General features: G+C 72.9%; 103 protein-coding genes and 2 pseudogenes (2 of these 105 only partly in view). 49 read left to right on the top strand and 56 right to left on the bottom strand.

What is annotated here, in order from left to right; all coding sequences use genetic code 11:
- Nucleotides 1-134 carry the beginning of a radical SAM protein gene (locus AC5L3C_RS07200; protein ID WP_493647733.1) on the bottom strand. 1,189 nt of this gene lie to the left of the window's left edge, so 134 of the gene's 1,323 nt are visible here — the first part of the coding sequence; its start codon is at nt 132-134; the stop codon falls past the left edge of the window.
- 154 nt (nt 135-288) lie between these two features.
- Here AC5L3C_RS07200 and AC5L3C_RS07205 point away from each other — a divergent pair, with 154 nt between their 5' ends.
- The 7 genes from AC5L3C_RS07205 to AC5L3C_RS07235 all read left to right on the top strand — a co-directional run bounded on the left by AC5L3C_RS07205 (nt 289) and on the right by AC5L3C_RS07235 (nt 9,818).
- Nucleotides 289-1,542 (top strand): FAD-binding protein, encoded by a 1,254-nt coding sequence (locus AC5L3C_RS07205; protein ID WP_125503384.1) that lies wholly within the window; start codon nt 289-291, stop codon nt 1,540-1,542.
- Nucleotides 1,543-1,658: 116 nt separating this feature from the next.
- A complete protein-coding gene (locus tag AC5L3C_RS07210) occupies nt 1,659-2,885 on the top strand; it encodes an ROK family transcriptional regulator (protein WP_493647735.1) in 1,227 nt (408 codons plus the stop codon).
- A 171-nt stretch (nt 2,886-3,056) separates the two neighbouring features.
- Entirely contained in the window at nt 3,057-4,313 is a 1,257-nt protein-coding gene (locus tag AC5L3C_RS07215) for an ABC transporter substrate-binding protein (protein WP_493653764.1), read from the top strand.
- A gap of 23 nt (nt 4,314-4,336) precedes the next feature.
- Complete coding sequence (locus tag AC5L3C_RS07220; protein ID WP_125503386.1) at nt 4,337-5,302, top strand: carbohydrate ABC transporter permease; 966 nt, start codon at nt 4,337-4,339, stop codon at nt 5,300-5,302.
- Entirely contained in the window at nt 5,299-6,195 is an 897-nt protein-coding gene (locus AC5L3C_RS07225) for a carbohydrate ABC transporter permease (RefSeq protein WP_125503387.1), read from the top strand. The genes AC5L3C_RS07220 and AC5L3C_RS07225 overlap by 4 nt, the downstream gene beginning before the upstream one ends.
- 12 nt (nt 6,196-6,207) lie before the next feature.
- Nucleotides 6,208-9,075: a glycoside hydrolase family 2 TIM barrel-domain containing protein gene (locus AC5L3C_RS07230; RefSeq protein WP_493647737.1), complete on the top strand. Its 2,868-nt coding sequence runs from the start codon at nt 6,208-6,210 to the stop codon at nt 9,073-9,075.
- Nucleotides 9,076-9,230: 155 nt separating this feature from the next.
- Nucleotides 9,231-9,818 (top strand): TetR/AcrR family transcriptional regulator, encoded by a 588-nt coding sequence (locus AC5L3C_RS07235; protein ID WP_493653765.1) that lies wholly within the window; start codon nt 9,231-9,233, stop codon nt 9,816-9,818.
- 7 nt (nt 9,819-9,825) lie between these two features.
- On the opposite strand, the gene AC5L3C_RS07240 is transcribed toward AC5L3C_RS07235, so the two are convergent.
- The 5 genes and pseudogenes from AC5L3C_RS07240 to AC5L3C_RS07260 form a co-directional block, all read right to left on the bottom strand.
- Nucleotides 9,826-10,326 (bottom strand): hypothetical protein, encoded by a 501-nt coding sequence (locus tag AC5L3C_RS07240; RefSeq protein WP_493647739.1) that lies wholly within the window; start codon nt 10,324-10,326, stop codon nt 9,826-9,828.
- A gap of 66 nt (nt 10,327-10,392) precedes the next feature.
- A complete protein-coding gene (locus AC5L3C_RS07245; RefSeq protein WP_493647741.1) occupies nt 10,393-11,151 on the bottom strand; it encodes an isocitrate lyase/PEP mutase family protein in 759 nt (252 codons plus the stop codon).
- A 55-nt stretch (nt 11,152-11,206) separates the two neighbouring features.
- Nucleotides 11,207-12,034: a class II glutamine amidotransferase gene (locus tag AC5L3C_RS07250; RefSeq protein ID WP_493647743.1), complete on the bottom strand. Its 828-nt coding sequence runs from the start codon at nt 12,032-12,034 to the stop codon at nt 11,207-11,209.
- Nucleotides 12,035-12,059: 25 nt separating this feature from the next.
- Nucleotides 12,060-12,486: pseudogene (locus AC5L3C_RS07255) on the bottom strand (DUF7144 family membrane protein).
- A 29-nt stretch (nt 12,487-12,515) separates the two neighbouring features.
- Nucleotides 12,516-12,947, bottom strand: coding sequence for an SHOCT domain-containing protein (locus AC5L3C_RS07260; protein ID WP_493647745.1), 432 nt, complete (start codon nt 12,945-12,947; stop codon nt 12,516-12,518).
- Between the two features lie 174 nt (nt 12,948-13,121).
- Between AC5L3C_RS07260 and AC5L3C_RS07265 the strand changes: the two genes are divergently transcribed.
- Nucleotides 13,122-14,525 (top strand): DUF2252 domain-containing protein, encoded by a 1,404-nt coding sequence (locus AC5L3C_RS07265; RefSeq protein ID WP_493647747.1) that lies wholly within the window; start codon nt 13,122-13,124, stop codon nt 14,523-14,525.
- 16 nt (nt 14,526-14,541) lie between these two features.
- Here the strand turns inward: AC5L3C_RS07265 and AC5L3C_RS07270 are convergent, their stop codons facing one another.
- The 3 genes from AC5L3C_RS07270 to AC5L3C_RS07280 form a co-directional block, all read right to left on the bottom strand.
- Nucleotides 14,542-14,739, bottom strand: a complete 198-nt coding sequence (locus tag AC5L3C_RS07270; protein WP_085575256.1) for a DUF8691 family protein — start codon at nt 14,737-14,739, stop codon at nt 14,542-14,544.
- Between the two features lie 117 nt (nt 14,740-14,856).
- Nucleotides 14,857-17,502 carry a winged helix-turn-helix domain-containing protein gene (locus AC5L3C_RS07275; RefSeq protein WP_493653766.1) on the bottom strand — a complete coding sequence of 882 codons (2,646 nt, stop codon included), beginning with the start codon at nt 17,500-17,502 and terminating at the stop codon, nt 14,857-14,859.
- 106 nt (nt 17,503-17,608) lie between these two features.
- A complete protein-coding gene (locus AC5L3C_RS07280; RefSeq protein ID WP_493647750.1) occupies nt 17,609-20,107 on the bottom strand; it encodes a PP2C family protein-serine/threonine phosphatase in 2,499 nt (832 codons plus the stop codon).
- Nucleotides 20,108-20,233: 126 nt separating this feature from the next.
- Here AC5L3C_RS07280 and mmuM point away from each other — a divergent pair, with 126 nt between their 5' ends.
- A complete protein-coding gene (gene mmuM, locus AC5L3C_RS07285; protein ID WP_493647752.1) occupies nt 20,234-21,145 on the top strand; it encodes a homocysteine S-methyltransferase in 912 nt (303 codons plus the stop codon).
- On the opposite strand, the gene AC5L3C_RS07290 is transcribed toward mmuM, so the two are convergent.
- On the bottom strand, nt 21,045-21,470 hold the full coding sequence (locus AC5L3C_RS07290) for an ATP-binding protein (protein WP_493647754.1): 426 nt from the start codon (nt 21,468-21,470) through the stop codon (nt 21,045-21,047). The genes mmuM and AC5L3C_RS07290 overlap by 101 nt on opposite strands.
- Nucleotides 21,471-21,657: 187 nt before the next feature.
- Here AC5L3C_RS07290 and AC5L3C_RS07295 point away from each other — a divergent pair, with 187 nt between their 5' ends.
- Both AC5L3C_RS07295 and AC5L3C_RS07300 read left to right on the top strand, forming a co-directional pair.
- On the top strand, nt 21,658-22,479 hold the full coding sequence (locus tag AC5L3C_RS07295) for a helix-turn-helix domain-containing protein (protein ID WP_493647755.1): 822 nt from the start codon (nt 21,658-21,660) through the stop codon (nt 22,477-22,479).
- Nucleotides 22,476-22,730, top strand: a complete 255-nt coding sequence (locus AC5L3C_RS07300; protein ID WP_493647757.1) for a DUF397 domain-containing protein — start codon at nt 22,476-22,478, stop codon at nt 22,728-22,730. The genes AC5L3C_RS07295 and AC5L3C_RS07300 overlap by 4 nt, the downstream gene beginning before the upstream one ends.
- 152 nt (nt 22,731-22,882) lie before the next feature.
- Here the strand turns inward: AC5L3C_RS07300 and AC5L3C_RS07305 are convergent, their stop codons facing one another.
- The gene (locus AC5L3C_RS07305; protein WP_493647759.1) at nt 22,883-23,803 is read right to left on the bottom strand and encodes an NmrA family NAD(P)-binding protein; all 921 of its coding nucleotides are present in this window, start codon (nt 23,801-23,803) and stop codon (nt 22,883-22,885) included.
- 107 nt (nt 23,804-23,910) lie between these two features.
- Between AC5L3C_RS07305 and AC5L3C_RS07310 the strand changes: the two genes are divergently transcribed.
- Nucleotides 23,911-24,600 (top strand): TetR/AcrR family transcriptional regulator, encoded by a 690-nt coding sequence (locus AC5L3C_RS07310; RefSeq protein ID WP_125503403.1) that lies wholly within the window; start codon nt 23,911-23,913, stop codon nt 24,598-24,600.
- A gap of 59 nt (nt 24,601-24,659) precedes the next feature.
- Here the strand turns inward: AC5L3C_RS07310 and AC5L3C_RS07315 are convergent, their stop codons facing one another.
- Nucleotides 24,660-25,595 (bottom strand): SDR family oxidoreductase, encoded by a 936-nt coding sequence (locus AC5L3C_RS07315; protein ID WP_493647761.1) that lies wholly within the window; start codon nt 25,593-25,595, stop codon nt 24,660-24,662.
- Nucleotides 25,596-25,631: 36 nt separating this feature from the next.
- A complete protein-coding gene (locus AC5L3C_RS07320) occupies nt 25,632-26,219 on the bottom strand; it encodes an ester cyclase (RefSeq protein ID WP_493647763.1) in 588 nt (195 codons plus the stop codon).
- Nucleotides 26,220-26,385: 166 nt separating this feature from the next.
- On the opposite strand from AC5L3C_RS07320, the gene AC5L3C_RS07325 reads away from it, so the two are divergent.
- Nucleotides 26,386-26,925, top strand: a complete 540-nt coding sequence (locus tag AC5L3C_RS07325) for a DinB family protein (protein ID WP_493647765.1) — start codon at nt 26,386-26,388, stop codon at nt 26,923-26,925.
- 23 nt (nt 26,926-26,948) lie between these two features.
- On the opposite strand, the gene AC5L3C_RS07330 is transcribed toward AC5L3C_RS07325, so the two are convergent.
- On the bottom strand, nt 26,949-28,505 hold the full coding sequence (locus tag AC5L3C_RS07330; RefSeq protein WP_493647767.1) for a carboxylesterase/lipase family protein: 1,557 nt from the start codon (nt 28,503-28,505) through the stop codon (nt 26,949-26,951).
- A gap of 304 nt (nt 28,506-28,809) precedes the next feature.
- Here AC5L3C_RS07330 and AC5L3C_RS07335 point away from each other — a divergent pair, with 304 nt between their 5' ends.
- Together AC5L3C_RS07335 and AC5L3C_RS07340 are read left to right on the top strand one after the other, a co-directional pair.
- Nucleotides 28,810-29,559: a hypothetical protein gene (locus AC5L3C_RS07335; RefSeq protein ID WP_493647769.1), complete on the top strand. Its 750-nt coding sequence runs from the start codon at nt 28,810-28,812 to the stop codon at nt 29,557-29,559.
- A gap of 23 nt (nt 29,560-29,582) precedes the next feature.
- Nucleotides 29,583-30,521 (top strand): transporter substrate-binding domain-containing protein, encoded by a 939-nt coding sequence (locus AC5L3C_RS07340; protein ID WP_493647772.1) that lies wholly within the window; start codon nt 29,583-29,585, stop codon nt 30,519-30,521.
- Here AC5L3C_RS07340 and AC5L3C_RS07345 read toward each other — a convergent pair whose 3' ends face one another.
- The gene (locus AC5L3C_RS07345) at nt 30,522-31,166 is read right to left on the bottom strand and encodes a ThuA domain-containing protein (RefSeq protein ID WP_493647774.1); all 645 of its coding nucleotides are present in this window, start codon (nt 31,164-31,166) and stop codon (nt 30,522-30,524) included.
- A 131-nt stretch (nt 31,167-31,297) separates the two neighbouring features.
- On the opposite strand from AC5L3C_RS07345, the gene AC5L3C_RS07350 reads away from it, so the two are divergent.
- Nucleotides 31,298-32,308 carry a LysR family transcriptional regulator gene (locus AC5L3C_RS07350; protein WP_493647776.1) on the top strand — a complete coding sequence of 337 codons (1,011 nt, stop codon included), beginning with the start codon at nt 31,298-31,300 and terminating at the stop codon, nt 32,306-32,308.
- 33 nt (nt 32,309-32,341) lie between these two features.
- Here AC5L3C_RS07350 and AC5L3C_RS07355 read toward each other — a convergent pair whose 3' ends face one another.
- On the bottom strand, nt 32,342-33,085 hold the full coding sequence (locus tag AC5L3C_RS07355; protein WP_125503415.1) for an SDR family oxidoreductase: 744 nt from the start codon (nt 33,083-33,085) through the stop codon (nt 32,342-32,344).
- 75 nt (nt 33,086-33,160) lie between these two features.
- Complete coding sequence (locus AC5L3C_RS07360) at nt 33,161-33,931, bottom strand: SDR family oxidoreductase (RefSeq protein WP_493647778.1); 771 nt, start codon at nt 33,929-33,931, stop codon at nt 33,161-33,163.
- Between the two features lie 281 nt (nt 33,932-34,212).
- Here AC5L3C_RS07360 and AC5L3C_RS07365 point away from each other — a divergent pair, with 281 nt between their 5' ends.
- A complete protein-coding gene (locus AC5L3C_RS07365; RefSeq protein WP_493647780.1) occupies nt 34,213-34,611 on the top strand; it encodes a VOC family protein in 399 nt (132 codons plus the stop codon).
- Between the two features lie 4 nt (nt 34,612-34,615).
- On the opposite strand, the gene AC5L3C_RS07370 is transcribed toward AC5L3C_RS07365, so the two are convergent.
- The gene (locus AC5L3C_RS07370; protein ID WP_493647782.1) at nt 34,616-35,302 is read right to left on the bottom strand and encodes a helix-turn-helix domain-containing protein; all 687 of its coding nucleotides are present in this window, start codon (nt 35,300-35,302) and stop codon (nt 34,616-34,618) included.
- 10 nt (nt 35,303-35,312) lie between these two features.
- On the bottom strand, nt 35,313-36,248 hold the full coding sequence (locus AC5L3C_RS07375) for an AraC family transcriptional regulator (protein ID WP_493647784.1): 936 nt from the start codon (nt 36,246-36,248) through the stop codon (nt 35,313-35,315).
- Nucleotides 36,249-36,397: 149 nt separating this feature from the next.
- Here AC5L3C_RS07375 and AC5L3C_RS07380 point away from each other — a divergent pair, with 149 nt between their 5' ends.
- Complete coding sequence (locus tag AC5L3C_RS07380; RefSeq protein WP_493653767.1) at nt 36,398-37,213, top strand: NmrA family NAD(P)-binding protein; 816 nt, start codon at nt 36,398-36,400, stop codon at nt 37,211-37,213.
- A 212-nt stretch (nt 37,214-37,425) separates the two neighbouring features.
- Here AC5L3C_RS07380 and AC5L3C_RS07385 read toward each other — a convergent pair whose 3' ends face one another.
- Nucleotides 37,426-38,571 carry a YihY/virulence factor BrkB family protein gene (locus AC5L3C_RS07385; protein WP_493647787.1) on the bottom strand — a complete coding sequence of 382 codons (1,146 nt, stop codon included), beginning with the start codon at nt 38,569-38,571 and terminating at the stop codon, nt 37,426-37,428.
- 89 nt (nt 38,572-38,660) lie between these two features.
- Here AC5L3C_RS07385 and AC5L3C_RS07390 point away from each other — a divergent pair, with 89 nt between their 5' ends.
- The 3 genes from AC5L3C_RS07390 (at nt 38,661) to AC5L3C_RS07400 (ending at nt 43,487) form a co-directional block, all read left to right on the top strand.
- On the top strand, nt 38,661-40,295 hold the full coding sequence (locus tag AC5L3C_RS07390; protein WP_493647790.1) for an acyl-CoA dehydrogenase family protein: 1,635 nt from the start codon (nt 38,661-38,663) through the stop codon (nt 40,293-40,295).
- Between the two features lie 492 nt (nt 40,296-40,787).
- Nucleotides 40,788-42,014, top strand: a complete 1,227-nt coding sequence (locus AC5L3C_RS07395) for a helix-turn-helix domain-containing protein (RefSeq protein WP_493647791.1) — start codon at nt 40,788-40,790, stop codon at nt 42,012-42,014.
- Nucleotides 42,015-42,209: 195 nt separating this feature from the next.
- Nucleotides 42,210-43,487 carry a hypothetical protein gene (locus AC5L3C_RS07400; protein ID WP_493647794.1) on the top strand — a complete coding sequence of 426 codons (1,278 nt, stop codon included), beginning with the start codon at nt 42,210-42,212 and terminating at the stop codon, nt 43,485-43,487.
- A 200-nt stretch (nt 43,488-43,687) separates the two neighbouring features.
- Here AC5L3C_RS07400 and AC5L3C_RS07405 read toward each other — a convergent pair whose 3' ends face one another.
- The 13 genes from AC5L3C_RS07405 to AC5L3C_RS07465 form a co-directional block, all read right to left on the bottom strand.
- On the bottom strand, nt 43,688-44,398 hold the full coding sequence (locus tag AC5L3C_RS07405; protein WP_493647797.1) for a nitroreductase family protein: 711 nt from the start codon (nt 44,396-44,398) through the stop codon (nt 43,688-43,690).
- On the bottom strand, nt 44,395-46,038 hold the full coding sequence (locus AC5L3C_RS07410) for a hypothetical protein (RefSeq protein WP_493647799.1): 1,644 nt from the start codon (nt 46,036-46,038) through the stop codon (nt 44,395-44,397). Before AC5L3C_RS07410 ends, AC5L3C_RS07405 begins: the two co-directional genes overlap by 4 nt.
- A gap of 59 nt (nt 46,039-46,097) precedes the next feature.
- Nucleotides 46,098-46,760 carry a TOMM precursor leader peptide-binding protein gene (locus AC5L3C_RS07415; protein ID WP_493647801.1) on the bottom strand — a complete coding sequence of 221 codons (663 nt, stop codon included), beginning with the start codon at nt 46,758-46,760 and terminating at the stop codon, nt 46,098-46,100.
- Nucleotides 46,739-48,085: a YcaO-like family protein gene (locus AC5L3C_RS07420; RefSeq protein ID WP_493647803.1), complete on the bottom strand. Its 1,347-nt coding sequence runs from the start codon at nt 48,083-48,085 to the stop codon at nt 46,739-46,741. Before AC5L3C_RS07420 ends, AC5L3C_RS07415 begins: the two co-directional genes overlap by 22 nt.
- Before the next feature lie 2 nt (nt 48,086-48,087).
- Nucleotides 48,088-48,843, bottom strand: a complete 756-nt coding sequence (locus tag AC5L3C_RS07425; RefSeq protein ID WP_493647805.1) for an ABC transporter permease — start codon at nt 48,841-48,843, stop codon at nt 48,088-48,090.
- A complete protein-coding gene (locus AC5L3C_RS07430) occupies nt 48,840-49,814 on the bottom strand; it encodes an ABC transporter ATP-binding protein (protein ID WP_493647807.1) in 975 nt (324 codons plus the stop codon). The genes AC5L3C_RS07425 and AC5L3C_RS07430 overlap by 4 nt, the downstream gene beginning before the upstream one ends.
- Nucleotides 49,811-50,704 carry a thiopeptide-type bacteriocin biosynthesis protein gene (locus AC5L3C_RS07435; RefSeq protein ID WP_493647809.1) on the bottom strand — a complete coding sequence of 298 codons (894 nt, stop codon included), beginning with the start codon at nt 50,702-50,704 and terminating at the stop codon, nt 49,811-49,813. Before AC5L3C_RS07435 ends, AC5L3C_RS07430 begins: the two co-directional genes overlap by 4 nt.
- A gap of 11 nt (nt 50,705-50,715) precedes the next feature.
- Entirely contained in the window at nt 50,716-53,199 is a 2,484-nt protein-coding gene (locus AC5L3C_RS07440; RefSeq protein ID WP_493647811.1) for a hypothetical protein, read from the bottom strand.
- A complete protein-coding gene (locus AC5L3C_RS07445; protein WP_493647813.1) occupies nt 53,199-54,320 on the bottom strand; it encodes a PqqD family peptide modification chaperone in 1,122 nt (373 codons plus the stop codon). The genes AC5L3C_RS07440 and AC5L3C_RS07445 overlap by 1 nt, the downstream gene beginning before the upstream one ends.
- Before the next feature lie 120 nt (nt 54,321-54,440).
- Nucleotides 54,441-54,638, bottom strand: a complete 198-nt coding sequence (locus AC5L3C_RS07450; RefSeq protein ID WP_493647815.1) for a thiocillin family RiPP — start codon at nt 54,636-54,638, stop codon at nt 54,441-54,443.
- Between the two features lie 46 nt (nt 54,639-54,684).
- The gene (locus AC5L3C_RS07455) at nt 54,685-54,870 is read right to left on the bottom strand and encodes a thiocillin family RiPP (RefSeq protein ID WP_493647817.1); all 186 of its coding nucleotides are present in this window, start codon (nt 54,868-54,870) and stop codon (nt 54,685-54,687) included.
- A 39-nt stretch (nt 54,871-54,909) separates the two neighbouring features.
- Nucleotides 54,910-55,101, bottom strand: a complete 192-nt coding sequence (locus AC5L3C_RS07460; RefSeq protein WP_493647819.1) for a thiocillin family RiPP — start codon at nt 55,099-55,101, stop codon at nt 54,910-54,912.
- Nucleotides 55,085-55,801, bottom strand: a complete 717-nt coding sequence (locus AC5L3C_RS07465) for a LuxR C-terminal-related transcriptional regulator (RefSeq protein ID WP_493647821.1) — start codon at nt 55,799-55,801, stop codon at nt 55,085-55,087. Before AC5L3C_RS07465 ends, AC5L3C_RS07460 begins: the two co-directional genes overlap by 17 nt.
- 41 nt (nt 55,802-55,842) lie before the next feature.
- On the opposite strand from AC5L3C_RS07465, the gene AC5L3C_RS07470 reads away from it, so the two are divergent.
- The 12 genes from AC5L3C_RS07470 (at nt 55,843) to AC5L3C_RS07525 (ending at nt 66,020) form a co-directional block, all read left to right on the top strand.
- Nucleotides 55,843-56,415 (top strand): GNAT family N-acetyltransferase, encoded by a 573-nt coding sequence (locus AC5L3C_RS07470; RefSeq protein ID WP_493647823.1) that lies wholly within the window; start codon nt 55,843-55,845, stop codon nt 56,413-56,415.
- 127 nt (nt 56,416-56,542) lie between these two features.
- Nucleotides 56,543-56,626: a putative leader peptide gene (locus tag AC5L3C_RS07475; protein WP_310887545.1), complete on the top strand. Its 84-nt coding sequence runs from the start codon at nt 56,543-56,545 to the stop codon at nt 56,624-56,626.
- Nucleotides 56,627-56,755: 129 nt separating this feature from the next.
- A complete protein-coding gene (locus tag AC5L3C_RS07480) occupies nt 56,756-58,471 on the top strand; it encodes a nitrite/sulfite reductase (protein WP_493647825.1) in 1,716 nt (571 codons plus the stop codon).
- Nucleotides 58,468-58,647, top strand: coding sequence for a hypothetical protein (locus tag AC5L3C_RS07485; RefSeq protein WP_493647827.1), 180 nt, complete (start codon nt 58,468-58,470; stop codon nt 58,645-58,647). Before AC5L3C_RS07480 ends, AC5L3C_RS07485 begins: the two co-directional genes overlap by 4 nt.
- A complete protein-coding gene (locus AC5L3C_RS07490) occupies nt 58,644-59,354 on the top strand; it encodes a phosphoadenylyl-sulfate reductase (protein ID WP_493647829.1) in 711 nt (236 codons plus the stop codon). Before AC5L3C_RS07485 ends, AC5L3C_RS07490 begins: the two co-directional genes overlap by 4 nt.
- 2 nt (nt 59,355-59,356) lie before the next feature.
- Entirely contained in the window at nt 59,357-59,926 is a 570-nt protein-coding gene (gene cysC / locus AC5L3C_RS07495) for an adenylyl-sulfate kinase (RefSeq protein ID WP_125503428.1), read from the top strand.
- Nucleotides 59,923-60,858: a sulfate adenylyltransferase subunit CysD gene (gene cysD, locus AC5L3C_RS07500; RefSeq protein ID WP_125503429.1), complete on the top strand. Its 936-nt coding sequence runs from the start codon at nt 59,923-59,925 to the stop codon at nt 60,856-60,858. The genes cysC and cysD overlap by 4 nt, the downstream gene beginning before the upstream one ends.
- A 2-nt stretch (nt 60,859-60,860) precedes the next feature.
- On the top strand, nt 60,861-62,195 hold the full coding sequence (locus AC5L3C_RS07505; RefSeq protein ID WP_125503430.1) for a sulfate adenylyltransferase subunit 1: 1,335 nt from the start codon (nt 60,861-60,863) through the stop codon (nt 62,193-62,195).
- Nucleotides 62,196-62,464: 269 nt separating this feature from the next.
- Nucleotides 62,465-63,568 carry an ABC transporter substrate-binding protein gene (locus AC5L3C_RS07510; RefSeq protein WP_493647832.1) on the top strand — a complete coding sequence of 368 codons (1,104 nt, stop codon included), beginning with the start codon at nt 62,465-62,467 and terminating at the stop codon, nt 63,566-63,568.
- A gap of 36 nt (nt 63,569-63,604) precedes the next feature.
- On the top strand, nt 63,605-64,393 hold the full coding sequence (locus AC5L3C_RS07515) for an ABC transporter ATP-binding protein (RefSeq protein ID WP_493647834.1): 789 nt from the start codon (nt 63,605-63,607) through the stop codon (nt 64,391-64,393).
- Nucleotides 64,380-65,276, top strand: coding sequence for an ABC transporter permease (locus tag AC5L3C_RS07520; protein WP_493647835.1), 897 nt, complete (start codon nt 64,380-64,382; stop codon nt 65,274-65,276). The genes AC5L3C_RS07515 and AC5L3C_RS07520 overlap by 14 nt, the downstream gene beginning before the upstream one ends.
- A gap of 6 nt (nt 65,277-65,282) precedes the next feature.
- Complete coding sequence (locus AC5L3C_RS07525; protein WP_125503434.1) at nt 65,283-66,020, top strand: sirohydrochlorin chelatase; 738 nt, start codon at nt 65,283-65,285, stop codon at nt 66,018-66,020.
- 4 nt (nt 66,021-66,024) lie between these two features.
- On the opposite strand, the gene AC5L3C_RS07530 is transcribed toward AC5L3C_RS07525, so the two are convergent.
- Nucleotides 66,025-66,642, bottom strand: a complete 618-nt coding sequence (locus AC5L3C_RS07530; RefSeq protein WP_125503435.1) for a mycothiol-dependent nitroreductase Rv2466c family protein — start codon at nt 66,640-66,642, stop codon at nt 66,025-66,027.
- Between the two features lie 77 nt (nt 66,643-66,719).
- Complete coding sequence (locus tag AC5L3C_RS07535; RefSeq protein ID WP_493647837.1) at nt 66,720-67,268, bottom strand: DUF1697 domain-containing protein; 549 nt, start codon at nt 67,266-67,268, stop codon at nt 66,720-66,722.
- 371 nt (nt 67,269-67,639) lie between these two features.
- Between AC5L3C_RS07535 and AC5L3C_RS07540 the strand changes: the two genes are divergently transcribed.
- Nucleotides 67,640-69,889: an MMPL family transporter gene (locus tag AC5L3C_RS07540; protein ID WP_493647839.1), complete on the top strand. Its 2,250-nt coding sequence runs from the start codon at nt 67,640-67,642 to the stop codon at nt 69,887-69,889.
- 181 nt (nt 69,890-70,070) lie between these two features.
- On the opposite strand, the gene mgt is transcribed toward AC5L3C_RS07540, so the two are convergent.
- Complete coding sequence (gene mgt, locus AC5L3C_RS07545; protein ID WP_493647840.1) at nt 70,071-71,270, bottom strand: macrolide-inactivating glycosyltransferase; 1,200 nt, start codon at nt 71,268-71,270, stop codon at nt 70,071-70,073.
- Between the two features lie 130 nt (nt 71,271-71,400).
- On the opposite strand from mgt, the gene AC5L3C_RS07550 reads away from it, so the two are divergent.
- Nucleotides 71,401-72,267 (top strand): phosphotransferase enzyme family protein, encoded by an 867-nt coding sequence (locus AC5L3C_RS07550; RefSeq protein ID WP_493647842.1) that lies wholly within the window; start codon nt 71,401-71,403, stop codon nt 72,265-72,267.
- Nucleotides 72,268-72,271: 4 nt separating this feature from the next.
- On the opposite strand, the gene AC5L3C_RS07555 is transcribed toward AC5L3C_RS07550, so the two are convergent.
- Entirely contained in the window at nt 72,272-72,994 is a 723-nt protein-coding gene (locus AC5L3C_RS07555) for a 3'-5' exonuclease (protein ID WP_493647844.1), read from the bottom strand.
- A gap of 121 nt (nt 72,995-73,115) precedes the next feature.
- Complete coding sequence (locus AC5L3C_RS07560) at nt 73,116-74,357, bottom strand: DUF5919 domain-containing protein (RefSeq protein WP_125503441.1); 1,242 nt, start codon at nt 74,355-74,357, stop codon at nt 73,116-73,118.
- Nucleotides 74,358-74,656: 299 nt separating this feature from the next.
- Between AC5L3C_RS07560 and glgX the strand changes: the two genes are divergently transcribed.
- The 3 genes from glgX (at nt 74,657) to AC5L3C_RS07575 (ending at nt 80,795) form a co-directional block, all read left to right on the top strand.
- A complete protein-coding gene (glgX, locus tag AC5L3C_RS07565; RefSeq protein WP_493647846.1) occupies nt 74,657-76,795 on the top strand; it encodes a glycogen debranching protein GlgX in 2,139 nt (712 codons plus the stop codon).
- A 231-nt stretch (nt 76,796-77,026) separates the two neighbouring features.
- Nucleotides 77,027-79,387 (top strand): malto-oligosyltrehalose synthase, encoded by a 2,361-nt coding sequence (gene treY, locus AC5L3C_RS07570; protein WP_493647847.1) that lies wholly within the window; start codon nt 77,027-77,029, stop codon nt 79,385-79,387.
- Between the two features lie 139 nt (nt 79,388-79,526).
- Nucleotides 79,527-80,795: a M14 family zinc carboxypeptidase gene (locus AC5L3C_RS07575; protein WP_493647849.1), complete on the top strand. Its 1,269-nt coding sequence runs from the start codon at nt 79,527-79,529 to the stop codon at nt 80,793-80,795.
- A 478-nt stretch (nt 80,796-81,273) separates the two neighbouring features.
- Here AC5L3C_RS07575 and AC5L3C_RS07580 read toward each other — a convergent pair whose 3' ends face one another.
- The 3 genes from AC5L3C_RS07580 to AC5L3C_RS07590 all read right to left on the bottom strand — a co-directional run bounded on the left by AC5L3C_RS07580 (nt 81,274) and on the right by AC5L3C_RS07590 (nt 83,717).
- Nucleotides 81,274-81,699, bottom strand: a complete 426-nt coding sequence (locus AC5L3C_RS07580) for an SSI family serine proteinase inhibitor (RefSeq protein WP_493647851.1) — start codon at nt 81,697-81,699, stop codon at nt 81,274-81,276.
- Nucleotides 81,696-83,048 (bottom strand): M14 family zinc carboxypeptidase, encoded by a 1,353-nt coding sequence (locus tag AC5L3C_RS07585; RefSeq protein WP_493653769.1) that lies wholly within the window; start codon nt 83,046-83,048, stop codon nt 81,696-81,698. Before AC5L3C_RS07585 ends, AC5L3C_RS07580 begins: the two co-directional genes overlap by 4 nt.
- A gap of 117 nt (nt 83,049-83,165) precedes the next feature.
- The gene (locus AC5L3C_RS07590; RefSeq protein ID WP_493647852.1) at nt 83,166-83,717 is read right to left on the bottom strand and encodes an FHA domain-containing protein; all 552 of its coding nucleotides are present in this window, start codon (nt 83,715-83,717) and stop codon (nt 83,166-83,168) included.
- A gap of 173 nt (nt 83,718-83,890) precedes the next feature.
- Between AC5L3C_RS07590 and treZ the strand changes: the two genes are divergently transcribed.
- Nucleotides 83,891-85,636, top strand: coding sequence for a malto-oligosyltrehalose trehalohydrolase (gene treZ / locus AC5L3C_RS07595; RefSeq protein WP_493647854.1), 1,746 nt, complete (start codon nt 83,891-83,893; stop codon nt 85,634-85,636).
- Between the two features lie 93 nt (nt 85,637-85,729).
- On the opposite strand, the gene AC5L3C_RS07600 is transcribed toward treZ, so the two are convergent.
- The 3 genes from AC5L3C_RS07600 to AC5L3C_RS07610 are packed head-to-tail and all read right to left on the bottom strand — an operon-like array spanning nt 85,730 to nt 88,453.
- Nucleotides 85,730-86,272, bottom strand: coding sequence for an MOSC domain-containing protein (locus AC5L3C_RS07600; protein WP_493647856.1), 543 nt, complete (start codon nt 86,270-86,272; stop codon nt 85,730-85,732).
- Nucleotides 86,273-86,328: 56 nt separating this feature from the next.
- Entirely contained in the window at nt 86,329-87,276 is a 948-nt protein-coding gene (locus tag AC5L3C_RS07605; RefSeq protein WP_493647857.1) for an aminoglycoside phosphotransferase family protein, read from the bottom strand.
- A gap of 49 nt (nt 87,277-87,325) precedes the next feature.
- Nucleotides 87,326-88,453: an aminopeptidase P family protein gene (locus AC5L3C_RS07610; protein ID WP_493647859.1), complete on the bottom strand. Its 1,128-nt coding sequence runs from the start codon at nt 88,451-88,453 to the stop codon at nt 87,326-87,328.
- 213 nt (nt 88,454-88,666) lie between these two features.
- On the opposite strand from AC5L3C_RS07610, the pseudogene AC5L3C_RS07615 reads away from it, so the two are divergent.
- Nucleotides 88,667-89,421 (top strand): annotated as a pseudogene (locus AC5L3C_RS07615) (metallophosphoesterase).
- On the opposite strand, the gene AC5L3C_RS07620 reads toward AC5L3C_RS07615, so the two are convergent.
- The 4 genes from AC5L3C_RS07620 to AC5L3C_RS07635 form a co-directional block, all read right to left on the bottom strand.
- Nucleotides 89,414-90,046, bottom strand: a complete 633-nt coding sequence (locus AC5L3C_RS07620; protein ID WP_493647861.1) for a PDZ domain-containing protein — start codon at nt 90,044-90,046, stop codon at nt 89,414-89,416. The pseudogene AC5L3C_RS07615 and the gene AC5L3C_RS07620 sit on opposite strands and share 8 nt — an antisense overlap.
- Before the next feature lie 28 nt (nt 90,047-90,074).
- Entirely contained in the window at nt 90,075-92,231 is a 2,157-nt protein-coding gene (gene cyc2 / locus AC5L3C_RS07625; RefSeq protein WP_493647863.1) for a germacradienol/geosmin synthase Cyc2, read from the bottom strand.
- 95 nt (nt 92,232-92,326) lie between these two features.
- The gene (locus AC5L3C_RS07630) at nt 92,327-93,502 is read right to left on the bottom strand and encodes a damage-control phosphatase ARMT1 family protein (RefSeq protein ID WP_493647865.1); all 1,176 of its coding nucleotides are present in this window, start codon (nt 93,500-93,502) and stop codon (nt 92,327-92,329) included.
- A 40-nt stretch (nt 93,503-93,542) separates the two neighbouring features.
- Nucleotides 93,543-94,190 carry a ScbR family autoregulator-binding transcription factor gene (locus AC5L3C_RS07635; protein ID WP_493647867.1) on the bottom strand — a complete coding sequence of 216 codons (648 nt, stop codon included), beginning with the start codon at nt 94,188-94,190 and terminating at the stop codon, nt 93,543-93,545.
- Nucleotides 94,191-94,780: 590 nt separating this feature from the next.
- Between AC5L3C_RS07635 and AC5L3C_RS07640 the strand changes: the two genes are divergently transcribed.
- The 6 genes from AC5L3C_RS07640 (at nt 94,781) to AC5L3C_RS07665 (ending at nt 100,873) form a co-directional block, all read left to right on the top strand.
- Entirely contained in the window at nt 94,781-95,734 is a 954-nt protein-coding gene (locus AC5L3C_RS07640; protein ID WP_493647869.1) for a lytic polysaccharide monooxygenase, read from the top strand.
- A gap of 260 nt (nt 95,735-95,994) precedes the next feature.
- On the top strand, nt 95,995-97,005 hold the full coding sequence (locus tag AC5L3C_RS07645) for a substrate-binding domain-containing protein (protein WP_493647871.1): 1,011 nt from the start codon (nt 95,995-95,997) through the stop codon (nt 97,003-97,005).
- Nucleotides 97,006-97,056: 51 nt separating this feature from the next.
- On the top strand, nt 97,057-99,468 hold the full coding sequence (locus tag AC5L3C_RS07650; RefSeq protein ID WP_493647872.1) for a sensor histidine kinase: 2,412 nt from the start codon (nt 97,057-97,059) through the stop codon (nt 99,466-99,468).
- A 20-nt stretch (nt 99,469-99,488) separates the two neighbouring features.
- Complete coding sequence (locus tag AC5L3C_RS07655) at nt 99,489-99,920, top strand: roadblock/LC7 domain-containing protein (RefSeq protein ID WP_125503457.1); 432 nt, start codon at nt 99,489-99,491, stop codon at nt 99,918-99,920.
- 1 nt (nt 99,921) lies between these two features.
- Nucleotides 99,922-100,281 carry a DUF742 domain-containing protein gene (locus AC5L3C_RS07660; protein WP_493647874.1) on the top strand — a complete coding sequence of 120 codons (360 nt, stop codon included), beginning with the start codon at nt 99,922-99,924 and terminating at the stop codon, nt 100,279-100,281.
- Nucleotides 100,268-100,873 (top strand): GTP-binding protein, encoded by a 606-nt coding sequence (locus AC5L3C_RS07665; RefSeq protein ID WP_125503459.1) that lies wholly within the window; start codon nt 100,268-100,270, stop codon nt 100,871-100,873. The genes AC5L3C_RS07660 and AC5L3C_RS07665 overlap by 14 nt, the downstream gene beginning before the upstream one ends.
- Nucleotides 100,874-100,916: 43 nt before the next feature.
- Here AC5L3C_RS07665 and AC5L3C_RS07670 read toward each other — a convergent pair whose 3' ends face one another.
- The 7 genes from AC5L3C_RS07670 to AC5L3C_RS07700 all read right to left on the bottom strand — a co-directional run bounded on the left by AC5L3C_RS07670 (nt 100,917) and on the right by AC5L3C_RS07700 (nt 107,071).
- The gene (locus AC5L3C_RS07670; protein ID WP_493647876.1) at nt 100,917-101,873 is read right to left on the bottom strand and encodes an ABC transporter substrate-binding protein; all 957 of its coding nucleotides are present in this window, start codon (nt 101,871-101,873) and stop codon (nt 100,917-100,919) included.
- A gap of 80 nt (nt 101,874-101,953) precedes the next feature.
- Nucleotides 101,954-102,619 carry an ABC transporter permease gene (locus AC5L3C_RS07675; protein WP_493647877.1) on the bottom strand — a complete coding sequence of 222 codons (666 nt, stop codon included), beginning with the start codon at nt 102,617-102,619 and terminating at the stop codon, nt 101,954-101,956.
- Nucleotides 102,616-103,314: an ABC transporter permease gene (locus tag AC5L3C_RS07680; protein ID WP_493647878.1), complete on the bottom strand. Its 699-nt coding sequence runs from the start codon at nt 103,312-103,314 to the stop codon at nt 102,616-102,618. The genes AC5L3C_RS07675 and AC5L3C_RS07680 overlap by 4 nt, the downstream gene beginning before the upstream one ends.
- Nucleotides 103,311-104,435, bottom strand: coding sequence for an ABC transporter ATP-binding protein (locus tag AC5L3C_RS07685; RefSeq protein WP_493647881.1), 1,125 nt, complete (start codon nt 104,433-104,435; stop codon nt 103,311-103,313). Before AC5L3C_RS07685 ends, AC5L3C_RS07680 begins: the two co-directional genes overlap by 4 nt.
- A 125-nt stretch (nt 104,436-104,560) precedes the next feature.
- Complete coding sequence (locus AC5L3C_RS07690) at nt 104,561-105,301, bottom strand: FAD:protein FMN transferase (RefSeq protein WP_493647882.1); 741 nt, start codon at nt 105,299-105,301, stop codon at nt 104,561-104,563.
- 1 nt (nt 105,302) lies between these two features.
- Nucleotides 105,303-105,701, bottom strand: coding sequence for an FMN-binding protein (locus AC5L3C_RS07695; protein WP_125503465.1), 399 nt, complete (start codon nt 105,699-105,701; stop codon nt 105,303-105,305).
- A 29-nt stretch (nt 105,702-105,730) separates the two neighbouring features.
- The gene (locus AC5L3C_RS07700; protein ID WP_493647885.1) at nt 105,731-107,071 is read right to left on the bottom strand and encodes a ferredoxin reductase family protein; all 1,341 of its coding nucleotides are present in this window, start codon (nt 107,069-107,071) and stop codon (nt 105,731-105,733) included.
- 150 nt (nt 107,072-107,221) lie between these two features.
- On the opposite strand from AC5L3C_RS07700, the gene AC5L3C_RS07705 reads away from it, so the two are divergent.
- The 3 genes from AC5L3C_RS07705 to AC5L3C_RS07715 all read left to right on the top strand — a co-directional run bounded on the left by AC5L3C_RS07705 (nt 107,222) and on the right by AC5L3C_RS07715 (nt 110,503).
- Nucleotides 107,222-107,911, top strand: coding sequence for a response regulator transcription factor (locus AC5L3C_RS07705; RefSeq protein ID WP_125503467.1), 690 nt, complete (start codon nt 107,222-107,224; stop codon nt 107,909-107,911).
- Between the two features lie 38 nt (nt 107,912-107,949).
- A complete protein-coding gene (locus AC5L3C_RS07710; protein ID WP_493653771.1) occupies nt 107,950-109,395 on the top strand; it encodes a sensor histidine kinase in 1,446 nt (481 codons plus the stop codon).
- A gap of 106 nt (nt 109,396-109,501) precedes the next feature.
- Nucleotides 109,502-110,503, top strand: a complete 1,002-nt coding sequence (locus AC5L3C_RS07715; RefSeq protein ID WP_493647887.1) for an NAD-dependent epimerase/dehydratase family protein — start codon at nt 109,502-109,504, stop codon at nt 110,501-110,503.
- A 209-nt stretch (nt 110,504-110,712) separates the two neighbouring features.
- Here AC5L3C_RS07715 and AC5L3C_RS07720 read toward each other — a convergent pair whose 3' ends face one another.
- Nucleotides 110,713-111,061, bottom strand: partial view of a sensor histidine kinase gene (locus AC5L3C_RS07720; RefSeq protein ID WP_493647889.1) — the 3' portion only. The gene runs 764 nt beyond the window's last position; 349 of the gene's 1,113 nt are visible here — the last part of the coding sequence; the start codon falls outside the window, past its right edge; it ends in the stop codon at nt 110,713-110,715.

The raw sequence follows: 111,061 nt of genomic DNA on the forward strand, positions 1-111,061 counted from the left end.
CCCTCGTTGTCACTGAGCGCGGACGGGTCGAAGGCCACGCCGCCGCGCAGCAGGTCCTCCTTGAAGACGGCCTCGCGCGGCACATGCGGGAACCGCTCCATCAGATCCTCGACCAGCGCGGTACGGCTGCCCATCGCGTGTTCTCCTCCCGGTGCCGACGTACGACTCCTCACGGTATGCCCCCGGCCGGGCATCCGGGCGGCCGGGTCCCCCACATGGTGCGGGCCGAATCCGAGGTAGGTTCCGGCTGGGGCCCTTTTCGGCCCCGGTGGCCGGGAAGGACGAGGGATGACCGAGAGTGTGACCAACTGGGCGGGGAACATCACGTACGCCGCCAAGGAGCTGCACCGCCCGCGCACGCTGGACGCGCTGCGCGCGCTGGTCGCGGAGAGCTCCCGGGTGCGGGCCCTGGGCAGCGGGCACTCCTTCAACGAGATCGCCGAGGCCGGCGAGGACGGCATGCTGGTCTCCCTGGGCGACCTCCCCGCCCGGATCGACGTGGACACCACGGCCCGGACGGTACGGGTCGGGGGCGGGGTGCGCTACGCGGAGCTGGCCCGGCAGGTGCACCGGCACGGGCTGGCGCTGGCGAACATGGCGTCGCTGCCGCACATCTCGGTGGCCGGCTCGGTCGCCACCGGCACGCACGGCTCGGGCGTCGGCAACGGCCCGCTGGCCTCGTCGGTGCGCGCGGTGGAGCTGGTGACGGCGGACGGCTCGACGGTGACCCTGGAGCGGGGCGACGAGCGGTTCGCCGGGGCGGTCACGTCGCTGGGCGCGCTCGGTGTCGTCTTCTCACTCACCCTGGACCTGGAGCCGGCCTTCGAGGTCGAGCAGCACGTGTTCACCGAGATGCCGCTGGACGGGCTGGACGAGGCCGCCTTCGAGACGGTGATGGCGTCGGCGTACAGCGTGAGCCTGTTCACCGACTGGCGGAAGCCGGGCTTCCGGCAGGTGTGGGTGAAGCGGCGCACCGACCAGCCGTTCACGGACCTGCCCCCGGCCGCCCCGGCGACCGAGAAGATGCACCCGGTGCCGGGGATGCCCGGGGTGAACTGCACCGAGCAGTTCGGCGTGCCGGGGCCCTGGCACGAGCGGCTGCCGCACTTCCGGGCGGAGTTCACGCCGAGCAGCGGGGCCGAGCTCCAGTCGGAGTACCTGATGCCGCGCAGGTCGGCGGTGGCGATGCTGCGCGCGCTGGACGGGATCCGGGAGACGGTCGCGCCGGTGCTCCAGACCTGCGAGGTGCGCACGGTCGCCGCCGACGAGCAGTGGCTGAGTCCCTGCCACGACCGGGACTCGGTGGCCGTGCACTTCACCTGGATCGAGGACACCCGGACGGTGCTCCCGGTGGTGACGCGGGTGGAGGAGGCGCTGGAGCCGTTCGACGCGCGGCCGCACTGGGGGAAGGTGTTCACCACCCCGGCGGCGGTGCTGCACTCCCGCTACCCGCGGCTGCACGACTTCCGGGCGCTGGTCCGTGACCTGGACCCCGAGGGCACGTTCACCAACGCCTTCGTGCGGGACGTGCTCGGCGACTGACCGGACTTCGTCAAGCCCCTTTCCTAAGCCCTTGTCGAACGTTCCGCCTCGTGCGTAGCCTTGCCGCGCGCCGGTGCCGGTCCGGCCCGGCCGGAGGGGATGGGGGCAGCGGAACGGTGAAGCGCACATCACGGGACATCCGGACGGCCAACCGCTATCAGGTGCTGCGCCAGATCATCGCCGCGTCGCCGACCTCCCGGCAGGAGCTGGCGGCCGCCACCGGGCTGAGTCTCGCCACCGTGGCCACCCTGGTGGGTGAGCTGCTCGACCTCGGTCTGATCACCGAGGTCGGCTTTGAGGACTCCGCCGGCGGCCGCCCCCGGGGCCTGGTGGCGGTCGACGCGGCCGGTGGCGCGCTGATCGGGGTGGACCTGGCCGAGACCTATGTCCGGGTCGAGCTGTTCGACCTCGCCCTGAACGTGCTGGCCCGCGCCGAGGAGTCCATGCGCCCCGGCGACAGCCGGCCCGAGCAGGTGGTGGGCCATGTGGCCACGGCGGTCGGGTCGGTGGTGGCGCAGGCCGGTGTGGAGGGCGCGCGGGTGCTCGGGGTCGGGGTGAGCGTGCCGGGTCAGGTGGACCGGGACACCGGTGTGTCCGAGTACGCGCCGAACTGGGACTGGCACGACGTGCCGCTGCTGGACCTGCTCACCGGGCACATCGCCTACCCGCTGTACCTGGACAATCCACTGCGGGCCTGCGCGGTGGCCGAGCTGTGGTTCGGGGCGGCGCGGGGCTGCGGGGACGCGGTGGTGGTCAACCTGGGGACCGGGGTGGGCGCCGGGCTGGTGCTGGGCGGCGGGGTGCACCGGGGGGTGAGCAACAGCGCCGGCGAGTGGGGGCACACCACGCTCGTCCTGGACGGCCGCCCGTGCCACTGCGGCAACCACGGCTGTGTGGAGACGTACACGGGCGCGCCGGGGATCATGCTGAACCTGCGGGAGCTGTGTCCGGACAGTCCGCTGCTGCGTCCCGGGGACCAGACGGCCACCATCGACGCGCTCGCCCGGGGGGTGGGCGCGGGCGTTCCGGAGGCGGTGGCGGTGCTCCGGCACACCGCCCGCTATCTCGGCGCCGGTGTCGCCGATCTGGTCAACCTCTTCAATCCGGAGGTGGTGGTGCTCAGCAGCTGGGTCGCGGCCGCGTTCGGCGAGCCGCTGCTCGACGAGGTGCGCGCGGCCGTCGCGCGGCACGCGCTGCGGCGTCCGCTGGCCGCCACCCGGATCGTCCTGTCCCCGATCCCGACCGACCCGGTGTGCCTGGGAGCGGCGACGTTCGCGCTGGAAGGAGCGTTGCAGTCGGCCGGAAAGGGCACCCGGGCCCGCGCGGCGGGAGGCCGCAGGTAACCCCCGGCGCCACGGCCGTGCGTCGTCGTGAAGGTCTCGCACCACTTCGCACGGACTTTGTCCAACCCCTTGCCGAAGCATTGGCCGAAGGTTAACGTCCCGCGCACCGCAAGTCCTTGAGCCCCTTCCGCCGCCAGCCGCACTCGAGACAAGGACGTCGACATGCCGGCCATGAGATACAGCAACTGGGACCGCCGATCAGTACTCCGCGCCGCGCTCGGCCTCACCGCGGCCGGATCGCTCGCCGCGTGCGGGAGCAACAACGGCCGCGGAGGCGGCTCCGGTTCGGGCACGAACCTGGTCCAGTACTTCCACGCCTACGGCGAGGCAGGCACCGAGCAGGCCATCAAGCGCTACGCCAAGGCGTACGAGGAAGCGAACGTGACCACGCAGTGGATCACGGGCAACAACTTCGAGAGCAAGCTCTTCTCCGCGCTGCTCACCGACAACGCGCCGGACGTCTTCGAGTTCCACCCGCAGATCCAGCTCATCAGGAGCGGCCAGGTGGCCGATCTGACCGATCTGATCGAGCCGGTGAAGGACGACTTCAACCCCGCCGACATCCAGTCGCACACCGTCGACGGCAAGATCTACGGCATCCGGATGATCGACGACCCGCAGTTCTTCTTCTACCGCAAGTCGCTCTTCGACAAGGCGGGCGTCGGCGTGCCGCAGACGCTCGACGAACTCCTGGAGACGGCCGCCGAGCTGACCACCGACAAGGTCAAGGGCATCTACCTGGGCAACACCCTGCACTCGATGGTCAACCCGCTGATCTGGTCGTCCGGCGCCGACACCCTGGACGAGAACAACGAGATCGCCTACCACACGGACGGCGTCGTCGGCGGCTTCCGCACCCTGCGCAAGCTGTTCACCAGCGGCGACCTGCTGCTCGACGCGCCGACCGACTTCTGGGACCCCTCCGCGCTCAACCAGGGCCTCACCGCCATCCAGTGGTGCGGGATGTGGGCCATGCCGCAGATGCAGGAGGCGCTCGGCGACGACCTCGGCGTCTTCCCCTTCCCCAAGGTCACCGCCGACGGCAAGCAGTCGGTCTACAACGGCGGCTGGTCGATGTTCGTCAACGCCAAGGGGAAGAACGTCGAAGCGGCCAAGGAGTACGTCAAGTGGCTGTGGATCGACCAGAAGGAGTACCAGGAGGACTGGGCGGTCTCCTACGGCTTCCACATCCCGCCGCGCACCTCGATAGCCGAGTCCGCCGACAAGCTGAAGTCGGGCCTGCCGGCCGAGGGCGTCGAGCTGTTCAACGAGTTCGGGCACTTCGACAACATCGGCTGGACCCAGGCGATGATCAGCGCCCTGGAGGACGTCCTCGCCAACTCCGTCCGCAAGGACGGTGACCCGGAGGCCGAGCTCGACAAGGCCGACGCCAAGGTGAAGCGCGAACTCGACAAGCTCTTCGGTTAGCCCGGCGGACGGACGCCCACGCCATGCCTGCCACCACCACGCGCGACGCCACCCGCCCCGCTCCCGGCAAGGATGCCCCCGCCCGGCCGCGGCGGACCCTGCGGACGTACAACACCCTCGCCTTCTGGATGTTCACCGGGCCGTTCCTGATCGGCCTGGCGGTCTTCGTCTACGTTCCCATCCTGTGGAGCGCGTGGCTGTCGTTCTTCGAGGCCCGCTTCACGGTCACGCCCAGCGAGTTCGTCGGCTTCGACAACTACCGCATGATGCTCACCGACGACGGGTTCATGGGCTCGCTCGTCACCTTCACCGTCTTCGCCGTGTTCATCGTCCCCACCACCTGGGCCCTGTCCCTGGCGCTCGCGCTGGCCGTGAACCGGCTGCGGTTCATGCGGGCGTTCTTCCGGTCGGTGTTCTTCCTCCCCACAGCGGTGAGTTACGTCGCCGCCTCCCTCATCTGGAAGATGTCCATCTTCAACGGGGTGCGCTTCGGGCTCGCCAACACCGTCCTCGGCGTCTTCGGCGTCGACAACACCGCCTGGCTGGCCAGCCCCGACCCGCCCTGGTACTGGCTGGTCATCGTCACCCTGCGGCTGTGGCTCCAGGCCGGCTTCTACATGATCCTGTTCCTGGCGGCGCTGCAGAACATCCCGCAGGAGCTGTACGAGGCGGCGGCCATCGACGGGGCGAAGCCAGGCTGGCAGACGTTCCGCCACATCACGCTGCCGCAGCTGCGGGCGACCTCGACGGCGGTGATCCTGCTGCTGCTCGTGGCCGCCTACCAGGCCTTCGACGAGTTCTACAACCTGCTGACGCGCTCCACCTGGGGGCGTCCGCCGCTGGTCGAGCTGTACCAGACGGCGCTCGGCGAGAACCAGGACTACGGCGCGGGCAGCGCCGGCGCGCTGATCCTGACGCTGCTGATCTGCGTGGTGACGCTGCTCCAGGGCCGGATCATGGGCTTCGGCCGGGGGGAGGGCTCCAAGTGACCACCACCGCACCCAGGACCGAGGAGACCACGGCACAGCCGACGCGGACGCCACGCCGGACCCGGCGCGGGAGCGTCATCGGCTCGGCGGGCCTGTACGCCGCCACGGGCGTCGCCGCGCTGCTGTTCCTCGTGCCGTTCTATCTGATCGTGCGCAACGCCCTGTCCACCGACGCCGAGATCACCGGGGAGGAGTGGCAGTTCTTCCCCACCGACCTCCAGTGGGGCAACATCACCGAGCCGTTCGACGATCCGACGGTCGACTTCGCCCGGTCGCTGTGGAACTCGGCGGTCGTCGGCACGGCGCACACCGTCGGCACCCTGCTGGTCTGCTCGCTGGCCGGCTACGGGCTGGCCCGCATCCCCTACCGGCACGCCAACAAGGTGTTCTACGCCGTCCTGGTGACCCTGATGGTGCCGACCGCCGTCACCTTCGTGCCCAGCTTCGTGCTCGTCTCCTCGCTGGGCTGGGTGGACAGCTACCGCGGCCTGATCATCCCGGGCCTGTTCAGCGGCTTCACCTGCTTCCTGTTCCGGCAGTACTTCCTGGGCTTCCCCAGGGAACTGGAGGAGTCGGCGCGGGTGGACGGGCTCGGCTACTGGGGCGCGTACTGGCGGGTCGTCGTGCCGAACTCGCTGAACTTCTTCGCCGCGATCGCCACGATCACCTTCATCAGCGGCTGGAACGCCTTCCTGTGGCCGCTGGTCATCGGCCAGGACCCGAGCGCCTGGACGGTCCAGGTGGCCCTCTCCTCGTACATGACCAATCAGACCGTCAACTTCCATCTGATCTTCATGGCCACGGCCATTTCCATCCTTCCCCTGGTGTGCGTGTTCCTGTTCCTCCAGCGCTGGCTGGTGCAGGGCGTCGCACAGACCGGGATCAAGGGCTGAGCTAGGAGACTCATGTCTGTGCGCACCCCGGACGGCCCGACCGGCTTCGTCGAGGACGTCTCCCCCGGCCGCGGGACCCTGCCCCCGCGGGCCTGGTACGCGTCCTCCGACGCGGCGTCGCTGTCCCTGAACGGCGTCTGGCGGCTGCGGGTGTCCCCCACCGCCGGCGCCGAGGACGAGGCGTTCGCCGCGCCCGGGTACGACGCCGGTGACTGGGCGGAGGTGAGCGTGCCCGGCCACTGGGTGCTCCAGGGCCACGGCGCGCCGATCTACACCAACCATCTGTACCCCTTCCCGATCGACCCGCCGCACGTGCCGACCGAGAACCCGACCGGCGACCACCTGCGCGTCTTCGACCTGCCGGACGACTGGCCCGCGGGCGACGCCGTGCTGCGCTTCGACGGGGTGGAGTCCTGTGCCAGGGTGTGGCTGAACGGCACGGACATCGGGGAGTTCAAGGGCTCTCGGCTGCCGCACGAGCTGGCGGTCGGGCATCTGCTGAAGCCGTCCGGGAACGTCCTCGCGGTGCGCGTGCACCAGTGGTCGGCGGGCTCGTACCTGGAGGACCAGGACCAGTGGTGGCTGCCCGGCATCTTCCGTGACGTGACGCTGCTGCACCGCCCCGGGGGCGCGGCCGGTGACTTCTTCGTGCACGCCTCCTACGACCATGTCACCGGCGAGGGCACCCTGCGCGTCGACTCGGACACGGCGGGCCGGGTGACCGTACCGGAGCTGGGCGTCGACGTCGCCACGGGCCAGACGGTGACGGTGCCGGTGGATCCCTGGACGGCGGAGGCGCCCCGGCTGTACGCGGGGACGCTGGCCACGGCGGGCGAGCGCGTCCCGCTGCGCGTCGGCTTCCGTACCGTCGCCGTGGAGGACGGCCTGATCAAGGTCAACGGAACGCCCCTGCTCTTCAAGGGCGTCAACCGCCACGAGTGGCATCCGCGCCGGGGCCGCGCGCTGGACCTGGACACCATGCGCGAGGACGTGCTGCTGATGAAGCGGCACAACGTCAACGCCGTCCGCACCTCGCACTATCCCCCGCACCCGGCGTTCCTGGACCTGTGCGACCAGTACGGGCTGTGGGTGATCGACGAGTGCGACCTGGAGACCCACGGCTTCGTCGAGCAGGACTGGCACGACAACCCCGTCGACGACGACCGCTGGACGCCCGCCCTGCTCGACCGCGCCGCCCGCATGGTGGAGCGGGACAAGAACCACCCGTCGGTGGTGATGTGGTCGCTCGGCAACGAGGCGGGCACCGGACGCGGGCTGACCGCGATGGCCGACTGGATCCACGGCCGGGACCCCTCCCGCCCGGTGCACTACGAGGGCGACGCCGGCTGCCGTGACACGGACGTGTACTCGCGGATGTACCCGCCGCACGAGGAGGTCGAGCGGATCGCGCGGCACCAGGACGGCGGGCCCCGCCACCGGCGCGAACTCCCCCTGGTCCTCTGTGAGTACGCGCACGCCATGGGCAACGGGCCCGGCGGACTCACCGAGTACCAGGAGCTGTTCGAGCGGTACGGCCGGCTCCAGGGCGGTTTCGTCTGGGAGTGGATCGACCACGGCATCGAGCACCCGGAGCTGGGCTACGCCTACGGCGGCGACTTCGGGGAGGAGCTGCACGACGGCAACTTCGTCTGCGACGGGCTGCTGTTCCCGGACCGTACGCCCTCGCCGGGCCTGACCGAGTTCAAGAAGGTGATCGAGCCGGTCCGGATCGAGGCGGGCGGCACGGACGGCACCGTACGGGTGACCAACCGCTACGACTTCGCGGATCTGTCGCATCTGGAGTTCGTGTTCTCCCACCAGGTGGACGGCATGCCGACGGGCGCCCACCGCCTCGCCGTGCCGCCGCTCGCCCCAGGGGAGTCGGCCGAAGTCAAGCTGCCCGAGGCCCCGGACGGCGAGGGCGAGGAGGTGCAGTGGACGGTGGAGGCGCGGCTCGCCGAGGACACGCCGTGGGCCGGGGAGAACCACGAGGTGGCCTGGGCCCAGGGGACGGTGGCTCCCCGCGCCCCGCTGCCTACGGCGACCGGCGTGCGCCCCGCCGTGGACGGTGACCGGATCATCCTCGGCCCGGCGGTCTTCGACGCCCGCACCGGCGCGCCCCGCGCGCTCGCCGGTGTCGCGGTGCGGGATCTGCGGCTGGACGTGTGGCGGGCGACCACCGACAACGACGACGGCGCGCCCTGGCAGTCCGACACCCGCTACGGGCTCCGCTGGCGCGAACTGGGGCTGCACCGCATGCGCCACCGTCTGGTGGCCGTCGACACCGGTGACGACGCGCTGACGGTACGGACCCGGGTGGCGCCCGCGGGGCGGGGTCCCGGCCTGCGCACGGCGTACCGCTGGACGTCGGACGGCACGCGGGTACGGCTGAGCGTCTCGGTCGTGCCGGAGGGCGACTGGCGGGTGCCGCTGCCCCGGCTCGGCATCCGCTTCGGCCTCGTCGGGGCCACCGAGGACGACGCGGTCTTCTGGTACGGCGGCGGCGGCGAGGCGTACCCGGACTCCCGGGCCGCAGCCAAGGACCTGCTGTGGGACGCGAGCGTCCGGGACCTCCAGACGCCGTACGTCCGCCCGCAGGAGAACGGCGCGCGCGCCGGTGTGCGCTGGGCGGAGGCCGGCGGTCTGCGGGTCGACGGCGAGCCGGAGTTCTGGTTCACGGCGAGGCCCTGGACCAGCGAGCAGCTGGACGCCGCCCGGCACCGGACCGACCTCGTGCCCGGCGACACGGTCTGGGTCAACCTGGACCACCGGCTGCACGGCATCGGCTCCCAGTCCTGTGGTCCGGGCCCGCTGCCCCGGTACTACCTGTGGCCCGAGCCCGCGGAGTTCTCCTTCGTCTTCTCGGAGCCGCACGGCTGACGACAGGAGCCGCACGGCTGACGACGCGAGCCGTACGACTGACCGGAGCCGCCCGGAGCCGTCCCCCGTGCCGGTGCGGGGGACGGCTCGCCCGGCTGCCTCCGGTGGGCTAGGTTGGTCTTTCCTAGACCCCCCAGGTTTCTCCGGAGGCCCGCATCCCCCGCGCCGGACTCACCACCGACCGCCTCGTGGCGGCCGCCGCCGATCTCGCCGACGAGGCGGGCTACGACAACGTCACCCTGTCCGCGCTCGCCCGCCGCTTCAACGTCAGGGACGCGAGCCTGTACACGCATGTGCGCGGCCTGCGGGACCTGCGCGTCCGCATGGCCCTGCTGGCGGGCGGCGAGATGATCGACCGCATCGCGTCGGCCGTCGGGGACCGGACCGGCAAGGAGGCGCTGACCGCGTTCGCCGGTGCCTACCGCGCGTACGCCCGGACGCATCCCGGCCGTTACGCGGCCACCCAGATCCCGCTGGACCCCTCCCTCGCCACCGACTCCCCCGCGATGCGCCGCACCGCCGAGGTCATCCACGGCCTGCTCGGCGCCTACGGCCTGAGCGAACCCGACCTCACCGACGCCGTACGCCTGCTCCGCAGCACCCTGCACGGCTACTGCGCCCTGGAGGCCTCCGGCGCCTTCGGCGCACCCCGCGACCTCGAGGCGTCCTGGGCGCGGGTGGTCGACGCCCTGCACATCACGCTGGTCAACTGGCCCCGGGAGCAGCGGGAGCAGCTGGCCTGACGCTCCGTCACTCCTCCTCGTCGAGGGGCGGCGGTCCGATCCACTGGGCGGGGCGCACCGGCCGCCAGAACGTCCGGTGGAGGAAGAGCAGCGTCAGCAGCAGCAGGATCAGTCCCACGGACACGAACATGCCCACGAACATGACGTCGTCGCCGGCCGGATCGTCGTCATGGGCGATGGCGACGACGATCGGGACGATGAGCGCGGCCGGGAGGAGGATCCAGAAGTACAGGTAGGTCCGGATGACCTCGATGGCGCGGATGCGCGAGGTGCCGTAGATCCGGTACTCGATCGTCGAGCCGTCGCCCTGCTGGGTGATCTTGCCCTCCCGCACGTAGTAGCGGCGCAGCGGGACGATCGGCAGGAGGATCATCAGCCACTGCGTGGCGAAGAAGCGACCGGTGTCGTCCGGGCGGGAGTTGTACAGCAGCATGGTGCCGAGCGCGTTGTAGGTCCCCAGCGAGGGCGGCCTGGCGTCCGGCGGCAACGGGCACACGGGATCCGGCATGCGCGGCAGGGTATCCGCGCCCTGCGGGGACGCGTCCCGGCCGGGCGGATATCGACTGGGGCCGGCCTACCGGGCGAGCGTCCCGATCTCCCCGTACGACGGTGTCGTCCCCTCCGGGACGGTTCCGCCCGCCCGGATCGCGGCCGCCGCGTCCAACGCCGCGCCCAGGGCCCGGCGGTACAGCAGCGAACCGAGGCTGACGCGGCGCACGCCGAGGTCGGCGAGGTGGGCGAGGGACGGTCCGGTGGGCGAGTGGAGGATGTTGAGGGGAACGCCGTCCAGCGCGCGCACCACCTCGGCGATCCGCCCGGGATCGGTGAGCCCGGGGACGAAGACGCCGTGCGCGCCCGCGTCCCGGTAGGCGACGGCTCGGGCGAGGGTGTCGGCCGGGTCGCCCTCGCCGAGCCAGTGAGTGTCGGTGCGGGCGTTGACGAAGAGCCCGGGAGCCGCCGCGCGGACGGCGGCGATCTTCGCGGCATGCCGGCCGACGGACCCGAGCCCGTCCTCCAGGTTGATACCGGCGGCCCCCAGCGCGGACAACTCCCGGGCGAACGCGGCCACCTCGTCCGGATCGTCGCTGAATCCGCCCTCCGCGTCCACGGAGAGCAGGAAGGACCCGGACCCGAGGGCACGCGTGAGCCGCAGCGTCTCCTCCCGGGTGGCCGCCGCCCCGTCGGGCAGCCCGGCCGCCGCCGCGACCCCGAGGCTCGTGGTCCCGACGGCCCGGAAACCGTGCGCGGCCAGGAGGAGCGCGGAGGCGTGGTCCCAGGCGTTGGGGAGCAGCAGGGGCGCGTCCGCGTGGTGGAGGTCGGCGAAAGCGGTCATGGGGTGAACGCTAGAAGCGAAACCCTTCGGTCGCTGCCGAAGTATCCGCGCGGGGTCACGCGGGCGCGAAGGAGTGCATCTCGTCGCCCTCGGGCCGCACCACTCCGTAGGTGCCCTCGGGGACGGCGTTCCAGGCGCCGGGGAGGTCGCCCAGGGGTTCGGAGACGATCAGGCGGGCGTCGTCGGAGATCTCCCGGAGGAAGGCCACGTCCGGATGGAGGGACCGCAGCGTGTCCACGCGGGTGCTGTAGAACAGCGAGCGGGACTTCTTCTCCGTGGAGTAGCGGAACGCCCACAGGCGCACGCCGTCGGTCACCGCGACCGACATCTGCATCGGATGCTCCACGCCGTGCTCGTACCCGACGTGTTCCACCAGGCCGGTCATGCGGGCCACGGCGCCGGGCGGGTCCTCCTCCAGGCCGAGCGACAGCGCCAGGTAGAACATCATCTCCGAGTCCGTGGACCCCTCGACGTACGGGAACAGGCGCGGGTCGACGGCCAGCGCCAGGTCGCGCCGGAGCCGGTGGAACTCGGCGATCGCCCCGTTGTGCATCCACATCCAGCGGCCGTACCGGAACGGGTGGCAGTTGGTCTGCTGCACCGCCGAGCCGGTGGAGGCCCTGATGTGGCCGAAGAAGAGCGGGGAGACGACGTGCCCGGCGATCTCCCGCAGGTTCCGGTCGCTCCACGCCGGCCCGATGTCCCGCACCACCGCGGGGCTCTCCTTGTCCGGCCCGTACCAGCCCACGCCGAAGCCGTCACCGTTGGTGGTCTCGACGCCCATCTTGGCGTGCAGGCTCTGGTCGATCAGGGAGTGGACCGGCTTGTAGAGGATGCTGTCGAGCAGGATCGGCGTACCTGAATAGGCCAGCCAACGGCACATGTCCACCGCCTTCCGGGACCCGCGGTCAGCGCTCGCCGCGGCTGCCGCGCGGGACGCACAGCGCCCAGATGATGAACCCGGAGAAGGCGATCATCACCACGGACCAGACCGGGTAGTACGGCAGGGACAGCGATGATGAGGAGCCCGGCGATCAGCACACCGCCGATACGGGCCGGCAGGGCGCCCCGGACCAGGCCGAGGCTGACCAGCACGGCGATCGCGCCGAGGATCAGGTGGGTCCAGCCCCACGCGGTGAGGTCGAACTTGAAGACGTAGTCCTGCGTCGCGACGAAGACATCGTCCTCGGCGATGCCCATGATGCCGCGCAGGACGTCGAGGACTCCCACGATCATGAGCGAGACGGCGGCGAAGACCGTCAGGCCCTCGGCCCACTGCCGCTTCGCCGACGGCGCGTGTGCGCGCGCCCCGTGTGTCGGGTGTGTCGCTGCCATGTCCGATGCCTCGATTCGGTGTCGTGCGGTCAGCGGTCCGGCCGGCCGTGGCCGCTGAGGACCAGTTCCTTCGCCCTGCGGAACTCGTCGTCCGTGATGTCGCCGCGGGACTTGATCTCGGAGAGCCGGGCGAGCTCGTCGACACTGGAGTGTCCGCCCCGCGCGGTCTGACGGACGTAGCTGTCGAACGCCTCCTGCCGCTCCCGCGCCTGTGCGACCTCCCGGCGTCCCATGTTCCGGCCGCGGGCGATCACGTAGACGAAGACGCCGAGGAAGGGCAGGACGACGGTGAACACCAGCCAGCCGGCCTTGGCCCAGCCGCTCAGGTCGTCGTCGCGGAAGATGTCCATGACGACCCGGAAGAGCAGGATGAACCACATGATCCACAGGAAGAAGACCAGCAGGGTCCAGAAGGCACTCAGCAAGGGATAGTCGTACGCGAGATACGTGACGTCGCTCATCTTCGTTACTCCGTCCCGGGCCCGTGCGCCCGACCTGTCGTGCGGCCCCGTCTCTCAGCGTCCGCGCGCCGGAGTGCCGCTGCCTCACCCGGGACGGGTGATCCGGCCGGGGCGCGTCCGCGGTGGGATGGGCGCCGGGGAAGTCCTCGTTCACGGTGCAGGCGGGAGACAGTGATGGCCCTACCGAGTCCCTTCAGCGCCTCCCTCACCCCGGCCGAGCGCGCCGCGTACGGCAAGGAGGCGCGCGGCCGGGTCCCGCGCTCCTCCCACGGCGCGTTCGAGGCGCCCCGGGACCGCCCGGACCCGGTCGACGTGATCGAGCGGCAGTCCGCGACCCGGCTGCCCGAGCTGGTGCCGGTCCGCTACGGCCGCATGCTGGAGTCGCCCTTCCGGTTCTACCGGGGCGCGGCGGCGATCATGGCGGAGGACCTCGGCCGGGCCCCGGGCACCGGGCTGGCCGTGCAGCTCTGCGGTGACGCCCATCTGCTCAACTTCCGGCTGCTGGCCTCCCCCGAGCGGCGGCTCGTCTTCGACATCAACGACTTCGACGAGACGCACTCCGGGCCCTTCGAATGGGACGTCAAACGGCTGGCGGCGAGCTTCGCCATCGCGGGCCGGGCGAACGGCTTCCCGGCCGCGGAGCAGAACCGCGCGGTGCGCGCCTGCGTGGAGGCGTACCGCCACCGCATGCGGGACTTCGCCGGCATGCGCACCCTCGACATCTGGTACGCGCAGGACGACGCCGACCGGCTGCGGGAGCTGATGGCCTCGTCGATGACCCGGGAGGCCCGCCGCCGTACCGCGCGGGCGACCGAGCGCGCCCGGACCCGCACCCACCTCCAGGCCTACGCCAAGCTCACCCACGTCTCCGACGGGCGACGCCGCATCGCCGCCGATCCGCCGCTGATCACCCCGTTGAGCGATCTGACGGACGACCCGTCCGCCGAGGAGAAGGGCCTGCGCGAGGTCCTGGACGGCTACGCGCGGTCGCTGTCCTCGCACCACCGCCATCTGCTGGGCCGCTACCACCTGGTCGACGTGGCCCGGAAGGTCGTCGGCGTCGGCAGCGTCGGCACCCGCTGCTGGATCGCGCTGCTGCTCGGCAGGGACGACGACGATCCCCTGCTGCTCCAGGCCAAGGAGGCGCAGGAGTCGGTGCTCGCCCCGTACGCGGGCGGCGAGCGCTTCGACAACCAGGGCCGCCGCGTGGTGGACGGCCAGCGGCTGATCCAGACCACCAGTGACATCCTGCTCGGCTGGACCCACGCCGTGGGCCTCGACGGGCACCCCCGGGACTTCTACGTACGCCAGCTGCGCGACTGGAAGGGCATCGCACGCCCCGAGACCATGGACCCGGGCCTGCTGGGGCTCTTCGCCCGCCTGTGCGGGGCGAGCCTGGCGCGGGCCCACGCCCGCTCCGGGGACCCCGTCGCCATCGCCGCCTACCTGGGGCGCGGCGACCGTTTCGACCGGGCGCTGACCGGGTTCGCGCAGGACTACGCCGACCGCAACGAACGCGACCACGAGGCACTGCGTGCCGCCGTCCGGTCGGGCCGGGTGCGCGCCGAGACCCCCTGACCTGCCGGGCGGGCGGTCACTCCGGCACCTGGCGCATCTCCAGCACGCGCAGGCCGAGGGACTGGCAGCGGGCCAGCAGCCCGTACAGATGCGCCTCGTCGACGACATGACCGAACAGCAGGGTCTGCCCCGACATGGTCACGTGGTCGAGTTCCGGAAAGACCTTGATCAGCGGTTCCGAGAGATGCCCGTCCACGCGGATCTCGTAGCGCATGAGCCGCTCCCCGGGTGGCTGGAACAGGCGGATCGCGCCCGTATGCGTCCATCGTCCGCCCCGGGGCGCGGGCACGGTTCACCCCGTACAGGTGAGTGCGTGCGCCCGGCGCCTGTGTCACAGCAGGTCCAGCTCGCGGGCACGGCGCACGGCTTCGTTGCGGCGGTTGACGGACAGCTTCCGGTAGACGCTCTTGAGGTGGGTCTTGACGGTGTTCACCGACAGGTACAGGTCGGCGGCGATCTCCTCCGTGGACATCGTCAGGGCCAGGCGCCGCAGCACGTCGCGTTCGCGGCCGCTCAGTTCCTCCACGACCGGGGGCGGCTCCTCCACGACCGGGGGCGGCGGCGCGGGCCGGTGCGGGGAGGCCGGTTCCAGGTAGGGCCGTATCCACTCCCCTGCCTCGGCGAACGGCCGTCGCAGCCGCTCGCGCCGTGCCTGGGTCAGCGCCCGCGTCACGAGGGCGCGTGCGGCGGCCCGGTCGCCCGCCTCGTCGGCGGCCCGTGCCCGCACCAGCGCGGCCCGGACGGTCACCGCGGGCCCCGCGCGCCCCTCGGGACGCACCCGGTCGAGCAGCCGTACGGCCGCCTCGGTGCGCCCGGCGGCGAGCTGGACCCGGGCCGCCCCCACCGCGCACGCCACCTGCTCGTCGGGCACCTCCGCCAGCAGCCCGGCGGCGGCCCTCACCCGGCCCTCGGCGAGCCGGGCGGCCGCCATGACGAGCGCCGTCTCCGCCCGCACCCACGGCGAGCCGGCGTCGGCCCGCACCTCCCGCTCCACCGCGTGCAGCGCGGCCCGGGTGTCCCCGCGCGCCAGGTGCAGCCGCGCGGCCGCCAGGGCGCGCCCGGCCTCCAGTACGGGGTCCCGCAGGGCCGGGTGCGCCTCGGCCGCCGCGCCGAGCAGGGTCTCGGCCCGGCCCAGCTCGTCCCGGTCCACGGCGACGGCCGCCAGCACGAGCCGCTCCACGCCGGAGCCGGAGGGCGGGGACAGTCCGAACCGTTCCGTCTCGGCGAGCGCCGCCCGCGCCGTGCGCTCCGCCCGGCCGGGCCAGCCGTTCAGACAGTCGATCAGGGCGATCCGGCCCAGCGCGTCCTCGCGCGGCAGCGCGGTGGCCGCTCCCGGGGCGAGGCCCGCCACCGTGGCCAGCGCGGACCGCGCCTGGTCGAAGTGCCCGGCCCACAGCCGCGCGGAACCCAAGTGGTCCAGGAGCAGCGCGAGGAGTTCCGGATGCCGGTCCAGCAGCTCGGCGGGGAGCAGGTCCCACAGCCCATCGGCCGCCCGCGCGGCGTCCTCCGCCCGCTCCGGCGCACCGGCCAGCCGGGCCGCGAGGGCCTCGAGCAGGGCGCGGCTCAGCCGGACCGCCGCGTCGTCGCCGGTGCCGTCCCGCTCCGCCGGACCGCGCCGTGCCCGGTGCAGATGGGCCAGCCCGCCGACGACATCGCACCGGGCCAGCCGTACGGCCGCCCGCACCAGCTCCGGTGCCGCCCCCTCGTCCTCCCGCCCCATGCGTGAGAACAGCTCGGTGAGCGTGTCGGAACGCGGCCCGGTGAAGAACTGTCCGATCGCCAGGTCGTCGATCAGGGCGTCGGCGGTGAACCGCCAGTCGTCGGCGGCGGCCCCGTGCCCCAGCGCCTCGGCGAGCGCCCCGGACCGCCGCAGCCGGGCGGCGGCCCGCCGGTGCAGCTCGGGTTCGAGTCCCGGCCGGCGCATCCGCAGATGGGCGCGGAGGATCTCGGCGAACAAGGGGTGCAGGCGGTACAGGCCGTGACCGAGGTGCTCGACGAAGGCGTTGCCCCGGCTCAGCCGGTCCAGGATGCCCTCGGCGTCCTCCCGTCCGGTCACCGCGTTGGCCAGTCCGGGGCCGAACCGGTCGAGCACGCTCACCCGCAGCAGCAGCTCCTGCGTCCCGGTGTCCTGCCGCTTGAGCACCTCCGCCAGCAGGAAGTCGGCGATCGGACTCCGGTCGGCCTCGAACTCCTTGAGGTAGAGGGCGGGGTCGGCGCTCTGTCCGGCGGCCAGGGCACTCAGCCGCAGCCCGGCGGCCCACCCCCGGGTCCGCTCCACCAGCGCGCACACCGCCGCCCCCGGCAGCCGCAGCCCGTGCAGCTCCAGCAGCGGGCCCGCCTCGTCCGGGGTGAAGGCCAGCTCGGCGTCCCGGATCTCGGTCAGCGCGCCCGCCGCCCGGTAGCGGTGCAGCGGCAGCAGCGGTTCGGTACGGGTGACGAGGACCAGGCGCAGGCCCGCCCCGGCATGCCGCAGGGCGAATTCCAGCTGCTCGGCGATCTCGAGGGCCGTCACGCGGTCGAACTCGTCCAGCACCACGACCACCGGCCGCTCCCGGCCGCTCAGTTCCGCCGCGAGCCGGGCGGGCAGGGCCGGACCCACCCGGTTCGCGTCCGCCGGGACACCGACGTCGGCGGGCAGCGGGACACCGGCCGTGCGCAGCGCGCGCAGCAGATACGCCCAGAACACCCCGGGCCCCTCCGCCGTCGCGTCGGTGGTCAGCCACGCCACGGGCAGCCGCAGCCCGGCGCGGCCCGCGACCCAGTCCGCGACCAGCAGCGTCTTCCCCGCCCCTGCCGAGCCGTTGACCATGGTCAGCGGGGTGTCCAGGGCCTGGTCGAGATGCCTGTTCAGCCGCTCCCGCCGCAGATACGTCACGGGGAGCGCGGGGACCGCGAACCGGGTGCGCAGGAACGGGTCACCGCGCGGGTCGGCCTGGTACTCCGCCGGCGGCGCGTGCTGCTCGTCCACCCCGGTCATGGCGCTCACCGCCCCTGTCCGGCCGTGCCCCCTCCCAGCATCGCAGCCGTCGGACGGGACGGCACGTCGTGACAGGTTCCCCGGCACGCCGCGCGCCCGGGCCGGGTCACCCGTCGTCGGCCCTGTCCAGCCCGTGCGGGCCGGGCACGCCGATCAGCAGCAGGGTCACGTCGTCGTCGTGCTCGGCCGGGGCCGGGATGAGGGTGCTGATCAGCCGGTCCGCCCCCCGGTCGAGGAGCACCGGGTCGGCGCAGGCGCCCGCCAGCTCGACGCCGGCGGTGCGGGCCAGGACGTCGATGCGCGCCTCGATGTCGGTGCCGGGCTCCTCGACCAGCCCGTCGGTGTAGAGGACGAGGACGCTGCCCGGCGGCACCGGCCGGGTCACCTCCTCGAACGGCAGCCCGCCGCCGCCCGGGTCGTTGACCCCCAGGGGCACGCCGACCGGCGCCCGCAGCCGGGCCGGGGCCCCGCCGGGCGGCAGGACGACGAGGGGCGGGTGACCTGCCGAGCAGACGGTGACCTCGCAGGTGTCCTGGTCCAGGATCAGGTAGAGACAGGTGACGAGCTGGCCGGCCAGGTCGCCGACGAACATGTCCAGCGAGGTCATCAGCCGGCTGGGCGTGACCCCGGTACGGGCCAGCGCGTGGGAGGCGGCGCGCAGCTGCCCCATGACGGCCGCCGCCTCCAGCCCCCGGCCCATCACGTCCCCGATGATGACGCCGGTGCGGCGGCCGCCGAGGGGGATGACGTCGAACCAGTCGCCGCCGACCCCCGGGTCCTTGATCGAGGCCAGATACCGGTACGCGCTGGGCAGATGGGCGAGGGTGGGCGGCTCCCCCATGAGGCTGTGCTGAAGGGTGTAGGCGATGCGCCGCTGCTGCTCGTAGCGTTCGGCGCGCTCGGCCTCCGCCCTCCGGCGCTCGGTGATGTCCCGCACGAACAGCACGGCGCGGGTCTCCCGCCCCGCCTGGAGACTGCTGATGCTGACCTCGACGGGGAAGGCGGAGCCGTCGCCCCGCATCCCGTAGAGGTCCCGGTCCACGACCACGGGCTGCGGGTCGTTCCGTCGCAGGTAGGCGTCGAGGAGGAGGCCCTGCCGCCGGCGGTTCGCGGCGGGTGCGAGGTCGGCGACCCGGGTGCCGACGAGGTCGCCCGGCAGCCGGCCGAACACGCGCTCCACCTCCGCGTTGGCCATGACGACGGTGCCGCTGCCGTCCGTGATGAGCGTGGCGTCGGGAGCGGACTCCAGCAGCGCGCGGAACCGCCGCTGCGCCCGCTCCACCTCGCGCTGGGCGGCGACCCGGTCGGTGATGTCGGTGACCACGCCGCACACGGCGTAGGGGGCACCGGACGCGTCGTTGAGCGGGAACAGGGTGGTCAGGAACTCCCGGGTACCGTCGGGCAGGGTGAGTCGTTCCTCCCGCTGCACGGGCCTGCCCCGGGCCAGCATCGCGAGGTCGGCGTCCCGCGCGTGACGGGCGAGGCCGGGGGGCATGACGTCCACGTCGCGGCGGCCCAGCACCCGCTCACGGGGCAGCCCCAGGCTCTCCTCGAACATCGTGTTGACCGCGAGGAAGCGGCCCTCGAGGTCCTTGATGAACACCGTCGCGGGGGTGTTGTCCATGAAGTCCCGCAGCAGTTCGTTCTGGCGCACCTGCCATTCGAGACGGCCGTGGGACACCTCGACACGGCGGCCCACGGCCAGGGCCGCGAAGATCACCGCGGTGAACACGGCCACGTTGGCCCACACCAGCAGGGCGGTGGCCAGCCGCAGCCCGAACAGACCCGCGTCCTCACCGGCCAGGATGCCCCAGCCCAGCAGGGGCGGCACGATCACGGCGGTGACGATCAGGCGGCGTCCCAGCGCGCCCGTCGTGCCCGTGTTCAGGAGGAGTCCGCTCAGCCCCTCGTCCGGCCGGGCGAGGAAGGCGGCCGCGCCGAGGAGGATCAGGGCCGGCGCGGTGTGCAGGGCCATGCCCGTGTAGGCGCCGAACCGCTCCAGCTCGGGTACCGCGTAGGCGGCCCCGTACAGGCGCAGCAGGCCGAGGGCCCCGGCCGCCAGGCCCAGGAACTGACTGATCCACGCGGGGACGCGGCGCACACTCGCGCAGAGGGCCGCCGCACCCCCGATCATCATCGCCGCGGCGGTGTTCGGCGCCATCCATCCGGGCACACGCGTCTGGACGTCAGCGGTGTCGTCCCGGAAGAGCAGCTCGTCGACGCCCAGTCGCGTCCCGGTCACGTGCTGCGCCAGCGTGAGCGCCCCGATCACCAGTGCCAGGGTCGCCGCCACGCGGGCCACCGCGGCCGCCCACCCGTGGACCGGGCCGCGTGCGACGAGGAACAGGGAGACCCCGAGCGCTACGACGGCCACGGCGGAGTTCGCCTTCATGGACACCGCGACACCGGGCAGCACGCTCTTCAGCACATCGACGCCGGCGATCCACCCGGTCAGGCCGACCGCGCCCACGAGCGCGGCCAGCAGCGCCATGATCCCCGCCAGCATGCGGACGGCGGCCAGGGCGGGCGGGTGGAACGGCAGGCCGTCGGCGCGCTCCATCCCCTGGACGCCGGACAGCCCGGACCCGTGCTGCTCTCTTGTCACCGCGCTCTCATCCCTGGCCGATGGCACACCCGCCGCATCAATCGGATCATTTCATGTTAAAGAATGCGAAAGGTACGGGCACCTGCCGAGCGTGCCGCGGCGGACGGGTCGGCTAACGTCACCGGTATGAGCAGCACCGCCGCCCTGACCGAGGCACTCGCCGACGGCACGCTCGTCCTCGACGGCGGCATGTCCAACCAGCTCGCGGCGGACGGGCACGACCTGAGCGACGAGCTGTGGTCCGCGCGGCTGCTCGCCGAGGACCCCGAGGCGGTGACCGCCGCTCACCTCGCGTACTTCGAGGCGGGCGCGGACGTGGCGATCACGGCGAGCTACCAGGCCACGTTCGAGGGCTTCGCCCGGCGCGGCATCGGCCGGGAGGAGGCGGCCGGACTGCTCGCGCTGAGCGTCCGGTGCGCCCGCGAGGCGGCCCGGCGGGCCCGCGCCTCCCGCCCGCTGTGGGTGGCGGCCTCGGTCGGCCCGTACGGCGCGATGCTGGCCGACGGCTCCGAGTACCGGGGCCGCTACGGCCTCTCGGTCACCGAGCTCGAACGCTTCCACCGTCCCCGGATGGAGGTCCTGGCCGCCGCCGCGCCCGACGTCCTGGCCCTGGAGACGGTCCCCGACACGGACGAGGCGGAAGCCCTGGTGCGGGCGCTGCGGGGGCTGGACGTCCCGGCCTGGCTGTCGTACTCGGCGGCCGGCGGCCGCACCCGCGCGGGCCGGCCGCTGGAGGACGCGTTCGCCCTGGCCGCGCGGGCGGACGAGGTGATCGCGGTCGGCGTCAACTGCTGCACGCCGGAGGACGCGGACCACGCGGTGGCGCTCGCCGCGCGGGTCACCGGGAAACCGGTCGTCGTCTACCCCAACAGCGGCGAGACCTGGGACGCCGGGGCACGCGCCTGGACCGGCCGCCCGACGTTCACCGCTTCCCGGGTCACGGGATGGCGGGAGTCGGGGGCCCGGCTGATCGGGGGCTGCTGCCGGGTGGGACCGGAGACCATCGCGGCGGTCGCGGGCACGCTGCGTCCGTCGTAGCGAACTCGCACCATACGACCTTGCCGGGGGCCCGCTCCGCCACGCCCCACTTGTCCGCCAGCCCGTTCACGAGCAGCAGCCCGCGCCCGCTCTCGTCGGGCGCGTCCTCCGGTACGGCGGGCACACCGCCCCCGCTGTCGTGCACCTCGACCCGGATGCCGTCGGGGTAGGGCAGCAGCCGCAGCAGGAACCCCCGGCCCGGTGGTACGCCGTGCAGCAGCGCGTTGGTCGCCAATTCGCTGACGCACAGCAGCACATCGTCCGTGCGCCCGCGCACACCCCAGTCGTCGAGCACCCGGCGCGCGAACGCCCGCGCCCCGGGCACGGATCGGCGTTCACGCCGGAAGAAACTCTCACGTGGGCAGGGGTTTTGGGGCGGGGGTGAAGTTTCCTGATTCACGGGACGAGAGTCACGCTCCGTGCCCACCATGGAACAGACGGCGCACTCGTACGGTCCGACTGTACGGGTGCGCGATGGTGAACGTACACGGACGGCTGGGGAGTTCCACCGCATGGGCACCACGACGACACGGAGAAACGCCTCGGCGATGAAGATGGTGGGCGCGCTGCTCGCCCTGTACCGCCAGGCGGCCGGGCACACACAGAGGTCGCTGGGCGAGCGGTTCGTGATCAGTGAACAGCAGATCGCGTCGATCGAACAGGGCCGACGTCCGCTGAAGCCGGATCTCGCCGAGCAGCTCGACGAACTCCTGGGCACGAAGGGGGCGTTGTCGGTCGCGTTGAGCCGGATGCCGGAGGTGGATCTGGTTCCGTTGTGGGCGGAGGAGTATCTGGATCGGGAGCGGGAAGCTCTCGTGATCTCCTCGTACGAGAACCAGGTGCTGCCGGGTCTGCTGCAGACAAAGGCATACGCACAGGCGGTGTTCCGCAGTCGCATCCCCGTCATCGACGAGGGCGAGATCGAGAAGCACGTAGTCGCACGCACTGCACGGCAATCCATCTTCCATCGAAAGGAGCCGCCGATCACATGCTTCGTCATCTGGGAGGCGGTGATCCGAGACCACCTGGGCGGGAAGGAGGTGTACCTCGAACAGCTGCGGAGCCTCCGTCAACTCTCGGATCTACCAGGCCTCACCTTGCAAGTTCTACCGCTCGGGCGCACCACTCACGCGGCGCTCGACGGCCCCTTCGTTCTCCTGGAAACGCCTGATCATCAGCGACTCGCCTACACAGAAACTCAGCGCGGTAGCCAACTCATCGCTGATCCGTACGAGGTGGCGATCCTTACCCAGAGGTGTGCGATGCTGCGGTCACAGGCCCTCAACCCCGAAGACACGAGGGACCTGCTGGACCGTCTTCTAGGAGACCAATGAGCAGCACCGCACTTCGGTGGTTCAAGTCGAGCTACAGCGGCAGCGATGGCGGCAACTGCCTCGAAGTCGCTTACACCTGGCGCAAGTCGACGTACAGCGGCGATGAGGGCGGCAACTGCGTGGAGATCGCCGCCCACCCCTCCGCCATCCACATCCGCGACTCCAAGACCCCGCACGCCCCCCACCTCACCGTCACCCCGTCGGCGTGGGCCGCGTTCCTCTCCGTACCCACGGAGTCGGACGCACCGTAGGCCGCGTTCTCACCCGCGCGGTGCCTCCAAGTACCGCAGCACCGCCAGTACCCGGCGATGCCTCTCCTCCGCACGAGGCAGGTCGAGCTTCGTGGATGCCGAGGGCCGTGGCGACGGCTGCGTTGGTGCGACCCTCGGCCATGAGGGTCAGATCACGGGAGATTCGGTTCCTCCGGACCTCCCTGCTGCTTGCTGCTTGCTGCCTGCTGCGCGAGGGGCGGCCACTGGAGCAGCTGCTCCTCCACACTGAGGGGTGTGCGGCCGATGAGGGCGGCGAGCGTGGGATCGACGGTGGCGAACTCGCCCTCGCGGGCGGCGGCGAAGATGCCGAGCAGTCCCTCGGTCTGTTCGGCGGGCACGCCCCGGCCGGTGAGCTGCTCGCGCATCCGGTCGTCGGAGACGGTGGTGCGGGTGAGGGCGCGGCCGGAGACCTCGGAGGCGAGGCGGACGAGGTCGTCGAGGGTGAGGGCCTCCTGGGCGGTCAGCGGGGGCGTGGGTCCGTCGAACCTGCCCTCGCCGGCGAGGATCGCGGCGGCGGCGTCGGCGAGGTCGTCGTGGGCGGTCCAGCTGACCGGACCGTCGGCGGGGAGGGCGAGGTCGCCATATTCCAGCGCGGGCTGGAGGAAGCGCAGCGCGCTGTCGGCGTAGAAGCCGTTGCGCAGCGAGGTGAACGGCACACCGCAGGCGGCGAGCGCCTCCTCGGTGGCCGCGTGGTCACGGCAGGCCTGGAACCGGGAGCCGGGGCTCGCTCCCATGTGGCTGGTGTAGAGGATGCGGCGGGCGCCGGCCCGCGCGGCGGCGGCGATGGCGGCGCGGTGCTGTCGTATCGCCTCGTCCCCGAAGGTGTCGACGGACACGATCAGTACGTGGGTGGCGCCTTCGAAGGCGTGGGCGAGCCCGGTGGGGTCGGTGAAGCGCCCCTCCCGCACCCGCACGCCCCGGTCGGCGAGGCCGTGTGCCTTGCGCGGGTCGCGGACGCTGACGCCGATCTCCTCGGGCGGCGTACCGCGCTTGAGCAGGCTCTCGACGATGCGGCCGCCGAGCTGTCCGGTGGCTCCGGTCACGATGATCACAACAGACTCCGATGCGTCTCGGTGCTTGGTCCGGTGTTTCCAATGGAACCATAGAATTGATAACACTGGAAATATCAGCGAAACCGGGAGCCCTGTACCATCGCTACATGCCGAAGCGTGACCAGACCCGTCAGCGGGTCATCGACGCAGCCATCGAGCTGCTGGAACGGGAAGGGCGCGACGCGGTCACCACGCGCGCGGTGGCGGTCGCGGCGGGTCTGCAACCCCCCGCCATCTACCGCCTCTTCGGCGACAAGGACGGCCTGCTCGAAGCGGTGGCCGAGCACGGCTTCGCGACGTTCCTGGCGGGCAAGAAGGTCGACCCCGATCCCGAGGACCCGATCGAGGACCTGCGCAACAGCTGGGATCTGGCCGTGGAGTTCGGGGTGAGCAACCCGGCCCTCTACACGCTGATGTACAGCGAGCCCACCCGGGAGACATCGGCGGCCGCGCGGGCCGGGATGGAGATCCTCAAGGGCCGCGTCCAGCGCCTGGCGGCGGCGGGCTGGCTCCGCGTCGACCAGGACCTCGCGATCATGATCATCCACGCGACGGGCCGGGGCGCGGTCCTCACCTGGCTCTCCCTGCCGGAGGACCGCCGCGACCCGGCCCTGCTGACGGCCCTGCGCGAGGCGATGGTCGGCGCGGTCACGCACCAGAAGCCCACCGTCCCGGAACCGGGCCCGGCGGCCGCGGCCCGCACCCTGCGCGCCACCCTCCCCGACCAGACGACCCTCAGCAGCGCGGAACAGCACCTGCTGCGGGAGTGGCTGGACCGCCTGGCAGCGCAGTCATGACAGCCGGGCCCGCCGGCGGACACACCGCCGACGAGCCCGAAGTGCGAGTGCCGCACCCGCTATTGGACGACAGCCCCCGGCTCGGCGCCCTTGAGTAGATCATCGATCCCCATCTGCCGGAAGAAGTCGCGCTGCCGGGCCTGCCGCACGGCGTCCACGTCCTCCACGCCCTTGCGCTGCGGATCGACGACGACCCGCAGGGGGCGTGCGGCGGGCGGCGTGGCCAGCACCTCCACCAGCACATGACCGACGGACGAGACGTCCCCGGCCGCGCCCCCGTTCGCCACGTCGATGGCGTGCAGCCGCTCGGGGAGACCGGCGGCCCGGTCGGGGACGTGTCCGTACTGCGCGGTGACCGCCGCGTCGGCCGGGCCGTTCGTGTGCGCGAAGTGCTCCGTCCCCTGGGTGAACGCGCCGGGGACGACGATGACGGTGTCGATGCCGAACGGGGCGACCTCCAGGCCCAGCGACTCCGCGAGCCACTCACCGGCGGCCTTGCTGGCGACGTAGGGCGCCATGAACGGCTCGGCGATGTGGGCGGTCGTACTGCTCACGTAGGCGAGCGTGCCGAAGCCCTGGCGCCGCATGACCGGCAGCACGGCGCGGTTCACGCGCAGCCAGGACACCGCGTTGGTGTCGAGGATGCGCAGGAACTGCTCCGGGGTGAACGCCTCGGCGACGCCGGTCATGAGCATCCCGGCGTTGTTGACCACGACGTCGATCCGGCCGTCGCGGAGGAGGACGGAGTCGACGGCGCTGCGGCATCCGTACTCGGAGAGCACGTCCAGGTCGAGGGGCGTCAGGCTCAGCGACTCGGCGTCCGCGAGTTCGCGCAACGCCGTGGCCCTGGCCCGGTTGCGCCCCTCAGGATCACGCACCCCCGCGTGGACGGTGTGCCCCGCCCGCGCCAGGGCGACGGCTATGGCTCGGCCGATTCCGGAGCCCGCGCCGGTGACGATGACGACCTGGCGCCCTTCCGCGCTGGTGTCGGACATCAGCGGTTCCTTTCACATAGAAGCACGGCCGCACAGTCACTGGATCTGGCGATACGCACCGAAGAGGTCCTCGAGGTGGTCGGTACGCACGATCTGGCGGCGGGCGTTGAGTTGATGGATGTCGACCGCACGGAAGGAGACCTCGCGGTGCGTGGCGGGCACCCCGAGGAACGTCCCCTCGTGCGTGCCGCTGATCACCGAGCGCACGGTCACGGTGTGTCCGTCGACGTAGAGGGCCTCGATGCGGACCTTCATGTCGGGCAGGGCCGACACGAGGTCATCGGTGACGTGGGCCTTCATGCCCTCCCGGCCGGGCCCCTGACCGGGGGCGAGGGGCACGTCGACGAAGTCCTCGTGCAGCACGCGGTCGTAGACGGTGGTGTCGCCGGTCTCGAACGGCTGGTAGATCCGCACGGCGGCACGCGCCACAGCGGAACGCCGCAGCACGGCCCGCGCCTGCTCACTGACCCCGCCCTCGGGCGTCCAGTACCGCGAGGGAGTGCCGTGCCCGACACTGACGGTGCGCGGGGAAGCGGCCCCGCCGTCGAACGAAACCAGGGGCACGGCGGTGAGCAGCGCGACCCCGACCCCCAGCACTAACCGCTGACTTGCCCGGAACTTCATGTGTCATCTCCTGTCTCAACGGGAGACTCCACGATGCGCGCCCTCACCCCCCTGAACCAGAGGACGCCATCCCCACCCTCACGCCCCCGGGCCACCGGGAAAAGGGATGGCGGGGGCCGGGGTCCGGCGCCGAGCATGGGCGCATGACTGACGACGTACCCGCGCGATGGACAGGGCGACCGTCCACCCCGACATGTGGGCCGACCCCGCGGACGACCCCCGCGACAACGAGGGGCCCGGTCCGGACGGTGAAGCGGCGACGCTGGAGGGGGTGCTGAGGGACTACCGGCTGACCTTGCGGATGAAGTGCGAGGGGCTGGACCCGGAGCAGCTGGCACGGCGGTCGGTGCCGCCGTCCACGATGTCACTGCTCGGACTGGTGCGGCACCTCGCCGAGGCGGAGCGGGACTGGCGCAACTGGATCAGCGACGGCGACCCGCTGCCGAAGCTGTACGGCAGGCGCGACGGGGACTTCGACGGCGCCGTGGCCGATCCGGCCGTGGTCGACGCCGCCTACGCCGACCTGGAGCGCGAACAGGCCGCGACCGACGCCGCGCTGGCCCCCCACCCCGACCTGGGCACACGGCTCGGCAAGGAAAGCATCGCGGCGCGGGAACTGCTCGTCCACCGCATCGAGGAGTACGCCCGCCACTGCGGCCACGCCGACCTGCTGCGCGAGTGCGTCGACGGGCGGGTGGGGCAATAAGGGCCACAGGGGCCGGGCCCGGGTCAGGTTCTGCGGAGGGCGCCCGTGCGGCGCAGGCGGCGGACGACCGAGCGGAGTTCGGGGGACGGGGCCGGGGCCGGGGCCGGGTGCTCGGCGGTGGGCCGGGTCCACAGGGAGAGTTCGCGGTCGCGGGGGCCGCGGGCCGTGTACGGGGGGCCGTCGCCGAAGATCCGGACCGGGTGGTCCTCGTCCCAGCGCTCCCATCCCGGCGACCCGTCGGTCACGAACCGTACCCACGCCGCGTGCATCGCGTCGGCCAGTTCCTGCGGCGCGCCCTCGCCCGCGAGCTTGCGGGCGTCGGGCTCGTCGCCGCTGTCGAAGACGAAGCCCAGATCCAGGGCGTGGCAGGAGCCCATGCCGGGGCGCCGGGAGGGCCAGGCGAACTCGTAGACGTACGAGGGGTCCCGGCGGCCGTCGGCGAGGCGGTGCAGGGGGACGCGGAGCAGGTGGTCGGTGACCATCTGGCCGACGAGTTCCGCGGTGCCGGCGTCCGGGCGCAGGGCGCGGTAGCCGCGCGGCACCTCGCTGCCGACGCGGCAGCGGGCCATCGCCCCGGCGACGGCGACCGCGCCGAGGCGGTCGACGCGCTCCACCAGGCCGCCGGGAACGAGCCAGAGGCGGTACTCCTCGCGGGTCCAGCCGGTCAGGAGCCCGACGCCCGGCGCCGCGCCGTCCGTGAGGGCCTCCAGGGGATCGCGCGGCACGAGGTCGCCGTCGACGACGATGCCGAAGGCGGGGCCGCCGAGGATCGGGCTGCTGAGGCGGCCGATGTCCGCCTGGACCCGGAGCAGACGGTCGCGGTCGACGGCGGCGAAGGCCTCCGCGGTCGCCGGGACCTTCAGGCGGTGCGCCATGCGGCGGACCATGCGGCGCACCTTGTCGCGGTCCGTGGCCTCGGGCGGGCCGCTCTGCAGCACGGCCCGGCGCACCAGATCCCGCGCCTGCGGTGCGGCGATGAGCGCGCCCGTGCTGATCGCCCCGGCAGACTGGCCGGCAAGGGTGATCCGGTCCGGGTCGCCGCCGAAGGCCCCGATCGACTCGTGCACCCAGCGCAGCGCGGCGAGCTGGTCGCGCAGGCCGGGGTTGGCGGGGGCGTCGGGGAAGAGGCCGTAGCCCTCGACGCCGAGGCGGTAGTTGAGCGACACGAACACCACGCCGTCGCGGGCGAAGGTGTGGCCGTCGTAGACGGGGACCGCCGAGGAGCCCCTGGTCAGGGCGCCGCCGTGGAGCCATACGAGGACCGGCAGGCGGGCGCCGGGGGCGGGGTCGGGGGTCCACACGTTGAGGTTGAGGCAGTCGTCGCCGGGGATCTCCGGGTCGGAGAGGTACTGGGCGAATGCCTCGGAGTACGGGGGCTTCGGGGCCGTGGGGCCGAAGGCGCCGGCGTCGCGTACGCCGTCCCAGCGCTCCGGCGGTACCGGCGGACGGAAGCGGCGTGGGCCGAAGGGGGGTGCCGCGTAGGGGATGCCCCGGAAGACGGCCACGGACCGCTCCCAGCGGCCGCGCACGGCTCCGTACGGCGTTCTGATCACGGGGTTCACACGGTCGTCCGCCGTCATGTGTGCTCACCAGCCCTTCACGGCGCCGCGGCCACGCACCGGCTGGAACCCACCGGTAACACAAGAGCGCCCGCGGCACCTCTCGGTATTCCCGACCGCCTTCGGGTGCGCGTGGGGGGTACGTCGGGGTTCTTCCCGCCCGGGGCCCCGAGCTGCGCGAGGAAGCGCTTTCTGTCCCGCACGGCGGGCATTCCGCCCGTGCCGTAGCACACGGAAGCGCGACGCAGAGTCGTTTCGCCCCGGCATCAGCCGTGTCGGTGACATAGGCCGGGTGTGTCCCGGTCTCGCCTCATACGCTGCGCGCGTGACCAACGACACGACGCGCGCCATACCGGGCGCGGCGGCCGGGGCCGACCCCCCGGAGGGCGACGGAGCACCGCGCCCCCCGTGGCTGCGGCGTGCCGCACTGCGGGTGCGCGAGGCCGCCGCCGGCGCCTGGGCGATCACCCTGCTGCTGCTGGCCGATCTCGTGACCGTCCTCGGGGCGGGCGCGATCTGGCTGGCGCTCGGCGGGGACCCGGCGGTGGTGGGGGTGACGGCGGCGGCCCTGCTGGCCTTCGCCGCCGCGATGCTGCCGCTGATCGCGCGCCGGGGCCCGGACGGACAGCCGCCGCTGTGGCCGCCGTTCGTGCTGGTGGTGATCCCGCTGGCGGTGCTGGCCGTCGGCGTGCCGGCCCTCGGCACCTGGATGTTCCTGGACAGCCGGCCCGTAGACGTGACCCAGCGCGTCGCCCTCGACGGCACGCCTCCGCTGGTGAACGGCGACACCGTCGTCGCCACCGTGCGCACCGACGACCCCAAGCCGCGGCTGACCATCGCCTTCGACGTCGCCCCGCACGACCCCGCCGCTCCGGTGTGCGTGCCTACCGTCGGGCTGACCGTGACCTCCGAGGCGGGCCCGGGCCGGGCCCAGGTGCGCACGGGCGTACCCGGCGACGCGTTCACCTTCGCCCTGGGGCGGGGCACGCGCGAGGCCGAGCTGTCCGTCGTGCTCGAGGCGGAGGCCGGCTGCGAAGTGAAACTGTCCGTCGCCTCGGCGTATCTGGACGACTAGGAAGCGACTAGGAAGAAGGCCCTGTGACGAACGAGCCCCGCCACTCGCGCCCTCAGCGCCCCCAGCGCTCCCCGCGCCCCCTGCGTTCCCCGCGATTCCTGCGTTCCCTCGGTCACCGGTGCGCGCGGGTCGCGTCCGCCGCCCTGCTGCTCGCCCTCGCGGGCTGCGGCTGGACGGCGGACGGAGCGGACGACAAGTCCTCCCTCGCCCGTCACGTCTACATCGGCGGCAAGAGCGACCAGCCCGGCTTCAACCTGTTCAGCGGACACACCTACCGCGGTTTCGAACCGGATCTGGCCGCCTACCTCGGCAAGCGGATCGGTTTCACGCCGAAGTGGCACGACGTGATCTCCGCCAAGCGGGAGCAGGAGCTCGTCGACAAGGCCTCGGCCCTGGTCATCGCCACCTACTCGATCACTCCGCAGCGGGACGAGAAGGTCGACTTCGTGGGGCCCTACTTCGTCACCCGGCAGGGCTTCCTGGTCCGCGAGGACTACCACGGCATCAGGACCGAGAAGGACGTGGCGGGCAAGGTGATCTGCACCGTCGAGGGCTCGACCTCGGCCGCCGCCGCGCTGCCCGGCGGAACGACGCTCCACACGGAGAGCGACTACTCGACCTGCGTGCGTAAGCTCCAGCAGGGTGACCTCGACGCCGTGTTCACCGACGAGGCGCTGCTGTACGGGTACGTGGAGCAGCAGAAGAACAGCGCCACACCCGTGAGGGTGGTGCCCGACGTCTCCTTCGGAAGTAACAACCGGTACGGCATCGGCCTGCCGGAGGGCCTGCGGGGCGACTGCGAGGAGCTGCGCGAGGCCCTTCGCGACTACCTCGTCGAGGAGTGGGCCAGCGATGTGAAGGCCCAGCTGCCCGCGCTGGTCGCCGCCTATCCCGGCGACTGGGAGAACCGCTTCCGCCCCAACCCGGAGGACGTCGACACGTACTCCTCGTGCAGGCCGTGATCAGCCGCGGGCGGCCCAGGTGATGCCGCCCAGCAGGTGGGCACGGAAGTCCGGGTCGGCGTACGCCTCGGTGGTGTGGCCGAGCGCCGTGTAGAAGACCCGGCCCGCGCCCTGGTCGCGGCACCAGGCCAGGGGGTGGTCATCGCCCATGCCGCCGCCGTCGTACGACGACTCGTCGGCGCGCAGGAGGATCCGCGCCCGCCCGCGCGGGTTGCCGCGGAAGTCGTACCACTCGTCGGTGACGTGCCAGACGGGAGGCAGGTGCCGGGTGGCCGGGTGGCCGCCGTCCTCGACGACGGCCCGGCCCGGCTGGAGCGGGGGGTGGCGGTCGAAGCGGGCGCCGAGGAGCTCTCCGTAGTACGGCCAGTCGTCCTCGGTGCACGCGGCGGCGTGCACCCCGGCGAACCCGCCGCCCGACTCGACGTACGCCGCGAGCCGCTCGCGTCCGGCCGGGGTGAGCACCGTTCCGCTGGTGGAGAGGAAGACCACCGCCGCGTACCGGTCGAGGGGTCCCTCCAGGGCCTCCGGGGCCTCGGTGGCGTCCACGTCGAAGCCGAGGTCGCGCAGGGCGGCGACGCCGGCCGGAATGGATGCGTGCCGGTAGTCGGTTATGCGGGTGTGGACGAGAAGCGGGAGCGCGGCCATGCGCCGGAGCCTACGGTAGGGCTGCCGGACGGGCGCCGGGCATCGGCGTCCGGTGACGCGACGGCCGCTTACGATGACGATGATCACGGCGGGCGGACCGGTGGGCCACCGTGGAGAGGGGACCGGAGTCGATGAGCCTTCGTCAGTTCGAGTACGCCCTGGCCGTCGCCGAGGAGGGGTCGGTGACGGCGGCGGCGGACCGTCTCCACGTCGCCCAGCCGTCGGTGTCCCAGCAGATCCGCGGCCTGGAACGGGACTTGGGCGTGCAGTTGTTCGCCCGTACGCCGACCGGTCTGGTGCCCACCGTGGTCGGCCGTGCGTTCCTGCGCGAGGCGCAGGTAGCGGTCAGCGCGTCGCGACGGGCGCGGGCGACGGCGCAGGCCGGCGCCGACGACCTGACGGGCGAGCTGGTGGTGGCGGTGCAGATGGGTTTCGGCACCCGCCAGCTGCCGCGGGCGCTGGGCGAGCTGCGCCGGCGCTTCCCCCGGCTTGAGGTCAGCGTCTTCGAGGAGCCCAGCGCCGCCGAACTGGACCGGCTGTGCCGCCGGGGCTCGCTGGACTTCTCCCTGATGGCGGCGTGCGAGCGCAGCCCCTCCAACGCCCATGTCCTCGGCAACGAGGAGCTCGTGGTGGTGCTGGGCGCCGGACATCCGCTGCTGGCCGCGGACCGGGTCGAGCTGTGCGACCTGGCCGGCGAGCCGTGGGTGAGGTTCGACCGGGACAGCGTGCTCGACACCGCGCTGCTGAGGGTGCTGCGGGACAACGAGCTGGCCCCGGTCACGGCCGCCCGCGTGACCCAGACCTCCACGGCCGTGCGCTGGGCCGCCCACGGGCTGGGGGTGACGCTCGTCCCGGCCTCCGCGGTGCCCCACGGTCATGAACACCTCGTCCGCCCGGTGTCCCCGGCGGTGTCCCAGCCGGTCATCGCCGTGGTACGGCAGGAGGCGGGCCCGGCGGAGACGGCCCTGCTCGAACTCCTGCGCCAGGAGACCTGGTCCGTGTCCGACGCGCCGCGCTCGCCTGCCGGGGTCCCGCCCTCGTCCGGGACCCCGTCCGCACCCGGGGCCCCCTCTGCCGGGACCCCGTCCGCACCCGGGGCCCCGGCCGTGCCCGCACCCGCCTCGTACACCCCTGTGGCCTGACGAACACGTCGCGGCCGCGGGTGCGGGCCCGACTCAGAGCTGGGTGGCGCCCCCGTCCACGGCGAGCTCGACGCCCGCCGTGTAGGTGGCGTCGAAGGCGAGGAAGGCCGCCGCCTTGGCGATCTCCTCGGGCCTGCCGAAGCGCCGCATGGGGTTCTGCGCGACCCGCTCCGCCTTGAACGCCTCGGCGGCCTCCGCGGTCATCGTCTTCTCCAGGATCCCCGTGTCGATGGGGCCGGGGCTGATCGCGTTGACCCGGATCCCGCGCGGCAGCAGGTCGCCGGAGAGGGTGCGGGCCATCGAGCGCAGGCCCGCCTTGCCGGCCGAGTAGGCGCTGCACTCCGGCAGGCCCATCACGTTCGCTGCGGAGGTCGTGAGCACCACACCGGCGCCCGGGCCCATCAGCGGGACGAGCTTCTGCACGGTGAAGAAGGCGCCCTTGAGGTTGATCGCCATCGACTCGTCCCAGAGTTCCTCGGTCGTCGACTCGAGGGGGTTCGGGATGGTGACACCGTGGTTGACGAACAGGGCATCGAGCGTGCCGAACTCGTCCTTCACCCGCGCGGCCAGCTCGTCCAGGTCGGACAGCGAGGTCACGTCGCCCTGGACGGCCAGCGCGTTCCCGCCGAGCTCCTCCAGCGCCGCGTCGAGCGTGTCCTTGGAGCGGCCGTTGACCACCACGCGCGCTCCGCCGTCGACCAGCAACTTCGCCGTCGCGAGTCCGAGTCCGCTGCCGCCGCCGGTGATCACTGCCGTCTTGCCGTCGTACGCACCCATGCCGGGGTCCTTTCGGTCCATCTCTCAGAGGTCGGTTCGGGAATTCGGTTCCGCGGTTCCGCGGTTCCGCCGAGGTCAGACGCGGGGGAACTCGCCGCCGTCGACGAAGATGTTGGCGCCACTGATCCAGTTCGCCCGGTCGGACACCAGGAACAACACCGCCTTGGCGATGTCGTCGGGCGTGCCGTCGCGCCCCAGCGGCGGGGCGCCGACGGCGTTGCTGACGTACCCGAACATCTGCGCCCACTCCTCCCGGGCCGCCTCACCGCCGGGGGTGGCGGTCCTGCCGGGAGACACGCGGTTGACCCGGATTCCTGCGGGGGCCAGATCCTTGGACAGTCCCACGCTGTAGTTTTCCAGCGCCGCCTTGGCGGCCGTGTAGTGCAGGAAGTAGCGGTCCGGCAAGGTCGTCGCGGCCGACGCGACGTGCACGATCGCGCCCGAGCCGCGCTCCCGCATCTCCGGGATGAAGTGCCGGTCCAGCCGTACCGCCGCGAGGAAGTTCAGGTTCAGTGTGTCCTGCCACACCTCCTCGGTGGTGTCCACGGCGCCGTCCCGCGCCCGCGCCCCGCCCGCGGAGCTGACCAGGATGTCGACCCCGCCCAGGACCTCCCGCGCGGACGCGGCGATCGTGTCGATCCCCTCCGGCGTCCGCAGGTCGGCCTCCACGAAGTGGACCTTCCCGGGCAGGTCACCGGGCGCCGAGCGGGCGGTGGTGAGCACCTCGGCGCCCGCGTCCAGCAGGTGGCGCACGATGCCGGCTCCGATACCGCGAGAACCACCCGTGACCAAGGCCCGCTTGCCGGCGAGTTCGCGCTTTTCAGATCCGTTCTCGACTGTGGCCATGCCACCTATTCCTCTCGATTGGTCATTCGCCTGCCCGACGAAAAAGGCATCCAAAATGGTGCGGAAAATGCATCGCCGTACGCGAAGCACGCCCCCTGGAAATTCACGGCGGCCTTCCCGTCGAGCCGTTTCACGGTACGTTCGCGAAATAACGAGTGGCAAATACGTAATAACAGCAGGGGGTATAGGCGTGTCCTATGGGCCCTGCGCGGGAGCGGTGCCCCGGCCGGTGTCCGATTCCTTCAAGACCCGTCCGTCCGGCCCGTCCTACGGTGGGCCGCATGAGCGCACGATTCAATGCCATCGGGATGGTCGTCTCCGACATGGCCGCCTCCGTCGCCTTCTACCGGCGGCTGGGGTTCGCCTTTCCGGAGGGGGCCGGGACACAGGGACATGTGGAAGCCGAACTGCCGGGCGGGCTGCGGCTGTTGCTGGACACGGAGGAGGTGGTCAGGTCCTTCCACCCGGAGTGGGAACCGCCGTCGGGCGGGAGCAGGACGTCCCTCGCGCTGCGCTGCGACAGCCCCGCGGAGGTCGACGCCCTGTTCGCGGAACTGACCGGGGCCGGCAGCCCGGGCGAGCTGAAGCCGTGGGACGCGGTGTGGGGGCAGCGGTACGCCGTCGTCCTCGATCCGGACGGCAACGGGGTGGACCTGTTCGCTCCGCTCCCCGCGGAGTAGGCGGTTACGGGCGGGCGAGGAGTTCGCCCAGCGGCATCCCCGTCAACTGCTTGACCTCGCGGGCCAGATGAGGCTGGTCCGCGTAGCCCGTGCGGATAGCCGTCTCCGCGTACGGGACGCCCGCACGGGCGAGGTCGAGTGCGCGGCCCAGACGGAGGATACGGGCCAGGGTCTTGGGTCCGTACCCGAACGCCGCGAGGGACCGGCGGTGCAACTGCCGAGCGCCCAGGCCCAGTTCGTCAGCAGTCGCGGAGACCGGGCGGCCCGCGTCGAGGGCGGACACGAGACGGTCGAGCAGCGGGTCGGGCGGCGCGGTCTCCGCGGCCCGGCGCAGGGCCAGCTCCTCCAGTCCCCGCGCCGGGTCGTCCGCGGCGTTCACGCGGGCGGCGAGACGCCGTACGGCCGCCGCCGGCCACAGGTCGGCCAGCTCGACGCGCCGGTCGCGCAGTTCGTGGGCGGGAACACCGAGCAGGGCGGGCGCGGCGCCGGGCCGGAAGCGGACGCCCGCCCAGGTGGCCGGCGGACCCTCGGTGAGGTGTGCGTGGGTGTCGGGTCCGGCGACCAGGAGACGCCCTTCGTGCCAGAGCAGGTCCATGCAGCCGTCGGGCAGCACCGCGCCCTGCCCGTCCCCGGACGGGGTGTTGGTCCACACGACCGCGCCCGCCAGCCGCGACGCCCGCTCCCTGTACACCTCCCCCAGGCTACGCCGCGCGGGTCCGCCATTCCTGGGGGCTGACGTCGTAGGCCCGTTTGAAGGCGGTGGACAGGGCGAAGGCGCTTCCGTAGCCGACCTGGCGGGCGATGGCGGCGATGGTGTCGTCGGTGTCGCGGAGCCGGTCCGCGGCGAGGGCGAGGCGCCAGCCGGTGAGGTACGTCATCGGGGGTTCGCCGACGCGTTCCGTGAAGCGGCGGGCCAGTGCCGCGCGGGAGACGCCGGCCTTCGCGGCGAGGGCGGCGACCGTCCAGGGGTGGGCCGGGTCGTCGTGGAGCAGGCGCAGGACCGGACCGACGACCGGGTCGGACCGGGCCGCGTACCAGGCGGGCGGTTCCGCCTCCGGCCGGTCGAACCAGGCGCGCAGCGCGGCGATGGCCAGCAGGTCGAGGAGCCGGTCCAGGACGACCTCCTGGCCGGGGGCGTCCCGCACGATCTCGTCCATGAGGACCGGCGTCAGCGGGCACTCCCACACGTCGGAGGTGAGGGACAGCAGCGGCGGCAGCGCGTCCAGCAGCCGCCCGCCCGTCTCGCCGCGCATCTGGTAGGTGCCGATCAGCATCACCGTCGTACCGTCCACGCGGTCGCCCCAGGTGCGGACACCGAGGTCCATGACGCCGTTCAGGGGCCGCCCGTCGGGGTAGTGGCACTCGCCGCCGGGCAGGATCAGCGCCTGCGGGGCCGTGTCCGGGGCGTCGGCGCAGGTGTACGCGTCGGGGCCGCGCGCGATGGCCAGGTCGCCGGGGCGCAGCGGGAGCCGCTCCCCCGCGTCCGGCAGCAACCACGCCTCGCCGCGGACCAGGAGCATCACCGTCAGCGGGGCGCGGTCCTCCACACGGACCGCCCACGGAGGGTCGAAACAGGCCCGGATCATGAACGCCCCGCGGGCGCGGGGGCCCTCGAGCAAGCCAGTGAGAGCGTCCATGGAGTCAGCGTAGACGCGCACGTATGGGAATGAGCCGCTCGGCGATGGTTCCGTGCGGTGCGCGGCAGTTGAGTGGGGGCATGGGCGAGAACACGAAGCAGAAGCAGATGCAGCAGCCGAAGCAGCGGCATGCGGAAGACGCGAAGGACATGACCCTCGTCGTCACGGGCGCCTCGGGGCGTACGGGGCGGCGGGTGGCGCGGGCCGCCGAGGCGGCGGGGATGTCCGTGCGGGCGGCGTCCCGGGCCACCGGGTTCGACTGGACGGACCGGGCGACCTGGGCGGACGCCCTGCGGGGCGCCGACGCGGCGTATCTCGTGCACCCGGCCGATGTCGGCGCGCCCGGCACAGCGGAGGCGGTCGGCGAGCTCGCCGGCGTGGCACTGGGTCTCGGGGTGCGGCGGCTGGTGCTGCTGTCCGCGCGGGGCGAGGACCAGGCGCTGCCCACCGAGGAGGCACTGCGCGCGTCGGGCGCGGACTGGACGGTCGTGCGGTCGGCGTGGTTCGCGCAGAACTTCAGCGAGGGACCGCTGGCGGAGGAGCTGCGGCGGGGCGCGCTGGCGTTTCCGGCCGGGGAGGTGGCCGAGCCGTTCGTGGACGTACGGGACGTCGCGGACGTGGTGGTGACCGCGCTGACGGGCGGGGAGCGGTACGCGGGGCGGACGCTCACGGTGACGGGGCCGCGGTTGCTGACCTGGGCGGAGGCGGTGGGGGAGATCGCGGGGGCGGTGGGCAGGCCGCTGGAGTATCGGGCGGTGCCGGTGGGGGCGTACGGGGAGGCGCTGGCGGGGTTCGGGGTGCCGGCCGGGGAGGCGGCGTTCCTGGTGGGGGTGTTCGAGACGTTGCTGGACGGGCGGAATGCGGTGGTGGAGGACGCGGGGGTGTGGGAGGTGCTGGGGCGGGGGCCGCGGGATTTCGCGGCGTTCGTGGCGGAGGGGGTGGCGGGCGGGGCGTGGGGGGCCTGACGGTTTCTTCGCCCCCGCCGCCCCTTCCCGTCCCGAACCTGGGGACTGCGCCCCCAGACCCCCCTTCCGGCCCTTCGGGCCTCGTCCTCAAACTCCCCCGGAGGGGGTACCCCCAGACAGGCTGAATTTCAGCCCCTCCGGCGTCTGAGGAGCGGGGGTCCGGGGGGCAGCGCCCCCGGGGACGGGAAGGGGCGGCGGGGGCGAGGAAAAGGTCACTTGTCGCCCGGCGGCGGGCTGTCGCCGTTCTTCGGGTGGTGGGGAGGCTTTCCGTGGGTGCGGAGGCGGGCCGTGACGTCCTCCGGCGGGAGGAAGCGGGACCAGCGTTCCGGGAACTCCGACGGCATGTCGGGGTCGGCCTCCCCGGTCAGCGCGGCCGTACGCGCCACGTACTCGGCAACCTGCGCCTGCCGCAACCGCTCGTTCGCCTCCCGCGCCGCCGCCGTCGCCGCCGCGGGCCACACCCGGTCGATCGCCGCGTTGACGGCCGCGCCGACCAGCACGGCGAACGCGGACACACCGATCCACAGCAGCACGGCGACGGGCGCCGCGAGGGAGCCGTAGATGGTGGGTCCCTCGACGGTGTTGGTGAGGTAGATCCGCAGCAGGAAACTGCCGAGCACCCACATGGCCAGCGCGACCAGCGCACCGGGCACGTCCTCGATCCACGGAGAGCGCACGGGCACGGAGACGTGGTACAGCGTCGTGAGGAAGGCGACGGACAGCACGATCACGACCGGCCAGTACAGGATCTGCACGAGCGTCGTCGACCAGGGCACGATCCGTACGACCGCGTCCGGCCCCGCCACCATCAGCGGCAGGGCGATCGAGCCGATCAGCAGGGCGACGAGGAACAGGGCGAAGGCCAGCAGCCGGGTCTTGACGATGCCCCGGACGCCGTCGAGGCCGTACATGACGGTGATGGTGTCGATGAAGACGTTCACCGCGCGGGAGCCCGACCAGACGGCGATCAGGAAGCCGAGGGAGATCACATCCGGCCTGCCGCCCTTCGTCACGTCCCGCAGGATCGGCTCCGCGATCTGTGTGACACCGCGGTCGGAGAGCACCGTGCGGGAGGCGTCCAGGAGGTTGCGCTGAAGGCTCTGGATGGTCTCGGCGCCGGTCCAGGCGTCGACGTAGCCGAGCAGGCCGATCATGCTGAGCAGCAGCGGCGGGACGGACACCAGTGTGAAGAACGCCGCCTCGGCCGCCAGACCGAGGATGCGGTACTCCATGCAGGAATTGACGGTGTCCTTCAGCAGCAGCCAGGCGGTCCTGCGTTTGGAGACATTCCGGTACAGGGCCCGGGCCCGGTGGAGGCGTCCGGAGGGCTCGTTCGGGGAATCACTTGCTGGCTGCACGCCCTAAAGGTATCCGTCGTGCCTGGTCGCACTCACCCGGAGGCGGGAGCGCGGGGTGAGCGAAACGGAGGGCGGGGTACGTTCGGGACATGGCAGGCACCACGCACACCGTGACCAACCAGGCTCCGCCGCTGGTGCAGTACGACGTCTTCGGCGCCGACCGGGCCCTCGTGGAGGCGGTGGAGCGGCATCTCGCGGCGGACGTGCTGGACGAGGGGCTCGCCGAGCTCTCGGCGCTCGGGCGCTCGACCGGGTCCGCGCAGGTGCAGGAGTGGGGGGTGCAGGCCAACGAGCATCCGCCGCGGCTGCGCACCCACGACCGCTACGGGCACCGGATCGACGAGGTCGACTTCCATCCCGCCTGGCACCGGCTGCTCGGCAAGGGCGTGGCGGCGGGGCTGACGGCCGCGTGGGGGCGGCCGGGGGGCCATGTGCGGCGGGCGGCGGCGTTCCACCTGTGGACGCAGGCGGAGGCCGGCAACGGCTGCCCGCTGTCGATGACCCACGCGGCGGTGCCCGCGCTGCGCACGGATCCGGAACTGGCGGCCGAGTGGGAACCCCGGCTGACGTCGACGGTCTACGACCGTGAGCTGCGGCCCCCGGGGCAGAAGCCCGGTGCGCTGTTCGGGATGGGCATGACGGAGAAGCAGGGCGGCAGCGACGTACGGGCGAACACGACGGCCGCGCGGCCGCTGGCTCAGGACGGCGCCTACGAGCTGACCGGGCACAAGTGGTTCTGCTCGGCGCCCATGTCGGACGCCTTCCTGGTGCTGGCGCAGGCGCCGGACGGGCTGACGTGCTTCCTGGTGCCGCGCGTGCTGGAGGACGGCACGCGCAACGTGTTCCTCATCCAGCGGCTCAAGGACAAGCTCGGCAACCGGTCCAACGCCTCCGCCGAGGTCGAGTTCGACGGGACGTGGGCGCGCCGGGTCGGTGAGGAGGGGCGCGGGGTGCGGACCATCATCGGGATGGTGGCGGCGACCCGGCTCGACTGTGTGCTGGGCTCGGCGGGTCTGATGCGGCAGGCCGTGGCACAGGCGGTGCACCACTGCACCTACCGGGAGGCGTTCGGCGGGAAGCTCGCCGACCAGCCGCTGATGCGCAATGTGCTGGCCGACCTCGCGCTGGAGTCGGAGGCGGCGACCGCGCTGGCGATGCGGCTGGCGGCGGCGTACGACGACGGCGGCGCGCAGGAGCGGGCGCTGCTGCGGATCGCGGTCCCGGCGGCGAAGTACTGGGTGACCAAGCGGTGCGCGCCGGTCGCGGTGGAGGCGGCGGAGTGCCTGGGCGGGAACGGGTACGTCGAGGAGTCGGGCATGCCGCGGCTGGTGCGCGAGTCGCCGCTGAACTCCATCTGGGAGGGCGCGGGCAACGTCCAGGCGCTGGACGTGCTGCGGGCGCTGCGCCGGGAACCGACGGCGCTGGACGCCTATCTGCGCGAGGTCGGGCAGGCGCGCGGGGCGGACCACCGGCTGGACGGCGCGATCAAGAACCTGCTGACGGAACTGGCGGACCTGGAAGGCGTCGAGACCCGCGCGCGGCGGCTGGTGGAGCGGCTGGCGCTGGTCCTCCAGGGCTCCCTGCTGGTCCGGTACGCCCCGTCCCAGGTCGCGGACGCCTTCTGCGCCTCCCGCCTGTCCCCGGACGCCGGCACCGCCTTCGGCACCCTCCCCCACACCCTCGACCTGAAATCCCTCGTCAACCGAGCCCGCCCCACAGCCTGAGAACATCGGAAGCCCACCCCACCCAGGTGCGCGGGAAACCCCCGGCCGAGGACACCCACCCAGGGGCGCGGGAAACTGCGCGACCAGCCACCCACCCGACCGAAAGCCGCCACCCCGCACCAAACCCGACGCCCAGACCTCAAAACCCCGGCCGAGGACACCCACCCAGGGGCGCGGGGAACTGCGCGACCAGCCACCCACCCGACCGAAAGCCGCCAACGCGCATCAAGAACCCAGCCCCCGCAGCGAACCCGCCCCCACCGCCGGAGGCACAGGGGTGGTGCTGCGCCGACACGGCACCACCCCCGCCCCACAGGCCCCGTGAAGAGCCCTGGACGCCGCTCGGGACGGCGTCACTCAAGCTTCAACCAGTGGGAAGCCTGCCCACCAGAGTTGCAGGGGGTTGCAACTTCCTGTTCCCGTCCCGGTACTGAGCGTGGACACCGTAGGCAGACGGCAGTATGGGTCCGACAGCTTTCTTCGGGAGGTCCGGTGGTGCTCTCGCCGATGGACGTGACGCATCTGGCCGTCGTCGACACGGCGCGGGCGGCGCGGGTGCTCGACGAGGTCCGTACCGCCGCGCTGTCCGGACGGCCCGCGCCGGTGGCCCCCCGTCCGGTGATCGGACAGTCGTGGGAGCGGATGCTGCGCAGCGGCGTGGACCCGGACCACGGCTTCCGCAACGAGCTGCTCTCCGCCGACGAGGTGCGGCGACGGCGGGAGACCTCGACGCTGCGGCACGTGCTGCCGGTGCTGCGCGAGGGACTGCTGTCGGTCGCGGACGTCACGCACCACATCATGGTGGTGGCCGACGAGGACGGCCGGGTGCTGTGGCGGGAGGGCAGCGCGCCGGTCCTGCGCAAGGCGGACGGCCTCGGCTTCGAGGTCGGGGCGGACTGGCGCGAGGACGCCGTCGGCACCAACGGGGTGGGCACGCCCGCGGTGACCGGCTGCCCCGTGCAGGTGTTCGCCTCCGAGCACTTCGTACGGCTGCACGCCACCTGGACGTGCGCGGGGGCGCCGATCACCGATCCCCGGGACGGGCGGCTGATCGGTGTGGTGGACGTGAGCGGGCCGCTGGAGACGATGCACCCGGCCACGCTGGCGTGGGTCGACTCGGTGGCGAAACTCGCCGAGGCGCGGCTGCGGGAGCGGCACGTGCGGTCGCTGGAGCGGCTGCGCGCGGTGGCCGCTCCCGTACTGGCGCGGACCGGCGGGCGCGCGCTGGTGGTGGACCGGCACGGGTGGACGGCGGCGGTGACGGGCATGCCCTACATCCAGCGGCTGGCGCTGCCCAAGTCGGTGTCGGCGGGCCTGCGGTGGCTGCCGGCGCTGGGGCGGTGCTCGCTGGAACCGCTGGCCGGGGGCTGGCTGGTGCGGGCGGCGGACGAGCCGGCGGCGCGGGCGGCGACGCGGATCGTGCTGGACTTCCGTGTGCCGCGCCGTCCCTCGGTGGAGGTGTCCGGCGGTGCGGGCTCCTGGAGCCGTGAACTGAGCCCCCGGCACGCCGAGTTGCTGCATCTGCTGGCGGTGCACCGCGCGGGGCGCAGCGCCGCCGGTCTCGCCCGGGAGGTCTTCGGCGACCCGGGCCGTACGGTGACGGTCCGGGCGGAGATGTCCCGTGTCCGGCGCTATCTCGGCGACCTTCTGGAGCACCGTCCCTACCGCTTCACGGAGTCGGCGGAGGTGGAGGTCCTGCTGCAGCGCGGCTCGGGTTGAGCGGGCCGTCAAGGGCGCCGGGCGGCGTACAGATGTGCGTGGGTACGTGCCCGATGGCGGTTGGTCCGCATAATTGCAGGGTCTTTGTCATTTCCGGCGGCCGGCTGTCGTAGCATCCCGTTACGGGCCACCCCATCTGCTCCACGGTCAACCCGCGGATCACCGGACGCAGTTGGCTCGTCCCGGGAGGACGTTATGAAGCATCGCGGCAGACACCGCCGGCGCAGACGGGGCAGGGCCCTGCGGGCCGCGCTGGCCGGAACCGCCCTCGGGCTGACCGCGGCCGCCACCCTGATCAGCGCTTCGCAGGCCACCGACGCCGACGACCCCGGGGCGCTCAGGCCGCTGACCGCGTCCGCGCAGACCGCTCCCCTGCGGCTGACCGAGGAGGACGTCCCGGACGGCGCGCTGGACCGGCTGGCCGGCGCGATGGGCCGGCCCGTCGGTGTGGGCGCCGTGCTGTCCGACCCCGACGGCGCGCTGCGGGACGCGGAGGACTGTCCGGAGGACGAGCGGCGGGCGCTGCCCGTCGAGCCGGCCGCGACACGCGCGTACTGCTGGCCGGGCGGCGACACCGCGGGCTGGCGGGCCGGGGCGGTCACCACCTCCGGGGACGCGGACGAGGACGGCCGCTGGGGCAGGCACCGCGTGATCCTCTCCGGGTGGAGCCGGGCCACGGGCTCGGCGGCGGAGCAGGGGCTCGCGCGGGTCGCCTTCGTGAACGCCGACGAAACCGCCGAACCGCACTACACCTGGGCGCTGCTGGCCGTTCCGGTGGACGGCGGCCGTGACTACCGGGGCCTGGGCTCCGCCGTGTCCGGCATGGTCTGGTACCAGGACAAGCTGCTGGTGACCACGGGCCGGGGCGAGGGCGGCGCGCTGTACGTGTACGACCTGGACCGGGTGCAGCGGGCCACCGTGGAGGGCACGTCGGTGGGCAGGGTCCCCGGCGGCTGGTCGGCGGCCGGGGCGCGGTACGTGCTGCCGGCGGTCGCCTCCTACCGGACGAGCGGCGCGGACGCCCCGCAGCCGGGCGGCATCTCCCTGGACCGCAGCACGGCACCGGACAGCCTGGTCGCGCACGAGGCGAGGCCCGCCGAGGAGGACGGGCCGACCCGGCTGTGGCGGTACGCGTTCAGCACCGAGCCGGAGCGTGCCGGACTGCTGGAGACGGATCCGGTCGCGGTGTACGAGACCGAGCTGACCCGTGTGCGCAGTGTGCTGGCGTACCGGTCGGGCTGGTACCTGGGCCGGATGACCGGGTCGTCACCGGAGGAACGCGGCACGCTGTGGCGGCAGGACACGGAGGGGGCGCTGCCCACGCGCTGCGGCGCGGACGAGACGCACCGGTGCTGGAGCGGCGAGGCGACGTCCCTGTCGTACTGGCAGGAGACCGGTGACGTGTGGTCGCAGTCCGGCCGGATGCTGTTCGCCCTGCCGCTGGCGTCGGTGGACCGGTCCCTGGACCGCTAGCGGCGTCTAGGAAATGTCTCTCCTGGGCGCCCCGGCCGCGTGGGCGCCCCAACCGCCATGGTGCCCGGCCGCGCAACGCGACCGGGGCACCATCGCGCGGCGGTCGTCCGGTGCCTCGGACGGCACCGGCTCTCGCACCGCTCACAGGCCGCGGGTGCACCACCGCGGCAGACCGCGGGAGGGGCAGCCCGGGCCGCTGTTCACGGCGCCTCCGTCCGGTCGCTGCCCAGAGGGTGGCCCAAGGCGAGCCCGAGCACTCCGATCTCGGTGTACCCGTCGATGCCGGCCAGTTCGCGCAGCGACGGCTGGAGCAATCCGGCGAAGACGCTGCCGACCAGACCGCGGCGGAGGGCCGCCGTCCAGGCGTTCGCCGTTGCCTCGCCGCCCGCGGTCATCAGGCGCGCGTATCCCAGGGCACCGTCGCCGGAGGTCGCCTCCGCGAGGCGGCCGGTAACCACGACGATGGCCGGGGCGGCGGCGAACTCGCGCTGGAGCACGCAGTTCTCGAGCTCCGCGGGGCTGCCGGTGAGCGGGTGCAGCGGTTCGAGCCGCCCCCCGTCCGCGTGGTACCGGTACATCGCCGGGACGAGGTCCTTGACGCGGCGGGCGGCGACGACGACACCGAGCGGTCCCTCCGCAACCGCGCCCGTGGCCTTCAGGACGGCGTGCAGGTTCCCCTGGTCCAGAGGAGTGTCGGCGTAGAAGCGGACGGCTCGGCGGTGGCGCAGGGCCGTACCCACCGGCATGGCCGGCGGACCGGGCGGCGGCAGAGGCACACCTGCGGAGGCGGAGGACACCGGGGCGGACCGTGAGGCCGTCCGATTCCGTGGGCCGGGACGGCGTAGCTCCCCGAGCATCAGGTCGAGGATGTCCGTGCGTGCGTAGGGGGCCGCGGGCGGCGAGGTGGTCATCCCCGGTCACCTCCCGAGAGGGTCAGTACCGATGTGACAAGTCCTTCGTCGCCCAGGCCCAGCAGGGCCATCAGTTCCGTGCCGTCCCACTCCTCCTCGACGCGGCCGGTCAGGCCCAGTCCGCCGGCCACGGCGAGCGCGTACGAGCGGGCGACGCCCGCGTCGAGCAGGCAGATGCGCAGGGCCAGGGAGGCGTACTTCTTGGCGACCCGGGCCAGCGCGGAGACGGTCACCACGGCGGCTTCGGCGCCGCTCAGCTCCAGGCCGGCCGCCCGAGCCGCGGCCGTCACGTCCAGGCCGTCCCCGGCCGTGGCGAGGGCTGACAGCCGGTGGGCGAACGGCTCGTAGTAGTAGACGCCCGCCTCGAGGCCCGCCACATCCCGGACCAGGACGAAGCCCTGCGGGGAGCCGAGGTTGCCGCCGGTGGCGGGGTAGCGGCGCACCTGCTCGTCATGGGGCTCCGGCTTGAGGCCGTACGCGGCGAGCAGCACGGCGGACAGGCCGGCCACGTCGCACCCGGGCGACCGCGCGGGCAGGCGGTCCGGATCGTGCCGGGGCAGGGCGACCGGCTCGGCGCTGTCGTAGGTGAGATGCTCCCGCTGGATGACGATGTTGCCGAGCTTGTAGTGGTTCTGGTGATTCTTGGGATCCATCAGGTGGCGCGGCGGGAAGGCGACGGCCTGTTCGTAGACATAGGGCAGCGGCGGCGTGGCCGCGGCCGTCTTCGGCAGGCAGCGCGAGCAGCCCGGGCGGCGGGAGAGCAGGAGTGTCCTGGTCCGCCAACGGTCCAGGTCCACCGTGACCCAGCCGTTCAGCGCGGCCGAGGTGCCGACGCGGGTCCGCTGGTTGAACATCTCGGTGGCCACCAGGGCGGTCCAGCCGTCCTCGTCGCGCGATCGGTCCGCGGTGCGCGGCTCCAGGGCGTGGCCGTCACCCGCCAGGAAGCATGCGTAGCAGGCGGTATTCCCCGGGTCGAAGCGCGGCCCGAGCTGGAGCGCGGTGCCCGACTTGAGTACGCGCAACCAGACGGCTCCGGCGTCGGCGCAGCGCCGGTCCAGGGCGCTCAGGGCGGCCGTGTCCTCGTGCTCCTCACACACCACCAGGACGGTCTCCCCCGCCTGAGGTTGGTGCCCGGAGCGGACGAGCACCGGGTGGTCGCCGCTCGCGCGCAGCAGGTCGGCGACGGCGCGGGCGGGCGCGCCGGTGTCCACCACGGCCAGGGGGTGCTGGGCGAGGGCCGCGAACACCTCCCCGGGGCTTCTGCGGGCGCGGGTGGTGTCGAGGGCGCGCGCCACGTAGGCGGCGACCGGAGCGGGAACGTCATCAGGGACCGATGGCGCCTCGTCGGGCCCGTCGTGCAGCAGCCCCGCGGTGTAGAGCAGGGCTACGGCCGCTCGGACCGGGCCGGGTCCGGAGTGGCCGGCGGCGGTGGCCGCCTCCTCGACCGTCCGGGTGCCGTCAAGCAGCGGGATCAGACGGGGCAGCATCCGGGTGGCGGCCGCGCCGCGGAACACCTGCCGCTCGGGCCCGCCCTCGATGACCAGGCCGTCCGCCATGGGGACGACGAGCGCGCCGGGGATGAACGCCGGGCGGCGCGGGAGCCGGAACTGCGGATCGGTGTCCACGGCGTTGAGCATCATCGCGGCCGGCACCCAGCGTGGGGCGCGTGGACCGGCAGGCGGGGTTTTGACCGGGGTGTTCACCGTGCGCCTCCCTGGGTGGCGCCAGCGGGCGGCGGAACGAGGTCCCGCACCAGGGGGGCGAGTCGGCCGGTGGACCGTTCGGCCCAGTCCTGCCTGGGCGCGCAGGTCCGGCAGCCGTGCACGGCGACCACGGTGGAGCGGAACAGGCCCTGGCTCAGCGGGGAGTACAGCCGTACTTCGCCTGCGCTTCCCTCAGCGGGCGGCTGCGAACTGGCAAAGGAGCGCACGGCGGAGGCCGCGAGCGCCGTTGTCATGGGCAGGTGTCCTTCCAGGAGGGTGCTCGGATCGTCGGTCAGCGCCCGCTCGACGGCGTCCTGCGCCGCGGTGGAGCCCATGTGCTGCCGGACGCGGGCCCGGTGGCACTCGGAGCACCCGGTGACCCCGGGCGCCGAGACCGGGCCGATGCGCAGCCTGCCCTGTTCGATGACAACGGGCAGGAAGCGGGTCCGCCACAGGTGGGCGGCCTTCGACAGCGCGTGCTCGACGCGCGGTACGGGGACGGGGGAAACGAGCGCGAGCGCGGTGCGCGGGGGGATGTGTGCCAGGGCCACGTCGGTCGTGTCGGCCGGGACGAAGACGGTGTCCTCGGGCAGCAGCCCGGTCACGTCGGCGCCGAATCCTCCGATGTGGGCGACGGTCAGGCGAACGGCTGGGGCCATGGGTTCAGCTCCTCCTCGGTTGCGGCCGGGTGCCCCATGGCAGCCGGCGCCTGGTACAGGCGGGGGTGCCCCCGGTACTGGGCACGACGTATGAACGACAGCGGCATCAGGTCGGGGACGATCGCTTTGATCACCCACATGCCGGTCCGCTCCGCCTCGTCACAGGTGATGTCGCAGGCGTACGCCTCCATGCCCCGGGCCGCCAGCCGCCCGAGCAGCCAGCTCAGCCGGTCCCGTGGGGTGGCGAAGCGTGGCCGGTCGTAGGAGGACACGGCGACGCGGTGCGGGCTGTCGAGCAGGAAACGGAAGGCGTGGGCCCGTTCGGGCGCGCCCATGTACAGGGCGCCGTCGTGCACGGTGGCGAAGTCGTCGGGGCCCCGGCCGTCCGGGGTCCGGTGCCGCAGCGCGATCCGGCCCGATGCCGCCTCGCGCAGCACCTTCCCGATGGCCCGCACCGGGTCGGGGTCGGTGGCGCACATGACGACGGTGCGCACGGTGCCGTGGTGCGGGGTGACCTCGACGGAGTAGACGGTGGGCACGCCGATGTCGGTCGTCGCGTCGAACAGGTGGGTGCGCACGTTGCGGGAGCGCGCCCGCTCGAGGTATGGCCGCAGGTCCTCGGGGATCTGGTCCAGCTCGATGCGGGGCAGGGCCAGCCGTTGCAGCCAGGTGAGCGCGATGGCGTCCCGCTCGATGACCTCGGCCACCCCCGAGGCCAGGGCGGCGTGCACGTCGGTGTGCGCGGCGCAGCCGGTGGAAATGGGCGCGGCGAGGCGATCGCCGTACGACTCGAAGGGCAGGTGCAGATAAACCAGGCTGGCCGGGATCCACACCCGCCGCCCCGTCATCAGGGACAGGCCCCGCACCCAGCGCAGCGGTGCGTCCGGATCGGGCGGTGTGATCAGGCAGCGCGGGTCTGCTGCCTCCGTCGCCGACACGCGCGGGATCCGCTCGATGTCGATCGCGTCCTCGCCCAGCTCACGGGCGGTGGCCCAGATGAACTGGTCCGGGTGCCAGGCGCACGAGGAGTAGCGTTCCAGCGCTTCGGCGACGCTCAGCCATGAGGCGTCCTCGGCGGTCAGAGCGTTGCCGGCGCCGTCCATGGCGGTGTCGCCCGCGGCGGCGACCGAGGCCGCGGTGTGCGGCAGTGCCTGCGAGATGTCGCCCAGCGGCGCCACGCACACCGGGAACGACGGGTCGCCCGGCGGGTTGGGCAGCCTGATGGTGGTGCTGACCAGGCCGCCGACCGGACCGACCAGGTTCCGCAGGCGCTCGGCGGCATCGGGCCGGGCGCCTGCAACGCGGGTTATGGCGGGTGTGGTCATCGCTAAATCTCCTCGTCCCAGCGGAACGTGCGGGCGGTGAGCCAGGCAAGGACAGCGGTGGTCCCGGCGATCACGGCGTAGCCGAGCCAGACGGGGTACTCGGCGGGCACCCCGAGGAGCTGATGGCGCAGCAGGTCGCCCATGTAGGTGAACGGGAGGAACTGCGCGGCGAACCGGACGGCCGACGGCATCATGTCCATGGGCAGCATGACGCCGCTCGCGAACAGCACCACTGGCATGAGGAACCCGCCGATCGCGCCCAGCAGTTCCGGGGAGCGCAGCAGCCCGCCGACCAGGAAACCCAGGCTGAGCATGCAGGCCGCGGTCAGCAGCAGGGTCAGGAGCGCGGCGGGCAGCCCATCGGCGCGTAGTTCCCCCGCCGCCGCTCCGATGAGGAAGATCAGGGCGAACTCCGCGAGGACGACACCGAGCCGCACCGGCACCTGGGCCGCGACGAAGGCGGTCCGGCCGACCGGGGCGCAGCCGAAGACCCGCAGCACACCCCGCTGCCGGTAGACGGTCATGGGGGCGGCGGTGCCGATGACGCCGAGCGACAGGGTGGCGAGGACCAGGACGGCGGGCAGTCCGAAGGCAAGGCCACTGACGGTCGTGCCCTCCGCGACCCGTACGTCGGGCAGGAAGGCGAACATGCCGGTGAAGCACAGCGGGAACAGCACCGACAGGAAGAGGGTCATCGGCGTCCGGGTGATCTCGCGCCGGCTGGCCAGGATCAGCTCGCGGTAGGCGGTCGCGTTCACGTGCCTTCTCCTTCGCGCAGGTCGCGTCCGGTGAGGGCGACGAAGGCGTCCCGCAGGGACGGCCCGCGCGCCTCGGCATGCTCCAGGCCCCCGATCCGTGTCCTGGCCGCGGCGAGGGTGCGGTCGGACGCCTCGGTGACGAGGTGGGCGGTGGTCACCGAGCCCCTGCGCTGCAACGACACCGTGCGTACCGCGGGCAGGGCGGACAGCGTCGCCTCGTCGAGGCTGTCCCGGGTACGCAGGATCACCGCGCCGCCGCCGGCATGCTCCCGGACGAGTTCCTGCGGCGGGCCCTCGGCGACCACGCGTCCGGCGTCGATGATCAGGAGCCGGTCGCAGACCGCCTCGGCCTCCTCCATCGAGTGGGTGGAGAGCAGCACACCGCCGTCGAGGGCGAGGCCGCGCACGGCATCCCAGACGAGTTCCTTGGCGTGCGGGTCGAGTGCGCCGGTGGGCTCATCGAGGATGGTCAGGCGGGACCTGCCCGCCATCGCGATGGCCAGCCGCACCCGTTGCTGCTGCCCGGAGGACAGCCCCTTGACCCTGGCGTCCGCTCGGTCGGTGAGGCTCACCATCTCCAGGACCTCGGCCACCGGGAAACCTCCGGGGCGCAGGGCGGCGAACAGGCGCAGGGTCTCGGCCACGGTCAGGGTCTCCATGAGGGCGCCGACCTGAGGCTGGACGCTCACCTCGCGCAGCAGTGAGGTGCGTGCCGCCGCCGGGTCGTGGCCGAGTACCCGGATGGTGCCGGAGTCGGCGCGGCGCAGGCCGACCAGCGACTCCAACAGGGTGGTTTTCCCGGCGCCGTTGGGGCCAAGGACCCCGAGGACCTCGTGGTCGTGGACGTCCAGGTCGATGCCGTCAAGAGCGAGGGTGGCGCCGTACGCCTTGCGCAGGCCGCGCGCGGCCGCCAGCGTCCCGCCGCGGCCGCGCACGCCCGGGTCGGGCGTCGCGCGTGTCTTGGCTGTCATTGATGTCGCTCTCCAGTTCTCCGCCGCGGGACGGCGAGCAGTGCGGGACGGGCGCGGATGACCTCCGCGATCACGGCCTCTTCACGCGTGGTCACGCCCAGCCGGTTGTTCGTCAGGTGGATGTGGTGGAACAGCAGATGGGGCGGCAGGCGGCTCCCGGGGAGCCTGCCGGCCGCGGACAACGCGTGGGCCAGCGCGCCCAGGTAGGCGTCGGCGGGCGCGGTGTCCACGGCCGCGGCCGCGGCCGCGAGCCGTGCGCCCGACCGTGTGGCCGCGGCCCTGACCAGCGCCGCGGTCGCGGAGGCGCGCAGTGGTTCCCGTCCGCACCAGTACCAGGCGTAGTGGTGCAGGAACCCGGCCCTGACCGGCTCGGGCAGCAGCCGGACGGCTCGCGCGGTCACCGCCGCGGCGCAGGCCAGCCGGCTCCAGCCGGGGCTCTGCCGAGTGAACGCGGACAACGCGAATTCGCTGGACGCCCGGAACACCTTCTCGGCCACGGCGACGCCCTCGGGGCCGCCCCACTTGCCCAGCTCGGGTTCATAGACGTGCTGGGTCACGCCCCGGCGGCCGCGCTCGGCGGCACCGGGCTGCCCAGGGCGGAGTTCCGGCACGTCCAGGCGCCCGGAGAACAGGTCTGCCAGCCGCTGGTCCAGCCACGCCTCGACGGCCGTCAGGACGGGTTCCGGCGCGTACAGGCGCAGCCGCAGGTGCAGCCCGGAGCCGTCCAGGTAGCGCAGGAAGAACCATGGACTGCCGGGCTCCCTCGCGTGCAGCACGTCCACGGCGGGGCGCACCACGTGCCGGAGCAGGGCGTCCAGGCGCGCAGTCGTCGTCTCGTGGATGCGGTAGTACAGCCAGTCCCCCGCCGCGGCGGGCACGGGTGATGCCACGTCTCGCACGGTCATCCCGCCTCCCCCAGGGCCAGCGCGGCGGTCAGTTCCACGGCCCGGCCTCCGCCGCCGCCGCCGGGGGACGGGTATCCGTCGATGTCGGGCACGGCCTCCACAAGTTCCGCCTCCGTCGCCTCCGGGGCGAGGGAGCGGAGCGCGGCGTGCACGGTGTACAGGTTCGCCAGGTCCACCCAGGCCGGTTTGGCGGGACTCAGTCCCAAGTGCGCCGCCTGACGCAGGTAGAAGCGGCGCGGCAGGCCGTGTCGCGCGGCCCACTCCCTGAGTCTGTCCAGATGGGCGAGGTGCGGCTCGCCCCGCTCGTGGACCGGCAGCATGCTGCTCGGCAGTCGCCAGGTGCGCCGCCGCAGCACCAGCCTGCCGTGGGTGAGGCGTTCCGTCACCACGACACCGCGGGCCGGTGCCGGCTGCGGGTCTCCGGTGTGGTGTTCCCCGTTCGCACGCACCCGGACGACCCATGGGTCGGTCAGCGCCATCAGGACCCGGTGCGCGCCGCCGACCAGGTGCCGGGGTACGGACCCGAGGTACGGGAAGGACACCGTGCGGCCGTCCGCCCGTCGCAACGCCTGGAGGGTGCCGCTCGCCGGGTCGTGGCGCAGCGCGAGGTGCCCCAACAGGACGCCCCTGCCGCCCCGGGCCGGCAGCGTGGTGGGCCACTCCAGGTGAGCCGCGAGCCGGGTGTCGAGGTACTGCACGGGGGCCCAGTCGTGCCAGGCCGCGGTCTGCAGCGGCTCGGCACCGGGTGTGAGGCGGCGCAGCCATGCGGCGAGCCCCTCGCCCGCGGCCTCGTGCACCCCGGGGACGGCCAGCCACCGGGTCAGCAGGGCCCCCGGCCCGGTGCTGATCCGGTTGACCACCGTCAGGTGGCGGCCCGCCCGCACGTCCTCCGGGGTCGCGGCCGCGACCTGGAACAGCGCGGTCGCCGTCGCCGGTGCCAGGGTGCCGAAGCCGTCCGGGGCCACGGTGTCCGTCCGGACTCGGTCGTCGCGCACCGCCTCGGAGAGGACGCCGAACAGGGCTGGATGCCGGACCACCTTCAGCAGGAACGTGAGCAGGTCGGGCTCGTAGCCACCCGGGCCGTACTCGGCCACGAAGGCGGCAACCAACTGATCGTAGAACCGTGACCTGACGACGTTCCCGGCGAGCAGGTCGCGCAGCCGCTCCAGATCCTCCCGCACTGCGGCGCCGGCCACCGCGTCCGTCCCGCCGTCCCCTACCGTCTCGTGCACCAGGGGCGCGGAGGCCAGCCAGTCGGGTTCCACGGCGTTGGCGGCCCGCAGTGCGCGCGTGCCGGCGTCCCGCAGGCGGGACACGGCCGTGATCCGGACGGTGGGGTCCATGTGCGCCGCGGCGCGCTCCTGGTCCGCCGCGTCCCGCACCGCGGCGCGGAAGGCGCGGGCCCGTGACACCTCGTCGGCGTCCGCGGGGCCGGTTCCCGTCTCCGCGTCGGTGAGGCTCGCGGCCAGCTCCGTGAGCGGGGCGGCCGAGTCCGGCGCCCACGGGGTGACCGGTTGCAGGATGCCGGTGCGCACCAGCCGGGTCACGGCCGGGGCAGGCACGTCCAGGCGCCGGGCCCACGCGCCGGTGCCCGCCGGTTCCGCGTCCCGGTGCGGCAGGACCCGCGTGGCCAGTCCCGAGAGGATCTGCGTCTCGTCGTCGCCGCAGAAGAACCCGTCGGCGCAGGAGTGGAAGGGCAGGAGGGCGACGACCGTGCCGTCGGCCTGCCGGCGCAGCGAGGGATTGGCCCGCAGCGTCAGCCGCCGTGCCAGTTCCGGCACCCGGGCCATGGCCAGCAGCAGCTCGACGGCCAGCGGCGTCGTCCCGCTGGTGATGCGGCCGGGCTCCGGGAGCGCCGCGGTCTCCCCGAGGACCAGCGGCGCGATCGTGGTGAAGTGGCTGAAGGGGCTGGTCTTCAGCGCGGCCCGCGTGACGTAGGAGGTGACGGTCCTGGCGGCGCGATGCTGCGGCGCGGCCGACCGGGCCGGCCGGGCGCTGAGGAACCCGGGGCTGGCCAGGGCCAGCGCGGCCCGCATCGGCCCACCGTCGAGCAGGCGCGTCATCTCGTGCCAGGAGGCGTCCAGTTCGGCCGTCAGCGTCCCGGCGGCCTCCCGCTTCAAGTCCTCCAGCTCCTCGGTCAGCCGGGACCAGTGCTCGCAGGCCGCTCGGGCCGGCTCGTCCAGCACGGGCAGCAGGGTCATCAGGTCGGCGCCGGTGCGGGGCGTGCGGCGGGCGTTGTGGATGTCCCGGCGCAGCCGCACGGCGGCGCGCCGCAACTCCCGGTCCGCCAGCGTCGGCACGACGGGGTGGAGCAGGTCGGTGACACGGGCGGACAGCGCGGAGCGCTCGTCCGTCAGTCGCGCGGCCCGCTCCAACAGGCTCCAGGTCTTCTCCTGGGCGAGGGCATGGACGTCCGCGGGGGCGAGCCCGCCGGTGCGGGCCACCAGGATGTCGCACACCCGGGGGGACGCGCCGCGCATCACAGTCCTCCCAGGAGGTGGGTGCCGAGGGTGAGGAGCCACCAGGTCATGCCGGTGACCACGAGCAGCACGTATACCGCGCACGCGGTGCCGTACATCAGGTAGACGGCCTTGCGGCGGCGGGTCAGGTGCTTGAGGTAGGTGGGGAGTTCGTTGCGCAGCACCAGATGGGCCAGGTACGCCATGGCCCGGCCACGCAGGTTGAGTTCGCCGAGTGCCGCCTCGAGGGCCTGCTGTCCGTCCGTGGGGAGCAGTGGGTTGAGGTTGACGACGGTCATGGTCAGGCCGAGCACGGTGGCCGCGACCGCCACGGAGTGCACGAGCCCGGAGGAGCCGAGAGCGACGGCTCCGTACACGCCCGTCCAGCACAGGTCCTGCAGGGGCCCGACGATCGAGATGGCCGCTCTCCCTCCCCGGGAGCGGACCCGGTAGGCGTCCGTCCGGTCCACGTACGCGATCGGGATGACGCCGTACCACAGGGCGATGCCCAGTTCGCGCGGCCGGACGCCATGTACTCGGCAGGAGACCGCGTGCCCGAGTTCGTGCAGGACCGTCTGGAGCAGGAGCGCCACCATGGCCAGCAGCCACGGCTTGGGCGTAAACGGCAGCGAGGACGTGCTGAGGGCGGTGACGGCGACGGTGAGCGCGGCACCCGCCAGGGTCGCGGCGGCCGGCACGCGAAGCGTGGCGGGCGCGGCCCGCAGCAGTCGTGAGACCGGGTCCACCAGCCGGGTGAGCCCCTCTCGCAACAGGGGCAGATGCCAGGTCGGCGTGCGGGAGACGGCGCCGGCCAGACGTGTCTTCCGAGAGCTCGGGGGTGCCGGCGAAGCCTCCCCCTCGAAGACTCCGCTCGCCGACAGCTCCGAGAGCAGTTGGGCCAGCTGGGCATCGATCCGGTCCCGGCCGACTCCGGAACTCACGGCCAGAGTCTCCGCGATGTCCGCGCCGCTGCGTGTGCCGTCGAGGTCGCGGACGACCCGCGCGGCCTGCCTGCCAAGCCGCACGTACCGCCCTGACCGGGCGTCGAACAGCATGGGCGCCCCGTCCGCGCCCTCGAGGAGCTCCACGTCAGGACGGAGCCGGAACCGGTTCCCGAGCACGGAGTGCTGGAGGTTTGGCACGGCGTCTCCTAGGACTAGATTGGGATGGGCGGTGCGGCGCCGGGCCGGTGGTCCTACCCCTCCGGAGCTCCGGGCGCCGCACCTCGAAACCGGTTGGCGGGCACATGTGGGTTGTGCCCGTCAGCCGGTGCCGCACGAGAACGAACTGGCGGTCGACACGCTGCTGCCACAGCTGCCCGCCGTGGCGACGGAACCGCCGGTGAACACGCACGCCGCAGTCGCCGCGGCCCTGGATGCCTCCAGGGGCTCGGCCGTCAGCTCTTCGAGGAAGAGACCGAAGTCGTCGCCGAGCGCGTTCGCGTCGTCGTTCGCGTTCATTTTTCTCACCTCCTCCCCGGGGATTCGGTGACCATCGGCCGCGGCGTCAGCAGGAACAGGAGGCCGTGCTGGCGCTGGACGCGGTCGACGCGGTCGAGCCGAACGTGCCGGCGCTCCCGAAGGTGGCCGCGCTGTTCCAGCAGCACCCGGCGGAACGCGCGTCCGGCATGTCCTCGCTCCACAGTTCCTGGAGCGAGCCTTCCTCGGCGAAGAGATCCAACTCTTCGTTCATCTCAACGCTCCTCGTAGCGGGACCAGGACCTTGAACGGATCAGCCGCCCGATGAAGCGGTGCTCCATGAGTAGACACAGCCGGCCGGGCACGAGACGGTGCTCGCCGTGCTGACCGTGGCCACGGTCGAGTTGCCCGCGTTACGGACGTCCGGCATGACCTCGGCGGTCAGACCGGTCTCCAAGGCGGACCAGTCCTCGACGAAGAGCTCGTCGTCACTGAAGTTGTCCATGAAGGTGAACCTCCCTCCAGGTGTGGTGGCGGACGGTCTCTCCCGCGCCTCCCTGACACGGGCGACGGCCCAACTCTCCGGCAACGGCGCCGTCGTCGGCCATTGGACCTTGGTATGACGGGGCCGCGGCGGCGCAGGAGCACAGCACGCCGTGATAGCGCAGGGCGACCACGGTGGCCTCGGCGCGGGCCTGGAGCCCGAGCTTCGCCAGGATTCTGGTGAGATGGGACTTCACCGTTCTCTCCGTGATGCCCAGCGCCTTGGCGATCTCGCGGTTGCCGACGCAGGCGATCAACTCCATGAGCACCTCACGCTCGCGGTTCGTCAGGGTCGCGAGGGCGGGCCGGAAACTCCGGTTGAGTGCCGCGGAAGTGCTCAGGTGCCGGCATGACGCATGCTCATCCAATGTCTTGTTCCCCCGTGTTTTTCGCCGACGGCCAGGGACACCGCCGCCGCGTCGGCTCGGCGGGTCACGGACTCGCTTCCCGGGTGCGGACGATGGCTCCAGGAAGGGCACACAGCTTGCCGACCTCTTCCGCAATGGAACAACGGGCCCGGGTTGTCCCGGACGTGCGACAACCTGTCCGGCCTGGTCACAGCCTCTGTCCGGCCTGACGCGGGACGCGCCGGACAAACGGGACGGGGTGCATCTCGCGGGAACGTCACCGATGCCGCGCCGCCCCGGTGCCGTAGGGATCACGTGTTCGACAGGAGCGCGCGCCGGATGGTTCCCTTTCGGACATGCCGACCCTTTCCGTGACCACCTGGTCCCTGGAGCAGACCGCGCCCTCCGACCTCCGCCCTGCCGCCGTGCCCGAGGGGGACGTCCGGGTGGTCCGCTCCGAGGTGCCCTCCCCCGAGTTCAGCCGGTTCCTGTACGCGTCGGTCGGCGGTGACATCCGCTGGACGGACCGGCTGGGCTGGTCGTACGCGCGGTGGCTGGAGCATCTGGACCGGCCCGGGGTGGAGACGTGGGTCGCCTACGACCGGGGGACGCCGGCGGGGTACGTCGAGCTGGAGGCGCAGCGGGACGGGGTCGTCGAGATCGTCTACTTCGGGCTGCTCCCCGCCTTCCGCGGGCGGCGTATCGGCGGACATCTGCTGTCCTGCGGCACGGCCCGTGCCTGGGACCTGGCGGACCGGTGGGCCGGGCTGAAGCCGACCCGGCGGGTGTGGCTGCACACGTGCAGCAAGGACGGTGAGCACGCCATGGACAACTACCGGCGCCGCGGTTTCACCCTCTTCGACACCAAGGTGGAGGAGGAGCCCCAGGTGCCGACGCCGGGTCCGTGGCCGGGGGCCTACCCGGTCTGACCAGCATCGACAAGACCGCGTACGGCGTGTGTGACCCAGAACACCCCTGTCTCCCACTGCGAGACAGGGATGTCCACATTCCGGATAACGGTGGACTGCGTCCAAGCGGCCGTGCCAGGCTTCCGCCATGCCTGGAACTGGAATCGCCTTGGTGAGTCGGCGGCACGTCGACCTCGGCCGCATGTCCAGCGCCATCTGTCCGGCGCGCTGAGAGCACCCAGCACCGCCCGGCATTCCTCTCTTCATCTCACTCCCCGCGCAATGACGCGCACTTGTACCCGTGCGCACGTATGCGCAGGTCAGAGTACTGTTCCCGCCTGTCCCGAAGGACGTGTCCGCCATGGCCGCCACCCCGCAGAAGCCTGCCGTCGCGCAGCGAGCTGCCGCCGCGACTCCCCGCCGCAAGGTGAGTCGTCACCGCGGAGAGGGACAGTGGGCGATGGGGCACCTGACCCCGCTCAACGGCACCGAGCAGCTCAAGAAGGACGACAACGGTCTCAATGTGCGGACACGCATTGAGACGATCTACTCCAAGCGCGGTTTCGACTCCATCGACCCCAACGACCTGCGCGGACGCTTCCGTTGGTGGGGCCTGTACACGCAGCGCCGCCCCGGGATCGACGGCGGGCGCACCGGTTTCCTGGAGCCGGAGGAGCTCGAGGACACGTACTTCATGATGCGGGTGCGCGTCACCGGCGGCCGGCTCACCACCGAGCAGCTGCGGGTGATCGGCGAGGTCTCCGAGACCTACGCCCGCGGCACCGCCGACATCACCGACCGGCAGAACATCCAGTTCCACTGGGTGCGCATCGAGGACGTGCCCGCCATCTGGGAGCGCCTGGAGGCGGTCGGCCTGTCCACCACCGAGGCGTGCGGCGACTGCCCGCGCGGCATGCTCGGCTCCCCGGTCGCCGGGGTCGCCGCGGACGAGATCATCGACGGGAGCGCGGCGCTGGACGAGATCGTCCGCCGCTACATCGGCGACCCGCGCTTCTCCAACCTGCCGCGCAAGTACAAGACGGCCGTCTCCGGCTCCCCGCTCCTCGACGTCGCCCACGAGATCAACGACATCTCCTTCGTCGGCGTGGTCCACCCCGAGCACGGCCCCGGCTTCGACCTGTGGGTCGGCGGCGGTCTGTCCACCAACCCCAAGTTCGGCGTACGCCTGGGCGCCTGGGTCCCCGAGGCGGACGTGCCGGACGTCTGGGAGGCCGTCACCTCCGTCTTCCGCGACTACGGCTACCGCCGGCTGCGCAACCGCGCCCGGCTGAAGTTCCTGGTCGCCGACTGGGGCCCGGAGAAGTTCCGGCAGGTCGTGGAGGACGAGTACCTGGGCCGCAAGCTGATCGACGGACCCGCCGTCGAGATGCCCGCGCAGGCCTGGCGCGACCACATCGGCGTGCACCCCCAGAAGGACGGCCGCTTCTACGTCGGTTTCGCCCCGCGCGTGGGCCGCATGGACGGCTCACTGCTCACCAAGGTCGCCGAACTGGCCGAGAGCCACGGCTCGGGCCGCGTCTCCACCACCGTCGAACAGAAGATGATCATCCTCGACGTGGCGGCGGACCGGGTCGACTCGCTGGTCGACGGACTGGAGGCGCTGGACCTGAGGGTCAGCCCCTCCCCGTTCCGCCGCGGCACGATGGCCTGCACGGGCATCGAGTTCTGCAAGCTCGCCATCGTCGAGACCAAGGAGCGCGGCAGCGACCTCATCGACGAACTCGAGCGCCGGCTCCCCGACTTCGACGAGCCGCTCACCATCAACATCAACGGCTGCCCCAACGCCTGCGCCCGCATCCAGACCGCGGACATCGGTCTCAAGGGCCAGCTGGTCACCGACGCCGAGGGCAACCAGGTCGGCGGCTACCAGGTGCACCTGGGCGGCGCGCTCGGTCTTGAGCCGTCCTTCGGGCGCAAGGTCCGCGGTCTGAAGGTGACCTCGGACGAACTGCCCGACTACATCGAGCGGGTCGTCAGGCGCTTCCAGGCGGAGCGCGAGGACGGCGAGCGGTTCGCCGCCTGGGTCGGCCGCGCCTCGGAAGAGGCGCTGTCATGAGCGAGCGCGCCGCACCGTTCCACTGCCCCTACTGCGGCGAGGAGGACCTGCGTCCGGGCGAAGACGGCCACGGGACGTGGGAATGCGGCGGGTGCAACCGGGCCTTTCAGCTGAAGTTCCTCGGCCTGCTCGCCCGGGGGCTCGAGCGATCCGACACGGGAGGGGACCGGTCATGACGGCCCTGCAGGAAGAGCGCACCGCGGCCGACTGGAAGGCGCTGGCCGAGCAGGCGGGCCGCGACCTGGAGGACGCCTCCGCGCTGGAGATCCTCCAGTGGGCCGCCGAGACCTTCGGCAACCGCTTCTGCGTGACCTCCTCGATGGAGGACGCGGTGGTCGCCCACCTCGCCTCCCGCGCGCTGCCCGGCGTGGACGTGGTGTTCCTCGACACCGGCTACCACTTCCCGGAGACCATCGGCACCCGGGACGCGGTCGAGGCCGTGATGGACGTCAACCTCATCACGCTGACCCCGCGGCAGACGGTCGCCGAGCAGGACGCGGAGTACGGTCCGGGGCTGCACGACCGCGACCCCGACCTGTGCTGCGCGCTGCGCAAGGTGCGGCCGCTGGAGGAGGGCCTGCGCACCTATCTGGCCTGGGCCACGGGGCTGCGCCGCGACGAGTCCCCGACCAGGGCGAACACCCCGGTGGTCGGCTGGGACGACAAGCGGCAGAAGGTGAAGATTTCTCCCATCGCCAGATGGTCACAGGAAGATGTGGCAGCCTACGTCGCCGAGCACGGCGTTCTCACCAATCCGCTGCTCATGGACGGCTACGCCTCCGTGGGCTGCGCACCCTGCACGCGCCGGGTGCTGGAGGGCGAGGACGCCCGCGCCGGCCGCTGGGCGGGCCGCTCCAAGACCGAGTGCGGGCTGCACGGCTGACCATGACCTCGCCTTCGACGAACCAGGAGAACCACGTGACGACCGGAGCCACCGTCTGGCTCACGGGTCTGCCGAGCGCCGGCAAGACCACCATCGCCCACGAACTGGCCGCCCGGCTGCGCGAGCAGGGGCGGCGGGTCGAGGTGCTGGACGGCGACGAGATCCGCGAGTTCCTCTCGGCGGGGTTGGGCTTCAGCCGCGAGGACCGGCACACTAACGTGCAGCGCATCGGCTTCGTCGCGGAACTGCTCGCCCGTAACGGCGTCACCGCGCTGGTGCCCGTGATCGCGCCGTACGCCGACAGCCGGGACGCGGTGCGCAAGCGGCACGCGGCGAACGGCACGCCGTACGTCGAGGTGCACGTGGCGACGCCGGTCGAGGTGTGCTCCGTACGCGATGTGAAGGGCCTGTACGCCAAGCAGGCCGCGGGTGAACTCACCGGGCTCACCGGTGTGGACGACCCGTACGAGGAACCCGAAACACCCGATCTGCGGATCGAGTCGCAGAACCAGACCGTGCAGGAGTCCGCGGCGTCGGTGTACGCCCTGCTCAGCGAAAGGGGACTGGCATGACGACCGTCGCCACCGTCAGGGAGGGCACGGCCGGACCGTACGCCCTCTCCCACCTGGACGCCCTCGAGTCCGAGGCCGTGCACATCTTCCGCGAGGTGGCGGGCGAGTTCGAGAAGCCGGTGATCCTCTTCTCCGGCGGCAAGGACTCCATCCTCATGCTGCACCTGGCGCTGAAGGCGTTCACCCCCGCGCCCGTCCCCTTCTCCCTGCTGCACGTGGACACCGGGCACAACTTCCCCGAGGTCCTCGCCTACCGCGACCGCACCGTCGCCCGGCACGGGCTGCGGCTGCACATCGCCTCGGTGCAGGACTACATCGACCGCGGGGTGCTCAAGGAACGCCCGGACGGCACCCGCAACCCGCTCCAAACGCTGCCGCTGACCGAGAAGATCCAGAGCGAGAAGTTCGACGCCGTGTTCGGCGGCGGGCGCCGCGACGAGGAGAAGGCCCGCGCCAAGGAGCGGGTGTTCTCGCTGCGCGACGAGTTCTCCCAGTGGGACCCGCGCCGTCAGCGCCCCGAGCTGTGGAACCTGTACAACGGCCGGCACGCCCCCGGTGAGCACGTCCGCGTCTTCCCGCTGTCCAACTGGACCGAGCTGGACGTGTGGCAGTACATCGCCCGCGAGGGCATCGAACTGCCGGAGATCTACTACGCGCACGAGCGCGAGGTGTTCCGCCGCTCCAACATGTGGCTGACCGCCGGTGAGTGGGGCGGCCCGAAGGAGGGCGAGCGGGTCGAGAAGCGGCTGGTGCGCTACCGGACCGTGGGCGACATGTCCTGCACCGGCGCGGTGGACTCCGACGCCGACACCATCGAGAAGGTGATCACCGAGATCGCCGCCTCCCGGCTCACCGAGCGCGGCGCCACCCGCGCCGACGACCGGCTCTCCGAGGCCGCGATGGAAGACCGCAAGCGCGAGGGGTACTTCTAGAGATGAGCACCATCACCACCGAGGAGCTCGCGGCCACCACGCTGCTGCGGTTCGCCACCGCCGGCTCCGTCGACGACGGCAAGTCCACCCTGGTGGGCCGGCTGCTGCACGACTCCAAGTCGGTCCTCACCGACCAGCTGGAGGCCGTGGAGCGCGCGTCGGCGAGCCGGGGCCAGGACGCTCCCGACCTCGCGCTGCTCACCGACGGTCTGCGGGCCGAGCGGGAGCAGGGCATCACCATCGACGTCGCCTACCGCTACTTCGCCACGCCCCGGCGCCGGTTCATCCTCGCCGACACCCCCGGCCATGTGCAGTACACGCGGAACATGGTCACCGGCGCGTCCACGGCCGAGCTGACGGTGATCCTCGTCGACGCCCGCAACGGTGTCGTCGAGCAGACCCGGCGGCACGCCGCCATCGCCGCGCTGCTGCGCGTCCCCCACGTCGTCCTCGCCGTCAACAAGATGGACCTGGTCGACTACCGGGAGGCCGTCTTCGCGGCCATCGCCGAGGAGTTCACGGCGTACGCGAGCGAGCTGGGCGTCCCCGAGATCACCACGATCCCGATCTCGGCACTGGTCGGCGACAACGTGGTGGAGCCGTCCGCGCACATGGACTGGTACGGCGGCCCGACCGTGCTGGAGCACCTGGAGACCGTGCCGGTCAGCCACGACCTGGCGCACTGTCACGCGCGGCTGCCCGTGCAGTACGTGATCCGGCCGCAGAGCGCCGACCACCCGGACTACCGCGGATACGCCGGCCAGATCGCTGCGGGCACCTTCCGGGTCGGCGACGAGGTGACCGTGCTCCCCTCGGGCCGTACGACGACGGTGACGGGGATCGACCTGCTGGGCACGCCGGTCGACGTCGCCTGGACGCCGCAGTCGGTGACGCTGCTGCTGGCCGACGACATCGACATCTCCCGCGGTGACCTGATCGTCCCCAGCAAGGACGCGCCGGCCACGTCGCAGGACATCGAGGCGACCGTGTGCCACGTCGCCGACCAGCCGCTGACCGTCGGCCACCGGGTACTGCTCAAGCACGGCACGCGCACGGTCAAGGCGATCGTGAAGGACATCCCGTCCCGGCTAACGCTGGACGACCTGTCCCTGCACCCGCATCCGGGCACGCTCGGCGCCAACGACATCGGCCGGGTGAAGATCCGTACCGCCGAACCGCTGCCCGCCGACTCCTACGCGGACTCGCGGCGCACGGGCTCGTTCATCCTCATCGACCCCAGCGACGGCACCACGCTGACCGCCGGGATGGTCGGTGAGTCCTTCGCCGCGCCGGAGCCCGTCAAGGACGCCGCCGAGGACGACGGGTGGGACTTCTGACCATGCGTATCAGCGAGGACGCCGGCGCCGCGTCGCACACCGACTTCCCCGCGGGGTTCGCGAAGGCGGGCGGCCGGGCCGGCCGGGGGTCCCCCCGGACGAAGTCCGGGGGAAGGGCGCTCGGCGCCGGGCAGGGCGGGGTCGAACGATGTGTGCGCTGACGTACGCGCACCGCTCGCGCGCCCTCACCCCCCGCCGCCGAAAACCTGCCGACTCCCCGGCCACGTCCTGAGGACGTGACCGCCGGGTCTCCGAGAGGACAGTCTCCCGTGCCTGCCACACCAGTCCTGCGCCGCACCCTCGCGGTGCTGGCCGCGCTCCCGCTGCTCGCCCTGGCCGCGTGCGGCTACGGCTCCCAGGCCAAGGACGACGACACCGTGAAGGTGGCGGCCGGGGCGGTGAAGACCGGTGGTCTCGACTCCGTCCGGATCGGGTACTTCGGCAACCTCACCCACGGGACCGCGCTGGTGGCCAACAGGAAGGGCTTCTTCCAGACCGAGCTCGGCGGCACGGAGGCGAAGTACGCCGTCTTCAACGCGGGACCGTCGGCGATCGAGGCCCTCAACTCCGGTTCCCTCGACATCGCCTTCCTCGGCCCGTCACCGGCCGTCAACGGCTTCACCAAGGCGGACGGCAAGAACCTGCGGATCGTGGGGGGCGCGGCCTCCGGCGGGGTGAAGCTGGTGGTGGACCCGGACAAGGTGACGTCGCTCGACGACGTCGAGGGCAAGCGGATCGCGACCCCGCAGCTCGGCAACACCCAGGACGTGGCGTTCCTCAACTGGGCGGCCGAGCAGGGCTGGAAGATCGACCCGCTCAGCGGCAAGGGCGACGTCACGGTCGTCCGCAGCGACAACAAGGTCACCCCGGACGCGTTCCGCTCCGGGTCCGTCGACGGGGCCTGGGTGCCGGAGCCGACCGCCTCGAAGCTGGTCGCCGAGGGCGGCGAGGTGCTGCTGGACGAGGCGTCCCTGTGGCCGGACGAGAAGTTCGTGATCACGAACATCGTGGTGCGCAAGGAGTTCCTCGACCGGAACCCCGAGGCGGTCGAGGCGGTGCTGCGGGCGTCCGTCGGGGCGAACGCGTGGATCGGCGCCCACCGCGACGAGGCCAGGACCGCCGCCAACGAGCAGTTGGCGGCCGACGCCGGGAAGGCGCTGCCCACCGAGGTGCTCGACCCGGCGTGGCAGTCCATTCGGTTCACCGACGATCCGCTGGCGTCGACGCTCGCCGTGCAGGCGGACCACGCGGTCGAGGCGGGTCTGCTGGAGCAGCCGGACCTGACCGGCATCTACGACCTCAGGCTGCTCAACAAGGTCCTCGAGGAGGCCGGCGAGCCGGCCGTCGACGACGCCGGACTCGGCGTCGCATAAGCCCGGATCACGAAGAGTTCCCAGGAGGTGACGACCATGGCCACGACCCTCACCCAGGCCGCCGACGGCGTCGGGGCAGCCACGCACGCCGCCCGGATCGAGCATGTCTCGAAGTCGTTTCCGGGTCCGGCCGGGCGGCAGCTCGTGCTGGACGACATCACGCTCGATGTCGCGCCCGGCGAGTTCGTCACCCTGCTGGGTGCCTCGGGGTGCGGCAAGTCGACGCTGCTGAACCTGGTCGCGGGCCTGGACCGGCCCACGGCAGGCGCGATCAGCACGGACGGCCGGCCCGCCCTGATGTTCCAGGAGCACGCGCTCTTCCCGTGGCTGACCGCGGGCAAGAACATCGAACTCGCCCTGAAGCTGCGGGGCGTGCCGAAGAACGAGCGGCGCGGGCGGGCCGAGGAGCTGCTGGAGCTGGTCCGGCTGAAGGGCGCCCACGGCAAGCGGGTGCACGAGCTGTCCGGCGGCATGCGGCAGCGGGTCGCGCTGGCCCGGGCGCTCGCCCAGGAGAGCAAGCTGCTGCTGATGGACGAGCCGTTCGCGGCCCTGGACGCCATCACCCGGGACGTGCTGCACGACGAGCTGACCCGGATCTGGCGCGAGACGCGGCTGTCGGTGCTGTTCGTCACGCACAACGTGCGCGAGGCGGTCCGGCTCGCGGAGCGGGTGGTGCTGCTGTCCTCCCGGCCCGGCCGGGTCGCCCGCGAGTGGACGGTCGGCATCCCGCATCCGCGCCGTATCGAGGACACCGCCGTGGCGGAGCTGTCCGTCGCGATCACCGAAGAACTCCGTGGGGAGATCCGCCGTCATGGCCAGCACTGAGACGACCTCCAAGGACAAGGACGGGGGCGACCTCGCCGGTCTGGAGGCGGGTCTGGACGCCCTGGAGACGGTGCAGACCGGCCGTACGCCGCTGCGGCAGACCCTCCTGGAGAAGGTCCTGCCGCCGGTCGTGGCCGTCGCGCTGGTGCTGGCCGGGTGGCAGGGACTGGTCTCCTTCAAGATCGTCGACGATCCGACCAAGCTGCCCTCGCCGGGCGCGGTGTGGCAGGTGCTGCGCGAGGCGTGGCTCCAGGGCGAACTGCTCGGCTACATCTGGACCAGCGTCTCGCGCGGTCTGCTCGGCTTCTTCTTCGCGCTGCTGATCGGCACCCCGCTGGGGCTGCTGGTGGCGCGCGTGAAGGTGGTGCGCGCGGCGATCGGGCCGATCCTGTCCGGTCTGCAGTCGCTGCCGTCGGTGGCGTGGGTGCCGCCGGCGGTGATCTGGCTGGGTCTGAACAACTCGATGATGTACGCGGTGATCCTGCTCGGCGCGGTCCCCTCCATCGCCAACGGCCTGGTCTCCGGGGTCTCCCAGGTGCCGCCGCTGTTCCTGCGGGCGGGCCGCACGCTGGGTGCGACGGGGCTGAAGGGCACCTGGCACATCGTGCTGCCGGCCGCGCTGCCCGGCTATGTGGCGGGGCTGAAGCAGGGCTGGGCGTTCTCCTGGCGGTCGCTGATGGCGGCGGAGATCATCGCGTCCTTCCCGGACCTCGGCATCGGGCTCGGCCAGCTGCTGGAGAACGGCCGCAACGCCAGCGACATGGCCATGGTCTTCGAGGCCATTCTGCTGATCCTGACCGTCGGTATCGCCATCGACCTGCTGATCTTCAGTCCGCTGGAGCGGTGGGTGCTGCGCAGCCGCGGTCTGCTGGTGAAGGGCTGAGCCGCCATGCGCCGTCCGGTACTTCTCGTCGTCGCCCACGGCAGCCGCGATCCCCGGCACGCCGCGACCGTGCACGACCTGGTGCGGCGGGTGCGCTCGCTGCGGCCCGGGCTGCGGGTGGAGACCGGGTTCCTGGACTTCAACATCCCCTCGGTGCGGGGCGCCCTCGAGTCCCTGGACGCGGAGGGCGTCCGCGAGGTGGTGGCGCTCCCGCTGCTGCTGACCCGCGCCTTCCACGCCAAGTCGGACATCCCGGCGGTGCTGGCCGAGGCCCCGCCGCGGCTGCGGATCCGCCAGGCCGAGGTACTGGGCCCGTCCCCGCTGCTGCTCGCGGCCCTGGAGCGGCGGCTGTACGAGGCGGGCCTGACGCCCGCCGACAAGTCCTCGACCGGGGTCGTGCTGGCCTCGGCGGGGTCCTCCGACCCGGAGGCGATCGCAGTGATCGCAGAAATCGCGCGGGAGTGGCGGCACACCGGTTGGTGCGCCGTGCGGCCTGCGTTCGCCTCCGCATCCCTTCCCCGCACCGAGCAGGCGGTGGCCGAGCTGCGCGCGGCGGGCTGTGCGCGCGTCGCCGTCGCGCCCTACGTCCTCGCCCCCGGCTTCCTCCCGGACCGGATCGCCCGGGGCGCGGCCGGGGCGGACGTCCTCGCGGACGTGCTGGGGCCCGCGCCGGAGGTGGCACGGGTGCTGCTGGAGCGGTACGAACAGGCGCGGGCGCCGCGGCTCACCGCGGTCGGTGCCTGACGGCTCAGTCGAAGGACAGGCCGCCGGTCCTGGTCCGCTTCAGCTCGAAGAAGTCGGGGTCGCGGGCCAGCACCCGGAAGCTGTCGAAGAGTCCAACCGCGCGCTCGCCCCGGGGGACGGCCCGCAGCACGGGTCCGAACCACACGGTTCCGTCGACATGAAGGGTGGGCGTCCCCACATAGGCGCCCGTGTCCGCCTCGGTGCCCGCCTCGTGGCTGCGGCGCACGGCGTCGTCGTACGCCGGGTCGTGCGCGGCGGCGGCCAGGTCCGCGGGCAGGCCGAGTGCGGCGAGGGATTCGGCGACGACGGTGTCGAAGTCCTCCATGCCGCGCTCGTGGATGCGGGTGCCGAGGGCGGTGTAGAGGTCGCGCAGCACCTTCTCGCCGTGCCGTTGCGCGGCGGCCACCGCCACCCGCACCGGGCCGATGGAGCGGTCGACCAGGTCCCGGTACCAGTCGGGCAGCTCGTTGCCGGCGTTGTGCAGGGAGAGGCTCATCACCCGGAAGCGGAGGTCGAGGGGGCGGTGCCGCTCGACCTCGAGCAGCCAGCGGGAGGTGATCCAGGCGAAGGGGCAGGCGGGGTCGAACCAGCAGTCGACGCGGGTGGGCGCTCCATGACTCATACCGTCGACCGTAGGCGCGGCGGGCAGCGCGGACCTGGTCCACTTCGCCGCGCCGCGACTGGTCCACTTGGGCCCGCTCAGCCCTCCGTGAGCTCCACCAGCTTCAGCACCGTGTTCCAGTTGCGGGTGGTGGCGACGACGCCCTTGTTGAGGCGCGGCTTGGACAGGTGCTCGGCGAGTTTGGAGCGGCCCAGGCCGTTCGGCGCGTACAGGTAGAGCACCCGGTCGCCGAGGCGGAACTCCTCGGGGAGGAAGGCGTCCTGGTCGATCTCCGCGAAGCGGTCGGCGGTGACGGGCTCGGAGAAGTAGGTGACGTGGATCTGCTTGGGCTCCAGCGTGCCGGCCGGAAACGGGCAGGCGTCGGCGACCGCCTTCAGATAGGCGTGGTCGCGCACGATCACGTCGACGCCGAAACCGAAGTGCCGTTCGATCGCCGCGGACAACTCGGCCGCCAGCGTGTCCTCGTCGCCGTGCCCGGAGGTGAACACCGCCTGGCCGCTCTGCAGATGGGTGCGCACGTCCTGGTGGCCGAGGCCCTCGATGAGGGTGCGCAGTTCGGCCATCGGGACCTTCCTGCTGCCGCCCACGTTGATCCCGCGCAGCAGCGCCGCGTATCTGGTCGTCATGGGCACACCCTAGGGGGCCGTCGTGCCCCGTGGGGGCGGGCACGACGGCCGGGTCCGCGCTCGGCGGATGTCCGGAACTCTGGCCGACCGGCGGTGGCCGGATCAACCAGTACACGCGCCTGTGATTTTTTCAACAAGGTTGAGGAAAGGCGGGCACCGGCCCCGCGACCCTGATCTTCGTCTCCGGATCCCCGAGTCGTTGTAGGGGACCACTGTCCTCCTCTGTGGGGAGGGCGTGAACGACCAAGGGATGACGTGTGCTCCCGGAGCTTCACCGGTCAGCACGACGAGACGCGCTTACGCGGCCCATACCTTCTAAACGTCAGGTGGCGGCAGGGGGTCGCTGCCGAGCAAGAGGGAGCGAGCCCGTCATGAAGAACGGAGATTCGCGGGTACGGGGCCTCGCCGCCCGGGCCGGCGGCTGGAGCGCCCGGCACCGCTGGGCGGCCGTCGGCATCTGGGTGCTGTTCGTGGTGCTGGCGATGGGTCTCGGTTCGGCCGCAGGCCGGGTCGACGTCGGCAACAGCGATCAGCTCAAGGGAGAGACCAACACCGCCGCGCAGATCATCGAGGACGCCGGCATCGAGGAACCCGCCAGTGAGACCGTGCTCGTCCAGGCGAAGGACGAGGGCCTCACGGCCACGGACGAGGAGTTCCGGGCGGCGGTCACCGCGGTCATGGCGGCGGTGGAGAAGACCGGCGAGGTCACCGGCGTGACCTCGCCGTACGACAGCGACACCATCTCGGAGGACGGGCGCAGCGCGCTGGTCCAGTTCGACATGCGCGGCGAGTCCGACACCGCCGGTGAGCGGGTCGAACCGGTGCTGAAGGCCGTCGAGGACGTCCAGCGCGACCACGACTCGCTGCGGATCGCGGAGATCGGCGGCGCCAGCATGATGAAGACGTTCGACGACGCGTTCGGCGACGACTTCAAGAAGGCCGAGTACTCCGCCGTACCCGTGGCGCTCGGCATCCTGCTGATCGCGTTCGGCGCGCTGGTCGCGGCGCTGCTGCCGGTGGCCCTGGCGATCACTGCGATCATGGCGACGATGGGTCTGATGGGCCTGGTCAGCCACCTCCAGCCGATGAGCGATACCGCGAACTCGGTGATGCTGCTGGTCGGTCTGGCCGTCGGTGTGGACTACTGCCTGTTCTACCTGCGCCGTGAGCGCGAGGAGCGGGAGGCCGGACGGGACGCGCAGACCGCGCTGCGGATCGCCGCCGCGACCAGCGGCCGGGCGATCGTCGTCTCCGGTGTCACGGTGTGCGTCGCGATGGCGGGCATGCTCTTCACCGGGATCGCGGAGTTCGAGGCGATGGGTCTGGCCTCGCTGATGGTCGTGGCGGTCGCCATGGTCGGCTCGGTCACCGTGCTGCCCGCGCTCCTTTCGCTGCTGGGCGAGCGGGTCGAGAAGGGCCGGGTGCCGTTCCTGCGCCGGCGCCGCTCGGGCGGCAGCACGGAGAGCCGGTTCTGGACGGCCGTACTGAATCGGGTGCTCGCCAGGCCGGTACTGGCCGTCGTCGTGGCCGCCGGTGCGCTGCTCGCCGTGGCCGCCCCCGCGGTGGGGATGAAGACGGAGAACCTCACGCTGGACCAGGAGTTCGGCGACTCGCTGCCGATCGTGCAGACGTACGACCGGGTCAACGAGGCGTTCCCGGGCGGCTCGGAGCCGGCCGAGGTGGTCGTCAGGGCGGACGACATCAACGCGCCGGAGGTGCGCGCCGCGCTCGACGACTTCCGTGAGCAGGCGGTCAGTTCGGGTGCCTCGCAGGGCCCGGTCGAGGTCAAGGTGCACGAACGCGAGAACGTCGCCTTCGTCTACGTGCCCCTGGTCGGCGGCTCCGACCAGGACAAGGCGGGCGCGAGCCTGGAGAAGCTGCGCGACGAGGTGCGGCCGGCCACGCTCGGCGAGGTCGACGGCGTCGAGGCGCCGATCACCGGGCAGATCGCAGGGTCCAAGGACTTCAACGACCAGCTGGTGGGTGCCGTCGTTCCGGTCTTCGCCTTCGTCGTGGTCTTCGCCTTCCTGCTGATGCTGCTGTCGTTCCGCTCGCTGACGGTCGCGATCACCTCGATCGTGCTGAACCTGCTGTCGGTGGGCGCCGCGTACGGCATCCTCGTGGCGGTCTTCCAGTACGGCTGGGGCGCGTCCCTGGTGGGCGCGGAGGGTGTCGGCGCGATCATCACCTGGCTGCCGCTGTTCCTCTTCGTGATCCTGTTCGGCCTGTCGATGGACTACCACGTGTTCGTGGTCTCCCGTATCCGCGAGGCCCGGATGCGGGGCCGGACGACGCGGGACGCGATCCAGCACGGTGTGGTCACCACGGCCGGTGTCGTCACCAGCGCCGCGGTCATCATGGTCGCCGTGTTCGCGATCTTCGGGACGCTGTCCATGCAGTCGATGAAGCAGATGGGCGTCGGCCTCGCGGCGGCGGTCCTCATCGACGCGACGGTCATCCGGGGCGTGCTGCTCCCGGCGGTGATGTCGCTGCTCGGCGAGCGCAACTGGTACTTCCCGAAGTGGCTCCACCGCCTCCCTGACCTGACCCACGACGAGTCCCCGGAACCCCCGGCAACCCCGACAACCTGGAACGACGAGAACGAGCGCGTACCGGTGTAACGAGACAGGCGCACCACGAGAGGGGCCCGGCGGTTCTCCGCCGGGCCCCTCTTGCGCCTGCGGGCAGTCGTGCCTCCCCCAGTGCCTCAGGGGCCTGGGAGGTACCCCCAGGGCGGCACGGGTGGGCGCAGGCGGCATCCCGTAAACGCCGGGCTGCGCAACCAACCCCCGCCCAGCCACGTCACCGCCGCACAGTCAGCTCCGCCTCGATCAGGTCCGCCGCCCGCCGCGTGCCCCCCTCCTCCGCCATCTCGCCCTGAATCGCCTTCATCCGCCGCGCGACCTCCGGGTCGTCCAGGAGCGCGAGGGCCGCCCCTCGCAGAACCTCGGCACGAGCCTCCTCCGCCGGCACATGCCGAGCCACCCCCAGTCCCACCAGCATCTCCGCGTTGCCGAACTGATCCACCGCCTGCGGCACGGCGATCATCGGCGTCCCCGTGACCAGCCCCTCCTGGCTCCCCCCGGCCCCCGCATGCGTGACGAACAGGTCGGCCTCCCGGAGCACCGCGAGCTGCGGCACCCAGTCCCGCACCTCCACGTTCTCCGGCACCTCCCCCAGCTCAGCGGGGTCGACATGCCGCCCGATCTGGAGGACCACGTGCCACCCGGGCAGCCCGGCGAACGCCTTGACGCACTCGCGGTAGAAGTCCGGCTGCTTGGTGAAGGACGACCCGAGCGACACCAGGACGACCTTCTCGGCGTCCGCCGGCCGCTTCCAGCCCCCCTCGGCGCTGCGGTCGCCCTGACAGGCGCCGACGAAGGAGTGCACCCGCTCGTCGACCCGGTCGGCGTTCGGCTGGAGCGCCTTGGGGATGAGGACGATCGAGCGGGCGGGGCGGCCCACGAAGGGGTCCGGGTGCTCGGTGATCCCGTTCTCCTCCAGCCACGCGTGGAAGCGGGCGTAGTACGCCTGCCCCCGCTCGGTCTTCAGGGGCTCCTCCCACGTGGGCTCGCCGACCTCCTGCTCGTACCCGTCCCAGGCGACGAGGTTCGGCGAGAGGGAGATCGCGGGCACGCCCCAGCGGTGGGCGAGGACGCGCGCCGGGTAGGAGGTGATGTCGTGCAGGACGAGGTCGGGGGTGTCCCCCGCGTAGGCCTCGAGGAGCTGCGGGAGCGCCTGGATGGCGTCGTCCAGGAAAGGCTCCACGTTGTCCAGCAGCGTGGTGCCCCAGGCTTCGGGGTCGTCGTCGGGGCCGGGGAGCGTGCTGTTCCACAGCTTGGGTTCGGCGCCCGTCTCGGCGACCTTCCCGGCAAAGCTGGGCGGGATCGCGTAGGTCACCCGGTGGCCGCGTGCCACGAGCTCCCGGATCACCTCGAGGCTGGGGTTCACGTGCCCGTGGGCGGCGATGGAGAACATGGCGATGTGAGCGCGAGCTGTCATACTGGAACCCTAGACGAGACGAAACGTCTCGTGCAACGTATTTACCCCGCCGCAGGCCCGCCCGCCCGCGCAGGTGCGACACTGACCGGCGGACAGGGCGTGGACGCACGACACGGAAGGCGGCGGACGGATGGACGAGGCACGGGCGCGGGACGTCCTGGCGGCGGCGAAGGTGCTGCCCGGCTCGGCAGGGGACGCCCGGCTGCTCGCCCTCGGCGAGAACGCGGTGTTCGCCGCCGGTGACCTGGTCGTCAAGGTGGGCCGCGCCGACGCCGAGCTGATGGACCGGGCCCGCCGGGAGCTGGCCGTCGCGGACTGGCTGGAGGCGGAGGGCGTGCCGGCGGTGCGGGCGGCCGAGCCGGAGGCGCTCCGGGTCGAGGGGCACCCGGTGACCGTGTGGCACCGGCTGCCGGAGGCGGTGCGGCCCGCCGGGCCCCGGGACCTGGCCGCCCTGCTGCGCCAGGTCCACGCGCTGCCCGCGCCGCCCTTCGCGCTGCCGCCCCGTGAGCTGCTGGGCGGGGTGGAGCGCTGGCTGCGGCTCGCGGGGGACGCGATCGCCCCCGCCGACGCGGCGTACCTGCGCGAACGGCGCGACGGTTTCGCGGCGACGGCCGCGAAGCTGACGCCGCGTCTGGCCCCGGGCCCCATCCACGGCGACGCGCTGCCCCGCAACGTGCACATCTCCCCGGACGGGCCGGTCCTGACCGACCTGGAGACCTTCTCGGCCGATCTGCGCGAGCACGACCTGGTGGTGATGGCCCTCTCCCACGACCGCTACGGGCTGCCGGACGAGGACTACGCGTCCTTCACCGACACCTACGGCTGGGACGTACGCGACTGGGAGGGCTGCCCGGTGCTGCGCGGCGCGCGGGAGACCGCCAGCTGCGCCTGGGTCGCCCAGCACGCCCCGGGCAACCCGAAGGCACTGGCCGAGTTCGAACGCCGGGTGGCCTCACTGCGGAACGGCGACGACAGCGTCCGCTGGTATCCCTTCTGACAGGTCAGACCGGCTCGCCCGCCGGCTCCCGCAGCGGCCAGGTGCCGTCGATCATCGCGTCGGCGTGGCCCTTGCGGCGCAGGAAGTCCTGGAAGTCCGCCGCCCATTCGGCGTACCACTCGATCTGACGGCGGTGCAGTTCCGCCGGGCCGAGGGCCGCGACCTTGGGGTGGCGGACGGCTATCGCGCAGGCCAGCCGGGCCGCGGCGAGGGCATCGGCGGTCGCGTCGTGCGCCGAGTCCAGGAGGACTCCGTACTCGGCGCAGACCGCCTCCAGGTTGCGCTTGCCGCGCCGGTAGCGGTCGACGGAACGGTCGATGGTGTACGGATCGATGACGGGGGCGGGGTCGACGCCGCCCAGGCGGTCGCGCAGGGACGGCAGTCCGTAGCGCCGCAGTTCGGCGGCGAGCAGGCTCAGGTCGAAGGCGGCGTTGTACGCGACGACCGGTACGCCCGTCTTCCAGTAGGCGGCGAGGACACCGGCGATGGCGTCGGCGACCTGGCCGGCGGGGCGGCCCTCGGCGGCCGCCCGCTCGCTGCTGATGCCGTGCACGGCCACCGCCTCGGCGGGGATCGGCACACCCGGGTCGGCCAGCCACTCGCGGCGCCCCAACGGCTCCCCCGCCCTGACCTCGATCACGGCGCCCGTGACGATCCGTGCCTCGCGCGGGTCGGTGCCCGTCGTCTCGAGGTCGAAGCCGATCAGCAGCTCCCGGTGCCAGCCCATGGGCTGCCCCCCTTCATATGTGGTGCGTTCCCCCAGTGGGCTCCACCCTCGCACGCGCCACTGACAACCAGAGGATCGCCTTCCGCTTACCGCGGCCACCACGGGCGCCGGAACCGGGCGTTCACGACACCGGACGCGAATCGGCCCACATCAGCTCGAACTCCTCGCGATAGGTGGGGAACAGCCCGCCTTCCTCGACTTCGCCCGGCTTGACCACCTTGGTGCCGTTGCGCAGGACCAGCACCGGCGCTTCCATCCCCCGGGTGCGCCGCAGGTGGTTCTGCACGACCGCGATGCCGTCCGACCCGTCGCCGTCCACGAGATAGGCCGTGCAGCGGGGCGTCTCGTCGTAGACCTGGATCTCGAAGGCACCCGGGTCGCGCAGCCGGGAGCGCACGCGGCGCATGTGCAGGATGTTCATCTCCACGGCGCGCCCGAGCTCGCCCCGCTTGAGACCGAGCTCCCGCTCGCGCCGCTTGACCGCGCTGGAGGCGGGGTTGAGGAAGAGCAGCCGGACCCGGCAGCCGGACTCCGCCAGCCGCACCAGACGGCGCCCGGAGAAGTTCTGCACCAGCAGGTTGAGCCCGATGCCGATGGCGTCGAGCCGGCGGGCGCCGCCGAAGATGTCCTCGGCCGGGAAGGTGCGCAGCAGCCGCACCCGGTCGGGGTGGACGGCCACGACATCGGCGTACCGGTCGCCGACCAGGTCCTCCACCGCGTCCACCGGCAGCCGCCGCGCGGACGGCACGTCCCCGCCGGCGCCGAGCATCTCCAGCAGCCGCGCGGAGGCCCGTTCGGCCTGGGCGAGGACCGCCTCCGACAGCGCGCGGTTGCGGGAGACGACGTTCCGGGTGACTTCCAGCTCGTCCAGCGCCAGCTCGACGTCCCGGCGGTCGTCGAAGTACGGCTCGAAGCAGGGCCAGTGCTGGACCATCAGCTCCCGCAGCTGCGGCAGGGTGAGGAAGGACAGCACGTTGTCGTCGGCCGGGTCGAGCAGATAGCCCTTGCGGCGGCTGACCTCGCGGACCGCGACCGCGCGCTGCACCCACTCCTGTCCGGCGGGTCCGGCGGCGGCGACCACCCAGTCGTCGCCGTGGACGGGCTCGTACACGGGCCGCAGCACCGCCGCCACCACCGCGCGGAGCCGCTGTTCGACCAGGTTCAGCCAGATGTAGGCGCGGCCCGCCCGCTGGGCGCGGGTGCGCACCTCACGCCAGGCGTCGGCGCCCCAGTCCAGCTCCGGCCCGATCGAGCCCGCGTCCATCGGCCGTGCCAGGGACACCGCGCCGGGCGGGACGTCCGTGGAACTGCTCCCCTCGTGACCGTCGTCACCAGGGGGCAGCTCCAGCCCTCCCGAGCCCACCCGCGCACCGCCTTCCGCTCCCCCGAGCACTCCCCGTCCCAACGATCAAGGAGACTACTCCGCAAGCGGCGCACGGTGCAGCCCGATGGACAGGGTCGTTTCTCAACTTCCCCGAGCCGTGCGCCCGTTCCCTCCACCCCGGTGCCGCGAGTGAGCTGATTCATACCGCGAGCGGCCGGTGCGCGGGTCACGGGCCCAAGGGGCTGGGTAGAAGGTGGTTCCCGCCCGTTCGGGGAGACACGGAAACACTCGGAGCCAAGGCGCCCCACCGGCGCCGTACACCTGAAAGAGTCGTATCCATGCAGGTCTGGCCTGGCGAGGCGTATCCGCTCGGTGCCACGTACGACGGCGCCGGAACGAACTTCGCGGTCTTCACGGAGGCCGCGGACCGAGTAGAGCTGTGTCTGCTGCACGACGACGGCTCCGAGACCGCGATCGAACTGCGCGAGAGTGACGCGTTCGTACGGCACGCGTACCTGCCCGGCGTCATGCCGGGGCAGCGGTACGGCTTCCGTGTGCACGGGCCGTACGCCCCCGAGCGGGGGCTGCTGTGCAATTCGGCGAAGCTGCTCCTCGACCCCTACGCGCGGGCGATCAGCGGGGAGATCCAGTGGGGCGAGGAGGTGTACGGCTACCACTTCGACGACCCCGGCCGGCGCAACGACCTCGACTCGGCGCCGCACACGATGACGTCGGTCGTGGTCAACCCGTACTTCGACTGGGGCGACGACCGGCGCCCCCGAACGGAGTACCACCACACGGTGATCTACGAGGCGCACGTGAAGGGTCTCACCATGCGCCACCCCGGGCTGCCGGAGGAGCTGCGCGGCACGTACGCGGGCCTCGCGCATCCGGCGATCATCGAGCACCTGAGCGAACTGGGCGTCACCGCGCTGGAGCTGATGCCGGTGCACCAGTTCGTGAACGACCACCGGCTGGTGGACATGGGCCTGAACAACTACTGGGGCTACAACACGATCGGCTTCTTCGCCCCGCACAACGCCTACGCCTCCTGGGGCGACCGCGGCCAGCAGGTGCTGGAGTTCAAGTCGGCGGTCAAGGCGCTGCACGAGGCGGGGATCGAGGTGATCCTCGACGTGGTCTACAACCACACCGCCGAGGGCAACCACCTGGGGCCGACCCTGTCCTTCAAGGGGCTCGACAACCCCTCCTACTACCGGCTCACCGACGACCCCCGCTACTACATGGACACGACCGGCACCGGGAACTCGCTGCTGATGCGGTCCCCGCACGTGCTTCAGATGATCATGGATTCGCTGCGGTACTGGGTCACCGAGATGCATGTCGACGGATTTCGCTTCGACCTCGCGGCGACCCTGGCGCGGCAGTTCCACGAGGTGGACCGGCTGTCGTCGTTCTTCGACCTGGTCCAGCAGGACCCGGTGGTCTCCCAGGTGAAGCTGATCGCCGAGCCGTGGGACGTGGGCGAGGGCGGCTACCAGGTGGGCAACTTCCCGCCGCTGTGGACCGAGTGGAACGGCAAGTACCGCGACACCGTGCGGGACCTGTGGCGGGGCGAGCCGCGCACGCTCGCGGAGTTCGCCTCCCGGCTGACCGGCTCCTCGGACCTGTACCAGAACGACGGGCGCCGCCCGCTGGCCTCGATCAACTTCGTGACCTGCCACGACGGCTTCACCCTGCACGACCTGGTGTCGTACAACGACAAGCACAACGAGGCCAACGGCGAGGACAACCGGGACGGCGAGAGCCACAACCGGTCCTGGAACTGCGGGGTCGAGGGCGAGACCGACGACCCGGACGTGCTGCGGCTGCGGGCCCGGCAGATGCGCAACTTCGTCGCCACGCTGATGCTCTCCCAGGGCGTGCCCATGATCAGCCACGGCGACGAGGTGGCCCGCACCCAGCGCGGCAACAACAACGCCTACTGCCAGGACAACGAGCTGGCGTGGCTCGACTGGCCCGACCTCGGGGAGGAGGGCACCGAGGAGGGGGACCCGCGCCGGCAGCTGCTGGAGTTCACCCGCGCGATGGTGTGGCTGCGCAAGGACCACCCCGTCTTCCGCCGGCGCCGCTTCTTCCACGGCCGGCCGGTGGAGGGCACCCACGACGACCTGTCCGACATCGCGTGGTTCACCCCCGAGGGCGCGGAGATGACCCAGCGGGACTGGGACTCCGCGCGGGCGTCGGCGCTGACGGTGTTCCTCAACGGCAACGCCATCTCCGAGCCCGGCCAGCGCGGGGAGCGCATCGCCGACGACTCGTTCCTGCTGATGTTCAACGCCTCACCCAAGCCGCTGGACTTCGTGGTGCCGGTCGACCACGGCCGGCAGTGGCAGGTGGTCGTCGACACCGCCCGCGCGGACGGCGTACCGCCGGGCACCGGGCCGAAGGTGACGGCGGGAACGCGGCTGACCCTGACCGACCGGAGCCTGACGGTGTTGCAGCGGCCGGTGTAGGTGCTCCAGCCCGTCTGGGGGGTACCCCCTCTGGGGGAGTTCGAGGACGAGGCCCGAAGGGCCGAAAGGGGGGTCTGGGGCGCAGCCCCCAGGGACGATGGGGGTACCTCCCGCTCGAGCGAAGCCGAGAGTGGGGGAGGGAAGGGGCGGCGGGGGCGGGAAACACCCCCCTCGCGTCCCGAACGGCGGATCGATGACACGTAAGGCGGCCACGCGGGTACGTAGGTTCCCATGACCCCTGAGCGACCTGATCCGGACGTGCCCACGGCCACGTACCGGCTGCAGCTGCAGCCCGGCTTCCCCTTCCGGGCGGCGGCGGACGCCGTACCGTACGTGGCCTCGCTCGGCGTGTCCCATCTGCATCTGTCGCCCGTCCTGGAGGCCGTGCCCGGCTCCCCGCACGGCTACGACGTGGTGGACCACACGCGCGTGCGCGAGGAGCTCGGCGGCGAGGAGGGGCTGCGGGCGCTGGCGCGCACCGCGCGGGAGCACGGGCTCGGGCTGATCGTGGACATCGTCCCCAACCACATGGCGATGGTCCCCCGGCACAACCGTGCCCTGTGGGAGGTGCTGCGCGACGGCCCGTCCTCGCCCTTCGCGCGGTGGTTCGACATCGACTGGGAGGCGCAGGGCGGGCAGGTGCTGCTGCCGGTGCTGGGCGGGCCCCTGGCCGGCGAGGCCGGCCACCTCAAGGCGGACGGCGACGTGCTGCGCTACTACGACCACGTGTTCCCGCTGCGCGAGGGCACCGCGGGGCTGCCCCTCCCCCAGCTGCTGGACGCGCAGTGGTACCGGCCCGTGTGGTGGCGCCTGGCCCGGACCGAGCTCAACTACCGGCGGTTCTTCAGCATCTCCGAGCTGATCGGGGTGCGCGTGGAGGACCCGGAGGTGTTCGAGGCGACCCACGCCAAGACCCTGGAGCTGCTCCGGGAGGGCGTGATCGACGGGCTGCGCGTCGACCACCCCGACGGACTCGCCGACCCCGACGGCTATCTGCGGCGGCTGCACGAGGCCACGGGCGGCCGGTGGACGGTGGTGGAGAAGATCCTCGCCGACGGCGAGACGCTGCCCGCCTCCTGGCCCGTCGCGGGCACCACCGGCTACGACGCCCTGCGCCACGTGGACGGCCTGTTCACCGACCCGGCCGGGGTCGAGGAGCTGCTCGGCCGGTACCGGCGGTTCGCGGCGCCGCGGACGGACCGGGGCGGCGACTGGGACGCCACGGTACGGCACGCCGCGTACCGGGTGCTCACGCACGAGCTGGCCACGGAGGTGGACCGGCTGGTCCGGGTGACGAGCCGGCTGTGTGCGACCTCGCCGGAGCTGGCGCTGCGCGACCGCGCGCCCTGGGCGCTGCGCACCGCGCTCCGGGAACTGCTGGTCCGCCTGGAGGTCTACCGTCCCTATTCCTCCGTCGACGCCGGCGGTGTGGTGACCGAGGAGGCCGCCGCCGAGGCCCGGCGCGCCTTCGCCGTCCCGGAGGAGGCCGGTGCGGTGGACGTCGTACGGGATCTGGTGCTCGGACGGTACGGGGACGGGCCGGCGCAGGTGGAGTTCCGTACGCGGTTCGCGCAGACGGCGTCGGCGCTGCGGGCCAAGTCCGTCGAGGACACCGCGTTCTACCGGTATGTGCCGCTGCTGTCGGCGACGGAGGTGGGCGGCGACCCGGGCGCTCCCGCGGTGTCGCCGGAGCGGTTCCACGCGTACTGCGCGCGCGTGCAGCGCGACTGGCCGGCCGGCGGGACGGTGCTGTCCACACACGACGCCAAGCGCAGCGCGGATGTGCGGGCGGCGCTGCATGTGCTCACCGAGTGCCCGCAGCGGTGGGCGGACGTCCTCGCGGAGGTGACCCGCGCGGGTGACGGCGTCCCGGACGCTCAGCTGGCGTGGGCGGCCTGGCAGACGGTGTTCGGGCTGGGTCCGGCGGCGGAGGAGCGGGTCCAGGGGGCGCTGCTGAAGCATGTGCGTGAGGCGGGCCTGTACACCAGCTGGACGGAGCAGGACCCGTCGTACGAGGAGGCGGTGGCACGCTTCGTCGCGGCGGGGCCGTGCGGGGTGCCGGGCGAGCGGATGGCGGCGTTCCGCGCGTCGCTGGAGCCGCACATCCGGGCGAACGTGCTGGGCGCGGCGCTGGTCCATCTGACGATGCCCGGGGTGCCTGACCTCTATCAGGGCACGGAGCGCGAGTACCGCGCGCTGGTCGACCCGGACAACCGGCGGACCGTGCGGTTCGAGCGCGACGGGGGCGACGGGAGCGGCAAGGAGGCGGTGACGCGCAGGGCCCTGGGGGTGCGGGCGCGGCGGCCGGAAGTCTTCGGTGAGACGGCGTCGTACGAGCCGGTGGCGGTCGAGGGGCCCGCGGCGGCGCACTGCACGGCGTTCGTCCGGTCCGGTGAGGTGCTGACCGCCGTGACCCGGCTGTCGCTGCGGCTGGCGGAGGGGGGCGGCTGGCGCGGGACGCGGCTGGTGCTGCCGCCGGGGCGGTGGGCCGATGCGCCGGCGGCGAGACGGACGTTCGAGGGGCGTGTGGAGGTGGCGGAGCTGTTCGAGGAGTTGCCGGTGGCGCTGCTCGAGCGGGTCGCGGAGCGGTGAGTGGCGGGGCGGGGCCGGACCGTCGGCGGCTTCCTCCGGCGTGCCTCCAGGCGCCCCCTGAGGGCTCCCCCGTCGCGCCCTTGACACCGTCCCGCCGCCGTGGGGTACTTCGCAGTGCGGATTCGGGCGGTGACGGGGGGTGAGTCCGCTGCTGGAGTCTCGCTATCCGACGGTGGCCGAATTGGTCTTCTCCGCCCGGGTGCTGGCCCTGCAGTGGCCGGGCCTGTGCGAGCTGCGGGAGGTGGGTGCCTCCCGCGCGGGGCGGCCGCTGCACCTGCTGTCCGTGGGACGGGCCCGGCGAGCCGTGCTGGTGGTGGCCGGGGCCCACGCCAACGAACCGGCCGGCGGGGGCACGCTGCTCTCGCTGGCCCGGCGGGTCCTGCACGAGCGGGAACTGCGCGACGGGACGTCCTGGCACTTCCTGCTGTGCGCGGACCCCGACGGGGCGAGTCTCCATGTGACGCCGGCGCCGCGGAGTCTGTACGACTACCACATGGGCTTCTTCCGTCCTGCGGGGCCGGAGCAGCCGGAGTGGGCGCCTGCCGCGTTGCCGCCCGGGCGGCTGCCGCCCGAGACGCTCGCGCTGACCGGGGTGATCGACGAGGTGCGGCCCTATCTTCAGGTGTCCCTGCACGGCACCGACCTGGGCGGCAGCTGGGTGCAGCTGACGCGGGACGTGCCGGGGCTGGCCGAGCCGTTCGCCAAGTCGGCGGCGGAGTTGCACATTCCGGTGGAGACGGGCGCGTCGGACGCGGCGGGGTGGCCGACGTCCGGGCCCGGGGTGCGGGTGATGCCGGAGCCGGAGGCCGCGCCGGCCTATCCGAGCCTGACGGACGACGCCCGGCGCAGCACCTGGTACCACGCGCACCGGTACGGGGGTCTGACCGCGGTGATCGAGGTGCCGATGTGGGCGAGCGACCTGGTGGACGACCCGGCCCCGCATCCGGCGCCGGACGCGGCGATCCACCGTCTGGCGGAACGGCTGCTGCGGGACGCGGAGGAGGTGCGGCGGGTGCTGGAGGACGCGGGGGGCGCGGAGGGCGCGGTGGGCGCGGTGGCCGGGCGCGTCGACTGTCCGCTGGTGCGGGCGGCCACGTGGGGGCTGGAGCTGGTGCCGGGGCTGGCGGCCGACCTGGTCCGCACGCCGGCGGCGGACGGGACACGGGCGTATGTGGGGAGCGTGGACGCGTTCGTGCGGCGGGTGCCGCTCAGGGCGGCGGCGATGCTGCGGCGGGCGCTGGGGGCGGCGGACGGGCGGGCGGCGGCGCGGCTGGAGCGGTTGGTGGCGCTGTGGAGCGAGGAGTTCGCGGTGCGGTTCCGGGCGCGGTGGGTGCCGGTGGGGCACCAGGTGGAACACCAGTCCCGCACAGTCCTCGCCACAGCCCACCACGCCCGCGCCCACACGTAGCCGCGGGCAGCCACCCCACCCTGCGGGGGGCAGTCGCACCGCACCCACCCACCCAGCTGCGGGCAGTCGTGCCGCTGGGGCGGCACGGGTGGGCGCAGCGGCACCCGGCGAGCGCCGGCGAGTGAACCCACCCCCCCTGGCTCGCCCACGCACCGGTGTGCCTGTGCACCCACGCGAGTTGCACACTGCCGGCGTTGGTGCGGGCCGGGGGGTGTTCGCGCAGCCCGGCGCCAACGGGGTGCCGTCGCGCCCACCCGTGCCGCCCCAGCGGCACGACTGCCCGCGGAGGGCGGGGGCAGCGGCGCACCGCGGGAGCCGCGGACCGCGGGGGGCCGCCGGGGCCGCAGGCCCGAGGCCGGGAGGCCGGGAGGCCGACCGGGGCCGGAGGGCCGGCGGCCCGCGGCCGGGAGGCCCGAAACCGGGGGAGGCCGGGGGCCTGCGGGCGGGAGGCCCGAGGCCGGGGGCGGGAGGCTGGGGGCTACTGGGGGGTGAGGTCGAAGATGGGGCCGGTGTGGGCTGTCAATGTGCAGGGGTTGGGGAAGGTCTGCGTGTAGTCGATCGGGTGGTTGTGCCATACGCCGTGGGCGTGTGCCGTCACCGGCGCGTAGATCATCGGGCAGATCCCGTCCCGCAAGGGGACGTCGGCGATGCGCCCGTCCACCGCGGCCAGCTCCGCGCACGCGTCGGCCGCACGCCGGTGCTCACCCCCCGGCGGATCGCACCGCAGCATCGTGCCGCCCCCCGACACCGACGGAGTCTCCCCGTGGCTGACCGTGAGCATCAGCCAGCTCTCCTCGGCACCCGCACGCGCGGACTCCGCCCGTGCGGGTGCCGCACAGGCGAGCAGGACGAGGGCGGCGGTCAGTGCCGCCGCGCGTACCGCTTTCACTGAGATGTGCGTCATTCCCGTTGCATCGGCACGGCGGTCCCCGAACCCCACCCCGGCTCACCCGAACGGGAGGGTCCGGGCGTGCGCCGCGCGGCCAGCGCGAACGCGGCGAGTACCACGCGCGTCTGGTACTCGGCCTGACGTGCGACAGGGATCCACCGCGCCCCCATCGCGTCCCGGTAGTCCGCGCACCGCGCGTCGATCAGCCGGTCCAGCTCCGGCAGCGCCCCCGCCGGATCGCACCCCGCGCGGGTCACCAGCTGGTGCAGCAGCCCGGCGGTGCGCAGGGCCAGCCGCCGCCCGGCGAGGCGCAGCGCCGTGAGTCCGCTGGTGTCCATCCTCGGCAACGGATGCGCAGAATCGTTACGGCAATCGGGGTCCCACGCGTCGGCGAGCCCGGGGCAGACCAGTAAATAGTCGTCGACCGGGGCGAGCAGCCGCGCCGCGTCCGGCACGCCCGCGACGTACGGCCGTATCCGGGCCGTCAGATCGCCCAGCACCCGCGTGTCCTCGCGCAGCGTGCGGCTGACGGAGCGCAGCTCCGCCTCCGCGTCGGCGTGCGGGGAGGCGTCCCCGACGGCCGGCACGCCCCACATGGGCGCCTCGACGACCGCGGTGACGGTGCCGTACCGGTACGGGTGGAACCACGTCGACTCCACGGCCGCCTCGGTGATGGCCGCGGCGAGGTCGCGGCGGTGCGGGGGCGGGATCCGGTAGACGGCGGGGCCGAGTCCCGGCCAGTACAGGGCGTCGTAGGCGCCGAGCTCGCGCGGGATGCCGAGACGGGCGGCGATGCCCGCGACCCTCCGGTCGAGGCCGGGCAGGTCGTGGGTGAGCTCGACGAAGCCGCCGCCGACGTCGACGCCGTGCAGGGAGCACTGGAGAAAGGGCCGCAGTTCGTCCTGGACGGCGAGCAGGGCCCGGGTCTCCGGCAGCGCGGCGGCCGCCGCGCCGTCGGGCAGCCATTCGGGTTGTTCCAGGAAGCCGGGCCGGAAGAAGTTCCGGAAGTGGTGGCCGAGGGTGTACGGGCCGGTCATCCAGCGCTCGTTGCGGCGCAGCCCGTCGGGGTCCAGACAGAGCAGCAGGTTCCAGGTGGCGTCGGCGCCCTCGGTGAGCCGGGGGTCGGCCAGCGCGCGCTCGGCCAGGCGCAGGACGGTCGCGCCGCCCACGGGCTCGTTGGCGTGCGGTCCGGCGACGACGAGGGCCTGGCGGTCGCCGTGGCCGATGCTCAGCAGCCACAGGGAGACGCCCGCGCGGGAGGCGCCGACGGGGCGCAGCCGGGCGTCGCGGGGATGCCGGGCGACGAGGGCGGCGGCCCGCGCGCCCAGTTCGCCGACGGTCGGATAACGCAGGAGGGGCGGCAGGGCACACCTCCACGAAGTGGTGCCGTCTTCTCACCGGGAGTGCAGGGGGTACGCACAGTGAGTCACGACTTCGGGGTGTACGTCAACACCACGGCACGCACCGGGATTTGGCGGGGGTCAGCTCACCGCGAGCCGGTAGGTGATCTGGCCGAAACCGACCTGATCGCCCTCGCGCACGACGGCCGCGCCGACCACCCGGCGTCCGTTCACCGTCGTGCCGTTGGTCGAGCCGAGGTCCCGCAGCACCCACAGGCCGCCCTGGTGACGGAGTTCGGCGTGCACGCGGGAGACCGTCTCGTGGCTGATGCGCAGCCCGCTGGCGGGATCGCGTCCTATGCGCAGCGGGTGTCCGGCGGCCGGGTGCGGCAGCAGCAGTTTGGGCAGCTTCTCGGCCTGCCAGGCCCGGCGCAGCCGCACGGTGAAGCCGGACACCGCCTCGACCGTGCCGAACACCGCGCGCGAGAGGCGGCTTTCCCTCGGCAGGTCGGCGGTGAGCGCGGCGAGTTCGTCGGAACGCCGCGCGGTGAGCGCGAGTTCCATGCGCCGGATGAAGGTGTCGTGCGACAGGCGCCCCTTGGCGACGCCGTCCCGCAGTACGCTCAGCGCCTTGTCGCGCTCCGCGTCGGACAGCCGCGCGGGGTACGTGTGGAACTCGAAGGACGACGTCACGCTGTTGATTGTCGGTCAGCGACGGCCGGGCTGTCCAGAAACAAAGGCAACGGCCGGGCTACAGAACACCTGGCGACACCCGCCGCGAAAGGGACGATCCCCCGGCGAAGTGATCTCCCATGACGCACGATGGACGGGCTACATCACGGTGAGCAGACGAAGGGGAACCGTCCGTGCAGTTCGAGGTGTGGGCACCGAAGGCCGGCAGAGTGACGCTCCAGTGCGACGGCGTCACGCGCGCGCTGGAGCGCGATCCGCGGCGCGAGGGGTGGTGGAGGGGGGAGGCCGAGGCGCACGACGGCTCCCGGTACGGCTTCGCGCTGGACGACGGTCCCGTGCTGCCCGATCCGCGCTCGCGCCGCCAGCCGGACGGGCCGGACGGGCTCAGTGCCGTCGTGGACCACGACCGGTTCACCTGGCGCGCGCGGTGGACCGGGCGTCCGCTGCCCGGGGCGGTGCTGTACGAGCTGCACGTGGGCACGTACACCCGCGAGGGCACCTTCGACGCCGCCGCCGAGCGGCTCGGCCATCTCGCGGACCTGGGCGTGACGCACGTGGAGCTGATGCCGGTGTGCCCGTTCCCGGGCCGGCACGGATGGGGGTACGAGGGGGTGTCGCTGTGGGCCGTGCACGAGCCGTACGGCGGCCCCGAGGGGCTGAAACGGTTCGTCGACCGGGCGCACTCCCTGGGACTCGGCGTCGTCCTGGACGTGGTGCACAACCACCTGGGGCCGTCGGGCAACTATCTGCCGCGGTTCGGCCCGTACTTCACCGACACCCATCACACCCCCTGGGGCGCGGCGGTCAACCTGGACGCGCCCGGCTCCGACGAGGTGCGCGCCTATCTCCTGGAGAGCGCCCTCGCGTGGCTGCGGGACTACCGGCTCGACGGGCTGCGGCTGGACGCGGTGCACGCGCTGGTGGACACGCGCGCGACGCACTTCCTGGAGGAGCTGTCCCGGGCCGTGGACGCCCTGGCCGCCGACACCGGCCGCCCGCTGTTCCTCGTCGCCGAGTCGGACCTCAACGACCCCCGGATCATCACACCGCGCGAGGAGGGCGGCCTCGGGCTGCACGCGCAGTGGAACGACGACTTCCACCATGCCCTGCACACCGCGCTGACCGGTGAATCGCGCGGCTACTACTCCGACTTCGCGCGCGACCCGTTCGCGGCGCTGGCCAAGACGCTCACCTGTGGCTTCTTCCACGACGGGACGTACTCCAGTTTCCGGGGCCGGCACCACGGCCGGCCGCTGGACCGCGACCGGGTGGCCGCGCACCGGCTCCTGGGCTACAGCCAGACCCACGACCAGGTGGGCAACCGCGCCCAGGGGGACCGGCTGTCCGCGCTGGTCTCCCCCGGGCTGCTGGCCTGCGCGGCGGCGCTGACACTGACCGCCCCCTTCACCCCGATGCTGTTCATGGGGGAGGAGTGGGCGGCGGGCACGCCCTGGCAGTTCTTCACCGACCACACCGATCCGGAGCTCGCCCGGGCGGTGAGCGCGGGCCGGCGGCGGGAGTTCGCGGCGCACGGCTGGGCCGAGGAGGACGTGCCCGACCCGCAGGACCCCGCCACCCGCGACCGCTCCTGTCTGGACTGGTCGGAGCCGGAGCGCGAGCCGCACGCGCGCATGCTGGCCTGGTACCGGCTGCTGGCCGCCGTGCGCCACGCACAGCCGGACCTCACCGACCCCGGCCTCGGCGACACCAAGGTGGCCTACGACGACGAGCGGCGCTGGCTGGCCTTCCGGCGCGGCGACGTCCGGGTGGCCGTCAACCTCAGCGACCGGCCCGCCGCCGTCCCCCTGGGGTTGCCCGGTGCGCGGATCCTCGCGGCGTGGGAGCCGGTGGAGCCGCCGGGCGCGGACGGGGTGCTGCGGCTGCCCGCGGAGTCGGCGGCAGTACTGCTCCAGGAGTGACAGGAGTGAACGGGCCACCGGCTCCGCACGCGGCCTTCGGGGCGCCTCCGGGGCGAGGACCGGAGCCGGGCCCGTTCCGTCAGCCCGTTTCCGTCAGACCCGTTCCAGGGGCCGGTGCGGCCCCTCCGGGAGCCGCACCGTGATGCCGTCGCCGGGGCGCACCGTGCCGCCCTCCTTCACCACGCTCATGATTCCGGCCTTGCGGACGACGTTCCCCGCCTCGTCACGGCCGACGACCTGCCGGAGCAGGCCGTCCTGGAACGCGTCGATCTGCACGCACGGGTTGCGCAGCCCGGTGACCTCCAGCACGGCCTCGTCGCCGATGTGCAGCAGGGTGCCGGCCGGCAGGCCGAGCAGGTCGATGCCGCGCGTGGTGATGTTCTCGCCGAGCTCACCGGGTCCCACCTCGAAGCCCTGCCGGGCGACCTCGGTGAACAACGCCTCGTGGATGAGATGCACCTGACGCAGGTTCGGCTGCGTGGGGTCCTGGGCGACACGCGAGCGGTGCTTGACCGTCACACCGGCGTGGACGTCGCCCTCCACACCAAGCCCGGCGAGCAGCGTGATGCTCTCCCGGTTCGGCTTGGTGAAGGAGTACTCACCGTTGCTGCTGACCGCCACCACTGTCCCGCTCATGTCCGCGCCCCCGTCGTCGGCACCACTGGTCGGCCCTCACCCTAACGGGCGCGTCGCTAGAGCGCGTCGTCCTCCTTGCGCAGGTCCGTGACCCGCTCCAGCATGATCGGTTCCCAGGCCCGGCGCAGCCGGGTGCGCAGCAGCCGCAGCCGCGGCCGGGCGGTGGCGCGGCCGGCGAGGGCGTCGGCGAGGTGGACGACGGCGTCGCAGCGGGCCAGCCAGAGGCCGCGCAGGCACGGGCGGGCGCCGTACCCGGCGAGGGTGGCGGCGCGGACGGCGGCCGGGGCGCCGACGGCGACCGCGAGGCCCGCGATGTCCTCGGCGGGGTCGCCGACGACCGCCGCGTCCCAGCCGAGGACGCCGCGCACCCGGCCGTCGCCGCCGACCAGGAGGTGCCCGCCGGTGAGGGCGTGGTGGACCAGGACGGCCGTGCCGGACTGGGCGGCGAGCTGGACCGCGGCGGGCGGGCTGAGCTGGTCCAGCCGTCCGGGGTCGAACTCGTCGGCCTCGGCGAGCCGTTCGGCGGCCTCGCGGGCGGCCCGGCGCAGGGCCTCGAGGGAGCGCGGGGCCACGCGCGGCACGCCGAGGGTCTCCGCCTGCCGCACCGGCACCTTGTGCAGCCCCGTGAGCAGCCCGGACAGGTCGGTCTCGCCGACGGCGGAGACGGTGTGCTCCTCCGCCGTACCGCCGGGCAGCCTGGTGTCGAGGGTGCACAGCAGTCCGGGCGCCCACTCCCCCTGTGCCACCAGGACCGGCAGCGCCGCCGGCACGTGCGGGCGGACGAGGTCGCGCAGCCGCGGTTCGCGGCGCCGGCGGGCGCTCGTCCCGCGGTCCGGGGCGAGCCGCAGCACATGGTGGGCGCCGACCCACCAGGCGGTCTGCCCGGCCTCCTCGCTGACGGGCCGGACGTCGGGTCCGGGCGCGGCTGCCGCGCCGCTGTCCTTGAGCAGCGTGCGGGCCAGTCGGCGGACGGTGTCCGCGGTGGGTGTGGGTGCCTGGGTCATCTCTCGCCATTGCCGTTCGGGGAGGCGGTAGGGGGACGTCGGGTGACGTTCAGTCCACTATGACCATCTCCCGCGCGGTGTTGTTCAACCGCCTCCCCCCGTCCCCGGTCACGGCCACGATGTCCTCGATGCGCACCCCGAACCGGCCGGGCAGGTACACGCCGGGTTCGACGGAGAAGCACATGCCGGGGACGAGGGGCTGCTCCTCGCCCTCGATCATGTACGGCGGTTCGTGGGTGGTGACGCCGATGCCGTGCCCGGTGCGGTGGATGAAGTACTCCCCGTACCCGGCGCCGGCGATGACGGCGCGGGCGGCTCGGTCGACGTCCTGACAGGCGGCGCCGGGCCGCACCGCGCGGAAGCCCGCCTCCTGCGCCTCGCGCACCAGGTCGTGCACCCGGCGTTCCTCGTCGGTGGGTTCGCCGACGTGCACGGTGCGGGAGGTGTCGGAGCCGTAGCCGTCCTTGAGGCCGCCGAAGTCGAGGACGACCATGTCGCCGCGTCCGATGACGCGGTCGCCGGCCTCGTGGTGCGGGTTGGCCCCGTTGGGTCCGGAGGCCACGATGGTGAAGTCGACCTGGGAGTGGCCGGAGCGGCGCAGCAGGGCGGCGAGGTCGGCGGCGACGTCGGCCTCGCGGCGGCCGGCGAAGGCCACGCCCCTGATCTCCTCGAACGCGGCGTCGGCGGCCGCTCCGGCGGCGGCGAGGAGGTCGAGTTCCGCCGCGTCCTTGACGGCGCGCAGCATGGGAAGGGCCTCGGTGAGGGCGGCGTAGGAGGTGCCGGGAAGCGCCTGCTGCAAGCCCAGCAGGTGCAGCGCCCAGGTGTTGTCGCTGATGCCGTACCGGCCGTCCGCGTCCAGCAGGGCGGCGGTGGCGGCGTAGGGGTCCTTGCCGTCGGTCCAGTCGCGCAGGGTGAGGGCGGGGGCGCCGGCGGCGTGCTCGGCGTCGGGGGCCTCCAGGGTGGGGACGACGAGCACCGGGTCCCGGCCGGCCGCCAGGACCAGCAGGGTGAGCCGCTCGGTGACCGCGGTGGGGGTGTAGCCGGTGAGCCACACCAGGTCGGGGCCGGGTGCCACGAGCAGTCCGGCCAGTCCGGCGTCGGCGGCCTGCCGCGCAGCCCGCTCCATCCGGGCCTTGTAGTCGTCGGCGGTGAAGGACGCGGGCGTGGTGCCGGTCATCCGGGTGCCTCCCAGGGCGGACGTCGGGCCTACGGGCAGCATCCTGCCCGGCGGGCGGGGGCGGCGCGAGCCGGTTCGCCGGGTTCGCCCTCACCCCTGCCTCACCTCCCCCGCACTCCTGCCTGAACTAATGGCAAATGGTTGTCCAACCATTACATCCCAAGATGAGATCGCCTTCGACGTTGGCAGTCCCAGCCGAGGAGGCGTACGACCGTGCTCGTACTCGCGCACATCAGCGATCTGCATCTGGACGGAACCGCGAGGGCGACCGAGCGCGCCCGGCGGGTGCGACCGGCTGTGGGAACTGCCGGTACCGCCCGACGCGCTGCTGGTGACCGGGGACATCGCGGACCACGGCACCGAGACCGAGTACGAGGAGGCCGCCCGCCTGCTCGGACTGCGCGACGGCGGCGCCCCGTTCCCGGTGCTGACCTGTCCGGGCAACCACGACAGCCGGGCGCCGTACCGCAAGGCGCTGCTGGGGGAGCCGGCCGCCGACGGGCCGGTCAACAGCGTGCGGGGGCTGGACGGCGGGGCCGTGCTGATGTGCGATTCGAGCATCCCGGGGCGCGACGACGGCGAGCTGGGCGCGCGGACCCGCGCCTGGATCGAGTCGACGCTCGACACGCTCCCCGACGGCCTTCCGGCCCTGCTCGCCTTCCACCACCCGCCGGTACCGCTGCACCACCCCCTGCCCGACTCCCCACCCGCTGCGCGACGCGGCCGCGCCGGCGGAGCTGATGGCGCGCCGGCCCCGGGTGGCCGGGCTGATCACCGGGCACGCCCACACCCCGGCCGCCACCACGTTCGCCGGCCGCCCCGTGCTGGTCGGGCCGGGCATGACGTGGACGCTGCGGCTGCCCTGGGAGGGCGAGCAGGTCGCGGACCGGGACGCGCCGGTCGGACTCGCCTTCCACGTCCTGGACGACGAGGCGCGGCTCACCAGCCACTTCCGCGTGGTCATGTGACGATGCCGGGGACGGCCGTGAGCCGCCGGTGACCGCCGCCGGCCCGGCGCACCGTCAGCGTCACCTCCTCGCCCGGCCGGGCCCGGGCCACGGCACGGGCCAGGTCGGCGGCCGAGCCGACGCGTTCGCCGCCGAAGGCGAGGAGCACGTCGCCCCGTACCAGACCGGCCGAGAAACCCGGGCCCGGGACGTGCACGCCGACGACCCGGGCCCCCGGCCCCCGGCCGTCGGCCACCTCCACCCCGAGCCGTACGACGACGGGGGCGGGCGCCGGCGCGGAGGGCGCCCCGCGCGGCGGTGACGCGGCCGGGCCGGCGAGCGGGACCGCCCCCGCCCGCCGCTCCGGCCCGGTGAACGCGCCCGCGCCGACGACGGTGGCGCCCATCGCGCCCAGCCCGACCCCCGACAGCACCAGGACCGCACCGGCCGCCACCCCGAGCAGCGCGGTCAGCAGCCGCCGTCCGCGCCGTCGCCCGGCCTGCTGCCCGGACTGCCGGGACTGCCGGGACTGCCGGGACTGCCGGGACTGGCGGGACTGGCGGGACTGGCGGGCGTGCCCGGGACGCTCCCGGGCTCTGCCCGGATCCCCGGGCAGGGGCTTGGGCCGCAGCGCGGGTCGTTCCACGGCTGCCTCCGGCACCGGCGCCGGGCCGTCAGGCCGGCACCGGCCGGGCCGGTGCGCGGTACGGAAGGAAGCCGTGGACCCGGCCGGACAGGTAGGCGTCCTGGTACCGCGGGACGCTGCGGTGCCAGTTGAGGATGCCCGCCATCCAGTTCTGGAGGTCCGTCACATAGTCCGCCATGATCTTCCGCGCCTCCTGCGACAGCTGGAAGTCGTCGTAGACGACCGGCAGTTCGTGCTCCACGACGTGCTGGAACTGGCGCATCCGCTGGTTCATCAGGTCCTGCACCACGGGCAGCGCGGTCGGGTAGTCGACGCCGAAGAAGTTCTGCACGACGAGGATCGCGTTGTGGATCTCGCCCTCGAACTCGATCTCCTTCTGGTAGGAGAAGATGTCGTTGAGGAGGCAGGCGTAGTCCATCGCCGCGTTCTCCAGGGAGCGCACGGGACCGCTGCGGTAGACCTCCGGCGGCACCGCGGGACCGTGGCCGGCGCGGCAGAGTCCCAGGGTGAGGTCGGAACCGAAGGTGGCGCGCCGCATCTCCAGGTAGTCCACCGGGTCCGGGACGCGGTGCTGGATCTGGTTGGACAGCTCCCACACCCACGCCTCGGTCATCGACTCGATCGCGGACTTCAGCGGGCGGCGCTCCTCGGGGGTCATGCCGGCCGTGGTACGCGCCCACAGGTCGGTCAGGGAGCGCTCCATGGCGTTGACGGGCGGCGGCACCGGTCCGTCGTCGAGGGGCATGCAGGCCGCGAGGCGGGCCGTGGTCAGCCGGGCGGCGGCCGGGTCGCGGCGGTGGCCGTACACCAGCGGGTAGTAGTCGTCGCCGTAGGTGCCGAAGGCCAGCCAGTCCGAGGAGAGGTCGAGCTGTTCCTGGGTGGCGTCCGGGTCGAGGCCCGCCGCGCACAGCGGCAGGTCGCAGCTCGCCAGCTTGTCCTCGTCCCAGACGCCCTCGTTGAGGATGCCCATGCGCCGGGACCACTCCAGCAGATGCCGGCGCGAACCGTCGAGGGCGGGGCTGAGCTCCAGCGGGTAGGGCATCTCGATCTCGGGGATGACCGACGGGCCGACCTTGGGATGGGGCACGTGGGTGTGGGCGCGCAGGCGGCGGGCCCCGGTGGTGCTGAGCAGCGCGCCGATGCCGGCGGCGGACGTGCCGGGGCCGGACGGCACCTCCCAGGGGGAGCGGGAGCGCGCGCCCTCGTTCATGTACCGGCTGGAGCGCATGTGCCATTCGTGGCCGCCGGACTGCCAGTCCTGGAGTCCCTTGGTATAGGCCGCCACGGCCGCGAGCTGGTCCGGGGTGAGGCCGTTCTCCAGCGCGACCGCGGGGACCTCGGTGAACGCGGTGTGCTCGAACTGGTGCAGCCGTGAGGTCAGGACGTCGTTGACGAGGTCGGCGGCCTCCTGGGCGGTGCAGCCGAAGAACGTCTCCAGGACCAGCACGCCGTTGCTGAGTTCGCCCTCGTCCTCGACCTCGCGCTGGTAGGAGAACAGATCGTTGCGCAGGTGCACGGCGTCGGAGAACGTCTCCATCAGCACCCGCAGCGGCCGGGTGCCGGCGACGGCGGCGGGGACCTCGGCGGTCGCGTACTCCACGAGCCCCGCCGACCAGGGGGCGCCGCCCACCTTGCGGCGCATCTCGATGTACTCGACGGGGTTGGCGATCCGCCCCTCGTTGATGTTGGACAGCTCCCACATCGACTCGTTGAGGAGGTGTTCGGTGGCGACGGCGAACCGGCGGCGCCAGTCCGCGGACATCGCCGGCACCGTGCGCGCCCACAGGTCGGCCAGGCCCGCCTCCACCGGGTTCTCCGGCTCGGGGACGGGCGTCGCCGGATCGAGCGGCATGAACAGCGGCAGCCGGTCCAGGTGGGCCTTTCCGGCGGCGCGGTCCTGGGTGCGCTTGTACTTCTCCAGGAAGTGGTCGTCGAAGAAGAAGACCCACACGTACCAGTCGGTGACGAGGGAGAGGGCGGGGCCGTCGCAGTCGGGATGGGTGTAGGCGCAGAGCAGTCCGTAGTCGTGCGCGTCGAGGTCGGACTGCTCCCAGACCCCGCTGCCCTCCAGCATCCCCATCTCGCGTGCCCACGCCGTCGAATGGGCTCTCGCCCCGTCGACGTGCGGATTGAGGCGCGCGGGGTGCGGCAGGTAGAAGTGCGGGAGTTCGAACGGCTGCGTCATGGCCGGGAGCTACCCGTGGCCCGGTGACGGCATCCGCCGGCCGGGACGTGATCACACCATCGCGTGAACCCTGCCCGGTACGGGAGTCGTTGAGGTCATGTCCGTACCTGAATCAGCGCGTGGGTGCCGGCCGTGCGCCAGCTCCGCCCCTCCGCGTCCGTCAGCGCCGCCTCGGTCGCGGCATCCAGTCCGGTGATCACGTCGGACTTGAGGGTGCGCAGCGCGGCGACCGGCCCCGGGAAGTACCCGGTGACGTCCGCGAACGGGGTGGTGGGCGGCCAGTACCGGTCGCCCACGAGGCGGCGGTAGTTGAGGTCGCCCTTGACGACGGTGAGGGTGGCGGCGGCGAAGTCGGCGCGCAGGTCGTCCGGCATCCGCTCGTAGGGCAGCGGCGAGCAGGAGAAGGGATGCGCGCGCAGGGCGAGGCGGCCGTCGGCGAGGGCGTCCCACAGACCGCGCCCGTACGCCGCCGCCGCTCCCCCGGCGCCGGTGAGCCGGCCCACCGCGTCGACGACGTCGGCGGTGGTGGCGTCGGAGACGTAGTACGGGTACGGCTTGATGTGCAGCACGGCCCGGCCGATGCGGCCGTGGGCCAGGAGGTGCGCGACGAGCAGCAGGTCGGGGACGAGTTCGCGGCCCGCGTTGTCGGCGACCAGGCAGAGCGTGCCCGTGCCGGAGGAGAGCAGCGGCCACAGCCGTTCGCTGTCGTCGGCCACCAGGGCGGGGACGGCGGCCGTCTCCTCGGCCCCTTCGGCGGACAGCCGGAAGCCGAGGTCGGCGCGGTTGCCCCACAGGGAGCCGTGCAGCAGGGCCCGCGCCCGCTCCTCCTCCGGGCGGCCGGCGAGGTCGTCGAGCGCGGCCAGTTCCTCGTCCGTGGCGGGTGAGCCGAGTTCGGCGAGCTTGGACGGGCGGAAGGGGTCGATACCCTGCCAGGGGCCGGGTCCGAAGTAGCCCACGGCGTGCAGCAGCCGGCGGTAGAACCAGCTCTCGGACCACAGCCAGGGCACCTCGAACCAGGTGCGTCCGGCGTGCTTGTCCATCCCCCAGGACGCCCAGCGCTCCCGGTCGTGGGCCGTGGCGGGCAGGGGTTCGATCGTGCCCTCGGTGCAGTTGGCCAGCAGGGCGTCGAGCGCGTCTCGCTGCGCCGGTCCGTACGGGAGGGCCTCGCGCACCTGCCGGATGATCGCGGGGTGCCGCTCGGCCAGCACACTGTGGGGGAACGTGCCGGGCTCGTCGGCGACGATCACGGGGGCGGTGGGGATCTCGGACATGCGGCTCACCGTAACGCGCGCCCGTGGGCGCCGCCGTGCGTCACACCGGGGCGATCTCCCGTTCCAGCCGTGCGGCCAGGCTGAGATAGCGGGCGCGCCGGGTGACGGGGACCAGTCCGCGGATGAGGATCTGCCACATCTCGGCGGTGCGGCGGGGCTGTCGGGCAACGGATTCCCTGGAGCGGCCGACGACGCGGGTGCCGACGAAGAAGCAGACGAGGGAGTGGGCCACGACGTCGATGTCGACGTCCGGGTGGACGTCCCCCTCCTTGACCGCGCCGACGAGCCGCGCGGTGACGATGTCCAGCCACTCGGTGAAGGGGTGGCTCAGCGGCGGACGCGGGCGGATACCGCCGGTGGCGAGCCGCAGACCGGCCCGCAGCACGGGGTCCTCGGCCGACATCCTCGCTATGGAGAAGGTGAGGCGCATCAGCGCCTCCAGGGAGGTGTGCCCCCGGACCTCGGTGTCCCGGGCCAGTTTGCGGCAGGTCGCGGACTGCAGTTCCAGGACGGCGTGGGCGAGGTCCTCCTTCGCGGCGAAGTGGAAGTAGAGGGCGCCCTTGGTCACGTGGGCGTGCTCGACGATGTCGCTGAGACTGGTCGATTCGTAGCCCTGCCGGTCGAACAGGTCTGCGGCGGCCGTAATGATCGTCGCGCGGGTCTGCTCGGCGCGTACCTGCCTCGCCATCGCCTGAACTCCTGAGCCGGAAAGGAACGGGTCATGCCGTTTGTTTTCACACCACGTACACGATAACTCACCCTCCGGCGAGGGTCATCACCCTGGCGGGCAGCCGCACTTGGGCACATCCGGCAAAACAAACGTGCCAGATGAAAGAAAACAGCGCGTCCGGTATCTAAGTGTGTCAGGTGGCGGCGAAAAAGAGAACGGCGGGCCGACCGGTGCCCCATCCGCACCGTCCGGCCCGCCTGCTCGCGGGGTGTTTCAGAAGGTCGGCCGCCGGCCGTCGATTTGCGGCCGGTGTCCCGGGACGCATCGTCCCGCACCCTTCGGCCGGCCGGACGCGCGGGCGGCGGCCCCTTTCGGGGTCGCCCGGGGGTCCGGCCGCGCTCGAACGATAGGCAGCGCGCGGCCCGTCCGGATACCGGGGAAACCCTCGAACCGGCCGGGAACCCACCCTCGGCGCACAGCGGTTGACCAGGAACGGACGCCACGCCCCGCATCGGCCGGGACATGAACGCGCCCGGCCGTTCATCCGTACTGCACGGAAGGCACCACCGCCCCACCGCGTTCCCGCCCCGCCGAAGGAGGCGTCCCGGATGTCCCAGACGACCGCACACCGCGCCGCGCTCGCGGCGGCCCTGGTGGCCCCGCTGCTGACGCCGCTGTGGGCCGCGGCGCCGGCGCATGCCCACGGGGCCCCGACGGATCCGGTGAGCCGGGTCGTGGCGTGCTCGCCCCAGGGCGGTGAGCGTGCGGGCTCGGCGGCGTGCCGCGCGGCGGTCGCCGCGAACGGCGGGCCGTTCACCGCGTGGGACAACCTGCGCGTGGCGAACGTCGGCGGCCGGGACCGGCAGCGGATCCCGGACGGGAAGCTGTGCAGCGGGGGCCTGCCCGCCTACCGGGGCCTCGACCTCGCCCGCGCCGACTGGCCGGCGACCCGGGTGGCGCCCGGCGGGACCCTGCCGATGACGTATGTCTCGACGATCCCGCACACCGGCACCTTCCGGGTGTACCTGACGAAGCCCGGCTACGACCCGGCGCAGCCGCTCTCCTGGTCCGATCTGCCGGAGCGTCCGCTCGCCGAGGTGCGCGACCCGGCACTGACCGACGGCGCGTACCACTTCCGGGTGACACTGCCGTCGGACCGGACGGGACGTCATGTCCTCTACACGGTCTGGCAGAACAGCAGTACTCCGGACACCTACTACTCGTGCTCGGACGTGGAGTTCCCGGAGGCGAGGAAGCCGGCGTCCGCCCCGCCGAAGGTCCGTGACCAGGGCGACGGGGCGAAGAACGAGGACGAGGCGAAGAACGAGGACGAGGCGGCGGCCCCCGAGCGGACCGCGAGCCCCCGCGCCTCGGACACCGCCACCCCCGCCGCGAGCACGCCGGCGGCCGTCGCCCCCGAACCGGCGAGCACCCCCGCCGCCCGGACCACCGCCGCCGCCTCCTCCTCCGGTCCCTCCGCCCCGCTGCTCGCGGGCGGTGCGCTCGCCGTCCTGGTGCTCACCGGGGGCGCCGCGCTCGTCATGCGGCTGCGCCGGCGCTGAAGCCGGGGCGTACGGAGGAGAGCCGGGCCGGTACGTACCGTCCGTTCGGTTCGGAATGCCGCACGGCCACCGCGTTTTCACGCTTCATCACAATGCGGCAGCAAGACCTCACTTCACGTGGCCTTTCACTTGACGACCACCGGTCGCACACGGTTGGCTCCGGGCCAGCGAGAGTCACCCGGCCGGCGCACGTCCCCCCATGCGGCCGTCCGTGCTCTCCCCTGCTCTTGCTCTGCCGCACAGCGAGGTCCGCACTCCTCATGAAGACTCGTCCCCCGTCCCGCCGCCTCTCGCGACACCGCCTGGTGGCCGTGGCGGCCGCCGTCGCTCTGGTCGCGACCGGGTGCTCCGCCTTCGGTACGGACGACGACTCCTCGGACGCGGACGGCGCGGGCGGGTCCGCGGCGGGACGGACGAGAGTCACCCTGGTCACCCACGGCACCGAGGACGACCCCTTCTGGGACCGGGTGCGCAAGGGCGCCGAGGCGGCGGCGGCCAAGGACGACATCGCGCTGACGTATGTGAGCGACCCGGATCCGGCGGGGCAGGCGAAGCTGGTCCGCGAGGCGGTGCGCGACGGCGTCGACGGCATCGCGCTGACGCTGGCCAAGCCCCAGGCCATGAAGGGGCCGGTCGACGAGGCACGGGCGGCGGACATCCCCGTGGTCGGGCTCAACTCGGGCCTGGACGAATGGCAGTCGGCCGGGCTGCCGGCGTTCTTCGGCCAGGACGAGAGCGTGGCGGGCCGGGCCGTCGGCGAGAAGCTGAACGAGCTGAAGGGCCGGCACGCCCTGTGCGTCGTCCACGAGCGCGGCAACGTCGGCCTGGAGGCCCGCTGCGCGGGCGTGAAGAAGACCTTCGGCGGGACGACGGAGAACCTCTACGTCGACGGCACCGACAAGCGCGCCGTCTCCGGCGTTCTCACCGCCCGGCTGCGGCAGGACACGACCATCGACCAGATCGTCACCAACGGGGCGGACTTCGCGCTCACCGCGGTGGACGCGGTCGCGGAGGCGCGCAGCGACGCCCGCGTCGCCACCTTCGACCTCAGCAGCGAGCTCGTGGAGGCGGTGCGCGGCGGCAAGGTGCAGTTCGCCGTCGACCAGCAGCCGTATCTGCAGGGCTATCTCGCCGTGGACGCGCTGTGGCTGTACCGGACCAACGGCAACCTCAGCGGCGGCGGGGTCGCGCCCGTGCTCACCGGACCGGCGTTCGTCACCCGGGACAACGCGGAGTCCGTCGCCGGATTCGCCGCCGGGGGGACCCGGTGACGGTCCGGCCCGTGCGTACCTCTCCCACCATCCGACCGCTCTAGGACCACGATGTCTCCACGGACAGGTGCCCGGCGCCGTATCGGCTCCATTCGTCTCTCGCTGTTCCTCCTCGCCCTGGTGCCGAGCGTCACCCTCGCCGGCATGTGGGGCCTGACGACGATCCAGATGTTCTCCGAGGGGTTGCAGCTGCGCTCCCAGACGACGCTCAGCCGGTCGACGGGCGCGATGGGCACGCACACCACGCTCGCGCTGCAGAGGGAGCGCAGGCTGACCGCCGCGTGGCTGGCCGAGCCACGCAGCTCCCGGGCCGCCCTCGAGGCGCAGCGCGAGACGACCGACAAGGCGGTGGCGAAGCTGGCGGGGCAGGCGGACGCGATCGCCGGCGCACCGCCGCGCGTCTCGGACCGGCTGTACTCGGTGCTCGGCTCGGTGGGCAGCCTGGAGTACTACCGGGACCAGGTGGACCGCCCCACCGGCATCACCGCCGAGCAGGCGCTCGAGCAGTACACCTCGATCATCGACGACCAGATCCACGCCTTCCGGGAGCTGTCCCAGGTCGACGACGGGGACCTGACCTCGCAGGCGCAGCCGCTGGTGGCGCTGGAGCACGCGGCGGAGCTGGTCTCCCAGGAGGACGCCGTCCTCACCCTCGCCTGGCCCTCCGGACGCCTCTACGCGGAGAAGTGGAGCCAGTTCACGGAGATGGTCCACACCCGCCGCTGGCTGGTCGAGGACCAGATCATGCCCGCGGTGACCGGCGACGTCAGGGCGCAGGCCGAGCAGATCCTGCGCAGCCCCGAGTGGCGCGCCCTGGAGGCGATCGAGGACCAGGTGCTGGCCACCACGGTGGAGGGCAAGGACCGCAGCGCCCAACTGCCGGACCTGCGGGAACAGTGGACCGAGGCCATGGACAAGGTCTCGGCGCAGTACTCCACGATGATCCGGCAGCAGACGGACGCGCTGCTCACCAGCAGCGCCGACGAGGCCCGCGGCCTGCTGGTGACGGCCGCCTCCCTGAGCGCCGCCGGACTTCTCGCGCTGCTGCTGTGTGTCGGGCTGTCCTGGCGCATCACCCGTTCGCTGTCCCGCCGGCTGCGCGGGCTGCGGGAGGCCACTCTCGGTCTGGCGCACGAGCGGCTGCCCGACGTGGTGGCCCGGCTGGAGCGCGGCGAGAAGGTCGACGTCGAGTCGGCGGCGCCCCCGCTGGACTACCGGCCCGACGAACTGGGCCAGGTCGCCCAGGCGTTCAACACCGCGCAGCGCACCGCCGTGCACACCGCGGTCGAACTCGCCGACACCCGGCGGGGGTTCCAGAAGGTCATCCTGGGCATCGCCCGGCAGAGCCAGAACCTGGTCAACCTCCAGCTCAGCAAGCTCGACGCGCTGGAGCGCCGGCACACCGACCCCGAGGTCCTCAAGGGCCTGTACGAACTGGACTCCACGGCCAGCCAGTTGCGCCGGTACGAGGAGAACCTGGTCATCGTCAGCGGGGAGCGGCCCGGCCGGACCTGGAGCGAGCCGGTCGCGCTGATCGACATCGTGCGCAGCGCCGTCGGCGAGGTCGCCGAGTACCAGCGGGTGGAGGTGCACACCGACGAGGAGGTGTCGCTCGCCCCGCCCGCGGTGGCCGACGTGATCCATCTGCTGGCCGAGCTGATCGACAACGCGACGGTGTACTCGCCGGCGCCCAGCCCCGTCGGGGTGCGGGCGGCGATGGTCGCCAAGGGCCTGGCCGTGGAGATCGAGGACCGGGGCCTCGGCATGTCGGAGGAGGACTACGCCTCCCTCAACGCCCAGTTGGCCAAGCCGCCGCAGTTCGACGTGGTGGCACTCGCCGACGACCTCCGGCTCGGCATGTTCGTGATCGCGCAGCTCGCGCACCGGCACGGCATCGCCGTCACGCTGCGCCCGTCACCGTACGGCGGGACCACGGCGATCGTGCTGATCCCGCACGAGATCGTGGTGCGGGACGAGCCGGCCGGTCCCGGCGCCCGGGACACGGCGGACGCCGCCGCGCCGGACGTACCGGCCGGGGAACGCGAGGACGCGGCGGCCGCCGCGCGGCGGAGTGCTCCCGCGCGGGAGGCGGCGGCCCGGCCGGCCACCGCGGTGCGGTCCGTGCCCGCACCGGCCGCGCCCCGCGCGGACGGACTCACCCCGCTGCCCCGCCGGGTGCCGCAGACCAGCCTGGCCGCCGAACTGCGCGAGGAGACCCCGCCGGAGCCCGCGGACGGGTCCGCCGACGACTTCACCGCGGAGCACGCCGCCTCTTCCCTGGCCTGCTTCCAGCGGGGCACGCTCCAGGCGCGGGACGACGACACCGACGAGGCCGGGCCCGCGTCCGACGGCGCCCATGCCGGCCCGGACGGGCCCCCGGGCGAGGACGGCCCGACGGACCCGTCCCGGGTGCCCGCGGCATCCTCCGGGCTCTCGACCCCGACCGCTGACGCCGACCGCTGACCGCCGACGAAGGAACCGCCATGACACGCCCCATCCCCGCCACCCACACCCAGCTGGACCAGCTGCTGACCGGACTCGTGGAACGGGTCGCCGACGTGAACCAGGCCGTGGTCCTCTCCGAGGACGGGCTGGTGGTCAGCAAGTCCACCGGCTTCCTGCGCGACGACGCGGAGCGCCTGGCGGCGACGGCGTCCGGGCTGATGAGCCTCAGCAAGGGCGTCAGCATGGACTTCCGCGGCGGCCCGGTGCGCCAGGCGCTCATCGAGATGGCGCACAGCTTCCTGATCCTCACCTCGGCGGGGCCCGGCGCCCATCTGGTGGTGCTCACCGGTCCGGGGGCGGACGTCGGTGTGGTGGCGTACCAGATGAACATGCTGGTGAAGAAGATCGGCGAGCACCTCAGCGCGGCACCGCGGGACACCTCCGGGCCCGCCGTCGACCCCGGCGTGTGAGGTGGGAGGAAGCGACTCGGCGGGCCGGCTGGTACGGCCCTTCACCCTGACCGGCGGCCGGACCCGGCCCAGCCGCGCCGACTTCACGCTCATCACCACGGTGACGGCGGTCGATCCGCAGCCCGAGACGGCCGGCCGGCCGCAGCCCGAGCATCTGCGGATCCTGCGGCTGTGCGCCGAGCCGATGGCGGTCGCCGAGCTCGCCGCGCGGCTCGACCTTCCGGTCAGCGTGGTCGTCATCATGCTCTGCGACCTGCTGGAGGCGGGCCGGATCACCGCGCATCCGCCGCACCCCGTCACCCGTACCACCCCGGATCTGGACCTGCTGCAGAAAGTGAGGGAGGGCCTTGGCCGGCTCTGACACCACCGCTCAGGAGTCCGCCGACCGTTCGGCTCCCGACACGGTCAAGATCCTGATCGCCGGCGGCTTCGGCGTGGGCAAGACCACGATGGTCGGCTCGGTCAGCGAGATCGCCCCGCTGCGCACCGAGGAACCGCTGACCCTGGCGGGACTCGACGTCGACGACCTGGACGGCGTGGAGGAGAAACGTGCCACCACGGTCGCCATGGACTTCGGCCGGATCTCCGTCTCGGACGATCTCGTGCTGTACCTCTTCGGCACCCCGGGCCAGCAGCGGTTCTGGTTCATGTGGAACGACCTGGCGCTGGGCGCGCTGGGCGCGGTGGTCCTGGTGGATGTGCGCAGGCCCCGGACCAGCTTCGCCGCGATCGACTTCTTCGAACGCCGGAACATACCGTTCGTGATAGCCGTCAACGGCTTCTACGGCGAGCACCCCTACCCGGCGGAGGACATACGCGAGGCCCTGACGCTGCCGGAGGGCGTGCCCGTGCTGCTGTGCGACGCGCGGGAGCGGGAGTCGAGCCGGGACGTGCTGATCGCGCTGATCGACCGGCTGATAGCCCAGGCGGCCCCGGCGGCTCCCGCGGGGTGAACTCCCGCGGGGGTGCGGCCCGTCGGCCGCACCCCGGGGGCGGTCAGTCCAGGCCGGCCGACTTCAGCCAGGCCTTGGCCACGTCCAGCGGGTCCTTCTTCTCCAGCTGGATCTGGGCGTCGAGGTCGAGCAGGGTCTCGGTGTCGAGCTTCGCCGAGACGGCGTTGAGCGCGTCCACGCCCTCCTGGGGGAGGCCGTCCTTGTGCACCAGCGGGGTGACGTTGGCGAATCCGAAGAGGTTCTCCGGGTCCTTCAGGACGACGAACTTCTCCTTCACGATGGTCGGATCGGTGGTGAAGACGTCGGCGGCCTGGACCTCGTTCTCGGCGAGCGCCGCCTGGGTCAGCGGGCCGCCCGCGTCCAGTGCCTTGAAGGACTTGAACTTCAGTCCGTAGACGGATTCCAGGCCCTTCAGCCCCTGCTGCCGGGTCTGGAACTCCGGCGAGCCGCCGATGACCAGGTCGGGCGCTATGTCCTTGAGGTCGGCGAGCGTCGACTCGGCGGTGAGGCCGTGCTTCTTCGCGGTCGCGGCGTTGACGCTGACCGAGTCCTTGTCCTCGGCCGGGGACGACTCCAGCAGGGTCAGCTTCTTGTCCAGCTTCGCCTTGACGGCCTCGTTCACCGCCTCGGCCGACTCCTGCCCGGCCTCGGGGTCGAGGTAGGCGAGCAGGGAGCCGTTGTACTCGGGCAGAACGGTGATGGAGCCGTTCTTCATCAGGCCGTAGGTCGTCTCACGGCTGCCGATGTTGTGCTTGTAGTCGACCTTGATGCCCTTGGCGCGCAGCGCCTCGCCGTAGATGTCGGCGAGCAGGGTGCTCTCGGCGAAGTTGTTGGAGCCGACGACGACGGTGCCCGCCTCGGCCTTCTCCCCGGCGAGGGGGTTGTCGGAGGTGTCGTCGGAGGAACAGCCCGCGAGCAGCGCCGCGGCGGCGGTGAGCGCGACGGCCGCCGCGCCGGTGTGCCTCGTCCTGGGTCTGCTGCTCTTCGCGGTAGAAGTCATTCGCCGATCCAATCCAGCCGTTTTACGGTCAGTCAAGAACATGAGGGTCACGGTTTGTCGCACGGGAGGCGGGCCGGACGTCAGCGTCTGCGCACGCCGGGCGAGACCGCCAGCCGTCCCGCGGCCCAGAACAGCGCGAGGGTGGCGAGGGCCAGGACGGCCACCAGCGTGGCGCCGCCGACCACCTTCTCGTAGTCGCGCTGGTAGAGCCCGTCGATGATGTACCGGCCGAGGCCGCCGAGGCTGACGTACGCGGCGATGGTGGCCGTCGACACGATCTGGATGGCGGCGGACCGCAGGCCGCTGAGGATCAGCGGGAGCGCCACCGGCACTTCGACCTGGAAGAGGATCCGCGACTCGTGCATGCCCATGCCCCGGGCGGCGTCCACGGGGGCGGGGTCGACGGAGCGGACCGCCTCGTAGGTGGTCACCAGGACCGGCGGGACCGCCAGCACGACCAGCGGGATCATCACGGGCAGCAGGCCGAAGCCGATCAGCAGGACGGCGAGCACCAGCAGGCCGAAACTGGGCAGCGCGCGGGCGGCGTTGGCGATGAAGGCGAGCGCGTTCCCGCCGCGTCCGGTGTGCCCGGTGAGCAGGCCGACGGGCAGGCCGATCGCGGCGGCGACGGCGAGGGCCAGCGCCGAGTACTGCACGTGCTCCCAGAAGCGCTGCGGGATGCCGTCGTAGCCCTGCCAGTTCGCGGCGTCGCTGAAGAAGGCGTCGACGAAGTTGAGGAGGTTCACCGGACCGCGCCCTCCGGGGTGGTCTGCGCCCGCCGTGCCGCGGGCTTCGGGCGGGTGCCGCGCGGCATCCACGGGGTCACCAGGATCCGCAGCAGCACCAGCAGGGCGTCGCACAGCACCGCCAGGACGGCCATGGTGAGGACGGCGTTCACCGCGAGTTCGGGCCGGTCGTACTTCTGCGCGGCGGCGAGCAGATTGCCGAGGGCGCCCTGGTTGCCGATCAGCGCGCCGACGCTGACCAGGGAGATGCTGGACGCGGTGGCGACCCTGAGTCCGGCGATGATGGCGGGCGCGGCGATGGGCAACTGCACCTGGAGGTAGCGGCGTACGGGGCCGAAGCCCATGGCGGTGGCGGCGGCCAGGGTCTCGTCCGGCACCGAGCGCACGCCGTCGACGATCGCCGGGACCAGCACCACCAGGCTGTACAGGGCCAGCGGGATCATCACGGTGAGCTCGGTCTGGCCGGTGTAGTCGATGAGGACGACGAAGAACGCCAGCGAGGGGATGGCGTACAGCACGGTCGTCACGCCGAGCACGGGCGGGTACAGCCAGCGGAAGCGTCCGCACAGCTGCGCGAGCGGCAGGGCGAGGAGCAGCCCGGCGGCCACCGGCAGCAGGGCCTCGCGCATGTGCAGCCCGATCAGGCCGGTCCAGCTGTGCTGGAGGTCGCTGGGGATGTCGAAGAAGCCGCTCATCCCGCGACCTTCTCGCCGTCGGTGCGGCCGGCCGTGTGGGCGGCGCGGATCGCCTCGCCGATGGTCTGCTGGGAGACGACGCCGGTCACCCGGCCGTCCCCGTCCACGGCGACCGCCCAGCCGGTGGGCGAGAGCACGGCGCAGTCGAGGGCGGCCCGCAGGGAGTCGGCGCCGGGCACGAACGGCCGCCCGTACGGCAGGAGCCGGTCGGCCGGGACGTCCCCGGCGGTCAGCTCCGCCCGCTCGGCCCAGCCCAGCGGGCGGCCGTCGGGGCCGGTCACCAGCAGGTAGGGGGCCTCGACGGCCGGGATCCGGGCGGCGGGAGTGCCGGCCGGGACCACGGCGTCGCTGGTCAGCTCCAGTCCGGCGGAGGGGAAGAAGGACAGCCGGCGGATGCCGCGGTCGGCGCCGAGGAAGTCCTCCACGAAGGCGTCCGCGGGGCCGGACAGCAGCTCGGCGGGCGGTGCGTACTGGGCGAGCCGGCCGCCCTCGCGCAGCACGGCGACCATGGTGCCGAGTTTGATCGCCTCGTCGATGTCGTGGGTGACGAAGACGATGGTCTTGCCCAGTTCGTCCTGGATGCGCAGGAGTTCGTCCTGGAGTCCCTTGCGCACCACGGGGTCGACGGCCGAGAACGGCTCGTCCATCAGCAGCACCGGCGGGTCCGCGGCGAGCGCCCGCGCCACGCCGACGCGCTGCTGCTGGCCGCCGGAGAGCTGGTAGGGGTACCGCTTGGCCAGCGAGGTGTCCAGGCCCACCCGCTCCATCAGCTCCGCCGCCCGCTCCCGGGCCCGCTGCTTGCCCCAGCCGAGCATGCGGGGCACGGTCGCGATGTTGTCGACGATCGTGCGGTGCTGGAAGAGCCCGGCGTTCTGGATGACGTAGCCCATGGACCGGCGCAGGGTGGTGACCGGCCGCTTCCGGCTGTCCTCGCCGTCGAGGAGGATCGTTCCCTCGGTGGGTTCGACCATCCGGTTGATCATGCGGAGGGTGGTCGTCTTGCCGCAGCCGGAGGGTCCGACGAGGACGGTGATCGAGCGGTCGGGGATCTCCAGCGACAGCCGGTCGACCGCCACCGTGCCGTCCGGGTACCGCTTCGTGACTGAATCGAACCGTATCAAGACGCCGAGTGCCCTTCGGGTGGCGGAAAGTTTCGGACCGGGGTCGCATGCTGTGTCGCCGGGTGAGTGTAAACGGCCCCACTGACACAGCCCCGGATCCCCGCACCCGTGGCGGCGGCCTCGGGCTAGGCCGCCACCTGCCCAGATCCGGCGAGCGGAAACCCGTCGGTGCGCCGCACCCGGCGGTCGGCGGTCACGGCGAAGACCTCGCAGCCGGGGCGTGCGGCGGCCCACGCGATGCCCTCACGCCCCAGCGCGAAGGCCGCCGTGGCGACCGTGTCGGCCTCGGTCAGGGTCGGGGCGACGACGGTCAGGCTGAGCAGACCGGTGGCCGGGCGGCCGGTGCGTCCGTCGAGGATGTGGTCGCCGCGTTCGTAGCGCGCGGAGGTGGCGACGGCGCCGTCGGTGACCTGGGCGACCGTGCAGAGCCGCCCGGGGTGCTCGGGGTGCCGTACCCCCACGCGCCACGGTCCGCCGGCGACGGCCACATCCCCGCCGGCGTTGAGGCAGAACCGCCGTACCCCGGCGGCCCGGAGCAGCTCGGCCCCCTTCTGCACCGACCAGCCCTTCACCACGGCGCACGGGTCGAGCCCCCGCCCCGGCAGCCGTACGTCGAAGGCGCCGCCGGTCGCCACCCGGTACCGCTCGCACAGCTCGAGGACCTCGGTCAGCCCCGGGCTCAGCCGGCCGGGGTCCAGCTCGCCCCGGCCGAGCCGGCTCACCTCACTGTCCTCGCGGAACGGACTGAACCGGGCGTCGACCTCGTGCAGCCAGGTGAACAGCCGGTCGGCCGCGGTGGCGTCGAACCGCTCGTCGTCGACGCGCAGGGACACCGGGAGCCCCATGACGTGTTCGACGCGCCGCATGTCAGGAGCCCTGCGCGTCGAGGGCGGCCTGGAGCGACTCCCGGTAGCCGTCACTGGTGACGGTGGCGCCGGACACGGTGTCGATGTCGGCGCTCTGCTCCTGAAGCGTCTCCTCGATCAGGGTCGGCACGGCGGCCGTGGTCTGCGGGTGGTCCGGCTGCTGGAGCATCCGCACGGTGGTGATGCGGTCGCCGTCGAGGGTGACCTCGACCCGCACCGGGCCCTTCTCGGTCTCCACGGTGGGCCCGGCGACGACCTGGACGGTGCTGCCGGGTGCGGTGGACACCGTGGGGGCGGGGGCGGGTTCCGCGGCCACCCGCGTGGGGGCCGCGGGGGCGTAGCGCACCACGGGGACCAGTCCGGCGACGGTCAGCACCAGGACGGGCAGGGCTCGTTTCACGGGGGTTCTCCTCATGCTCCGGGTGCGCGTCATCCGGCCAGGCTGAAGCGCTCGTGGTGGATCTGGCGCCCGGGCACGCCCAGAACGCGCAGGGTGCGCAGGACCGCGGCGGTCATCCCGGGCGGGCCGCAGACGTAGACGTCCCGGTCGGTGAGGTCCGGCACGAGCCGGGACAGCTCACCGGGGGCGAGCCGGTCGGGGACGGGCGGGCCGGTGACGAGGTGCAGTTCGGCGCCCTTGGCGAGGGCCAGTTCACGCAGTTCGTCGTGGAGCACGGCGTCGGCCTCCGTGTTGACCCGGTAGAGGACGACGGCGTGGCCGTGCAGCTCCTCCAGCAGGGCGCGGATCGGGGTGACGCCGACCCCGCCGGCGATGAGCAGGGCGTCGGGCCGGGTGCGGTGCAAGGTGGTGAAGGCGCCGTAGGGGCCCTCGGCGAAGACCCGGGTGCCGGGCCGCAGCTGGCGCAGGGCCGCGCTGCCGTCGCCCACCGCCTTCACGGTGAGCCGCAGGCCGCGCCCGTCGGGCGCGGCCGACAGGGAGTACGGGTTGGCCTGCCACCAGCGGTCGCGGGTGAGGAACCGCCACAGGAAGAACTGGCCGGCGCGCGCGGGCAGCCGGTGCAGATCGCGGCCGGTGATGTGCACGGACACCACGGTGTCGCTCTCCGGGACGACGGCCGAGACCCGCAGCCGGTGGCGCAGGTTGCGCCACAGCGGCAGGACCACCCGGCCGGCGAGGACGGCGGCGAAGGCGGTGCCCCACAGCCCGTACCAGTAGGCGGTGGCGGCGGAGGAGGCGGTGAAGGTGGAGCCGACGGCGACCTGGTGGCTGAGGGCCAGCAGCACGGCCAGGTAGGTGTAGAGGTGGATGAAGTGCCAGGTCTCGTAGGCGAGCCGGCGCCGGGCCCGGCGGGCCGAGACCGCGCCGACGACGAGGATCAGCGCCAGCGCGACGACCGCGCGCAGCACGCCCTCGACCGTCTCGGCGAGGTCGACGAGCTGGTTGACGGGGTCCATCGAGGACATCTCGGCGTAGCCGAAGGTGATGAAGACCGCGTGGCCGAGCAGCGTCCACAGCAGCCCGAAGCCGAGCCACCGGTGCCACAGGGTCAGCCGGTCCATGCCGATTCTGCGGTCCAGCCAGGGCAGGCGGGCCACCAGCAGCAGCTGGAAGGCCATCAGCAGGGCGGCGTACAGGCCGGTGAGGCGGCCGAGCAGGACGAGGGCGTTGGCGCCGAAGCCCGCCTGGACGAAGAAGACGGCCACCACGGCCGCGTTCGCCGCGATCAGGGCGTACAGGCCGGTGCGCGCCACCGTCCCGGGGTGTCGCCTCACGGTGGGGGGTGCGGGAGGCGATTGGACAGCTGTCACGCGGCAAACTCCTTGATCGGGTCCTGGGACACCGAGCCTGGTCGCAGACACTGTCGATCACCTGTCGGCCGACTTTCAGGTTTTTATCGATCGGGACGCGGATGTGCACCGCCCTGTGGCGCGGGGGGCCGGGTGCCGCAGTATGGGCGGGTGGAAAAAGTACGACTCCTCGTGGTGGACGACGACCCGCCGATCGCGGACCTGGTGGCGACGGTCGCCCGGTACGAGGGCTGGGACGCGGTCACCGCCTACTGCGGTGAGGAGGCGCTGCGCCGGGCCGGCGAGTTCCGCCCGGACATCGTGGTGCTCGACCTGATGCTGCCGGACATCGACGGCTTCGGCGTCCTGGACCGGCTGCGGCGGTCCGGGACGATGGTGCCGGTGGTCTTCCTCACCGCCCGGGACGGGGTCGCGGACCGGGTGGCCGGGCTGACCCGGGGCGGGGACGACTACCTGGTCAAGCCGTTCGCCGTGGAGGAGCTGATGGCGCGGCTGCGGACGGTGCTGCGGCGCAGCGCCGGGCCGGGGTTCCAGCGCTCGGTGCTGCGGGTGGCGGATCTGACGATGGACGAGGACACCCGTGAGGTGCGGCGCGGGGACCGGCTGCTGTCGCTGACGCCGACCGAGTACGAGGTGCTGCGCTATCTGATGCGCCGGTCGCCGACCGTGCTGACCAAGGCGCAGATCCTCGATCATGTGTGGGAGTACGGCTTCGGGGGCCGCTCCAATGTGGTGGAGCTGGTCGTCAGCCGGCTGCGGCGCAAGCTGGACGCCACGGGCGCGCCCCTGATCCAGACCGTGCGGGGCTTCGGGTACGTCATACGGCAGGCCGCCGAGTGACCGCGCTCGTGCGGCGGCTGCGGGACACCTACCGGCGGATGCGGCTGGGCACCCGGCTGACCCTGGGCCTCGGGGTGCTGTCGCTCGCGGTGTTCGCGGTGGTCGGCACGGCCCTGACCACGCACATGCACGAGTATCTGGAGCGGCAGCTGGCCGACCAGCTGAGGCTGATCCAGACCGTCCAGGCCAAGGATGCGGCGGCGCACGGCACGGTCAAGCGGAAGTCGTACTACGGCTGGTACACGGCCGTGTACGACGTCTCCGGCGAGGACGCGGTGACGCTGCGCAAGCCCGCCGAGGTGCCCGACGACACCCGGGCGATGACCGACCTCGCGCGGGCCATGGCGCACTCCGACACCGAGCTGGTGCGCACCGCGCGGATCGACGGCGAGGGCACCTACAAGCTGCGGGGCTGCGAGGTGGAGCCGGGGGTGGTGCTGGTGAGCGCCGCTCCGGTGAAGGACATCGAGCAGACCGTCGAGCAGTTGATCACGGTGCAGGTCGTGGTGTTCGCCCTCGCGCTGCTCGCGCTGCTGGTGTTCGGGCGGCGGATGCTGCGGCGCGGGCTGAAACCGCTCAGCGACATGGCGCACACGGCGCACGGCATCGCCTCGCACGACCTGAGCGAGTCGGCCTCCCGGCTGCCGCTGCGCGCGGACGGCCGGGACGGCGGCCGTGAGGTGGCGGAGCTGCGCACCGCGTTCAACACCATGCTGGAGCACATCGACGACTCCCTCGCGGTCCGCGCGGAGGCCGAGCTGCGGCTGCGCCGCTTCGTCGCGGACGCCTCGCACGAACTGCGCACCCCGCTGATGTCGGTGCGCGGCTACGCCGATCTGTTCCAGTACGCCGCCGCCAACGAGCCCGCCGAACGCGACCGGCATCTGGCCCGGCTGCGGGCGGAGGCCGCCCGGATGGGCGTGCTCCTCGACGACCTGCTGCTGCTCGCCCGGCTGGACGCGGCGGAGGTGGAGACGCCGTTGCGGACGGCGGAGACGGATCTGACGGAGCTGGTGCAGCAGGCGGCCGACGCGTTCCGGGCGGGTCATCCGGGACATCCGCTGAAGGTGAGGACCGGGCCGGGTCCGCTGACACTGCGGCTGGATCCGCAGCGCATCCGGCAGGTGCTGGACAACCTGCTCACCAACGCCGCCGTGCACACCCCGGCCGGCACCCCGGTGTCGGTGGAGGTGTCCGTGGCCGGGGACACGGCGGTGGTGCGGGTGGCCGACGCGGGCCCCGGAGTGCCGGCGGAGGACCGGGAGCGGGTGTTCGACCGGTTCTACCGGGTCGACAAGGCCCGCAGCCGGGACCGGGGCGGCAGCGGGCTGGGCCTGGCGGTCGCCCAGTCCCTGACGCGGGCCCACGGCGGCGGGATCGAGCTGCGCAGCGAGCCGGGGGCGACGGTGTTCACCGTACGGCTGCCGGTGACCGGCGGGGACCGGCGGACCGCCGGCGCGGGGGAGCACGACATCATCGCGTGAGGCGGTCCTGGTGGGGGCCTTCCGGGTCACCCGAGACTCTTACGGACCCATGACGTGGTGGGTGCCGCTGCCGCTTCCCGGCGGGGCGCGGACTTAGCGTGGGCGCATGCGCGTACTGGTCACCGGCGGTGCCGGGTTCATCGGGTCCCATGTCGTCGAGGCGCTGCGGGAGCGCGGGCACGAGCCGGTCGTGTTCGACGTCCGCACCGATCCGACGGCGGACGTCCGCTCCCCCGGCGCGGTGCGCGAGGCCCTGCGGGGTGTGGACGCGGTGTGCCACCAGGCGGCGATGGTCGGCCTCGGCACCGGCTTCGCGGACGCGCCGGAGTACGTCTCCCGCAACGACCTGGGTACGGCGGTGCTGCTGGCCGCGATGGCGGAGGCGGGCGTGGGGCGGCTGGTGCTGGCCGGCTCGATGGTGGTGTACGGCGAGGGACGGTACGCCTGCGCCCGGCACGGGGTGGTGCGGCCGGGGCCGCGGTCCGTCGCCGCCCTCGCGGCCGGACGCTTCGAACCCGCCTGCCCCCAGTGCGGGGCGGACCTCGCACCCGGCCTGGTCGGCGAGGACGCCCCGGCCGACCCGCGCAACGTGTACGCCACGACCAAGCTGGCCCAGGAGCACCTGGCCGCCGCCTGGGCCCGGTCGACCGGCGGTACGGCGGTGTCGCTGCGCTACCACAACGTCTACGGCCCCGGCATGCCCCGCGACACCCCGTACGCGGGCGTCGCCTCCTTCTTCCGCTCGGCCCTGGCCCGCGGCGAGGCCCCGCGCGTCTTCGAGGACGGCGGTCAGCGCCGGGACTTCGTCCACGTACGGGACGTGGCGACGGCGAACGTCGCCGCGCTGACGGCGGACCCGGCCGCGGGGACGCTCACCGCGTACAACACGGGCAGCGGCACGCCGCACACGGTGGGCGAGATGGCCCACGCCCTGGCCGCGGCGTACGGCGGCCCGGACCCCGTGGTCACCGGCGAGTACCGGCTGGGCGACGTCCGGCACATCACGGCCGACTCCTCGCGCCTGCGCGCGGAACTGGGCTGGAAGCCGGAGGTCGGCTTCGAGGAGGGGATGCGCGAGTTCGCGTCGTCGGGACTGCGGAGCGACTGAGCCCGGCCGCGTCCGCCCCACGCCCCTCGCGTCGCCCCCGCCCTGGGTGCTGCGCCCCCATACCCCCCTTTCGGCCCTTCGGGCCTCGTCCTCAATCGCCGGACGGGCTGAAATATTCAGCCCGTCCGGTCCGGCACAATCCAGCCCCTCTGGGGGAGTTAGAGGAGCGGGGGTCCGGGGGCAGCACCCTCGGCAAGGCGGACGTACCGTCAGGGGCTCGTCGCCGGGAGGGTCACCTCGAAGCGGCAGCCGCCGGTGACGTTGCGCACCGTGGTGCTGCCGTGGTGCGCCTCGACGATGCCGCGGACGATGGCGAGACCGAGACCCGCGCCGGCCGGCGGCGTGCGGGCGTGGCTGCCGCGCCAGCCGGTGTCGAAGACGCGGGGGAGGTCCTCCTCGGGGATGCCCCCGCAGCCGTCGGTCACGGACAGCACCACGCCCTCGTCCGAGCGCCGCGCGGCGACGGCGACCGTGCCGTCGGACGGGGTCCGGCGGATCGCGTTGACCAGCAGATTGCCCAGCACGCGGCTCATCTCGCGTCCGTCCACCTCCACCGGC

The sequence above is a fragment of the Streptomyces speibonae genome (genome assembly GCF_984686075.1).

Bases quoted from the DNA above. Each gene is read 5' to 3' on its own strand.
- AC5L3C_RS07205 (WP_125503384.1), top strand. From the start codon at position 289: ATGACCGAGAGTGTGACCAACTGGGCGGGGAACATCACGTACGCCGCC.
- AC5L3C_RS07215 (WP_493653764.1), top strand. From the start codon at position 3,057: ATGAGATACAGCAACTGGGACCGCCGATCAGTACTCCGCGCCGCGCTC.
- AC5L3C_RS07220 (WP_125503386.1), top strand. From the start codon at position 4,337: ATGCCTGCCACCACCACGCGCGACGCCACCCGCCCCGCTCCCGGCAAG.
- AC5L3C_RS07230 (WP_493647737.1), top strand. From the start codon at position 6,208: ATGTCTGTGCGCACCCCGGACGGCCCGACCGGCTTCGTCGAGGACGTC.
- AC5L3C_RS07240 (WP_493647739.1), bottom strand. From the start codon at position 10,326: ATGCCGGATCCCGTGTGCCCGTTGCCGCCGGACGCCAGGCCGCCCTCG.
- AC5L3C_RS07245 (WP_493647741.1), bottom strand. From the start codon at position 11,151: ATGACCGCTTTCGCCGACCTCCACCACGCGGACGCGCCCCTGCTGCTC.
- AC5L3C_RS07250 (WP_493647743.1), bottom strand. From the start codon at position 12,034: ATGTGCCGTTGGCTGGCCTATTCAGGTACGCCGATCCTGCTCGACAGC.
- AC5L3C_RS07260 (WP_493647745.1), bottom strand. From the start codon at position 12,947: ATGAGCGACGTCACGTATCTCGCGTACGACTATCCCTTGCTGAGTGCC.
- AC5L3C_RS07265 (WP_493647747.1), top strand. From the start codon at position 13,122: ATGGCCCTACCGAGTCCCTTCAGCGCCTCCCTCACCCCGGCCGAGCGC.
- AC5L3C_RS07270 (WP_085575256.1), bottom strand. From the start codon at position 14,739: ATGCGCTACGAGATCCGCGTGGACGGGCATCTCTCGGAACCGCTGATC.
- AC5L3C_RS07275 (WP_493653766.1), bottom strand. From the start codon at position 17,502: ATGACCGGGGTGGACGAGCAGCACGCGCCGCCGGCGGAGTACCAGGCC.
- mmuM (WP_493647752.1), top strand. From the start codon at position 20,234: ATGAGCAGCACCGCCGCCCTGACCGAGGCACTCGCCGACGGCACGCTC.
- AC5L3C_RS07295 (WP_493647755.1), top strand. From the start codon at position 21,658: ATGGGCACCACGACGACACGGAGAAACGCCTCGGCGATGAAGATGGTG.
- AC5L3C_RS07300 (WP_493647757.1), top strand. From the start codon at position 22,476: ATGAGCAGCACCGCACTTCGGTGGTTCAAGTCGAGCTACAGCGGCAGC.
- AC5L3C_RS07310 (WP_125503403.1), top strand. From the start codon at position 23,911: ATGCCGAAGCGTGACCAGACCCGTCAGCGGGTCATCGACGCAGCCATC.
- AC5L3C_RS07315 (WP_493647761.1), bottom strand. From the start codon at position 25,595: ATGTCCGACACCAGCGCGGAAGGGCGCCAGGTCGTCATCGTCACCGGC.
- AC5L3C_RS07320 (WP_493647763.1), bottom strand. From the start codon at position 26,219: ATGAAGTTCCGGGCAAGTCAGCGGTTAGTGCTGGGGGTCGGGGTCGCG.
- AC5L3C_RS07325 (WP_493647765.1), top strand. From the start codon at position 26,386: ATGGACAGGGCGACCGTCCACCCCGACATGTGGGCCGACCCCGCGGAC.
- AC5L3C_RS07330 (WP_493647767.1), bottom strand. From the start codon at position 28,505: ATGACGGCGGACGACCGTGTGAACCCCGTGATCAGAACGCCGTACGGA.
- AC5L3C_RS07345 (WP_493647774.1), bottom strand. From the start codon at position 31,166: ATGGCCGCGCTCCCGCTTCTCGTCCACACCCGCATAACCGACTACCGG.
- AC5L3C_RS07350 (WP_493647776.1), top strand. From the start codon at position 31,298: ATGAGCCTTCGTCAGTTCGAGTACGCCCTGGCCGTCGCCGAGGAGGGG.
- AC5L3C_RS07355 (WP_125503415.1), bottom strand. From the start codon at position 33,085: ATGGGTGCGTACGACGGCAAGACGGCAGTGATCACCGGCGGCGGCAGC.
- AC5L3C_RS07360 (WP_493647778.1), bottom strand. From the start codon at position 33,931: ATGGCCACAGTCGAGAACGGATCTGAAAAGCGCGAACTCGCCGGCAAG.
- AC5L3C_RS07365 (WP_493647780.1), top strand. From the start codon at position 34,213: ATGAGCGCACGATTCAATGCCATCGGGATGGTCGTCTCCGACATGGCC.
- AC5L3C_RS07375 (WP_493647784.1), bottom strand. From the start codon at position 36,248: ATGGACGCTCTCACTGGCTTGCTCGAGGGCCCCCGCGCCCGCGGGGCG.
- AC5L3C_RS07380 (WP_493653767.1), top strand. From the start codon at position 36,398: ATGACCCTCGTCGTCACGGGCGCCTCGGGGCGTACGGGGCGGCGGGTG.
- AC5L3C_RS07390 (WP_493647790.1), top strand. From the start codon at position 38,661: ATGGCAGGCACCACGCACACCGTGACCAACCAGGCTCCGCCGCTGGTG.
- AC5L3C_RS07400 (WP_493647794.1), top strand. From the start codon at position 42,210: ATGAAGCATCGCGGCAGACACCGCCGGCGCAGACGGGGCAGGGCCCTG.
- AC5L3C_RS07405 (WP_493647797.1), bottom strand. From the start codon at position 44,398: ATGACCACCTCGCCGCCCGCGGCCCCCTACGCACGCACGGACATCCTC.
- AC5L3C_RS07410 (WP_493647799.1), bottom strand. From the start codon at position 46,038: ATGATGCTCAACGCCGTGGACACCGATCCGCAGTTCCGGCTCCCGCGC.
- AC5L3C_RS07415 (WP_493647801.1), bottom strand. From the start codon at position 46,760: ATGGCCCCAGCCGTTCGCCTGACCGTCGCCCACATCGGAGGATTCGGC.
- AC5L3C_RS07420 (WP_493647803.1), bottom strand. From the start codon at position 48,085: ATGACCACACCCGCCATAACCCGCGTTGCAGGCGCCCGGCCCGATGCC.
- AC5L3C_RS07430 (WP_493647807.1), bottom strand. From the start codon at position 49,814: ATGACAGCCAAGACACGCGCGACGCCCGACCCGGGCGTGCGCGGCCGC.
- AC5L3C_RS07440 (WP_493647811.1), bottom strand. From the start codon at position 53,199: ATGCGCGGCGCGTCCCCCCGGGTGTGCGACATCCTGGTGGCCCGCACC.
- AC5L3C_RS07450 (WP_493647815.1), bottom strand. From the start codon at position 54,638: ATGAACGCGAACGACGACGCGAACGCGCTCGGCGACGACTTCGGTCTC.
- AC5L3C_RS07455 (WP_493647817.1), bottom strand. From the start codon at position 54,870: ATGAACGAAGAGTTGGATCTCTTCGCCGAGGAAGGCTCGCTCCAGGAA.
- AC5L3C_RS07460 (WP_493647819.1), bottom strand. From the start codon at position 55,101: ATGGACAACTTCAGTGACGACGAGCTCTTCGTCGAGGACTGGTCCGCC.
- AC5L3C_RS07470 (WP_493647823.1), top strand. From the start codon at position 55,843: ATGCCGACCCTTTCCGTGACCACCTGGTCCCTGGAGCAGACCGCGCCC.
- AC5L3C_RS07475 (WP_310887545.1), top strand. From the start codon at position 56,543: ATGCCTGGAACTGGAATCGCCTTGGTGAGTCGGCGGCACGTCGACCTC.
- AC5L3C_RS07480 (WP_493647825.1), top strand. From the start codon at position 56,756: ATGGCCGCCACCCCGCAGAAGCCTGCCGTCGCGCAGCGAGCTGCCGCC.
- AC5L3C_RS07485 (WP_493647827.1), top strand. From the start codon at position 58,468: ATGAGCGAGCGCGCCGCACCGTTCCACTGCCCCTACTGCGGCGAGGAG.
- AC5L3C_RS07490 (WP_493647829.1), top strand. From the start codon at position 58,644: ATGACGGCCCTGCAGGAAGAGCGCACCGCGGCCGACTGGAAGGCGCTG.
- cysC (WP_125503428.1), top strand. From the start codon at position 59,357: ATGACCTCGCCTTCGACGAACCAGGAGAACCACGTGACGACCGGAGCC.
- cysD (WP_125503429.1), top strand. From the start codon at position 59,923: ATGACGACCGTCGCCACCGTCAGGGAGGGCACGGCCGGACCGTACGCC.
- AC5L3C_RS07505 (WP_125503430.1), top strand. From the start codon at position 60,861: ATGAGCACCATCACCACCGAGGAGCTCGCGGCCACCACGCTGCTGCGG.
- AC5L3C_RS07515 (WP_493647834.1), top strand. From the start codon at position 63,605: ATGGCCACGACCCTCACCCAGGCCGCCGACGGCGTCGGGGCAGCCACG.
- AC5L3C_RS07520 (WP_493647835.1), top strand. From the start codon at position 64,380: ATGGCCAGCACTGAGACGACCTCCAAGGACAAGGACGGGGGCGACCTC.
- AC5L3C_RS07525 (WP_125503434.1), top strand. From the start codon at position 65,283: ATGCGCCGTCCGGTACTTCTCGTCGTCGCCCACGGCAGCCGCGATCCC.
- AC5L3C_RS07530 (WP_125503435.1), bottom strand. From the start codon at position 66,642: ATGAGTCATGGAGCGCCCACCCGCGTCGACTGCTGGTTCGACCCCGCC.
- AC5L3C_RS07535 (WP_493647837.1), bottom strand. From the start codon at position 67,268: ATGACGACCAGATACGCGGCGCTGCTGCGCGGGATCAACGTGGGCGGC.
- AC5L3C_RS07540 (WP_493647839.1), top strand. From the start codon at position 67,640: ATGAAGAACGGAGATTCGCGGGTACGGGGCCTCGCCGCCCGGGCCGGC.
- mgt (WP_493647840.1), bottom strand. From the start codon at position 71,270: ATGACAGCTCGCGCTCACATCGCCATGTTCTCCATCGCCGCCCACGGG.
- AC5L3C_RS07550 (WP_493647842.1), top strand. From the start codon at position 71,401: ATGGACGAGGCACGGGCGCGGGACGTCCTGGCGGCGGCGAAGGTGCTG.
- AC5L3C_RS07555 (WP_493647844.1), bottom strand. From the start codon at position 72,994: ATGGGCTGGCACCGGGAGCTGCTGATCGGCTTCGACCTCGAGACGACG.
- glgX (WP_493647846.1), top strand. From the start codon at position 74,657: ATGCAGGTCTGGCCTGGCGAGGCGTATCCGCTCGGTGCCACGTACGAC.
- treY (WP_493647847.1), top strand. From the start codon at position 77,027: ATGACCCCTGAGCGACCTGATCCGGACGTGCCCACGGCCACGTACCGG.
- AC5L3C_RS07580 (WP_493647851.1), bottom strand. From the start codon at position 81,699: ATGACGCACATCTCAGTGAAAGCGGTACGCGCGGCGGCACTGACCGCC.
- AC5L3C_RS07600 (WP_493647856.1), bottom strand. From the start codon at position 86,272: ATGAGCGGGACAGTGGTGGCGGTCAGCAGCAACGGTGAGTACTCCTTC.
- AC5L3C_RS07605 (WP_493647857.1), bottom strand. From the start codon at position 87,276: ATGACCCAGGCACCCACACCCACCGCGGACACCGTCCGCCGACTGGCC.
- AC5L3C_RS07610 (WP_493647859.1), bottom strand. From the start codon at position 88,453: ATGACCGGCACCACGCCCGCGTCCTTCACCGCCGACGACTACAAGGCC.
- cyc2 (WP_493647863.1), bottom strand. From the start codon at position 92,231: ATGACGCAGCCGTTCGAACTCCCGCACTTCTACCTGCCGCACCCCGCG.
- AC5L3C_RS07630 (WP_493647865.1), bottom strand. From the start codon at position 93,502: ATGTCCGAGATCCCCACCGCCCCCGTGATCGTCGCCGACGAGCCCGGC.
- AC5L3C_RS07635 (WP_493647867.1), bottom strand. From the start codon at position 94,190: ATGGCGAGGCAGGTACGCGCCGAGCAGACCCGCGCGACGATCATTACG.
- AC5L3C_RS07640 (WP_493647869.1), top strand. From the start codon at position 94,781: ATGTCCCAGACGACCGCACACCGCGCCGCGCTCGCGGCGGCCCTGGTG.
- AC5L3C_RS07645 (WP_493647871.1), top strand. From the start codon at position 95,995: ATGAAGACTCGTCCCCCGTCCCGCCGCCTCTCGCGACACCGCCTGGTG.
- AC5L3C_RS07650 (WP_493647872.1), top strand. From the start codon at position 97,057: ATGTCTCCACGGACAGGTGCCCGGCGCCGTATCGGCTCCATTCGTCTC.
- AC5L3C_RS07655 (WP_125503457.1), top strand. From the start codon at position 99,489: ATGACACGCCCCATCCCCGCCACCCACACCCAGCTGGACCAGCTGCTG.
- AC5L3C_RS07670 (WP_493647876.1), bottom strand. From the start codon at position 101,873: ATGACTTCTACCGCGAAGAGCAGCAGACCCAGGACGAGGCACACCGGC.
- AC5L3C_RS07680 (WP_493647878.1), bottom strand. From the start codon at position 103,314: ATGAGCGGCTTCTTCGACATCCCCAGCGACCTCCAGCACAGCTGGACC.
- AC5L3C_RS07690 (WP_493647882.1), bottom strand. From the start codon at position 105,301: ATGCGGCGCGTCGAACACGTCATGGGGCTCCCGGTGTCCCTGCGCGTC.
- AC5L3C_RS07710 (WP_493653771.1), top strand. From the start codon at position 107,950: ATGCGGCTGGGCACCCGGCTGACCCTGGGCCTCGGGGTGCTGTCGCTC.
- AC5L3C_RS07715 (WP_493647887.1), top strand. From the start codon at position 109,502: ATGCGCGTACTGGTCACCGGCGGTGCCGGGTTCATCGGGTCCCATGTC.